The sequence below is a fragment of the Sphingomonas oryzagri genome, assembly GCF_029906645.1.
Lineage (GTDB): Bacteria > Pseudomonadota > Alphaproteobacteria > Sphingomonadales > Sphingomonadaceae > Solisphingomonas > Solisphingomonas oryzagri.
Map to the genome: position 1 here is coordinate 1,976,359 of NZ_JARYGZ010000001.1, position 113,818 is coordinate 2,090,176.

At 66.8% G+C, this 113,818-nt stretch carries 103 protein-coding genes and 1 tRNA gene (2 of these 104 running past the window's edge); 61 read left to right on the forward strand and 43 right to left on the reverse strand.

The annotated features are described in order from the left end of the window. Positions 1–358, forward strand: partial view of an efflux RND transporter permease subunit gene (locus QGN17_RS09665; protein WP_281044267.1) — the 3' portion only. Its footprint begins 2,801 nt before the window's first position; the window shows 358 of its 3,159 coding nt (coding positions 2,802–3,159); its start codon lies off the left edge, out of view; its stop codon occupies positions 356–358. A 182-nt stretch (positions 359–540) separates the two neighbouring features. Here QGN17_RS09665 and QGN17_RS09670 read toward each other — a convergent pair whose 3' ends face one another. From QGN17_RS09670 to QGN17_RS09680, 3 genes are all read right to left on the reverse strand, one after another. Beyond that, complete coding sequence (locus QGN17_RS09670; RefSeq protein ID WP_281044268.1) at positions 541–1,827, reverse strand: APC family permease; 1,287 nt, start codon at positions 1,825–1,827, stop codon at positions 541–543. Continuing rightward, a complete protein-coding gene (locus QGN17_RS09675) occupies positions 1,827–3,482 on the reverse strand; it encodes a M28 family metallopeptidase (RefSeq protein ID WP_281044269.1) in 1,656 nt (551 codons plus the stop codon). Before QGN17_RS09675 ends, QGN17_RS09670 begins: the two co-directional genes overlap by 1 nt. 146 nt (positions 3,483–3,628) lie before the next feature. Next, positions 3,629–3,702: transfer RNA gene (locus QGN17_RS09680), tRNA-Gln, on the reverse strand. 143 nt (positions 3,703–3,845) lie between these two features. Here QGN17_RS09680 and QGN17_RS09685 point away from each other — a divergent pair. The 6 genes from QGN17_RS09685 (at position 3,846) to QGN17_RS09710 (ending at position 9,367) form a co-directional block, all read left to right on the forward strand. Further along, on the forward strand, positions 3,846–4,904 hold the full coding sequence (locus QGN17_RS09685; RefSeq protein WP_281044270.1) for a Ppx/GppA phosphatase family protein: 1,059 nt from the start codon (positions 3,846–3,848) through the stop codon (positions 4,902–4,904). A gap of 10 nt (positions 4,905–4,914) precedes the next feature. Then, the gene (locus tag QGN17_RS09690; RefSeq protein WP_281044271.1) at positions 4,915–5,595 is read left to right on the forward strand and encodes an RlmE family RNA methyltransferase; all 681 of its coding nucleotides are present in this window, start codon (positions 4,915–4,917) and stop codon (positions 5,593–5,595) included. Between the two features lie 149 nt (positions 5,596–5,744). Further along, entirely contained in the window at positions 5,745–6,299 is a 555-nt protein-coding gene (gene hslV / locus QGN17_RS09695) for an ATP-dependent protease subunit HslV (RefSeq protein ID WP_281044272.1), read from the forward strand. Between the two features lie 121 nt (positions 6,300–6,420). Next, positions 6,421–7,725, forward strand: coding sequence for an ATP-dependent protease ATPase subunit HslU (gene hslU, locus QGN17_RS09700; RefSeq protein ID WP_281044273.1), 1,305 nt, complete (start codon positions 6,421–6,423; stop codon positions 7,723–7,725). A gap of 73 nt (positions 7,726–7,798) precedes the next feature. After that, the gene (locus tag QGN17_RS09705; protein WP_281044274.1) at positions 7,799–8,686 is read left to right on the forward strand and encodes a DMT family transporter; all 888 of its coding nucleotides are present in this window, start codon (positions 7,799–7,801) and stop codon (positions 8,684–8,686) included. Positions 8,687–8,740: 54 nt separating this feature from the next. Next, on the forward strand, positions 8,741–9,367 hold the full coding sequence (locus QGN17_RS09710; RefSeq protein WP_281044275.1) for a DedA family protein: 627 nt from the start codon (positions 8,741–8,743) through the stop codon (positions 9,365–9,367). A 42-nt stretch (positions 9,368–9,409) separates the two neighbouring features. On the opposite strand, the gene QGN17_RS09715 is transcribed toward QGN17_RS09710, so the two are convergent. Further along, the gene (locus QGN17_RS09715) at positions 9,410–10,981 is read right to left on the reverse strand and encodes a DEAD/DEAH box helicase (protein ID WP_281044276.1); all 1,572 of its coding nucleotides are present in this window, start codon (positions 10,979–10,981) and stop codon (positions 9,410–9,412) included. Between the two features lie 321 nt (positions 10,982–11,302). Here QGN17_RS09715 and QGN17_RS09720 point away from each other — a divergent pair, with 321 nt between their 5' ends. The 19 genes from QGN17_RS09720 (at position 11,303) to QGN17_RS09810 (ending at position 25,621) form a co-directional block, all read left to right on the forward strand. Beyond that, positions 11,303–12,094 (forward strand): aspartyl/asparaginyl beta-hydroxylase domain-containing protein, encoded by a 792-nt coding sequence (locus tag QGN17_RS09720; RefSeq protein WP_281045191.1) that lies wholly within the window; start codon positions 11,303–11,305, stop codon positions 12,092–12,094. A gap of 178 nt (positions 12,095–12,272) precedes the next feature. Continuing rightward, positions 12,273–13,343, forward strand: coding sequence for a hypothetical protein (locus tag QGN17_RS09725; protein ID WP_281044277.1), 1,071 nt, complete (start codon positions 12,273–12,275; stop codon positions 13,341–13,343). Positions 13,344–13,451: 108 nt separating this feature from the next. Next, complete coding sequence (locus QGN17_RS09730; RefSeq protein ID WP_281044278.1) at positions 13,452–14,024, forward strand: NifU family protein; 573 nt, start codon at positions 13,452–13,454, stop codon at positions 14,022–14,024. A gap of 23 nt (positions 14,025–14,047) precedes the next feature. Next, on the forward strand, positions 14,048–14,638 hold the full coding sequence (locus QGN17_RS09735) for a malonic semialdehyde reductase (RefSeq protein ID WP_281044279.1): 591 nt from the start codon (positions 14,048–14,050) through the stop codon (positions 14,636–14,638). Between the two features lie 4 nt (positions 14,639–14,642). After that, the gene (tsaB, locus tag QGN17_RS09740) at positions 14,643–15,269 is read left to right on the forward strand and encodes a tRNA (adenosine(37)-N6)-threonylcarbamoyltransferase complex dimerization subunit type 1 TsaB (protein ID WP_281044280.1); all 627 of its coding nucleotides are present in this window, start codon (positions 14,643–14,645) and stop codon (positions 15,267–15,269) included. Beyond that, entirely contained in the window at positions 15,266–15,742 is a 477-nt protein-coding gene (gene rimI / locus QGN17_RS09745) for a ribosomal protein S18-alanine N-acetyltransferase (protein ID WP_281044281.1), read from the forward strand. Before tsaB ends, rimI begins: the two co-directional genes overlap by 4 nt. Positions 15,743–15,865: 123 nt before the next feature. Beyond that, positions 15,866–16,282, forward strand: coding sequence for a MucR family transcriptional regulator (locus QGN17_RS09750; RefSeq protein WP_022692206.1), 417 nt, complete (start codon positions 15,866–15,868; stop codon positions 16,280–16,282). Positions 16,283–16,353: 71 nt separating this feature from the next. After that, positions 16,354–16,773, forward strand: coding sequence for a Fur family transcriptional regulator (locus tag QGN17_RS09755; protein ID WP_022692205.1), 420 nt, complete (start codon positions 16,354–16,356; stop codon positions 16,771–16,773). Between the two features lie 9 nt (positions 16,774–16,782). Next, a complete protein-coding gene (locus QGN17_RS09760) occupies positions 16,783–17,514 on the forward strand; it encodes a lysophospholipid acyltransferase family protein (RefSeq protein ID WP_281044282.1) in 732 nt (243 codons plus the stop codon). Between the two features lie 9 nt (positions 17,515–17,523). Next, entirely contained in the window at positions 17,524–18,888 is a 1,365-nt protein-coding gene (gene miaB, locus QGN17_RS09765; protein ID WP_281044283.1) for a tRNA (N6-isopentenyl adenosine(37)-C2)-methylthiotransferase MiaB, read from the forward strand. Between the two features lie 38 nt (positions 18,889–18,926). Further along, positions 18,927–19,175 (forward strand): hypothetical protein, encoded by a 249-nt coding sequence (locus QGN17_RS09770; RefSeq protein ID WP_281044284.1) that lies wholly within the window; start codon positions 18,927–18,929, stop codon positions 19,173–19,175. A 412-nt stretch (positions 19,176–19,587) separates the two neighbouring features. Beyond that, positions 19,588–20,088 carry a TonB family protein gene (locus tag QGN17_RS09775; protein ID WP_281044285.1) on the forward strand — a complete coding sequence of 167 codons (501 nt, stop codon included), beginning with the start codon at positions 19,588–19,590 and terminating at the stop codon, positions 20,086–20,088. Between the two features lie 185 nt (positions 20,089–20,273). After that, entirely contained in the window at positions 20,274–21,272 is a 999-nt protein-coding gene (locus QGN17_RS09780; protein WP_281044286.1) for a PhoH family protein, read from the forward strand. A gap of 23 nt (positions 21,273–21,295) precedes the next feature. Beyond that, positions 21,296–21,736: a hypothetical protein gene (locus QGN17_RS09785; protein ID WP_281044287.1), complete on the forward strand. Its 441-nt coding sequence runs from the start codon at positions 21,296–21,298 to the stop codon at positions 21,734–21,736. Positions 21,737–21,738: 2 nt separating this feature from the next. Next, positions 21,739–22,245 (forward strand): rRNA maturation RNase YbeY, encoded by a 507-nt coding sequence (gene ybeY, locus QGN17_RS09790; RefSeq protein WP_281045192.1) that lies wholly within the window; start codon positions 21,739–21,741, stop codon positions 22,243–22,245. 178 nt (positions 22,246–22,423) lie between these two features. Further along, positions 22,424–23,320, forward strand: coding sequence for a hemolysin family protein (locus tag QGN17_RS09795; protein WP_281044288.1), 897 nt, complete (start codon positions 22,424–22,426; stop codon positions 23,318–23,320). 101 nt (positions 23,321–23,421) lie between these two features. Next, positions 23,422–24,810 (forward strand): PQQ-dependent sugar dehydrogenase, encoded by a 1,389-nt coding sequence (locus QGN17_RS09800; RefSeq protein ID WP_281044289.1) that lies wholly within the window; start codon positions 23,422–23,424, stop codon positions 24,808–24,810. A gap of 99 nt (positions 24,811–24,909) precedes the next feature. Next, positions 24,910–25,203, forward strand: coding sequence for a hypothetical protein (locus QGN17_RS09805; RefSeq protein ID WP_281044290.1), 294 nt, complete (start codon positions 24,910–24,912; stop codon positions 25,201–25,203). A 157-nt stretch (positions 25,204–25,360) separates the two neighbouring features. Further along, the gene (locus tag QGN17_RS09810; protein WP_281044291.1) at positions 25,361–25,621 is read left to right on the forward strand and encodes a hypothetical protein; all 261 of its coding nucleotides are present in this window, start codon (positions 25,361–25,363) and stop codon (positions 25,619–25,621) included. 37 nt (positions 25,622–25,658) lie between these two features. On the opposite strand, the gene QGN17_RS09815 is transcribed toward QGN17_RS09810, so the two are convergent. After that, positions 25,659–26,084: a VOC family protein gene (locus tag QGN17_RS09815; RefSeq protein ID WP_281044292.1), complete on the reverse strand. Its 426-nt coding sequence runs from the start codon at positions 26,082–26,084 to the stop codon at positions 25,659–25,661. 183 nt (positions 26,085–26,267) lie between these two features. Here QGN17_RS09815 and QGN17_RS09820 point away from each other — a divergent pair, with 183 nt between their 5' ends. From QGN17_RS09820 to QGN17_RS09835, 4 genes are all read left to right on the forward strand, one after another. Continuing rightward, positions 26,268–26,939: a hypothetical protein gene (locus QGN17_RS09820; RefSeq protein ID WP_281044293.1), complete on the forward strand. Its 672-nt coding sequence runs from the start codon at positions 26,268–26,270 to the stop codon at positions 26,937–26,939. Positions 26,940–27,039: 100 nt separating this feature from the next. Next, entirely contained in the window at positions 27,040–28,596 is a 1,557-nt protein-coding gene (lnt, locus tag QGN17_RS09825) for an apolipoprotein N-acyltransferase (protein WP_281044294.1), read from the forward strand. 47 nt (positions 28,597–28,643) lie between these two features. Next, the gene (metK, locus tag QGN17_RS09830) at positions 28,644–29,843 is read left to right on the forward strand and encodes a methionine adenosyltransferase (RefSeq protein WP_281044295.1); all 1,200 of its coding nucleotides are present in this window, start codon (positions 28,644–28,646) and stop codon (positions 29,841–29,843) included. A 194-nt stretch (positions 29,844–30,037) separates the two neighbouring features. Beyond that, entirely contained in the window at positions 30,038–30,226 is a 189-nt protein-coding gene (locus tag QGN17_RS09835; RefSeq protein ID WP_281044296.1) for a hypothetical protein, read from the forward strand. Between the two features lie 21 nt (positions 30,227–30,247). Here the strand turns inward: QGN17_RS09835 and QGN17_RS09840 are convergent, their stop codons facing one another. Further along, positions 30,248–31,474, reverse strand: a complete 1,227-nt coding sequence (locus tag QGN17_RS09840; RefSeq protein WP_281044297.1) for an acyl-CoA dehydrogenase family protein — start codon at positions 31,472–31,474, stop codon at positions 30,248–30,250. Positions 31,475–31,635: 161 nt separating this feature from the next. Here QGN17_RS09840 and QGN17_RS09845 point away from each other — a divergent pair, with 161 nt between their 5' ends. Next, positions 31,636–32,550: a LysR family transcriptional regulator gene (locus tag QGN17_RS09845; RefSeq protein ID WP_281044298.1), complete on the forward strand. Its 915-nt coding sequence runs from the start codon at positions 31,636–31,638 to the stop codon at positions 32,548–32,550. On the opposite strand, the gene QGN17_RS09850 is transcribed toward QGN17_RS09845, so the two are convergent. Then, positions 32,547–33,734, reverse strand: coding sequence for a cytochrome P450 (locus QGN17_RS09850; protein WP_281044299.1), 1,188 nt, complete (start codon positions 33,732–33,734; stop codon positions 32,547–32,549). The genes QGN17_RS09845 and QGN17_RS09850 overlap by 4 nt on opposite strands. A 200-nt stretch (positions 33,735–33,934) precedes the next feature. Here QGN17_RS09850 and QGN17_RS09855 point away from each other — a divergent pair, with 200 nt between their 5' ends. Genes QGN17_RS09855 through QGN17_RS09865 form a run of 3 tightly spaced genes read left to right on the forward strand, consistent with a single transcriptional unit; the run spans position 33,935 to position 35,483 of the window. Next, positions 33,935–34,363 carry a nuclear transport factor 2 family protein gene (locus tag QGN17_RS09855; RefSeq protein WP_281044300.1) on the forward strand — a complete coding sequence of 143 codons (429 nt, stop codon included), beginning with the start codon at positions 33,935–33,937 and terminating at the stop codon, positions 34,361–34,363. After that, positions 34,363–34,572, forward strand: a complete 210-nt coding sequence (locus tag QGN17_RS09860) for a tautomerase family protein (RefSeq protein WP_281044301.1) — start codon at positions 34,363–34,365, stop codon at positions 34,570–34,572. The genes QGN17_RS09855 and QGN17_RS09860 overlap by 1 nt, the downstream gene beginning before the upstream one ends. Continuing rightward, the gene (locus QGN17_RS09865) at positions 34,569–35,483 is read left to right on the forward strand and encodes a fumarylacetoacetate hydrolase family protein (RefSeq protein ID WP_281044302.1); all 915 of its coding nucleotides are present in this window, start codon (positions 34,569–34,571) and stop codon (positions 35,481–35,483) included. The genes QGN17_RS09860 and QGN17_RS09865 overlap by 4 nt, the downstream gene beginning before the upstream one ends. A gap of 136 nt (positions 35,484–35,619) precedes the next feature. On the opposite strand, the gene QGN17_RS09870 is transcribed toward QGN17_RS09865, so the two are convergent. The 5 genes from QGN17_RS09870 to QGN17_RS09890 form a co-directional block, all read right to left on the reverse strand. Beyond that, the gene (locus QGN17_RS09870) at positions 35,620–36,072 is read right to left on the reverse strand and encodes a MarR family winged helix-turn-helix transcriptional regulator (RefSeq protein WP_281044303.1); all 453 of its coding nucleotides are present in this window, start codon (positions 36,070–36,072) and stop codon (positions 35,620–35,622) included. A gap of 78 nt (positions 36,073–36,150) precedes the next feature. Continuing rightward, positions 36,151–36,852: a class II aldolase/adducin family protein gene (locus tag QGN17_RS09875; RefSeq protein WP_281044304.1), complete on the reverse strand. Its 702-nt coding sequence runs from the start codon at positions 36,850–36,852 to the stop codon at positions 36,151–36,153. Further along, a complete protein-coding gene (locus QGN17_RS09880; protein ID WP_281044305.1) occupies positions 36,842–37,732 on the reverse strand; it encodes a VOC family protein in 891 nt (296 codons plus the stop codon). Before QGN17_RS09880 ends, QGN17_RS09875 begins: the two co-directional genes overlap by 11 nt. Before the next feature lie 2 nt (positions 37,733–37,734). Beyond that, positions 37,735–38,256: a VOC family protein gene (locus QGN17_RS09885; RefSeq protein WP_281044306.1), complete on the reverse strand. Its 522-nt coding sequence runs from the start codon at positions 38,254–38,256 to the stop codon at positions 37,735–37,737. Between the two features lie 101 nt (positions 38,257–38,357). Beyond that, a complete protein-coding gene (locus QGN17_RS09890) occupies positions 38,358–39,110 on the reverse strand; it encodes a GntR family transcriptional regulator (protein WP_281044307.1) in 753 nt (250 codons plus the stop codon). Between the two features lie 298 nt (positions 39,111–39,408). Between QGN17_RS09890 and QGN17_RS09895 the strand changes: the two genes are divergently transcribed. The 8 genes from QGN17_RS09895 to QGN17_RS09930 all read left to right on the forward strand — a co-directional run bounded on the left by QGN17_RS09895 (position 39,409) and on the right by QGN17_RS09930 (position 47,240). After that, complete coding sequence (locus QGN17_RS09895; protein WP_281044308.1) at positions 39,409–41,610, forward strand: TonB-dependent receptor; 2,202 nt, start codon at positions 39,409–39,411, stop codon at positions 41,608–41,610. After that, entirely contained in the window at positions 41,610–42,374 is a 765-nt protein-coding gene (locus QGN17_RS09900) for an SDR family NAD(P)-dependent oxidoreductase (RefSeq protein WP_281044309.1), read from the forward strand. The genes QGN17_RS09895 and QGN17_RS09900 overlap by 1 nt, the downstream gene beginning before the upstream one ends. A 14-nt stretch (positions 42,375–42,388) precedes the next feature. Continuing rightward, complete coding sequence (locus QGN17_RS09905; protein ID WP_281044310.1) at positions 42,389–42,844, forward strand: SRPBCC family protein; 456 nt, start codon at positions 42,389–42,391, stop codon at positions 42,842–42,844. 24 nt (positions 42,845–42,868) lie between these two features. After that, the gene (locus QGN17_RS09910) at positions 42,869–43,279 is read left to right on the forward strand and encodes a nuclear transport factor 2 family protein (RefSeq protein WP_281044311.1); all 411 of its coding nucleotides are present in this window, start codon (positions 42,869–42,871) and stop codon (positions 43,277–43,279) included. Next, a complete protein-coding gene (locus tag QGN17_RS09915) occupies positions 43,279–44,046 on the forward strand; it encodes an SDR family NAD(P)-dependent oxidoreductase (RefSeq protein WP_281044312.1) in 768 nt (255 codons plus the stop codon). Before QGN17_RS09910 ends, QGN17_RS09915 begins: the two co-directional genes overlap by 1 nt. 7 nt (positions 44,047–44,053) lie before the next feature. After that, positions 44,054–44,977, forward strand: coding sequence for a polysaccharide deacetylase family protein (locus QGN17_RS09920; RefSeq protein WP_281044313.1), 924 nt, complete (start codon positions 44,054–44,056; stop codon positions 44,975–44,977). Then, positions 44,974–45,510 carry a nuclear transport factor 2 family protein gene (locus QGN17_RS09925; RefSeq protein WP_281044314.1) on the forward strand — a complete coding sequence of 179 codons (537 nt, stop codon included), beginning with the start codon at positions 44,974–44,976 and terminating at the stop codon, positions 45,508–45,510. Before QGN17_RS09920 ends, QGN17_RS09925 begins: the two co-directional genes overlap by 4 nt. A gap of 95 nt (positions 45,511–45,605) precedes the next feature. Then, positions 45,606–47,240, forward strand: coding sequence for an ATP-binding protein (locus QGN17_RS09930; protein ID WP_281044315.1), 1,635 nt, complete (start codon positions 45,606–45,608; stop codon positions 47,238–47,240). Between the two features lie 32 nt (positions 47,241–47,272). Here the strand turns inward: QGN17_RS09930 and QGN17_RS09935 are convergent, their stop codons facing one another. Further along, positions 47,273–48,697 (reverse strand): aldehyde dehydrogenase family protein, encoded by a 1,425-nt coding sequence (locus QGN17_RS09935; RefSeq protein WP_281044316.1) that lies wholly within the window; start codon positions 48,695–48,697, stop codon positions 47,273–47,275. A gap of 146 nt (positions 48,698–48,843) precedes the next feature. On the opposite strand from QGN17_RS09935, the gene QGN17_RS09940 reads away from it, so the two are divergent. Continuing rightward, positions 48,844–52,119 carry a DUF3857 domain-containing protein gene (locus tag QGN17_RS09940; protein ID WP_281044317.1) on the forward strand — a complete coding sequence of 1,092 codons (3,276 nt, stop codon included), beginning with the start codon at positions 48,844–48,846 and terminating at the stop codon, positions 52,117–52,119. A gap of 117 nt (positions 52,120–52,236) precedes the next feature. Next, a complete protein-coding gene (locus tag QGN17_RS09945) occupies positions 52,237–52,620 on the forward strand; it encodes a response regulator (protein WP_281044318.1) in 384 nt (127 codons plus the stop codon). A gap of 9 nt (positions 52,621–52,629) precedes the next feature. Here QGN17_RS09945 and hutU read toward each other — a convergent pair whose 3' ends face one another. The 4 genes from hutU to hutI are packed head-to-tail and all read right to left on the reverse strand — an operon-like array spanning position 52,630 to position 57,828. Beyond that, the gene (gene hutU, locus QGN17_RS09950) at positions 52,630–54,297 is read right to left on the reverse strand and encodes a urocanate hydratase (RefSeq protein ID WP_281044319.1); all 1,668 of its coding nucleotides are present in this window, start codon (positions 54,295–54,297) and stop codon (positions 52,630–52,632) included. Further along, positions 54,294–55,103: an N-formylglutamate deformylase gene (hutG, locus tag QGN17_RS09955; protein WP_281044320.1), complete on the reverse strand. Its 810-nt coding sequence runs from the start codon at positions 55,101–55,103 to the stop codon at positions 54,294–54,296. Before hutG ends, hutU begins: the two co-directional genes overlap by 4 nt. Beyond that, positions 55,100–56,629: a histidine ammonia-lyase gene (gene hutH / locus QGN17_RS09960; protein WP_281044321.1), complete on the reverse strand. Its 1,530-nt coding sequence runs from the start codon at positions 56,627–56,629 to the stop codon at positions 55,100–55,102. Before hutH ends, hutG begins: the two co-directional genes overlap by 4 nt. Further along, positions 56,626–57,828: an imidazolonepropionase gene (hutI, locus tag QGN17_RS09965; RefSeq protein ID WP_281044322.1), complete on the reverse strand. Its 1,203-nt coding sequence runs from the start codon at positions 57,826–57,828 to the stop codon at positions 56,626–56,628. The genes hutH and hutI overlap by 4 nt, the downstream gene beginning before the upstream one ends. A 99-nt stretch (positions 57,829–57,927) precedes the next feature. Here hutI and QGN17_RS09970 point away from each other — a divergent pair, with 99 nt between their 5' ends. From QGN17_RS09970 to QGN17_RS09980, 3 genes are read left to right on the forward strand one after another with little or no spacing between them, the layout of a single operon-like run. After that, a complete protein-coding gene (locus QGN17_RS09970; protein ID WP_281044323.1) occupies positions 57,928–59,292 on the forward strand; it encodes a formimidoylglutamate deiminase in 1,365 nt (454 codons plus the stop codon). Continuing rightward, positions 59,289–59,993 (forward strand): UTRA domain-containing protein, encoded by a 705-nt coding sequence (locus tag QGN17_RS09975; RefSeq protein WP_281044324.1) that lies wholly within the window; start codon positions 59,289–59,291, stop codon positions 59,991–59,993. The genes QGN17_RS09970 and QGN17_RS09975 overlap by 4 nt, the downstream gene beginning before the upstream one ends. 50 nt (positions 59,994–60,043) lie before the next feature. Then, positions 60,044–61,588 carry a hypothetical protein gene (locus QGN17_RS09980; protein WP_281044325.1) on the forward strand — a complete coding sequence of 515 codons (1,545 nt, stop codon included), beginning with the start codon at positions 60,044–60,046 and terminating at the stop codon, positions 61,586–61,588. Here the strand turns inward: QGN17_RS09980 and QGN17_RS09985 are convergent. Genes QGN17_RS09985 through QGN17_RS09995 form a run of 3 tightly spaced genes read right to left on the reverse strand, consistent with a single transcriptional unit; the run spans position 61,566 to position 66,402 of the window. Beyond that, the gene (locus QGN17_RS09985) at positions 61,566–63,185 is read right to left on the reverse strand and encodes an acyl-CoA dehydrogenase family protein (protein WP_281044326.1); all 1,620 of its coding nucleotides are present in this window, start codon (positions 63,183–63,185) and stop codon (positions 61,566–61,568) included. The genes QGN17_RS09980 and QGN17_RS09985 overlap by 23 nt on opposite strands. Before the next feature lie 18 nt (positions 63,186–63,203). Then, complete coding sequence (locus tag QGN17_RS09990; protein ID WP_281044327.1) at positions 63,204–64,622, reverse strand: hypothetical protein; 1,419 nt, start codon at positions 64,620–64,622, stop codon at positions 63,204–63,206. A gap of 1 nt (position 64,623) precedes the next feature. Continuing rightward, complete coding sequence (locus QGN17_RS09995) at positions 64,624–66,402, reverse strand: SLC13 family permease (RefSeq protein ID WP_281044328.1); 1,779 nt, start codon at positions 66,400–66,402, stop codon at positions 64,624–64,626. Between the two features lie 124 nt (positions 66,403–66,526). Between QGN17_RS09995 and QGN17_RS10000 the strand changes: the two genes are divergently transcribed. The 3 genes from QGN17_RS10000 to QGN17_RS10010 are packed head-to-tail and all read left to right on the forward strand — an operon-like array spanning position 66,527 to position 69,529. Beyond that, positions 66,527–67,333, forward strand: coding sequence for a cytochrome b/b6 domain-containing protein (locus QGN17_RS10000; protein ID WP_281044329.1), 807 nt, complete (start codon positions 66,527–66,529; stop codon positions 67,331–67,333). Then, positions 67,330–68,091, forward strand: a complete 762-nt coding sequence (locus QGN17_RS10005; RefSeq protein ID WP_281044330.1) for a molybdopterin-dependent oxidoreductase — start codon at positions 67,330–67,332, stop codon at positions 68,089–68,091. Before QGN17_RS10000 ends, QGN17_RS10005 begins: the two co-directional genes overlap by 4 nt. A 46-nt stretch (positions 68,092–68,137) precedes the next feature. Beyond that, on the forward strand, positions 68,138–69,529 hold the full coding sequence (locus tag QGN17_RS10010; protein WP_281044331.1) for an L-serine ammonia-lyase: 1,392 nt from the start codon (positions 68,138–68,140) through the stop codon (positions 69,527–69,529). A gap of 4 nt (positions 69,530–69,533) precedes the next feature. Here the strand turns inward: QGN17_RS10010 and QGN17_RS10015 are convergent, their stop codons facing one another. The 5 genes from QGN17_RS10015 to QGN17_RS10035 all read right to left on the reverse strand — a co-directional run bounded on the left by QGN17_RS10015 (position 69,534) and on the right by QGN17_RS10035 (position 77,325). Then, positions 69,534–70,496 (reverse strand): alpha/beta hydrolase, encoded by a 963-nt coding sequence (locus QGN17_RS10015; protein WP_281044332.1) that lies wholly within the window; start codon positions 70,494–70,496, stop codon positions 69,534–69,536. Further along, on the reverse strand, positions 70,493–71,545 hold the full coding sequence (locus QGN17_RS10020) for an arabinan endo-1,5-alpha-L-arabinosidase (RefSeq protein ID WP_281044333.1): 1,053 nt from the start codon (positions 71,543–71,545) through the stop codon (positions 70,493–70,495). Before QGN17_RS10020 ends, QGN17_RS10015 begins: the two co-directional genes overlap by 4 nt. Then, positions 71,542–72,537 carry a family 43 glycosylhydrolase gene (locus QGN17_RS10025; RefSeq protein ID WP_281044334.1) on the reverse strand — a complete coding sequence of 332 codons (996 nt, stop codon included), beginning with the start codon at positions 72,535–72,537 and terminating at the stop codon, positions 71,542–71,544. Before QGN17_RS10025 ends, QGN17_RS10020 begins: the two co-directional genes overlap by 4 nt. A 67-nt stretch (positions 72,538–72,604) precedes the next feature. Continuing rightward, positions 72,605–75,346: a TonB-dependent receptor gene (locus QGN17_RS10030; protein WP_281044335.1), complete on the reverse strand. Its 2,742-nt coding sequence runs from the start codon at positions 75,344–75,346 to the stop codon at positions 72,605–72,607. 179 nt (positions 75,347–75,525) lie between these two features. Continuing rightward, the gene (locus tag QGN17_RS10035) at positions 75,526–77,325 is read right to left on the reverse strand and encodes an IlvD/Edd family dehydratase (protein WP_281044336.1); all 1,800 of its coding nucleotides are present in this window, start codon (positions 77,323–77,325) and stop codon (positions 75,526–75,528) included. 74 nt (positions 77,326–77,399) lie between these two features. Between QGN17_RS10035 and QGN17_RS10040 the strand changes: the two genes are divergently transcribed. Next, positions 77,400–78,347, forward strand: coding sequence for a Gfo/Idh/MocA family protein (locus tag QGN17_RS10040; RefSeq protein WP_390902653.1), 948 nt, complete (start codon positions 77,400–77,402; stop codon positions 78,345–78,347). A gap of 36 nt (positions 78,348–78,383) precedes the next feature. Here the strand turns inward: QGN17_RS10040 and QGN17_RS10045 are convergent, their stop codons facing one another. From QGN17_RS10045 to QGN17_RS10055, 3 genes are read right to left on the reverse strand one after another with little or no spacing between them, the layout of a single operon-like run. Further along, on the reverse strand, positions 78,384–79,007 hold the full coding sequence (locus tag QGN17_RS10045) for a 2-dehydro-3-deoxy-6-phosphogalactonate aldolase (protein ID WP_281044338.1): 624 nt from the start codon (positions 79,005–79,007) through the stop codon (positions 78,384–78,386). Then, the gene (locus tag QGN17_RS10050) at positions 79,004–79,894 is read right to left on the reverse strand and encodes a 2-dehydro-3-deoxygalactonokinase (protein WP_281044339.1); all 891 of its coding nucleotides are present in this window, start codon (positions 79,892–79,894) and stop codon (positions 79,004–79,006) included. The genes QGN17_RS10045 and QGN17_RS10050 overlap by 4 nt, the downstream gene beginning before the upstream one ends. Beyond that, entirely contained in the window at positions 79,891–80,748 is an 858-nt protein-coding gene (locus QGN17_RS10055) for an SMP-30/gluconolactonase/LRE family protein (protein ID WP_281044340.1), read from the reverse strand. The genes QGN17_RS10050 and QGN17_RS10055 overlap by 4 nt, the downstream gene beginning before the upstream one ends. A gap of 126 nt (positions 80,749–80,874) precedes the next feature. Here QGN17_RS10055 and QGN17_RS10060 point away from each other — a divergent pair, with 126 nt between their 5' ends. Beyond that, a complete protein-coding gene (locus QGN17_RS10060) occupies positions 80,875–82,455 on the forward strand; it encodes a sodium/sugar symporter (protein WP_281044341.1) in 1,581 nt (526 codons plus the stop codon). A gap of 4 nt (positions 82,456–82,459) precedes the next feature. Here the strand turns inward: QGN17_RS10060 and QGN17_RS10065 are convergent, their stop codons facing one another. Beyond that, entirely contained in the window at positions 82,460–83,065 is a 606-nt protein-coding gene (locus QGN17_RS10065; RefSeq protein ID WP_281044342.1) for a cell wall hydrolase, read from the reverse strand. A gap of 90 nt (positions 83,066–83,155) precedes the next feature. Next, entirely contained in the window at positions 83,156–85,546 is a 2,391-nt protein-coding gene (locus tag QGN17_RS10070; protein ID WP_313790156.1) for a glycoside hydrolase family 127 protein, read from the reverse strand. 71 nt (positions 85,547–85,617) lie between these two features. Here QGN17_RS10070 and QGN17_RS10075 point away from each other — a divergent pair, with 71 nt between their 5' ends. Continuing rightward, on the forward strand, positions 85,618–87,381 hold the full coding sequence (locus QGN17_RS10075; protein ID WP_390902654.1) for a DUF885 domain-containing protein: 1,764 nt from the start codon (positions 85,618–85,620) through the stop codon (positions 87,379–87,381). Between the two features lie 30 nt (positions 87,382–87,411). Here the strand turns inward: QGN17_RS10075 and QGN17_RS10080 are convergent, their stop codons facing one another. Further along, on the reverse strand, positions 87,412–88,602 hold the full coding sequence (locus QGN17_RS10080) for a M24 family metallopeptidase (protein ID WP_281044343.1): 1,191 nt from the start codon (positions 88,600–88,602) through the stop codon (positions 87,412–87,414). Between the two features lie 12 nt (positions 88,603–88,614). Further along, positions 88,615–89,850 (reverse strand): NAD(P)/FAD-dependent oxidoreductase, encoded by a 1,236-nt coding sequence (locus QGN17_RS10085; RefSeq protein WP_281044344.1) that lies wholly within the window; start codon positions 89,848–89,850, stop codon positions 88,615–88,617. Between the two features lie 152 nt (positions 89,851–90,002). Here QGN17_RS10085 and QGN17_RS10090 point away from each other — a divergent pair, with 152 nt between their 5' ends. Continuing rightward, entirely contained in the window at positions 90,003–90,647 is a 645-nt protein-coding gene (locus QGN17_RS10090) for a GntR family transcriptional regulator (protein WP_281044345.1), read from the forward strand. 68 nt (positions 90,648–90,715) lie between these two features. Beyond that, positions 90,716–92,443, forward strand: coding sequence for a DUF885 domain-containing protein (locus QGN17_RS10095; RefSeq protein ID WP_281044346.1), 1,728 nt, complete (start codon positions 90,716–90,718; stop codon positions 92,441–92,443). Here the strand turns inward: QGN17_RS10095 and QGN17_RS10100 are convergent. From QGN17_RS10100 to QGN17_RS10145, 10 genes are all read right to left on the reverse strand, one after another. Further along, complete coding sequence (locus tag QGN17_RS10100; protein WP_281044347.1) at positions 92,440–93,852, reverse strand: amino acid permease; 1,413 nt, start codon at positions 93,850–93,852, stop codon at positions 92,440–92,442. The two genes, QGN17_RS10095 and QGN17_RS10100, sit on opposite strands and share 4 nt — an antisense overlap. A 28-nt stretch (positions 93,853–93,880) precedes the next feature. Beyond that, positions 93,881–94,879, reverse strand: a complete 999-nt coding sequence (locus QGN17_RS10105) for a 4-hydroxyproline epimerase (protein WP_281044348.1) — start codon at positions 94,877–94,879, stop codon at positions 93,881–93,883. Between the two features lie 8 nt (positions 94,880–94,887). Next, positions 94,888–95,811 (reverse strand): dihydrodipicolinate synthase family protein, encoded by a 924-nt coding sequence (locus QGN17_RS10110; protein WP_281044349.1) that lies wholly within the window; start codon positions 95,809–95,811, stop codon positions 94,888–94,890. A gap of 136 nt (positions 95,812–95,947) precedes the next feature. Further along, a complete protein-coding gene (locus QGN17_RS10115; RefSeq protein ID WP_281044350.1) occupies positions 95,948–96,700 on the reverse strand; it encodes an SDR family NAD(P)-dependent oxidoreductase in 753 nt (250 codons plus the stop codon). Between the two features lie 62 nt (positions 96,701–96,762). Next, complete coding sequence (locus QGN17_RS10120) at positions 96,763–97,437, reverse strand: TetR/AcrR family transcriptional regulator (RefSeq protein WP_281044351.1); 675 nt, start codon at positions 97,435–97,437, stop codon at positions 96,763–96,765. Positions 97,438–97,590: 153 nt separating this feature from the next. Further along, a complete protein-coding gene (locus tag QGN17_RS10125; RefSeq protein ID WP_281044352.1) occupies positions 97,591–99,783 on the reverse strand; it encodes a TonB-dependent receptor in 2,193 nt (730 codons plus the stop codon). A 106-nt stretch (positions 99,784–99,889) separates the two neighbouring features. Next, a complete protein-coding gene (locus QGN17_RS10130) occupies positions 99,890–101,479 on the reverse strand; it encodes an AMP-binding protein (RefSeq protein ID WP_281044353.1) in 1,590 nt (529 codons plus the stop codon). Continuing rightward, a complete protein-coding gene (locus QGN17_RS10135; RefSeq protein WP_281044354.1) occupies positions 101,476–102,303 on the reverse strand; it encodes an SDR family NAD(P)-dependent oxidoreductase in 828 nt (275 codons plus the stop codon). Before QGN17_RS10135 ends, QGN17_RS10130 begins: the two co-directional genes overlap by 4 nt. Further along, on the reverse strand, positions 102,303–103,487 hold the full coding sequence (locus QGN17_RS10140; protein WP_281044355.1) for a lipid-transfer protein: 1,185 nt from the start codon (positions 103,485–103,487) through the stop codon (positions 102,303–102,305). The genes QGN17_RS10135 and QGN17_RS10140 overlap by 1 nt, the downstream gene beginning before the upstream one ends. Positions 103,488–103,511: 24 nt before the next feature. Further along, on the reverse strand, positions 103,512–104,327 hold the full coding sequence (locus tag QGN17_RS10145; protein ID WP_281044356.1) for an alpha/beta fold hydrolase: 816 nt from the start codon (positions 104,325–104,327) through the stop codon (positions 103,512–103,514). A 143-nt stretch (positions 104,328–104,470) separates the two neighbouring features. On the opposite strand from QGN17_RS10145, the gene QGN17_RS10150 reads away from it, so the two are divergent. The 5 genes from QGN17_RS10150 to QGN17_RS10170 are packed head-to-tail and all read left to right on the forward strand — an operon-like array spanning position 104,471 to position 111,252. Beyond that, complete coding sequence (locus tag QGN17_RS10150) at positions 104,471–105,811, forward strand: MFS transporter (protein ID WP_281044357.1); 1,341 nt, start codon at positions 104,471–104,473, stop codon at positions 105,809–105,811. Beyond that, positions 105,804–108,281 (forward strand): beta-mannosidase, encoded by a 2,478-nt coding sequence (locus QGN17_RS10155; protein WP_281044358.1) that lies wholly within the window; start codon positions 105,804–105,806, stop codon positions 108,279–108,281. The genes QGN17_RS10150 and QGN17_RS10155 overlap by 8 nt, the downstream gene beginning before the upstream one ends. Next, a complete protein-coding gene (locus tag QGN17_RS10160; protein ID WP_281044359.1) occupies positions 108,278–109,237 on the forward strand; it encodes an alpha/beta hydrolase fold domain-containing protein in 960 nt (319 codons plus the stop codon). The genes QGN17_RS10155 and QGN17_RS10160 overlap by 4 nt, the downstream gene beginning before the upstream one ends. Positions 109,238–109,250: 13 nt before the next feature. Beyond that, positions 109,251–110,429 (forward strand): DUF3089 domain-containing protein, encoded by a 1,179-nt coding sequence (locus tag QGN17_RS10165; RefSeq protein WP_281044360.1) that lies wholly within the window; start codon positions 109,251–109,253, stop codon positions 110,427–110,429. Further along, a complete protein-coding gene (locus tag QGN17_RS10170) occupies positions 110,422–111,252 on the forward strand; it encodes a GDSL-type esterase/lipase family protein (protein WP_281044361.1) in 831 nt (276 codons plus the stop codon). The genes QGN17_RS10165 and QGN17_RS10170 overlap by 8 nt, the downstream gene beginning before the upstream one ends. On the opposite strand, the gene QGN17_RS10175 is transcribed toward QGN17_RS10170, so the two are convergent. Continuing rightward, on the reverse strand, positions 111,159–112,199 hold the full coding sequence (locus tag QGN17_RS10175) for a glycoside hydrolase family 43 protein (RefSeq protein WP_281044362.1): 1,041 nt from the start codon (positions 112,197–112,199) through the stop codon (positions 111,159–111,161). The two genes, QGN17_RS10170 and QGN17_RS10175, sit on opposite strands and share 94 nt — an antisense overlap. 133 nt (positions 112,200–112,332) lie before the next feature. On the opposite strand from QGN17_RS10175, the gene QGN17_RS10180 reads away from it, so the two are divergent. Then, positions 112,333–113,818, forward strand: partial view of a beta-L-arabinofuranosidase domain-containing protein gene (locus QGN17_RS10180; RefSeq protein WP_281044363.1) — the 5' portion only. The gene runs 575 nt beyond the window's last position; 1,486 of the gene's 2,061 nt are visible here — the first part of the coding sequence; it begins with the start codon at positions 112,333–112,335; its stop codon lies beyond the right edge, outside the window.

Below are 113,818 nucleotides of genomic sequence, written 5' to 3' on the forward strand. Positions count from 1 at the left end.
CGGCCTGCTCACCACGATCGGCCTATCGGCGAAGAACGCGATCCTGATCGTCGAGTTCGCCGAATTCGCCGAGGAGCGGGGCAAGACGCCGATCGAGGCCGCGCTGGAGGCCGCCAAGCTGCGCCTGCGCCCGATCCTGATGACCAGCCTCGCCTTCGTGGCCGGCGTCATCCCGCTCGCCATCGCGACGGGTGCCGGCGCCGCGAGCCGTGTCGCGATCGGCACGGCGGTGGTCGGCGGCATGATCACCGCGACCAGCCTCGCCATCTTCTTCGTACCGATGTTCTTCGTTCTGGTCCGCTGGCTGTTCACCCGCGGCGGCAAAAAGGGCCATCACGGGGCGGCATCGGAGGCATGAGCGTTACCATTCGGTATGACACCGTAGTCATGTTTGACGCGGGCGATTGCAAAGATTAGCGGGGCGGTTGCAGGAGTGGAATCGCCACCCGGCGGGCGCGGTCGAGGGCCGCGCGGACGTCCGCAAGGATGTCGCGAGATAAACCGGGCGGCGGCAGCCGACCCGCTCCGTCCGCGCCCGCCTTACCGCCTTACGACGGCATAAAGCAGCATCGAGGCGAGGATCACCGCGATCAGTCCGCCGATCTCTGCCGGCTTGCCCAGCGCGATGGCGACAAGCATCGATCCAGCGCCCAGCACCACCCACAGCCCCAGCAGCGGCAATCGCACCGGCGTGCCCGCCTGCGCCACGTCGCGGGCGCGCAGCCGCCATGCAGCAAGGCAGCCCGCGATATAGAGAGCGCAGCTCGCCAGCGCGGCGAGCACCACCAGTTCCTCGAACGTGCCCGTCGTCGCCAGCAGGATACCGATCACCGCATGGGCGATGATGGCGTTGGCGGGCACCTGCCGCTTCGAGAGGCGCGCGAGCGGGGCGGGCAGGAAACCGTCACGCGCGAAGGCGAAGAGCAGGCGCGGCGCACCGAGCAGATCGCTGCCCAGCCAGATCGCCATCGACAGCGCCGTCCCGATCAGCAGCAGCAGGCCAAGGCGCGGATCGATCAGCGCCATCGCATCGGCGAGCGGCGCCTTGGACGCCCCCAGCGCGCCGCCCAGCAACCCCTGCGCGACCCACTGGATCGCCATGTACGCGAGAGTCACGAAGGCCATGGCCGCTACCAGCGCGCGGGGGAGCGTGCGGGCCGGATCGCGCACCTCGCCGCTGGCTCCGAGCGACGTCTCCATGCCCTGAAACGTGAAGAGCGAAATCAAGACCGCGCGGCCGATTCCACCCGCATCGGGCTTCGTGCCCGCCCAAAGATTATGCGGATCGACGAAGAACAGGCCGATGCCGACGAACAGCAGCAACGGCACCAGTTTCACCGTAGCGCCTGCCGCGAGCAGCCGCGAGGCCGTACGCACGCCGAGAAGGTTGATGCCCGCCAGCCCGCCCAGCACGCCGACGATGATCAGCAGGCGTGGCACGGGCCCGGAGAACTGCGGCACCAGCTTGGCCAGGGCGTCGGCCAGCCCCGCCGCGATCCCGCCGGCGGCCAGCACGCAGCCGAGCCAGGTGAGGATGCCGGCGACCAGCCCCACCATCGGCCCGAACGCCTCGCCGACATAGCCATACGGCCCGCCCGAGGTCGGCACGCGGCTCCCGGCTTCCGCGAAGCACAGCACCACGGCCGCCATCGCCAGCGCGCAGAGCAGATAGGCGACGAGCGCGTACGGCCCCGCCGCCCGCGCCATGCCGGCGGGCAGCGAGAAGATGCCCGCCCCGATCACCGCATTCACCGTGGCGGTGGCGAGCGCGTAGGAGCCGATGCCGCGATCCAGCCCCTCGTCGCGCGTCGCCCCGCCACCGGCCATCAGCGACGCTCCGCCACCGTCTTGTCCCGCTCGGCGCGGAATTCGCTATCCTGCGACCAGTTCGGCCATTCGCGCGAATTGGCGAGATCGCGGCCGAGATCGTAGAGCAGCCCGACATCCTGCGCCATGCCGCTGAGATCCCAATCGGCCGACCATTCGTCCGCCGGCTGGTGATATTTGTCGCGCGTATAGGCCTTGGCCAGCGCGTCGCCGCGCGCGACCCCGCCATTCACCAGATCGCGGCCCGAGCCGAAGCTGATCGCCGGCACGCCGCGCTTGGCCATCGAGAAATGGTCCGACCGGTAGAAACCGCCCGCCTCGACGCGCGGATCAGGCGTGTAGGTGCGGCCCCTGGCGGCACCTTCCTTGATCAGGTCGTCGAGCAGGCCGAGCTTGGCGGTGCCCGAAATGGTGAAGTCCTTGGCGGGGCCAGAGACGGAGAGCGCGTCCATGTTGATTACCCCCGCCGTGGTGGCCAGCGGATAGACCGGGTCGGACGCATAATATTCGGAGCCGAGCAGCCCCTTCTCCTCTGCCGTCACCGCCATGAACACCAGGCTGCGATCGGTGCGCGGCAGCGAGGCGAAGGCACGCGCCAGCTCCAGCAGCGCCGCCTGCCCGGTGCCGTTGTCCACCGCGCCGTTATAGATACGATCGCCCTTCGCATCGGGCGCGCCGACGCCGAGATGGTCCCAGTGCGCGGTGTACATCACCGTCTCGTTCGGGTGGCCCTTGCCGGTCAGCCGCGCCAGCACGTTGTGCGAGATGATGGTGGAAACGTTGGCGGCATAATGCGCGCTCATCGTCGCCTTCAGTTCGACCGGCTTGAAGTCACGCGTCTGCGCCTGCTTCTTCAGCGCCTCGAAATCGAGACCGGAGGCCTGGAACAGCTTCACCGCCAGATCGCGCTGGATCCACGCCTCCATCGGCGTGTGGCTGGCGCGCGGGTTCTTGCGGACGATGTCGAACTGGGTGTTGGTGTTGCTGTTCTTCACGGTCGCCCAGCCGTAGGAGGCGGGATCGGTCTCGTGGATCACGATCACGCCCGCTGCGCCCTGTCGCGCGCCCTCCTCATACTTGTAGGTCCAGCGGCCATAATAGGTCATCGCCTTGCCGCCGAAATCGCCCTGTCCGGTTTCGTAATCCGGATCATTGACCAGCACGACCATGATCTTGCCGTGGAGATCGACGCCCTTGAAATCGTCCCACTTACGCTCGGGCGCCTTCACCCCGTAGCCGACGAAGACGAGCGGCGCCTTGTCGAGCGCGACCGATTTCTCGCCGTCCATCGGCGCGCGGATCGCGATCTCATTGCCTTGCGTCAACGGTGTCCTGATGCCGGCTATATCCATCGAAACGTCCGGCTGGCCGGCGATTTCGGATCGGAGCAACGGCACGTCCTGCGTCCAGCCGCGCCTGCCGTTCTTCAGCGGGCCGCCCGGCTCCAGCCCGGCCGCCTGGAATTGCTGCTCCAGATAGTCCACCGTCTTGGTTTCGCCCGCCGTGGCCGGTCCCCGTCCCTCGAACGCGTCCGATGACAGGATGCGGATATGGCCGGACAGACGCTGCGGCGAGAAAACCGGCTCGGTCGGCGTGACGGCGATCGCCGACGCAGGAATGGTGGTGGCAAGCAGACAGGCGAGCAACGAACGCATCGACAAACCCCTTATTCTGGAGCTGCGAACCTATCCGCCGTGCCGCAAAAGGAAAGCCCGCGCCGGATAAGCCATGGCGATTGCCGGGGCGCACCGTCCCCGCACGGGTGATGCGTCCGCCGATGCTACTTCTCGTGGGAAATGCCTGGATGCCCCGCGAGGATTCGAACCTCGATTAACGGAGTCAGAGTCCGGAGTCTTACCTTTAGACGACGGGGCACCAACGGCAGGCGGGCCATCTAGATTCGTGCGGGCGTGCTGTCAACGGCGGATGGCCTTGCGGCGAACGGTTCTCACCTATACCTTCTCTCTCAAGCAGCGGCGGGATCATCCGCCGGGACATGTATGAGGATGAAGCGGCCGATGGCGCACGATGCCGCCAGCGTCAGGCCGCGCGCCGGGCAAAGGCCCGGCTCGCAGGGCCGTAAGCCCCCGCCACCGAGGCGGGACAGTGATCGACGCACCTATGCGGCGCTCGATCTGGGGACCAACAATTGCCGTCTGCTGATCGCGCGGCCCTCCCCCGAGGGTTTCACGATCATCGACGCCTTTTCGCGAATCGTGCGGCTGGGCGAGGGCCTCGCCACGTCCGGGCGGCTGTCCGACGCGGCGATCGAGCGCGCCATCGCGGCACTGTCGATCTGCGCGGACAAGCTGAAGCGCCGGCACGTGACGCTGGTCCGCTCGGTCGCGACCGAGGCCTGCCGCCGCGCCGATAACGGCCGCGACTTCGTCGAGCGCGTCTGGGCCGAGACCGGCATCCGGCTCGACGTGATCGGTCCGGGCGAGGAAGCGCGGCTCGCAGTGCTCGGCTGCCAGGCATTGTTGCCGGCGGGCGAAGGTCCCGCTTTGATCTTCGATATCGGCGGCGGATCGACCGAGCTGGTGCTGTGCGAAACCATCGAGGACGGCACCTGCCGTATCCTCGACTGGTTTTCCGCGCCGTGGGGCGTCGTGTCGCTCACCGAGGCGGAGGGCGGCAAGCGCAGCGACGACGCGGCGCAGGCGCTCGCCGCCTATCACCGGATGAAGTCTCGCGTCGCGGGTGCCTTCGCCGATTTCGCGGCGACGCTGCCCAAGCCGGAGATTGCGCCGCGCCTGCTTGGCACGTCGGGCACGGTGACGACGCTCGCCAGCCTGCATCTCGGCCTGCCCGCTTACGACCGGCGCGCGGTGGATGGGCTTGTCGTTCCGGCCGAGGCGATGCGCGACATCAGCACGCGGCTTTCCGGCATGACGGTGGCGGAGCGTTCAACCGTCCCCTGCATCGGCAACGAGCGGGCCGATCTGGTGGTGGCGGGCTGCGCGATCCTGGAGGCGATCCTCGACATCTGGCCGGCGGATCGCCTCGGCGTCGCCGATCGCGGCATCCGCGAGGGCATCTTGCGTTCGCTGATCGCGCGCGACGCGCATATCCGCTAGGGGGCCGGGCATGACGACGAAACGTACCGGCTCTGGCCTCCGCCAGCGGGTCAAGACCGCGCGGAACCGCACCGCCGCATCCACCCGCTGGCTCGAGCGCCAGCTGAACGATCCTTATGTGCAGCGGGCGCGGGCCGAGGGCTATCGCAGCCGCGCCGCCTACAAGCTGATCGAGCTGGACGAGCGCTTCGGTTTCCTGAAAGGCGCCCAGAGGGTAGTCGATCTCGGCATCGCGCCGGGCGGCTGGACGCAGGTGGTGCGCAAGATGTGCCCCAAGGCGAAGGTGGCGGGGATCGACCTGCTGCCGGTCGATCCGATCGAGGAGGTCACCATCTTCCAGATGGATTTCCTCGACGACGACGCCCCGCGCCTGCTGGACGAGGCGCTGGGTGGGCTTGCGGACCTGGTGCTGAGCGACATGGCGGCGAACACCGTCGGCCACCAGCAGACCGACCACCTGCGCACCATGGCGCTGGTCGAAGCCGGCGCGCTGTTCGCGACCGAGGTGCTGCGCAAGGGTGGCACCTTCGTCGCCAAGGTGCTCGCGGGCGGCGCGGACAATGCGCTGGTGGCGGAACTGAAGCGTAATTTCACGACGGTGAAGCATGCCAAGCCGCCGGCGAGCCGCAAGGAATCGAGCGAGTGGTACGTGGTGGCGCAGGGCTTCAAGGGGCGGGCTGAGCCCGAATGACCCGTTCGTCCTGAGCGAAGTCGAAGGACGGGCAGCGAGCGCAGCATCTGAGGCCCGCACTTCGACTTCGCTCAGTGCGAACGGGGTGGGTGTTGCAGGCGGAGAAGCTCAACCACATATCCGCCACCGTAACCAAGAGCGGGAATTTCATGAGCGAAGACAAGATCGGCTGGCACGGCACCACCATTCTTTCGGTGCGGCGTGGCGGCAAGGTGGTGATCGCCGGCGACGGCCAGGTCTCCATGGGCAACACCGTGATGAAGCCCAATGCGCGCAAGGTGCGCACTCTACACGATGGCGGCGTGATCGCGGGCTTCGCGGGCGCCACCGCCGACGCCTTCACCCTGTTCGAGCGGCTGGAGGCCAAGCTGGAGCGCCATAACGGCCAGCTGATGCGGGCCGCCGTCGAACTGGCGAAGGACTGGCGGACAGACAAATATCTCCGCAACCTCGAAGCCCTGATGATCGTCGCCGATCGGGAGGTGACGTTGATCCTCACCGGCAACGGCGACGTGCTGGAGCCGGAAAACGGGATCGCCGCGATCGGCTCGGGCGGCAATTATGCGCTCTCCGCCGCCCGCGCGCTGGTCGATTACGAGCCGGATGCCGAGACGATCTGCCGCAAGGCCATGGCCATCGCCGCCGAGGTCTGCGTGTTCACCAACGACCGGCTGACCGTGGAGACGCTGGACTCGGCCTCCTGAACCTGAAGCCCCTCCCTGAAAGGGAGGGGTTTGGGGTGGGTTCGCTTCCGTATCGCTTAGCTCCCGCCCCATACGACCCCACCCCCGGCCCCTCCCTTTCAGGGAGGGGAGAAGGAACGAAATGAACGACGCCCTCACCCCGAAAGCCATCGTCAAGGCGCTCGACGAGCACATCATCGGCCAGGCCGACGCCAAGCGCGCCGTCGCGGTGGCGCTCCGCAACCGCTGGCGCCGCCAGCGCCTTGGCGCCGACCTGCGCGACGAGGTCAGCCCCAAGAACATCCTGATGATCGGCCCCACCGGCTGCGGCAAGACCGAGATCAGCCGCCGCTTGGCGAAGCTCGCCGACGCGCCCTTCGTGAAGGTGGAGGCCACCAAGTTCACCGAGGTCGGCTATGTCGGCCGCGACGTCGAGCAGATCGCGCGCGATCTCGTCGAGGAGGCGATCCGGCTGGAGCGCGAGCGCCGCCGCGTCGCGGTGAAGGACAAGGCCGAGGAGGCCGCGCTCGACCGCCTGCTCGTCGCGCTGGTCGGCAAGGATGCCTCGGAGGCGACACGCATCGCCTTCACCCAGCGCTTCCGCGACGGCACGCTCAACGACAAGGAGATCGAGCTGGAGCTGGAGGATCAGCCGCAGACCCCGTTCGAGATCCCCGGCATGGGCGGGCAGGTCGGCATGATCAACCTCTCCGACATGATGGGCAAGGCGTTCGGCGGCAACAAGCCGGTCAAGCGCCGCAAGCTCGCCGTCCACGATGCGTGGAAGAAGCTGGTCGAGGAAGAGAGCGACAAGCGCCTCGACAGCGACGACCTCAACCGCGCCGCGCTCACCGACGCCGAGGCCAACGGCATCGTCTTCCTCGACGAGATCGACAAGATCGCGGTCAGCGACGTGCGCGGCGGCTCGGTCAGCCGCGAAGGCGTGCAGCGCGACCTGCTGCCGCTGATCGAGGGCACGACCGTCGCCACGAAGTACGGCCCGATGAAGACCGACCACGTCCTCTTCATAGCATCCGGCGCCTTCCACGTCGCCAAGCCCAGCGACATGCTGCCCGAACTGCAGGGCCGCCTCCCCATCCGCGTCGAGCTGAAGGCGCTGACCGAGGAGGATTTCGTCTCGATCCTCACCGACACGCGCGCGTCGCTCACCCAGCAATATGTCGGGCTGATCGGCACCGAGGGCGTGACCATCTCCTTCACCGACGACGGTATCCGCGCCATCGCCAAGATCGCCGCGCAGGTGAACGAGACGGTGGAGAATATCGGCGCCCGCCGCCTTCAGACGGTGATGGAAAAGCTGCTGGAGGAAGTGAGCTTCGACGCCGAGGATCGCAAGGGCGAGACGCTCACGATCGACGCCGCCTATGTCGAAGGACAATTGGCAGGGGTGGCGAAGAACACCGATCTCAGCCGCTACATTCTGTAGCTTGGGTCGCCCAAGCTAATCCTTTCGGGCAATCCGCTCGACATCGTGGCCGCGCTCCCGCAAGAGCGCGGCCATGTTCGCACTTGCAGCACCGATCCTCTTCGTCCTGATCTGGTCGACCGGCTTCATCGTCGCGCGCGCGGTCATCCCGTTCGTGTCACCGGAGCTGTTCCTGGCGGCGCGACTGGCGCTGACCACTCTGCTGCTGGGCGGCGCCGCGCTGGCCGCGCGTGAGGCGGTTCCGCGCGGGAAGCGGCTGGGGCTGCATCTGCTGGCGGGCGCGATGCTCCATGGTTTCTATCTGTGCCTGAGCTGGTGGGCGGTGTCGCGCGGGATGCCCGCCGGGATCATGTCGCTGCTCGGCGCGCTGCAGCCGCTGATGGTGGCGGTGGCGAGCTTCCTGTTCCTGCATGAGCGGCTCGCCGCACGCGGCTGGCTGGGCCTCGCCGTCGCGATTGCAGGTGTCGGCTGCGTTCTGGCGCCGACGCTGATGAAGAGCGGCGTCGGATCGGTGGACGTGTGGGGCGCCGTCGCCGCCGTCACCGCGATCCTGGGGATGACCGCCGGTACGATGATCCAGCGCGGCGCACTCGCCAGCGATCCGATCCGAGTGTCCGGCGCGGTCCAAAATGCGGGCGGCGCGGTCGTGGCGATCCTCGCGACGCTGGCGATCGGGCAATATCGCTGGGAGCCGGTGCCGATCCTGTGGTTAGGCCTCGCCTGGTCGGTGCTGGCGCTGTCCGCCGCCGGCCTGTCGCTGCTCGTCTGGATGGTCCGCCACCAGGGCGCGACGCGCGTCTCGGCGCTGCTGCTGCTGGTGCCGATGCTGGCGGCAGTCGAAGCGTGGCTGCTGTTCGGCGAGAAGCTAGGCCCCGTGCAGATCACAGGCTTCGCGCTGGCGCTGGGCGGCGTGCTGCTCGCCCGCGCCGCGCCCAAGCCGCCGATCGCCGAACCGGCCTAGGCGCCGAACCCGCCTAGACAAAGCCAACGCGCTCGCCCAAGGATCGCGGCCGTCATGCACAACATCCTCGCCCACGTCGCGACGTGGATCATCTCCGTGATCTCCGCGATGGGCTATGGCGGCGTCGCGCTGCTGATGGCGATCGAGAGCGCCTGCATCCCGCTCCCCTCCGAAGTGATCATGCCGTTCGCCGGCTATCTGGTTTCTACCGGCGAGTTGAACCTGTTCTGGGTCGCTACGGCGGGCGCGATCGGCTGCAACCTAGGCTCGATTCCAGCTTACTGGGCAGGGCAATATGGCGGCCGCGCCTTCATCCTGCGCTGGGGCAAATGGGTGTTGATCGGCGAGGACGAGCTGAACAAGGCGGAGCGCTTCTTCGAGCGGTTCGGCAGCTTTTCGATCCTGATCGGGCGAATGCTGCCGGTGATCCGCAGCTTCATCGCCTTCCCCGCCGGTATGGCACGGATGAACTTGTGGCGATTCCACATCTACACGTTCATCGGCAGCTGGCCGTTCTGCTACGCGCTGGCGCTGATCGGCAAGCACCTCGGTGCCGCGTGGAACAACGATCCGCGGCTGCACGCCATCATGTCGAAGCTCGACATCGTGGTGGTCGTGGCGATCGTCGCGGCGGGCGCCTTCTATGTCTGGCACCGTGTCCGGGGAATGCGGAAACACTGACCCGCTCGCCCTCCCCCGCCATGCGGGAGAGGGCCAGGAACATCAGCCTTGCTGTGCGCGGGGCTGACCACCGCCGTTGCCGCCGCGACCGCGGCCGCCGCGACGACGGCCATTGCCGCCATTACCCCCGCCGGGGCGCTGCGAACGGTCGCCGGAACCGGCGCGCTCGCCACGATCCGGACGGTTGCCGTCCGCCCGCTGCGGGCGTTCGCCGCGATCGGGGCGGTTGGCGTCGACCGGGCTCCAGTTGGAGCGCTGCGGGCCGGGATGGCCGCGTCCGCCCAGCGGGTTGGCGACCGGGCCGCGCGGCGAGGCGTCGCGCGAGGTTTCGCGGTTGGTGCCGCCGCGATGGATCTGGCCGTGCTGCGGACGGCCACGGCCACCGCCGCGACCGTCGTTACGGCCGCGCGAACCCAGCGCATCACGCTCGCGATCATCCTTGGTGGCCATCTTGGGCAGCGGCAGCCGCTTCAGCTCCACGACGAAATTCTCGGGCAGCGGCAGCTCGGTCGGGTGGACCTTGGTGAGCCTGGTCACGTCGCGCATGTTGTTGCGCTCGTCCGGCGATACGAAGGCCATCGCCATGCCCGAGGCGCCGGCGCGCGCGGTGCGGCCGATGCGGTGGACATATTGTTCCGGCACGTCCGGGATGTCGAAGTTGAACACATGGGTCACGCCGTCGACGTCGATGCCGCGCGCGGCGATGTCGGTGGCGACGAGGATCGGCGCCGAGCCGTCACGGAAGGCGGAGAGCGCCTTCTCGCGCTGCGGCTGGCTCTTGTTGCCGTGGATCGCGGACGCATTGATGCCCGCCGCGCCGAGGTGACGGACGATGCGGTCGGCGCCATGCTTGGTGCGGCTGAACACCAGCGCGCGGCCGATCTCCAGCTCGCGCAGCTTCAGCGTCAGCAGCGCCTGCTTCTCGTTCTGGTTGACGTAGGTGAGATACTGATCGACGCGCTCGGCGGTCGACGAGACCGGCGCCACCGCGACCTTCACCGGATCGGTGAGGAACTTGTCGGCGAGCTCGCCGATCGTCTTGGGCATGGTCGCCGAGAAGAACAGCGACTGGCGCTGCTTCGGGAGCAACGGCACGATGCGCTTAAGCGCGTGAATGAACCCGAGGTCGAGCATCTGATCGGCCTCGTCGAGCACGAAGATCTCGACGTTGCGGAGCGACAGCGCGCGCTGATCGATCAGGTCGAGCAGGCGGCCCGGCGTGGCGACGAGGATGTCGACGCCGATTTGCATCTGCCGGATCTGACGGCCGACGGGCACGCCGCCGAACACGGTCGCGACCGACAGCTTCAGGTTCTTGCCATAAGCACGCATCGAGTCCGCGATCTGCGAGGCGAGCTCGCGGGTCGGCGCCAGCACCAGCATACGGCAGGTCTGCGGCAGCGCACGTTTCGGCGAAGCGGAGAGATGGTGGAGCGCCGGCAGCGAGAAAGCGGCGGTCTTGCCGGTGCCGGTCTGGGCGATGCCGAGCAGGTCGCGGCCCTGGAGCAACGGCGGGATCGACTGTGCCTGGATCGGTGTCGGCGTCACATAGCCTTCGGAATCGAGCGCAGACTGGATGGGCGCGGCGAGGCCGAGGTCGGAAAATTGAGTCAAGATGGTCAATCCATATGCATGGCCGCACGCAGCCCCGGACGGACCGGGGGCGCGGCAGCGGGTTCGATGACGACCCGCGTGAAAAGGGGCAGCCCTCAGGCAAGCGTCGCGCTGGGACCGGCTGCTCGATCCACCCCTGTCTCGGGGCGGCGCGTTTCACGCGGCACCGGTCCATGGCTTGAAGCCATCGACGCGCGGGCCATATGGCGTGTTGCGTTGCAAAAAGCAACATGACCATGTTGTAAGTTGCTTTTTGAAATGGAACTGTCAATCCAGCAGCGCGTTTCGCCGGCAGATTGGGAGGACAATCCCGTGAACGACATGACCCGAATCGCGCACGTCGATGCGACAGTCCTTCACCCGGCGTCCGCCGTGCCGAAGCGCCCCTTCATCCTGCGCGCGGGCAAGAAGATCCGCCGTTATGTAGATGCCATCGTGGCGCGCTCTTCGCGCGTGCCGAACGATCCGGTGCTCGATTCCGCTGTCTTTCCCTGGACACGGATATTGCGCGACAATTGGCAGGCGATCCGCGAGGAGGCACTCGCCGTCACCCGCGACCAGAATGCCGTGCCGGCACTACGCGCGGTATCGCCCGATCATGCCCGCATCGCCGAGGACGACAAGTGGCGCAGCTTCTTCCTGATCGGCTATGGCGCACGGATCGAAGAGAATATTGCGCGTTGCCCCAGAACGGCGGCGGTGCTGGCGCAGGTGCCGGGCCTCAACAGCGGCTTCTTCTCCATCCTGCGGCCCGGTACGCACATCCCGGCCCATCGGGGTGTCACCAAAGGCCTGATGACCTGCCATCTCGGCCTGCAGGTGCCATCCGACGGATCGGTGCGCATGAATGTCGGTCCCGAGACCGTCGGCTGGTCGGAAGGCGAGACGCTCGTGTTCGACGACACCTACGAGCATGAGGTGTGGAACGATACGGATGGCACGCGCATCGTGTTGCTGGTGCAGTTCGAGCGCCCGCTGCGCCAACCCGGCAGGCTGGTCGCCGATCTCTTCCTTGGCGGTATCCGGCGCTCCGCCTTCGTCAAGGAAGCGCAGGACAATATCGCACTCTGGGAACAAAGCGTCCGCAAGGTGGAAGCAGCGGCAAACCGCTAATCCATTTGATACTCTCACGACCGGCTTGAGTTCCGCCGACATCTCGAGATTAACTTGACACTACATCGCCGTTAATCGGCAATTCATTGCAGAGCGCAAGTTTTCAACTCATCGAAAATTATCTTCTTCTCACCGCAGCCAATGAAGCTCTTTACGCTGACGGAAGGTTGGATCGTGCATGAGCTACGACCAGACCATGCTTCGCCTGGGCTCGACCGCGATTGCCGCTGTCCTGGCCCTTTCCGCCACCCCCGCGTTCGCGCAGAGCAGCGATCCGGCCGCCGCGCCTGCGCCGGTTACGATCACCCCGCCCGCTGCGCCGGCCGTGACGACCGCCCCCAGCGTGGCGCCCGATACGACGCCGGCCCCAGCCGCCGCGACGGATACCGCCATCCCGATGGTGTCGGCTCCCGCCGCGGCACCGTCGCCCGCGCCGATGGCGACGCAATCGACGCCGGTTGTGCATGTAGCCGACGACAGCGCCGACGCGTCCAGCACCCCGGCTGCCAAGCCTGCGCCGAAGGCTGCTACCCATCGCACCGCCCCGAAGACCGAGGCGGCCCCGAAGGTTACGGAGTCCGCGCCGCCGTCCGTTCCGGTGACGACGCCGAAGACGCTCGCCCCCGTTGCGGCCGTGCCGCCGACGCCGGTCGCGCAGCCAGTCCCGGCCGCGCCGAAGGCAACCGCTCCGGCGCCCGTCGCACAGGGTAATGTGGACGAGACGCTGATGATCGCGGGCGCCGGTGGCCTCGGCATCATCCTGCTCGCCGGTGGCGGCTATGCGCTGATGCGCCGCAAGCGCCGCGAGGACGAGGAAGAGATGTCCTATGCCTACGAGCCGGAAACGACCGCGACGGCCGAACCGGTCGCGATGGCGCCCGTCGCCGTTGCGCCGGCCCCCGTCCCGGTCGCCCCGATGTCGGCGCCCGTCGCCAGCGAGCATCTTCCCGAGGGCTTCGACATCTCGCATTACGGCCGTCATGCGCAGGCCGCCTTCCGCGGCCCGACGCCCGACAACCCCTCACTGTCGCTGAAGACCCGCCTGAAGCGCGCCGCCTTCTTCGATAAGCGCGAGCGGGCCGCGGCGGACGCTGGCGCGATGCCGCAGCCCGCGATGGCGCCAGCGATGGCAAAGGCCGAACAGCCGCAGACGATCGCCCGCCCGGCGCCGGCCGAGCAGGTCATCTACCGGCCGCAGCGCGTGACGAAGACCGGTTTCCGCCCGGCTTTCAGCACCTCGCGCAGCTGACACGCTTCATAATCGACGCCAACGCCGCTCCGCTCCGTGCGGGGCGGCGTTTCGCTTTTCGATGGACGAAGGCTTGCGCACCGGCCGCATCGGCCCCAAGTGGGCGCCATGCTCATCGAGACCGAAACGACGCCCAACCCGTCGACGCTCAAGTTCCTGCCCGGCCAGGTCGTGATGGACGCGGGCACCCGCGATTTCGCCGACCCCGAAGAGGCGGAGGCATCGCCGCTGGCGGAGGCGCTGTTCTCGCTCGGCGATGTCGAGGGCGTGTTCTTCGGCCGCGATTTCATCTCGGTCACGATCGGCGCCGGTGGCGACTGGCGCGATGCCAAGCCACAGGTGCTGGGCGTTCTGCTCGATCATTTCGCCGGCGGCGCGCCGCTGTTCCGCGCATCCGCGCACAACGGTATCGACGTTGCCGCCGATGAGGAATTGCCCTCCGATCCGGAGGATGCCGACATCGTCGACCAGATCAAGGATCTGATCGATACGCGCGTCCGCCCCGCCGTGGCGCGCGATGGCGGCGACATCGTCTATCGCGGCTTCCAGAAGGGCACGGTGTTTCTTGCGATGCACGGTGCCTGCTCGGGCTGCCCATCCTCGACCGCGACGCTGAAGCAGGGCATCGAGCAGCTTCTGAAGCACTATGTGCCGGAAGTGACCGACGTCCGCGCCGTCTGATCCGCACGCCCAAGGGGATTTTCATGACCAAGACGCTCGACGAGGCTGGCCTCGACCTGATCTTCCGCACCGCGCGCAGCTATAATGGCTACGCGGCCGATGCGGTGAGCGATGCCGATCTGCAGGCGATCTACGATCTCGCCAAGATGGGGCCGACCGCCGCCAACCAGCAGCCGATGCGGATCGTCTGGGTGAAGTCCTCCGAGGCGAAGCAGAAGCTGTCCACGCTGGTATCGGCGAACAACGAGAAAAAGGTGCTGGGCGCGCCCGTGACCGCGATCATCGGCATGGACCACGATTTCCCCGAAACTCTGGCGAAGGTGTTTCCGCATACCAACGCCAAGGCCTGGTTCGAGGGCAACCGGCCGCTGATCGAAAGCTCGGCTTTCCGCAATTCGTCGCTGCAGGGTGCCTATCTGATCCTCGCGGCGCGCGCGCTCGGCTTCGACGTCGGCCCGATGTCGGGCTTCGACAACGACAAGGTCGACGAAGCCTTCTTCGCCGGCACCAACATCAAGTCCAATTTCATCGCGACGATCGGTCACGGCGACCCTGCCTCGATCTTCGATCGTCTGCCTCGGCTTGACTTCGACGAGACCAACAGCATCGTCTGAGCGCATGATCCTGGCGATCGACACTGCCACCGCCGCCTGTTCCGCCGCGCTGATCGACGGCGGGACGGTGCGGCTCGCCGTGTCCGAAGAAGTCGGGCGCGGCCATGCCGAGCGGCTGGTGCCGATGGTCGATGCCTTGCTCAAGGATGCAGGCGGCGTCGTGCCGGACGCGATCCTGGTCGATTGCGGGCCGGGCAGCTTCACGGGCGTGCGCGTCGGCCTCGCTGCCGCGATCGGCATGGGGATGGGCTGGTCGGTGCCGGTTCGCGGCTGCTCGTCGATGGCGCTCGTCGCTGCGGCCCGCTTTGCCGCCGATCCCGCGCTGGAGGCCTGTGCGGTAGCGCTGACCGGCGGCCATGGCGAACTGTTCGTCCAGCGTTTCCGCGCCCAGCCATTCGCGGAGGCAAGCGATTTGGTGTCGCTCGCGCCGGGCGAGGCGGGCCGCTTCGCGCCGGAGGCGGTGGTGGTCGGATCGGGCGCCGCCGTGCTCGTCGAGGCGCGGGGCCGCGGTGAGGCGATCGCGGCCCTGCCCGATGGCGCATCGGCCGCCCTGCTGCCGCCTGCCTTTGCCGATCTGCCGCCCCGCCCGATCTACGGCCGCCCGCCGGATGCGAAGCCCAAGGCCGCATGAACACACTCCCCACATCGCAGACCGAACTGGTCGAAGGCACGGCCGTCGATCTGGACGAGGTGATGGCCACCATGCACCTCGCCTTCGATCCGGCGTTCGGGGAGGCGTGGACCCGCAGCCAGTGCGCTGGGATCATGGGGCTGGGCGGTGTGTGGCTGCTGCTCGCCCGCCGCGACGGTCAGGCCGCCGGCTTCGCTCTTTCGCGCGGCGTGCTCGACGAGGCAGAGCTGCTGCTGCTGGCCGTACAGCCGGATCATCGCCGGTTCGGGATCGGGCGCATGTTACTGGACGCCGTTGCGAACGAGGCGCGCTCACGCGGCGCGACACGCCTGCATCTGGAAATGCGCGACGGCAACCCCGCCGCAATTCTATACGAACGTGCAGGTTTTCACGAGATTGGCCGCCGTAAACGTTATTATCGCGGCCATGACGGATCGTCTTTCGACGCAATCACGCTGGCTTGTCGATTGTAATGTTCCAAGTGCAAAAGAGTTAACGCAGAAGAGCTTGCACTTTCGATAATCATGCGACAGAGCGGTATCAATCATCCCCAGGGGACGGGAGTGTAACGTCCCTATTGTATGAGGTGCATCCCCATGAGCGACGTGCTCGACATGACCGAAACCCTGATCACCCTCACCGCGGACATCGTTTCGGCGCATGTCAGCAACAACAGCGTTGCGGTCAATGATGTACCGGGGTTGATCCAGAACGTGCACAGCGCGCTCACGCAGCTCGGCACGACGGCGCCCGAGCCGGAGGTGAAGCAGGAGCCGGCCGTGTCGGTTCGCGCATCGGTGAAGCCCGACTATATCGTCTGCCTGGAAGACGGGAAGAAGCTGAAGATGCTCAAGCGGCATCTGATGACGCACTATAACCTCACGCCCGAGCAGTATCGCGCGAAGTGGAACCTGCCGGCCGACTACCCGATGGTCGCCCCCAATTATGCCGAGCAGCGCCGCAGCCTGGCGAAGAAGATCGGCCTCGGCACGCGTCGCCGCCGCGGCAAATAAGGCGCAATGTCGCGGGAAGTGCGAGCGTTTCGCGCTTCCCGTACGGCGCATCACCGCCTACATGACGGTCCATGCGCAAGATCGATCTTGAGGCGCTCTGCGCCGAGAAGGGCCTCCGTATCACCGAGCAGCGTCGCGTCATCGCGCGCGTTCTGTCCGAGGCCGAGGACCATCCCGATGTCGAGGAGGTCCACCGTCGCTCCTCCGCAATCGATCCCGGCATTTCGATCGCCACGGTGTACCGCACCGTGCGTCTGTTCGAGGAGGCCGGCATCCTCGATCGCCACGATTTCGGTGACGGCCGTTCGCGCTACGAGGCCGCGCCCGAAACCCATCACGACCACCTGATCAACGTCGAAACCGGCGTGGTGATCGAGTTCGTCGATGAGGAACTGGAACTGCTCCAGAAGAAGATCGCCGAGAAACTGGGCTTCCGCCTGGTCGATCACCGCATGGAACTTTACGGCGTGCCGCTCGGCCGCAAGGACTGATTCCTGTCGATGCGCGCACGGGGCCGGTTGGCGCTGATCCTCGCGCTGCTGGTCGTCCATCTCGCGCTTCATGGCCTGTGGCGGCTCGCCCGGCTGTCGTCTCCCTGGCCCCGCCTGTTCCTGCGCCGCACGGCGTGGGCGGCGGGCGTGGACGTCCGCATCGAGGGGCGGCCGCTGTCCCGTGATGCCCTGTATGTCGCCAACCATCTCAGCTGGCTCGATATCGTCATCATCGCCGGCGCGACGGGTAGCCGCTTCATCGCCAAGGACGAGGTGCGCGACACGCCTGGCCTCGGCTGGCTCGCCGGCCTCAACGACACCGTCTATGTCGCGCGTACCGAGCGCGGCAAAGTGCACGAGCAGGCCGAGCGGGTCCGCACCGCACTGGTGGAAGGCAAGCCTGTCACCCTGTTCCCGGAAGGCGGCACCGGGCCGGGCACCTGCGTCGGCCCTTTCCGCGCCTCGCTGCTCGCCGCGCTGCTGCCGCCGCAGCCGGGCATCCGGCTCCAGCCGCTCGCGCTCGATTTCGGGAGCGAGACACGCGCCATCGCGTGGCCGGACGAGAACGGCACCGGTGCCGAGGTGATGCGGATACTCGCGATGCCGGGCCGCCGCAGGGTCGTTCTGCGATTCCTGGCACCGATAGACCCGGCCGCCATGCCCGATCGCAAGCAACTCACCACCGCCGCGCGCGAGGAGATCTGCACGGCGCTTGGCGAGTCCGCCCCGCTCGCTGTATAGGCGCGCGCCATGTCCCCCAAACCCGACCATGGCGCTCGATCCGCTCCCCAGACCTTCGCGGTCAAGTCCTTCGGCTGCCAGATGAACGTCTATGACGGCGAGCGCATGGCCGAACTGCTGGCCGCGCAGGGCATGTCGGCAGCGGGCGAAAACGAGGCTGCCGACCTCGTCGTGCTCAACACCTGTCACATCCGCGAGAAAGCGGCCGAGAAGGTCTATTCGGACATCGGCCGCATCGTGAAGGACGCCCGCGAGGACGGCCGGGACAAGCCGCTGATCGCCGTCGCCGGCTGCGTGGCGCAGGCCGAGGGAGCCGAAATCCCGAACCGGGCGAAGGCGGTGGACATCGTCGTCGGCCCGCAGGCCTATCACCGCCTGCCGGAGCTGGTGGCGGACGCGGCGGCCGGGAAAAGCGCGCTCGATACCGACATGCCAGCCATCGCCAAGTTCGGCGCGCTGCCCGCCCGTCGCAAGGTCGGCCCGACCGCCTTCCTGACGGTGCAGGAAGGCTGCGACAAATTCTGCACCTACTGCGTCGTCCCTTATACGCGCGGCGCGGAAATCTCACGGCCGTGGGGCGAGATCGTCGATGAGGCCAAGGCGCTCATCGATGCCGGCGCGCGCGAGATCACCCTGCTAGGGCAGAACGTCAACGCGTGGAGCGGCGAGGATCATGCCGGCGCCGTGCAGGGCCTCGACGGGCTGATCCGCGCGCTGGACAGGCTGTCCGGCCTCGATCGCATCCGCTACACGACGAGCCACCCGAACGACATGACGCAGGGCCTCATCGACGCGCATCGCGACGTGGAGGCGCTGATGCCCTTCCTGCATCTGCCCGTGCAGGCCGGCTCCGATCGCATCCTGAAAGCGATGAACCGAAGCCATAGCCGCGATTCCTATCTGCGCATCATCGATCGCGTGCGCGCCGCGCGGCCGGATATCGCGCTGTCGGGCGATTTCATCGTCGGCTTCCCTGGCGAGACGGAGGCGGAATTTCAGGAGACGCTCGATCTGGTCGATCGGATCGGCCACGCGCAGGCGTTCAGCTTCAAATACAGCCCCCGCCCCGGCACGCCGGCGGCCTCGATGGAGGATCAGATCGCACCGGAGGTGATGGACGAGCGGCTCCAGCGCTTGCAGGCTCTGCTCAACGCGCAGCAGCACGCGTTCAACCGCGCCACCGTCGGCGCCCGCACGCAGGTGCTGATCGAGCGCAAGGGGAAGCTGCCCGGCCAGATGCTCGGCAAATCGCCCTGGCTGCAATCGGTGCATCTGCAGACCGATGCGGCGATCGGCACGATGGTCGAGGTCGAGATCACCGCCGCCGGCCCGAACAGCCTCGGCGCGGTCGAGCGAGTGCGCACAGCCGCCTGATCTGCTACAAGGACCAGGTTCAGTTCGGGAGATCGCTCATGCGTCGCGTCCTCGTCGTCCCGCCTGCCCTGCTCCTGCTCGCCGCCTCCCCGCCCGTCGAGCGATCCGGACCCGGCAAGGATTGCCTGAACCACGGCATCGATTATGCCACCGCTAAGCCGAATTCGGGCGGTTTCCGTCGACTGGATCAGCTGCCGCCGGCTAACGAAATCCTGACGGTCATTCACTCCGTGGACGGTTGTGAGAAACCCGTGATCGTACGCTACAATGTCGGTACGGGCCGGTGATCGATCCAAAATAGCCATCGATACGGCTACATTCTCGCCGAATATGGACGGACGTGTCCCACAGGCAACTCGCGCCTCCGCCATCGAGGCGGAGCGCGGGACGCCCCCCAGTTGCGCCCAGTCGTTCTTCATTTCAGATATATTGCAGATTCGACACGATTCCTGTCACATTTTGGAACAGGCCAGTTCCGCCCTCCAAAGGAAGCATAATATTTTATAAAAGACTCAATATTTGATATGAAATTTTACCAGTCTCCCATTTTAAGACACTCTGCTAGCCCACAGTCGCCCGGAAGCTCGTCGCTTCGCCCGCATCGTCGTCACGATGCGAGGCAGCTGCCCGAGGCTCATCGAACGAGCGGAGGATGTGATGGTCACCAAAACAGGGTTTTGCGCATTGATTTGCGCTTCAATGTTGACGCCGGTCGGAACCGCGGCGGCGCGATCGCCCGATCCTGCGGCCGGAAACGCGATCACCGTGACCGCCGGCCATGAGACGATCTCCCAATGGTCCGGCCGGGTCGGGCGGAAGCTCGATGCCGGTATCGAATATCCGCGACCGATCGGTGCGGCCGATTACGATCAGGGTATCGTTCGCGTCTCCTTCCAGTGCACAGACGCGGGCGTCCCCGGAAACGTGACGCTGTCCCATGGTTCCGGCTCGCGCACGATCGATCGCGCCGCCCTGCGCGCCGTGCATCGGCTGTCCGGGCTTCACCCGCTTCCGGAGGGAATCGCCACCGGTCAGAAGGTGGAAGCCTGGGTCGTGCTCGCGCGGGACGACCGGAGCCGCAGCCAGATGATCGCCTCGCTTCGGCACGATGCCGAAGTTGCAAACGCCGCGATAACCCAGCGGCTTTCGGGCGATCGGCTGGCATCGACCCAGGATCCCATCATCGTGGCGTCACGATAGATGGCAGGCGCCCCAGGCGGTCCCCGTCCAGCCCACCGCCTGGGGACGCCATTCCTGCAAGCCACCACCAGTGTGCTTTCCATGCATCGCGCGTCGGCGTCCGCACGGAGCATCGCGAAGCCACTAGCAATTGTCACACGCTCGGCTCACCTTCCGTTCAGAGACTCGAATCTCGAAAGGATCGGATGAGCCGCAAGCCCGTACCCGCGCAGGCCGGAGACAAGGCCCGCATCGAAGTGGTGTTCGACAAGCCCCAGTTGCTGGGCCGCCTCTTCGGAGAGTTCGATCAGAATCTGATCGCGATCGAGAGCCGACTCGGCGTCTACATCTCGGCGCGCGGCAACAAGCTGGTGATCGAGGGTTTCGCCGACTCGATCGGCCGCGCACGCGACGTGCTGACCGGCCTCTACAACCGCATCGCGCAGGGGCAGGAAATCGATGCCGGCGCCGTGGAGGCGGTGATCGCGATGTCGAACGAACCCGTGCTGGAAGGCATCATCCGGCAGGACGTCAGCCAGCCGCCGGCGGTGATAATCCGCACCCGCAAGAAGACGATCGTTCCGCGCTCCGCCACGCAGATCCGCTACATGGAGGCGCTGGCCCGCGACGAGATCGTCTTCGCGCTGGGGCCGGCGGGCACCGGCAAGACCTATGTGGCCGTCGCGCAGGCGGTGCAGATGCTGATGCAGGGGCAGGTCGATCGCCTGATCCTGTCGCGCCCGGCGGTGGAAGCCGGCGAGCGGCTCGGCTTCCTGCCCGGCGACATGAAGGAGAAGGTCGATCCCTATCTCCGCCCGCTCTACGACGCGCTCTACGACATGCTGCCGGCTGAGCAGGTCGAGCGGCGGATCGCGTCCGGCGAGATCGAGATCGCGCCGATCGCCTTCATGCGCGGCCGGACGCTCAGCGACGCCTTCATCATCCTCGATGAGGCGCAGAACACCACGCCCGCGCAGATGAAGATGTTCCTCACCCGCTTCGGCCAGAACAGCCGCATGGTGGTGTGCGGCGATCCCCGGCAGGTGGATTTGCCGGACATCGGCAAATCGGGCCTGGCGGATGCGGTGGCCAAGCTGGAAGATATCCGCGGCATCGCGATGATCCGCTTCGGCGCGGGCGACGTCGTGCGCCACCCGCTGGTCGGCAAGATCGTCGAGGCCTATGAGGGGCCGGATAACGGCTAACCTGAATGATAAGGTATTAATCGATGGCAAGGGGCAGCTATCTGGGGGGCGGAACGATTATCGGGTTTGGCGCTCGGTGGTCGGACTGGACTGACTTCCCTCGGCCGGAATATAGAGCAGCGGCCCCGTTCAAGAAAAAAAAGAACAAGAAGAAACACGCCGTAACGATAAGCGGCCCGAGCGGCGATTCTGTCTTTACCAAAAAGATGCGCGCAGCAAACAATCGCTCAAAGGAACTAAATTTAACTCAGCACGAATTGATTTTACAACTTGGTGTTGAAAAGGACACTCCAAAACTCAAAGCTAAGCAAAAGATGCTTCGCCGGGGAGAAATCCTTAAAAATCTTGTCCGAGACGGGATCTTGCTCGCAACCGGGCTGCCAAATCCGGATCATCCCATTGTGCAAGCGATTGCCGATCGCCTCAGCGCCACGCGGCGTCTGCAAGATAGCCGGAAAGTTTGACCTTGCTGCAAGTTGAAACCGATGCCGAAGGCTGGCCCGAATCCGATCGCTGGCAGGCGATCGCCGACAAGGCGGTGCGCGCCGCGATCCAGCACTCACCCGACGCGCGCTTCCTGACCGAGCCGGTAGTCGTTGAAGTATCGGTGAAGTTCACCTCCGACGAGGAGGTGCACGCGCTCAACCGCGACTATCGGCAGAAGGACAAGCCGACCAACGTCCTCTCCTTCCCGATGGTGCAGGAGGACCTGCTCGACGCGATCGACCAGAATTCCGACGATGGCGAGGTGCTGCTCGGCGACATCGTTCTCGCCCACGGCGTCTGCGTGCGGGAGGCGGAGGAGAAGGGCGTGAGCGTCGAGGCGCACGCGACGCACCTCGTCGTCCATGGCACCTTCCACCTGCTCGGCTACGACCACATGACCGATCAGGACGCCGAGGAGATGGAGCAGGCCGAACGCGAGGCGCTGGCGAGCCTGGGGATCGCCGATCCCTATCCGGTGGAGGATTGACGCCCCGCCGTCCGGGCTGAGCCTGTCGAAGCCCTGCCCTTTCGTCTTCGGGCGTCGAAAAGAAGAACGGCACTTCGACAGGCTCAGTGCGAACGGTTCTTCTTTATCCGTCTCGACTCAGCCCCTCCCCACCCGCTAGAATCGGTTTCACAACGAACAGGGGTTCCCGCACACCGTCATGCCCGACGATTACAGTAGAAGCCCCGCCGGCAACGGCGGGAATCTGTGGTCCGGCCTGCGCCAGATGCTCTTCGGCGAAGGCTCCGAACCGACGCTCCGCGACCAGATCGAGGAGGCGATCGAAGACCATGAGGACGATGCGCCCAACGCGCTCGATCTCTCGCCGGTCGAACGCATCATGCTGCGCAACCTGCTCGATTTCGGCGAGCGCACCGTTCGGGACGTCGCCGTTCCGCGCGGCGACATCATCGCCATCGATCAGGACGCGAGCTTCGAGGATCTGGTGAAGCTCTTTGCCGATGCCGGCCATTCGCGCCTGCCGGTCTATCGCGAGACGCTCGACACCGTGACCGGCATGATCCACGTCAAGGACGTGTTCGCGATCCTCGCCGGCACCGCGCCGAAGCCTGCCGCGATCACCGCGCTGATCCGCCAGCCGCGTTACGTTCCGGAAGCGATGGGTGTGATCGAACTGCTCGCCGAGATGCGCGCGACGCAGACCCACCTCGCCATCGTGGTGGACGAATATTCGGGCACCGAGGGCCTCGTCACGATCGAGGATCTGGTCGAGGAGATCGTCGGCGACATCGAGGACGAGCATGACGACGCGCCGACGCAGCTGCTCGTGCCGCTCGACGATGGTGCCTGGGACGCGGATGCGCGCGCCGAGCTGGAGGATGTCGCCGAGACGGTCGATCCCCGGCTGGGTGAGACCGACGAGCCGATCGATACGCTGGGTGGCCTCGCCGCCTCGATCGCGGACCGGATTCCGCAGGTCGGCGACATGCTGGAGCATGAGAGCGGTTGGACGCTGGAAGTCACCGACGGCGACCAGCGCCGCGTGACGCGACTGCGCCTGCACCCACCCGTCGCGGAAACCGTGGGAGAGGAGTGAGCTTTCCCTCGTGAGAGGAAGCCGCGCGAGCCGCATCCATTTCGCCTGCGGCACGTTTCCCGTACACGCGGCGCAAGACCGCGAACCCGCCGGAGACTGCCATGAAGCGCGCCATCATTCCCTTCGCCCTTCTCCTCGCCCTTGCCGGCTGCAACGAGAAGGCGAAGCAGGACATCACCGCCGGGGAAGGCCCCGATCCCACCCTGCTGCCGGAGGTGCATCACCTCATCCCGACGGTCTCGATCGCCAGGATCGTCGGCTGGAAGGACAATGAGGCCCCGACGCCCGCGCCGGGCCTGAAGGTCAACGCCTTCGCGCGCGGGCTCGATCATCCGCGCTGGCTGCTGGCGCTGCCCAATGGCGACGTGCTTGTCGCCGAGACCAACACCCCGCCCAAGCCCGACGACAATCCGGGCATCAAGGGCCGTATCACCAAGATGTTCATGAAGAGGGCGGGTGCCGGCGCGCCCTCCGCCAACCGGATCACGCTGCTGCGCGATACCAACGGCGATGGCTTGGCGGACCAGAGGACGGTGTTCCTCTCCGGCCTGAACTCGCCCTTCGGCATGGCCCTGGTCGGCGACACGCTCTACGTTGCCGACACCGACGCGCTGCTCGCCTTCCCTTACAAAACCGGCGAGACGAGGATCGACGCGAAGCCGCGCAAGGTGACCGACCTGCCGGCGGGCACGATCAACCATCACTGGACCAAGAACGTCATCGCCTCGCCGGACGGATCGAAGCTCTACGTGACGATCGGCTCCAACTCCAACGTCGGCGAGCGGGGGATCGCTGCGGAGAAGGATCGCGCCCAGATCTGGGAGGTCGATCCGAAGACCGGCGCGCACCACGCCTTCGCCGCGGGCATCCGCAATCCCAACGGCATGGGCTGGACGCCGGACGGCACACTGTGGACCGTCTCCAACGAGCGCGACGAACTGGGATCGGATCTCGTGCCCGATTACCTGACGTCGGTGCCGCCGGGCAGCTTCTACGGCTGGCCGTGGCGCTATTGGGGCGATCATGTCGACAAGCGGGTGAAGGATCCGGCGCCCGATTATATCGACGATACCCGCAAACCCGATTACGCGCTGGGCGCGCATACCGCCTCGTTGGGCCTCGCCTTCGCGGACGGCGCAAAGCTCGGGCCGGCGTTCGCGCACGGTGCCTTCATCGGCCAGCACGGATCGTGGAACCGCAAGCCGCCATCCGGCTACAGGGTGGTGTTCGTGCCGTTCGGCAGACCCGTCGGCGGGCTGTGTGACAAAGCCCCCTGCCCCGCGCCCGATATGTCCAGCCCCAGCGGCGCCAAGCCAGTCGACGTGCTGACCGGCTTCCTTTCCTCCGACGGCGAGGAAGCTCACGGTCGCCCCGTCGGTGTGACGATCGCGAAGGACGGCGCGCTGCTGGTGGCGGACGATGGCGGCAATGCGATCTGGCGTGTGACCGACGCGACGCCCGAGGGACCAACCGCCCCGCCGAAGCGTTGAACGGTTATCGGGCTTGCGTCTGTGTGAACGGCCGGATCAGCGGCGGTTCAGGCAGGATGGCCTAGATATGGAACGCTGAAACATTCGAGAGGTGTCGTCATGCGTATCGTCCCCTTGGCCCTCGTCGCCGCTACGGCGCTCGGCGGTGCCGCAGTTGTCGCCACGCCCGCTTCAGCGCGGACGTTCGTGTCGGTCGGTATCGGTGGTCCGGCCTACCCGGCTTATTATGGCGGAGGCTATTACCCCGCATATTACGGCGGCTATTATGCCCCGCCGCCCGTCTATTACGGTGGTTATTATGGCGGCTATCGCGGCTATTACGGTCGCGGCTGGCATCGCGGTCATTATGGCCGCGGCTATTATCATCGCGGCTATCATGGCCGCCGCTGGTAATTCCTTCCAGCTTCGTTTTTGGACAAGGCCGGGCCGAAAGCCCGGCCTTTTTCATATCCGCGATGTTCTACTTGCGCCGCCATGAACGGTGACCTCAGCGGCAGTTCAGTTGCGGAGGCCTAGGGTGAGTCTTGTCATGAAGGAAAGGAGTTCTGTCATGCGTAAGGGTCTCATCATGCTGGCCACCGCCGTTTCGATCGGCGCGACCGCGATCGGTGCCGCTCCGGCTTCCGCGCATCGTTATGGCGACGGCTACCACCACGGCTACGATCGTCATCACGGCTGGGATCGCGGCGACCGCTGGGGCCGTGATCGCGAGTGGCGCCATCATCGCGAACGTGACCGCCGCTGGGCGTGGCGCCATCACCATCGCTACGGCTACAACGGCTATTATGGCCGCGGCTATTACGGCTACTGAGTGATCGATCGGGCCGGGTGGAGACATCCGGCCCGTTTCACGTCGTCGCAAACAACTTCCCGATGTCGCGGAATGCCTTGAATTCCAGGGCATTGCCCGAAGGATCCTGAAAGAACATCGTTGCCTGCTCGCCCGGCTGGCCGACGAAGCGGATATGCGGCGCGATGCCGAAACGCGTGCCGGACGCCGCCAGTCGATCGGCGAGGGCGTGCCATTCCTCCCAACCGAGCACCACCCCGAAATGCGGCACGGGCACGTCATGCCCGTCCACCGGATTGACGATCGCCGCCGCCGCCGCTCTTCCGGCATCCAGATGCGCGACGATCTGGTGGCCATAGAGGTCGAAGTCGATCCACGAATCGCTACTCCGCCCCTCCGCGCAGCCGAGCGTGCCGCCATAGAAAGCGCGCGCTTCCGCAAGATCGTGGACGGGAAAGGCGAGGTGGAAGGGACGATGCTGCATAGGGTCAACGATACGCTTACCGAACGGCAGCAGGGAAGAGGCCGTAAGTTACGGATTCACAACGATATACGAAAGTCGAGTCGGCGATCTTCATCATATCCGGCAAGGTTCGGGTAAGACGCGAGGCACATCTTGCACCCTGTCGGTGATCCAATCGGGGGGCGCCGGCCGGGGATCGGTATCATGGGGATCGTTAACAAGTGGGTCGCGGGCCTCGTGCTTGCGGCGACGGGGGCGGTTGCACCTGCACAGGCCGGGTGCTGGAACATGCGCGAGACGAGCGCCGCGCAGGTTCGCGAGATGCAGACGATGCTGATGGTGGCGGCTCTGCGCTGCCGCGCCGCGCATATCGACATCTCTGCCGACTATGACGGCTTCGTCATCGCGCAGAAGGATGCGATCGCAGCGGCCAATCTGGTCATCAAGCAGCATTTCGCGGCGGCCGGCGGCGCGCAGGCGGATTATGACCGGTTCGCCACCAGCCTCGCAAACGGCTTCGGCGACGATGCCACCACGGAGGCGAGCTGCGCCGAGGCTGCGGCGCTGGCACATGAGGGATCGGCGGCCGCGCCCGCCCAACTCCAGCAGGTCGCCGACGCGCGGGTTTTCCCGGCGTCGCTGCCGGGCGGCGTATGCGATGCCCCCGCCAGGCCGGTGACGATGGCGCTGGCCACGCCGGCTACGGCGGAGGCTCTGCCGCCCATCGTGGCGCTCGCCGCCCCGCAGCCCACGCCGCAGCAGCCGGTGGCATTGCCGGCCGACGTGGTCGCCGCGCTGACGGTGCTTGCCCACTACCGGGTCGCGGAAGCGGCTCCGGCGGCCGGCAGCCCGACTCGGACGGCACTCGCGCACTGAGTGCCTCTTTCCCCGGTGGGGGCAGGCGAGCCAGCGGGAGCCTATGGCGTGACACCCGCTCCCGCTGGCTTTCGCGCGCGCGAACCGCTAGCGGGCCGCCATGGCATCGTTCGGAATCGCGCTCGCGCTCGGCATCCTCTCGGCCTTCGGCTTTGCGCCGTTCGGCATATGGCCGCTGACTCTCCTGGGCTTCGGCCTGCTGTATCTCCCCCTCGCAAGGGCTACGCGCGGCTGGCACGCCGCGCTGATCGGCTGGCTGTTCGGCCTCGGCCAGTTCGTGCTGGGGCTGGACTGGATCGCCAAGGCCTTCACCTATCAGGCGAACATGCCGACATGGCTCGGCTGGATCGCCGTCGTCCTGCTCTCCTGCTACCTCGCCGTCTATCCGGCACTGGCCGCCTTCTCTGCCTGGTGGGGGACGAAGCGCCTGAACGGCGGCGCAGCCACCATGGCGCTGCTGTTCGGCGCGAGCTGGGCGGTATGCGAATGGCTGCGCGCCACGGTGTTCACCGGCTTTCCATGGAATCCGGCCTCGGTCGCGATGATCGACCTGCCGCTGGCGCAGGCGGCGCGCTTCGCCGGCACCTATGCGCTCTCCGGCCTGATCGTCTCCTCGGCCGGTTTCATCCTCATCCTGGCGATGCGCCCCAAGGAATCGCTGACGCGCAACACGATCGCCAGCACCGCCAACATTCCCGCCGCGATCGGCCTCGGCCTGCTGGTCGGCCTCTATGTGGTCCCGACCCTGCTGAAGCAGTTCGCCCCGCCCGCCCCGCCGCCCTTCCCAAAGGGACCCGTCGTCCGCATCATCCAGCCCAATATCGACCAGGGCGAACGTTGGGATCCCGGCCTCGCCCAGCGCCACCTGGCGCTCGAACAGGCGCTGTCGGGCGTTCCGGGCGATCGCCCTCGCCTGATCCTGTGGCCCGAATCCGGCATCGAGCAGAATGTGCTGGAGGATCCTGCCGCGCGTGCCCAGGTCGCCTCGATCCTCGGCCCCAAGGATTTCCTGATGGGCGGCGGCGAGTCGCCGATCCGCGACAAGTCCGGCACCGAGATCGAGGCCGGCAACAGCATCTTCACGATCGGCGCGGGCGGCAAGCTCTGGGCGCGATACGACAAGGCACATCTGGTGCCGTGGGGCGAATATCTGCCGATGCGCCCGTTGATGAGCGCAATCGGCCTCTCGCGCCTCGTGCCCGGTGCGATCGACTTCCGGCCCGGCCCCGGCCCCGCCACCGTCGACGTGCCGGGCTTCGGCAAGGTCGGCATGCAGCTCTGCTACGAGATGGTCTTTTCCGGCCGGGTCGTGAACGAGGCCTATCGGCCCGATTTCATCTTCAACCCCTCCAACGACGCCTGGTTCGGCCGCTCCGGCCCGCCGCAGCATCTCGCGCAGGCGCGGATGCGCGCGATCGAGGAAGGCCTGCCGGTCGCCCGCTCCACCCCCAACGGCGTCTCCGCGCTGATCGACGCCGATGGCCGCATCCTGCACCAGATCGACGCGCACCAGAGCGGCATGATCGAGCTTCCGCTGCCCGCCCCGCGCCCGGCCACATTCTTCTCGATGATCGGCAACTGGGCGGTGGCGCTGATAGCCATGCTTCTGACAGGGCTGGCATTTGCCGCTAGGCGATATAAGGATAGCTTTATATAGAGCTTCCCTTATATCTTTTGCTCGCTTCACAAGGATCATCCGACGCCATGCGCAGTGACTATCTCTTCACGTCCGAGTCCGTGTCCGAAGGGCATCCCGACAAGGTCGCCGACCAGATTTCCGACGCGATCGTCGATCTGTTCCTCTCGAAGGATCCGGAGGCGCGCGTCGCCTGCGAGACGATGACCACCACCAACCTCGTCGTCCTGGCCGGTGAAATCCGCGGCAAGGGCATCATGGACAAGGAGGGCAATTGGGCGCCGGGCATCCAGGCCGAGATCGAGGAGGCCGTGCGCGGCACGGTGAAGCGGATCGGCTACGAACAGTCCGGCTTCCACTGGCAGGAGTTCCGGTTCGAGAACAACCTGCACCCGCAGTCCGCCCACATCGCGATGGGCGTCGACGAGAGCGGCAACAAGGATGAGGGCGCCGGCGATCAGGGCATCATGTTCGGTTACGCCACCGACGAGACGCCGGGCATGATGCCCGCGACGCTCTATTACAGCCACAAGATTCTCGAGACGATGGCGGAGGATCGCCATTCCGGCGCCGCCCCCTTCCTCGAGCCGGACGCCAAAAGCCAGGTGACGCTGAAGTACGAGAACGGCGTGCCGGTGAGGGCGACCGCGCTGGTCGTCTCGACCCAGCACTCCGCCGATCTCTCCAATGACGCCGGCCAGAAGCAGCTGCGCGATTACGTGAAGGGCGTCTTCGCCAAGATCCTGCCCGAGGGCTGGCTGCCGGCCGAGGAGCAGATCTACGTCAACCCGACCGGCCTGTTCGAGATCGGCGGACCGGACGGCGACGCCGGCCTCACCGGCCGCAAGATCATCGTCGACACCTACGGCGGCGCCAGCCCCCACGGCGGCGGCGCCTTCTCGGGCAAGGATCCGACCAAGGTGGATCGCTCGGCCGCCTATATCGCGCGCTACCTCGCCAAGAACGTGGTCGCCGCCGGCCTCGCCAAGCGCTGCACGATCCAGCTGAGCTACGCGATCGGCATCGCCGAGCCGCTCAGCATCTATGTCGACACGCACGGCACCGGCACGGTGGACGAGGCGAAGATCGAGGCGGCGCTGCCCAAGCTCGTCCGTCTGACGCCCAAGGGCATCCGCGAGCATCTCGGCCTCAACAAGCCGATCTATCAGAAGACTGCCGCCTACGGCCATTTCGGCCGCGATGCGGATGGCGATTTCTTCCCTTGGGAAAAGACCGACCTGATCGACCAGCTCAAGGCTGCCGTCTGATCGTGGCGAGATGATCGTGACAGGCCGGGCGAACGGTTCGCCCGGCCCGTAACATTCTCGCGTTAACTTGATCCCGATTAGCAACGGATCTCCGTTTTCCTGCTAGACAATCGGGCGATCGTCACCGGGAGGACGACCAGAAGTCGCAAGGCCGTGCGCCCATAGCACCGGCCTTCCGGGGACGGAGTCCGCATATGCACTACCGCCTTTATGGTCTGCATCCCGTAACCGGCCGCATTACCCAGGGGCGCGATATCAGCGCCACCACCGACGCTGAGGCGATCGCGCTCGGCGAGCGTGAGCATTCCGGTGCCCCGTTCGAGATCTGGTGCCAGTCGCGCCGGGTATTCAGCAGCGCCGACGACGGCATTGCCGTGCGCTAGGCCGCACGGACGGCTCCCCGATCAGAACTGGCCTTTGGGATCCAGACCGAAAACCTGCTGGCCTACGAGCGCGTAAATCGCCTGCGTGTCGAGGCTGGCATGGCGCGCCGCCGCGTTGATGTCGCGCCAGTAGCGCTGGATCGGTGCATCCAGCGCAGCCGATGCGGCCCCCGCCCCCTCGAACAGCAGGTTCACCGCGTCCGCCGCCTGCCGCGCCGAAAAGCCGATGTCGCGGCGGATGCGAATGCGATCGGCAACGTCCGGTTCCTCGCCCGCACGCACCTTCGCCTCGACCGGCGCAAGGTCTGCGAGCAGCAGCGCCAGCGCCGCATCGATCCGTGCCTGAGCTTCGCCCGCTCGGGCCTGCGCCTGCGGGTTCTGCGCGACGCTCATCGGAGCGCCGGGCTTGAGCGAGGCCTTCGCCTTGGTGCGCATCGCCTCGCCATACCAGTCGAGCGCCGCCTGGGCGGTGCCGAGCAGCGGCGCCACCAGGGTCACCGCGCCCATCGTAGCGAAGTTGAAGCGTGCCATGACATTGTCGGGAACATCCCGCCCCGGCGTGGTGCCCCGCTCGACATCGGCAAAACGGATCACGCGATGTTCGGGCACGAAGATCGGCGTTTCGGCCAACAACGTCTTGCTTCCGGTGCCCTGCATCCCCGCGACATGCCAGCTTGCCTGATCGATGCCGACATCGGCGCGCGGCACCATGAACCAGCCCACGCTCGGCGCTTGCCCCTCCGCCGCGGGCAGCAAGGCGGAAACGAACAGCCAGTCGGAATTGTCGCAATTGCTGGAAAAGGGCCATCGCCCCCACACCCTGTAGCCGCCGTTCGCCGCGTCGCAATTGCCGGTGGGCACGAACGTGCCGGTGACGAGATGGTCGGCATTGTCGCCCCATATCTCCTCCTGCGCCCGGAGCGGCCAGTACGCGGCGAGCCAGGCATTGACATTGGCGATCATCGCGCACCATCCGGTGCTGCCGCATCCGCGCCCGATCTCGAAGCCCAGCCGCAGCAAGTCGCTAGGCCCATATTCGTAGCCGCCGAAGCGCTTTGGCTGGCCGAGCCGATACAGCCCGGCTTCAACCAGAATCCGTGTCACTTCCGCGCTCACTCGGCGGTCAGCCTCGGTGGCGGCGGCCCGTTCCATCAGCATCGGGCGGAGCGCTCGGGCGCGATCGAGCAATGTCTCGATCGAGGGCGGATCGTCGTTCACGCTCGCGGCGACCGGCGTCATCACGTTCATGCCATCCTCCTTGTGGTTGGCGAAAGGATACGCCCCGGCGTGTCGGCCGGGAAATTCGGCAGACCGATATAAATATCGGAATATCCGATGGATGGTGAGATTTTCCCACATTTACCCGATGCCTTGTTGAAACGAAGCCACTACATCGGCATCATCCGTCCATGGCCGATTTCGATCTCAATCTGCTGCGGCCGCTCGATGCCCTGCTGGAAACGCGCAGCGTGACCGAGGCCGCGCGACGGATCGGCGTCAGCCAACCGACGATGAGCGGAATGCTGGCACGGTTGCGCGAACGGATGAGCGACCCCCTGCTGGTTCGCGTCGGCCGCCACATGGAGTTGACTTCACGAGCCGAAACGCTGGCACCCGAGGTGCGACAGGCGTTGCTCGCCGCGACGCAGGCGATGCGCCCCGTGACCGACTTCGACCCCGCCACCCTTGCCCGCACGTTCCGGATCATGACTTCGGAATTTGGCCTGTTCCTCATCCTGCCCGTCGTGTTCCGGCGGGCCGAGAGCATGGCGCCGAACCTCCGTTTCGAGACGGTGCTGATCGATCAGCCCGCCGCCAGTGTCTACACGGGCTCGGTCGATCTCTGCCTGACCGGTGACATACTCGGCCAGGTGGCAGGCGAGATGGCGGCCATGGTGCGTACGCAGACGCTCATGGAGGAGCATTTCGTGGGCATCGTGGACGAGACCCATCCGCTCACGGGCGCCGTGACGCTCGACGAACTCCTAGCCTACCCGCATGTCGCAACCCAGTTTCCGGGCAGTCCGTGGACGGTCGAGGATATCGGCGTCAGCGGCATGTCCGACCGCCATCCACCGCGTGTCCGTGTCGCCAGCTTCCTGGCGCTCGGACGGCTGGTTGCCGGTACGCGGGCGATCGGCGTAGTCCCTGCCCAGCTCGCCGGGCTGATGCAGACGGGCGATACCCTGCGCACCCTCTCCCTGCCCGATGATTTCGATACCATCGCGATCCGCCAGCTCTGGCACGCGCGCCATGATCAGGATCCGGCGCATCGCTGGCTGCGGGCATTGGTCGCCGAGGCGTGTGCCGAGGTGCGCCGCTAGGCGGGCGGCGTCCATGTTGCGCTCAGTTCGGGGATGAAGCTGTAGTCGCCGCCGCCGAAGCGATATTCGGGCGCCTCGTCCACGATCCGGAAATCGGGAAAGGTGACGAGCAGTTCCTCCAGCACCACCCGCATTTCCATCCGCGCGAGATTGGCACCCGGACAATTGTGGATGCCGAAGCCGAAACTCATGTGGCGGTTTGTCTCGCGATCGAGTCGAAAGCAGGCGGGTTCCTCGAAGACCGTGGGATCGCGATTGGCCGCCGCCCAGCCGACGTAGACATCTCCGCCCTTCGGAATGGTGACGCCCGCCACCTCGACCTCGCCCTTCGTGCGGCGGAAGAAGCCGAAGAAGGGCGGGTGCAGGCGTAGCGCCTCCTCCACCGCGACCGGGATCAGTGCCGGGTCCGCCGCCAGCCGGTCGCGCCGATCATGGACGGAGAATACCTCGTAGATCAGACTGGCCAGCGCCGAAGTGGTGCTATGGTGGCCCGCGCCCAGGAAAGCGGCGAGCAGCACGACATAATCGTCGTCATCGAGGCTGCGCCCCTCCACCGTCATTTCGGCGAGCGAGGAGAGGAAGTCGTCGCGGGGCGCGGCGCGGCGCGCGTGGACTTCGGACACGGTGACGGCAGCGAAATCGGCCTGACGGCGGCCGAATTCATCGGGATCGCCCTGCGCCGCGAACATCGCGATGGCCGCCTCGCGGATCGGGGGCACGCGATCCTCCTCGATGCCGACGAGGTGGCAGATGGTTTCGGCGGGCACCGGCTCGCACAGTTCGGCGACGATATCGCAGCCACCGTACGGCGCGATGCGCGCGAGGTGACGGCGCACGTCGGCGCGCACGAATGGCTCCATCGCCTCCGGCGTTTTCGGCGTCACCGCCGCGTTGAAGATCGCGCGCCAGGCGCCGTGACGCGGCGGGTCCATCTCCAGCGCGGGGATCGGGTTGCGCGGCAGCATCGGGCGCAGCACCTGCGGCTCGGACGAGAAGGTGCGGTGATCCGCCATCGCCTTGCGCACGTCCTTGTGGTCGAGCAGCATGTGAAAGCCGTCATGCCCGGTGCTGTGCGCGACCGGGCAGCGCGCCCGCGCCGCCTCGAACAGAGCGAGGCTCTCGCCCGGCTGGCTGGTGTAGCAGCTCCAACCCACAGGATCATCCGGCAGCTTCTTCTCCTGCATCACCCCTCCTTAGTGTATCCACTATCGAGTCATTGACAGTGGTCTCGCGACCCTCCGGCCGCTCGTACCACGGGGACTATATTCGAGAAAAATCGTAATCGAAAGCATTTTGGACGTATAAATCCTATCTTGACGCCGACGTCGATATTCGCGAAATGTATATCCACTTGATAGGGCGATCCGAGGAACCGGAGGCGAGGATGGTGCAGGATCATTGGGTGCTGGCGCGCTTCGCCGCCGTCGACCGCAAAGATATAGACGGCTTCATCGACATGCTGACCGACGATCACGTCTTCCTGTTCGGCGGCCGCCCACCGGTGATCGGCAAGGCCGACGCACGCGAGCAGGTGCTGCACTTCTGGTCGCTGATCGGCCGGCTGCGCCACAATATCTGGCGCGTAACGGTCGCCGCCGAGGACCTGATCTTCGTCGAGGCCGAGGTCGATTATGAGCGGCTCGACGGGCACAGCGTCACCGTGCCCTGCTGCGACGTGATCCGCACGCGCGGCAACCTGATCTGCGAACAACGCGCCTATCTCGATCAGGGACCGGTCTGGGCCGAGGCGGCCGGGCAGCATATACCGTGGGCCGCGTTGCGGGCCGAGTTGCAAGCCATGCCGTTCGCCTGATGCCGATCATCACCGTCAACCTGCTGACCGGACGAGATGCCGCGAAGAAGCGAGTGCTTATCCGCGAGATCGCCGCCGCCGCGGTGCGCGCGCTGGACGTGCCGTCCGCCTCGGTGCGCGTGATCCTGAACGAAGTGCCGCCCGAGCATTGGGGCATCGGCAACGAGACCAAGGCCGAACAACTGGAGAGGGCGAAGGAGGGGCAATGAGCGAGGCATATCGACTGGCGACCGTCGAGCAGGACGGCGCCGCCACCGTGGTGGTCGAGCGCGAGGGGGCGGCGATGCCACTGGCCGCGTTGCTGGAACCGGGCGACCTCGATCGACTGGGCGGCACGCCCGCCGACATCCTGCCGCTGCTGGCGGATTGGGCGCACTGGTCCGCCGTGCTGCGCGATCGGATCGCGGCCACCTCGCGCTTCGGCGAAGATACCCTGCCCGCCGCCTCGCTCGCCTTCCTTCCGCCGATCGCGCTGCCCCGCAAACTGATCTGTATCGGCGCCAATTACCACGATCACATCGCAGAGATGCCGATCCCGATCACACCGACCTACCCGTATTCCTTCCTGATGCCGCCGAGTACGACGCTGCGCGGGTCGGGCAAGCCCGTGGAGAAGCCGACGATCGCGGAAATGATGGACTATGAAGCCGAGCTTGCCGTGATCATCGGCAAGCGCTGCCGCGACGTGCCGAAAGAGAGAGCGCTCAACGTCGTCGCCGGCTACGCCAATTTCAACGACCTCTCGGCCCGCGACTGGATCGCCTCACGCCCGCCGATCGGGGTCGACTGGGTGAAGCACAAATGCTTCGATGGCTTCGGCCCCATGGGACCGTATTTCGTGCCGTCGGCTTTTGCCGGCGATCCCGACGCGATGCCGGTGCATCTGTCGGTCAACGGCGTGACGAAGCAGGATTCGTCCACCGCGCAGATGGTCTACGGCGTGGCCGAGATCGTCGCCCACCTCTCCTCGATCATGACGCTGGAGCCGGGTGACGTGATCGCCACCGGTACGCCAGCCGGTGTTGGCCACGGTCGCAAGCCACCCGAATATCTGCAGCCGGGTGACGTGGTGCGGATGGAGATCGGCAATCTCGGCGAACTGGTGACGCCGATCGTCTGAAATCCTCCCCCGCAAGGGGGAGGTGGCGCCCTTAGGGCGTCGGAGGGGGCGGACGGCGGATCGATAGCGGCGACACCGCCCTCCCCCTCCGTCACGCTTCGCGTGCCACCTCCCCCTGGCGGGGGAGGATCAGGGGTCAGTCCTCATGTCCGATCAGCACCCTCAGGCAGCGCAGGAAGTCGCGCCGATCGGCCTCGCTCAGCGGCGAGAGGATTTCGCGCTGCGCGGCGGAGACGGCGGCGATCCGCTCGCCCAGCAGGGCCTCACCGCCCGGCGTGATCCGCATCGTCCAGGCACGGTTGTCCTCAGGGTCCCGCTCGCGCGTCACCCATTCGCGTGCGACCATGCGGCCCAGCATCTCCTTGAGCGTGCTCTTGTCGATCCCGGTCGCGTCGACGAGATCACGCTGCGAGGCGCCCGGCTTCTTGGCGAGCGCGATCAGCAGCGCGATCTGCTGGCGGGTGACGTCGTCGCCGACATGCCGGGCGAATATCTCGTAGGAGCGCTGATGATTGCGGCGCAGCAGATGACCCGGCGCATCGAGCAGGCTGAAATCGGCGAGGCGCCGCCGCAAATCGGGATCGTCCACATCATCTCCTTGCACGCTCACCATCGCGGGCGACCATGCCGTGGAGTGCGGCCCCATATCAAGCCGCGGCGCAGACGGTCAGGCGGTGCCCCGCCATTCAGGATCACCGAAGCAGAGGAAATGCCACATCCGCTCGATCAGCGCGCCGGCCTTCACCGCGCGGCGCGCCGCCTCGTCCGGCGTATATTCGCGAGGCCGGCGGCCGGCGGCGCGCGCCGGCAGCAACGCCATCTCCACGCGCGCGGCATCCTCGAGATAGAATGCGAAAGCGGCCGCCTCCTCGATTGTCGCGCCCGCCGTCACGGCACCGTTGCCCCGCAAAACGATCGCGCCGTTATCACCCATCAATTCCGCCACCTTCACAGCGCGCTCGTCGTCCCGGACCAGTTGGACGTTGGGCCAGAGCGGTGGGAATGGCGCGAAATAGGTGCCGAAGCCATGCAGCGCACGCGGCGTCTCACCGAGTGCCGAGAGCGCCATCACCGAAGGCGACTGGAAGCGGCAGATCCCGCCCACTTCGGACCGGCGCCGGTAGATTTCGCGATGGATGCGCACTTCTGGCAGCGCGCGGGCCGGAAGCTCCCCCTCGATCGGTACGACCACGCCCGGATCGCCCGGATCCACCGTGCCGAGCGGCTGCGGCGGCGAGCAGAGGAAATGATGCTCATCGATCCGCGCGCTGACATGGCCGTAGGCATGGGCAAGCCCGTGCCGCGCCATCGCGCGCGCGGCGAGCCGCACCCCCAGCGCGACATCGGCGCTCACCCGATCATGCGGCACGCGCAACGTCCACCGGCACCTTGAACTCGGGGATGTCGGGCAGCGATCCCCACATGCAGAAGCTCGACGGCTCCTTGGGGAAGGAGCGCGGAACGTAGCTCTTCTCGTCCTCCGCCGTGATCATCCGTACGCCGGTGGAATATTCGTAGATCATGTCGTCCGGCCCCTGGAAATAGAGGAAGCGCGCGCCCGATGTCGGGTGGCGTCCGGGGCCGAAGACGACCTTCACGTTGCGGTTCTGGAGCATGTACCAGGAGCGCATGATGTCATCCTGGCTCTCCACCTGGAAGTTGACGTGCTGCACCCCCGATTTGGTCGAGGGGAAGAGCGCGACATTGTGGTGCACCTCGTTGATGCGGATCAGCGCCGCATCACCGATCCAGTCACTCACCTTGGCGCCGAGATTGGCGACCCAGAAGCCCTCGTCGGCAGGCGCGTTGCGGGTGTGCAGGCCGACATGGCTGAAATGGGTGATGCCGGCGTCACGCGTCGGGAAGTAGCGGCGCCCGCACGCCTGCGGCCGCGCGACCAGCTCGATCGTGTTGCCGCTCGGGTCGTTGAGTATCAGAAGCCCGCGCACTCGGCGCTGCTCGCGCTCCTCCGACGTGCCGGCGCGCACCCGCACGCACGCCGCATCGAACTCCGCCGCCGCCTGATCGAGCGCGGTCATCGAGCCAACCTCCCAGCCGGTCATCGTGCCCGCATCGCGACCCTTGACGTAGCAGATGTTGTGATCGCGATCGTCGCCGCGCAGGTACGCGCAGCTCCGGTCGCGCTCCATCAGCTCCAATCCAAGGATCTCGGTCGCGAAGCGGACACTCTCGTCGAGATCGTCCGATCCGATGCGAACGTAGCGAATGTCGTGCAGGTCGGCCCCCATGATCAGCCGCCCTTGGTCAGCGTCGACTCGGGGCGGGCGAACTTGCGGCTCATGTGGCCGGCGCCCTGCTGGTCACCCATGGTGAAGCCCCACGAATAACCACCCTTGGGATTGCACAGGATTTCCCAGGCGTTGTCGTCCCTGTCCCAGAAATAGAAGCAGTAGGTACCGTGCTGGACGACCGGCTTGGTGATCTTGTGCAGGCCCCATTTCTCGGCGTCGCGCTTCACCACCTCATAGGCGGCATCGACTTCGGCCTCGGTACCGACGTCGAGACCGTTATGGTTGAGGAAGGGCATCGTGTCTTTGGCCTTGGCCGGGCTCTTCACCACGACAATGATCTGATCGCCACCGAGTCGCGCCCAGAAAGAGACGTCAGCCATCTGCACGGTCTCGAAACCGAGGAACTCGTCGAAGAATTTCCGGGTGAGGACGATATCCTTACATTCCAGCGTCGCATGACTGTAGAAATTGAGCTTGAGCGCGGGCTCGGCCTTCGCGTGCGGTTCTGCAACGGTCGCCATACTCTCTCTCCTTTTGCCGCGATCGGTCCAGAAGGCCTATCGCATTTCAATAGACGTATACGTCCTAAATAGAGCCGCATCAAGCCGGCCATTGCGTATCGCTACAACCGACCCGCCGCGGCACCGGCGATCGCGAACTGAAGGCTCATGCGCACACGGCCGGTATCATATTCCGGCGCCAGCGCGGCCAGCAGCTCCAGCGCGGTACGTGCGAGGTGACGCGCCGAAAGCTCGCCCGCCAGCATCGCATTGCCCGACGAAACTGCATCGAACAGCGCGCGATGCTCCTGCTCGCCACGTTGCCACCAGCCGGGCAGATGCTCGCCCTTATAGGCCGACTGATAGCGCTCGGAGCGTTTCTCCAGCGCCTCCAGATCGGCGGTGTAGGCGTCGCCGGCCTGCGCCACGATCAGTCGGTGGAACTCGCGGTGCAGCCCCTGCCAAACCGTGAAGCTGGCATGGGCGTCCTGCCCTTCGAGCGCGTGGACCACCTCGTCCAGCCGCTGCTTCAGTGCCGCCGTCATCGTGCGCGTCGTGAAGGTGACGGCGAGCGATTCCATCATGATGCGCTTCATGTAAAGCGCCTCGATGTCCCTTGGATCGAAGCCGAGGACCCGGCTTCGGAAATTGGGCTCACCGGTGACGAGGCCGCCTTCCTGCAGCATCCGCATCGCCTCACGCACTGGCGTACGGCTGACATGGAGCACCCGCGCCACTTCGACCTGCGACAGCACCGTGCCCGGCTTGAGACGCCCTGTCAGGATCGAGTCCTGCAACGTCTCATAGACTTCCACCGCCGTACGGCGGCCATCGCCGCGCTCCAGCGGCCTCAGAATATCGGGTTCCAAACTCACGCCTCTTGAATGCATGACTGGATACATTCTGGCAAGTAGCCAAGAGCAAGCCGAATTCCGACAAACGGCATATGGTCGACCCATTATTCCTAGCTCTGCCGTAAAATCGATAAATGGACGTATGGGTCCTATCTTGACTCGAATCGAGCCAGGTGCAAAAAGTGCGTCCACTTCTTGTCGGGATCGATCGGAAGCAACCGGGCCGGCGAGTCGGGAACCGGTCGATCCCCGCAATCCGGCTTCACGGCCGAACACGACACAGACGCGAATCAGCGCAGTCACGAGGAGGGGAGAGACGATGAAGAGCGAAACGATGAGGTGGATCCTCGCCACGAGTGCGCTGGCATGGGTCGTTGCCGCACCGGCCCACGGTCAGGACACTCCGCCATCCACCTCCGCGCCGGGATCGGCCGGCAGCGGATCGGGCATCGCCGACATCGTCGTGACCGCGCAGAAACGCAGCGAGAACCTGCAGAAGGCTCCGGTCGCGATCACCGCCATCGGCGGCGCGACGCTGACCGAAAAGGGTGTCACCAACCTGACCGTCGCGCAGGAACTGGTGCCCGGCGCGCGTTTCCATCAGGAAGGAAATACCGTGCAGGTGTTCCTGCGCGGCGTCGGCTCCAACCTCGATTTCGCCAACGTGCAGCCGTCGGTCGCTTTCAACTTCAACGGCATCTTCATACCGCGCGAAGGCACCAGCGTCGGCCTCTACGACATCGACCGGTTCGAGGTACTGCCCGGACCGCAGGGCACGCTCTACGGCCGCAGCGCGATCGGTGGCACCGTCAACGTCAGCTTCAGGAAGCCCGAGTTCGTCAACGGCGGCAGCTTCAATCTCGAAGCCGGCAACTACAATCTGGCGCACGTCACCGGCGTCGCCAACTACGCGCTATCGAACACCCTCGCGGTACGTGCCGTCGCGGATTACATCTACCGCAGCGGGTTCATGCACACGGATTCGGATTCCAAGAAGGACTTCTCGGGCCGCCTGAGTGCGCTGTGGAAGCCCAACGACGATGTCAGCCTCTACGTGTGGGGCTATACCGCGCAGAAGCATGGCAATACCCCGAACCTCGTCAACAAAGGCTCGAAGCCTGTCTACGACGCGAACGGCAACCTGACCGGCTTCGTCTATGACGAAAACGCCTTCCTGACGAAGAATCCCTATAACGACTCCCGTCCCGGCCAGCTCGCCTCGACCGCGCCGTTCGGGCAACCAACCACCTCCACGCAGCATTACAACAATTGGGCGGGCGGCGCGCAACTCGACGTGAAGCTCGGCGACCACGTCACGCTGACCGATATTCCCGGCTACGTCTATCTGAACGCGATCACCAACGTATACTGGCTGGGTGCGATCCCCGCCTACAAGCATGACGAATATCACCAGGCCAGCAACGAACTGCGCCTGTCAGGCGACATCGGGAGCCGGCTGAACTGGCTGACCGGCCTCTACCTCTATCATAACGTGCAGCAGGGTCAGGGCATCGTGGGCACGGCGAATGGCCCCGCCAGCGTGCCAGCCGGATCGCTCTTCCCCTTCTATTCGAGCCACGTACTGCGCAATCGCCTCGAAGGCGGCGCGGTGTTCGGGCAGGCCACCTACAAGATCGGCGACAAGCTGCGCCTTACCGCTGGCGCGCGTTACGGCATCGACAAGACCAAGGCGAACGGCATCTCGCTCGACGATCAGGTCACGCCGTATTTCTTCAACCACACGGTGCACCGCTTCGACTACAAGGTCGGCGCGCAATACGACATTACCCCGCGTATCATGGCCTATGCCCAGTTCCAGACGGGCTATCAGCCGGCGACGTTCAACGAGGTCGCCAACCTGCCGGGTCGATCGAACCTGGTGAAGAGCGGCAAGCTCAAATCGGTGTCGGGCGGCATCAAGTCGCGCTGGTTCAACAACACGCTGCAGATCAACGACGAGATCTTCTACTCGGTCTACAACGATCTGCAGACCCAGGCCTATGACGCCAGCGCGCTCTATAACCCGATCTTCAACGCCAAGAAGGTGAGCATTCCCGGCAATCAGCTGGATATCTTGTGGGAGCCGACCCGCAACGACAAGATCAACCTCTCGGTCAGTTACATCAAATATCGCAACAAGAATTTCGTCGAGCCAAACGGGTTGAACTTCAACGGTCTGTCCGGCCCCTATGCGGCAGACTGGACGATCAACGGCGGCATCAGCCACGATTTCCAGATGAGGAGCGGCTACGTCCGCGCTTCGGTGGACGGCCATTACGAAAGCAAATGGTACGCCGATTTCGTCCACAATCTCGGCACCCGGCAGGATGCCTATGCCAAGCTGAACGCCGAGCTGATCTATTATTCCGATGACGGTCGCTACAATTTCGGTTTCTGGGGTCGCAACCTCACGAACAAGGTCGTGATCGCCGCCACCGCCGCCGCCGGCATCCCCGGCCCGGCCACGGCCTATCTCGATGCGCCGCGCACCTACGGCATCCGGGGAGGGTTCAAGTTCTGATGGGTATCCTGTCGGGCAAGTCGATCATCGTCACCGGGGCCGGCGGCGGCATCGGGCGGGCATCCTGCCTGGTGCTGGCTGCCGCCGGCGCTCGGCTTGTCGTCAGCGACGTCGCCGAGGCGGCGGGACGCGAAACGACCGAAGAGGTCAATGCCCAGGGGGGAGAAGCCATCTTCGTCGCGGCCGACCTCGCGTCGGAAGAGGCGATCGCCGGCCTGGTGACGGAGACGATCGAGACGTACGGCCGGCTCGACGGCGCATTCAACAATGCAGGCGTCGAGCAGCGCAACAAGCCGCTCGCCGATCTGACGCTCGCGGAATGGAGCCACGCGATCGACATCGATCTCACCGCCGTATTCCTCTGCGTGAAGCATCAGGTGAAGGCGATGCTGGAGACGGGCGGCGGATCGATCGTCAACACCGCCTCCTCGCTGGGTCAGGTCGGCCTTGCCGGCGCTTCCGAATATTGCGCGGCCAAGCATGGCGTGATCGGCCTCACCCGCGCGGCGGGCGCGGATTACGGCCCGCACGGTATCCGCGTGAACGCGGTGCTGCCGGGCATCACCCGCACCCCGATGATCGCGCGGCTGAGCGAGGCCCCGCAGCTTTCCGCCGTCTTCGATCGTCTGCGCTCGCGCCACTCGATGGGCCGCTTCGGCGAGCCGTCCGAGATCGGCGAGAGCGTGAAATGGCTGCTTTCGGACGACGCATCCTTCATGAATGGTGCCGCGGTCGCGTGCGACGGCGGCTACCTGTCCATCTGACCAAAGGAGCATCCATGTATACGCTCTCCTACGCGATCGAGGTGAACCCCGAGGGCGTCTCCCCTGTCCTCAACGCCGAGCAGGTGTGGAAGGGGCTGGAGATGAAGGCGGAGAACGCCATGCCCTTCGTGCCGGGCATGACCAAGTGCGAGATGACCGAGCGCAAGGACAATATCATCCTGCGCGACATCACCTTCGCGGGGAACGACTTTCAGGAACGCATCACGCTCCATGCGCCCGTGCAGGTGCAGTTCGAGCGGATCGGCACCGGCGGCTTCATCCAGAACACGATCAGCGAGAGCGAGAAGGGGCTGATGCTGGCCTTCACCTTCGCCCTCCCCTTCCCCGGCACCGAGCCGGGATCGAAGGAGGAGCGCGAGAAGGGCGAGTCGATGCGCGGGTCCTACGTGGGCGCGGTCGGAGCGACGCTGAAGACAGTGCGCGAGATGGTCAGCAAGGGCGAACTGTAAGGCTTGTCCGAAGGAGAGGACGACATGGCGACTGAGGCAAATCCGATCGCGCCGACGGTCGCGATCGAGGGCGACGACTGGGCGGCGGACTTCTTCCGCTCCGCCGACAGCTTCGACATCGAGCAGCTGGTCGGCTGGTTCGCCGACGATGTGGAGGTGCGCTTCGGCAACCAGCCCGCCATCACCGGCAAGGCCGATGCGCGCGCCGCGTTCGAGGGTTTCTGGGGCAGCATCGGCGGGATGCGCCACAGCCGCGAATCCGTCGTCTCGCTCGGCGACATGGCCGCGCAGGCGAGCATCGTCACCTACACGCGCCACGACGGTAGCGACGTCTCGATGCCCGTCTCCAGCCACCTGCGCCGTGTCGGCCCCGGCAAGATCGACCGGCTGTGGATCTTCATCGACATGGCCCCCCTGTTCGCGGTGGCCGTCTGATGGACCTGACCCAGCGCCTCGCCGGCAAGACCTGCATCGTCACCGGATCGGGCGGCAGCATCGGCCGCGCCACCTGCCTTCGTTTCGCCGCGGAGGGCGCCAATGTCGTCGGCTGCGACATCGCCCCTGCCGGGGCTGAGGAGACGGTGCGGCTGGTGGCCGAAGCCGGCGGCTCGATGATCTCGGTCCACCCCGCCGACCTCACCGACAAGGCGGAGTGCGAGCGGCTGGTGCAGGCGGCGGTCGAACGCTTCGGCGGCATCGACGTCCTCTTCAACAATGGCGCGATGGCCTATTTCGCCTGGATCGAGGAGATGGACGACGACACCTGGTCCAAGACGATCAACCAGGAGCTCGATCTCGTCTTCCTGCTCACCCGCGCGGCATGGGGCGAGTTGAAGAAGTCGCAGGGCTGCATCGTCAACACCGCCTCGCTCTCCGCCTGGGCGGGAATCGAATTGCTGCCGGGCCTCGCCCACACGGCGGCAAAGGGCGGCGTGCTGGCGATGACCCGGCAGCTCGCCATGGAAGGCCGCAAGCACGGCGTCCGCGCGAACAGCGTCTCCCCCGGCACGATCGAGACCAACCAGACGCGCTTCATCCTCGAAGATCCCGAATGGACCCGCATCCAGGTCGGCCGCGCGATGATGAACCGCATGGGCCAGCCCGAGGAGGTGGCGAGCGTCGTCGCCTTCCTGGCGAGCGCGGACGCCAGCTACGTCACCGGCGCCGACGTGGCGGTGGATGGCGGCGTGCGCTGCTGGTGAGGCGGCGGTGACGGCCCCCCTCACCCAGACGCCGCGCTATCCGTTCTGGCCGATCGCGAAGGATCGCGGCTTCACGCTGCCCGGTGACGCGCGGGTCGGGCTGATCGTCTATCTAAACGTCGAACATTTCCCGATCGACGTCCCCGCCCCCGCCCACGCCATCTATCCGGGCACCACGCACATGGTGCCGGACATCCTCAACTATGGCTGGCGCGACTACGGCAACCGCGTCGGCCTGTGGCGGATGATGGAATTGTTCGGAGACGTCGGCATCCGGCCTAGCGTCAACCTCCACGCCGATGTCTGCCATGAATATCCCGAGCTGATCGAGGCGGGCGAGGCGCTCGGCTGGGAGTGGATCGCGCAGAGCCACACCGCCGGCGCGATCCTCACCGCCATGCCCGAGGATCGGGCGCGGGAGATCATTGAAGGCTCGGTCGGCATCATCGAACAGGCGACCGGGCGGCGGCCGAAGGGCTGGATGGGATCGCACCTCGCCGAGACGCCCGAGACGCCGGACCTGCTCGCCGAAGCCGGCATCGAATATTGCAGCGACTATGCCTGCGACGACCAGCCCTTCGCGATGCGGGTGCGCTCCGGCAGCCTGATCTCCATGCCCTATGCGCTGGAGGCCAACGACGTGCCCGGCGTGCTCGGCAAGGGGTTGACCGCGCAGGATTTCGCCCAGCTGCTGATCGACCAGTTCGACGAACTGTACGAGGAGGGCGCTGCCATCCCGCGCGTGATGCCGGTGTCGCTCCATCCCTTCATCTCGGGCCACGCCTTCCGCACCCGCCACCTGCGCCGCGCCTTCCGCCACATCGTCGGCCACGACGGCATCTGGATCGGCACCTGCGGCGAACTCAACGAATGGTATCGACGGACACGAGGCGCCGACCCCGAGCGGCCCCAACAGGAGAGACGGGCATGACCTTTGAGGAGAAGATCGAGGCGCTGTGGGAGGAAAAGCAGATCATGAAGGTGATCCTGCGCTTCGGCCGCTCGCTCGATACCGGCGACTGGCCCGCCTACCGCTCCTGCTTCACCAGTCCGCTCAACATCGAGTTCAAGAGCCTCACCGGGCAGGAGGAGGTCCGCGTCGACGCCGATCTGTGGACCTTGTTCGCCGATCAGATCCTCAGCCCCGTGCGCCGCCACCACACCTACAGCAATTTCGACGTGACGCTGGACGGGGATCGCGCCCACGCGCTCGTCTATCACACTTCGCGACACTGGAAATCGACCGATCGTGGCGTGTCGCACAACACCCAATATGGTTGGTACGACTTCTCGTTCGAGCGACAGACGGATGGGGCGTGGCTGATGTCGCGGGTCAAGCACGCCTTCCGATGGGTCGACGGCAACGACGCCCTGCTCGACGTGCACGATGCCGAGTTGCAGAAGACGATGGCGAGGGTTTTTTGCGCGGAAAATATCGCGGCGGCGCGCGCCACCGTCGCATGACCTGAGGAAAATACGGACCCAAGCCGCCCGGTTCGCGTTGCACAACTTCTGCCCTGATCCATGATAAGGGGCCGCAGCGCGCACGAGGACCCGGGATGGATACGCAACAGGATCGGACCAGCGCGCCCTCGTCGGCGGACCGATATCGCGCCCTGTTCGAGTCGATGGACGAGGGTTTCTGCATCATCGAATTCTTCGACGGCCCGCACGGTCCGCTGAGCGACTATATCCATGTCGAGGCCAACCCGGCCTATGAGCGCAATGCCGGCATTCCCAACGTCGTCGGCCAGAAGGTGCGCGAGATGGTGCCGGACGAGGCGGACGGCTGGGTCGAGCTGTACGGCAGCGTGCTCAGGACCGGGAACCCGATCCGCTTCCAGCGCGAGCTGGTGGCGACAGGGCGACACCTCGAAGTTTCATCGTTCCGGATCGGACCGGCGTCGGGTCGTCAGGTGGCGGTGCTGTTCAAGGACGTGACCGACCGCCTGCGCGCGGAGGCCGCGCAGCGCGCGCTCCACGAGCAGCTCGAAGCACGCGTCGCCGCAGCGCTGGCCGAGCGCGAGGAGGCGGAAGCCGCGCTGCGCCAGATCCAGAAGATGGAGGCGGTCGGCCAGCTGAGCGGCGGTCTGGCGCACGATTTCAACAATCTGCTCGCCGGCATTTCGGGCGCCTTCGAGATGATCGCCACACGGATCGCGCAGGGCCGCAGCGGCGAAATCGACAAATATCTGAGCGCCGGCCAAGGGGCGACGCGCCGCGCCGCCGCCCTCACCCACCGGCTGCTCGCTTTCTCGCGCCGCCAGACGCTTTCCCCCAAGGCGGTCGTAGTCAACCGCCTGCTGCCCGACTTCGCGGAGCTGGTTCATCGCACGGTCGGCCCCGCGATCGAGGTGGAAACGGTCGCCGCCACCGGGCTTTGGCCGGCGCTGGTCGATACCAACCAGCTGGAAAACGCGCTGCTCAACCTGTGCATCAACGCGCGCGACGCGATGCCGGATGGCGGCAAGATCACGGTCGAGACCGGCAACCGCTGGCTCGATCCCCGCGCCGCGAGGGATCATGCGCTCGAACCGGGCCAATATGTCTCGATCTGCGTCAGCGATACCGGCACCGGCATCGACAAGGCGATCATCGACCGGGTGTTCGATCCCTTCTTCACCACCAAGCCCATCGGCCAGGGTACGGGCCTTGGCCTCTCCATGGTCTATGGCTTCGCGCGGCAGAGCAACGGTCATGTCCGCATCTATTCGGAACCCGGCCAAGGCACGATGGTGTGCATCTACCTCCCCCGTCATCGCGGCGAGGAGGATGCCGAGACCGACATCGAGATCCTGCCCGTGACGGAGCTCGGCCATGGCGAGGCGGTGCTGGTCGTCGATGACGAGCCGTCCGTCCGCCTGCTGGTCGCCGATGCGCTGTCGGAGCATGGCTATGCCTGCATCGAGGCGCATGACGGGCCGGCTGGCCTGCGCATCCTCCAGTCGAATGCGAAGATCAGCCTGCTGATCACCGACGTCGGGCTACCCGGCGGCCTCAACGGCCGGCAGGTGGCGAACGCTGCGCGCGATCTGCGCCCCGATCTGCCCGTGCTGTTCATCACCGGCTATGCCGAGAATGCGGTGCTCAACCACGGCCATATCCAGCCGGGCATGGAAGTGCTCACCAAGCCCTTCGCGATCGACGACCTCGTCCGCCGCGTCAGCCTGCTCGCCCGCACGCGCGCCGTTTGACGGCGGGCGGCGAGGACGCCGCCCGCCTCGCCTCAGGCCGGCTCGCCGACGATCGTCTTGATCTCCATGAAATCGGCGATGCCGTATTTGCCACCCTCGCGGCCATTGCCCGATTGCTTGTAGCCGCCGAACGGCGTGCCGCCGCCCGGCCCCCAGGCGTTGATCGTGACCAGCCCGGCGCGCAACAGCGGCGCCACCTTCGCCGCCTCCGCCGGATCGCCGGAGATGGTCGCGGACAGGCCGTATTCCGTGTCGTTGGCCATCTCGATCGCGTCGTCGGCATCGCCATAAGCGGTGATCGTCGCGACCGGCCCGAACGTCTCCTCGCGATAGATACGCATCTGCGGCGTCACGTCGGTGAGCAGGGTCGGCTTCACGAAGAAGCCGCTGTTGCGCCCGTCGGGCCGTCCGGTGCCGCCGGTGACGAGCGTCGCGCCCTCGTCGATCGCCGACTGGATCAGGCCCTGGATCTTCTCATACTGCGCCTTGTTGACGACCGGCCCGATATGGCCGCCCTCGATATCCGCCGCGTCCACCCTGGTCGCCTCGAGGATGCCCTGCACCACGGCCGTGGCATCGGACACCTGGCTCTCATGGACGAGCAGGCGCGTCGGCGCGATGCAGCTCTGGCCGCTGTTGGCGATCACGCCCTGCACCGTCGGCGGCAGCACCTGCGGCAGATCGGCGCCCTTGAGCACGAGGTTGGGCGCCTTGCCGCCGAGTTCCTGATGGACGCGCTTGACGGTCGGCGCGGCAGCCTGCGCCACGGCAATCCCGGCGCGGGTCGATCCGGTGAAGCTGACCATGTCGACATGCGGGTGGCTGCTAAGCGCCGCGCCGACGCCCGGCCCATCGCCGTTGACGAGGTTGAACACGCCCGCCGGCACGCCCGCCGCATCCAGGATCTCGGCGAGGATTACCGCATTGCCCGGCGCTTCCTCGGACGGCTTCAGAACCATCGTGTTGCCCGCCGCGATGCAGGGCGCGACCTTCGCGCAAATCTGGTTGAGCGGCCAGTTCCACGGCGTGATGAGAGCGCAGACACCGATCGGCTCGTGCACCACGCGGGCCTTGGGCAATTGCTCGGAAAAGCGGAAATCCTTGAGCGCGGAGAGCGTACCGAGGAAATAACCGAGCCCCGCCGGCACCTGCGCGGCCTGTGCGAAGGCGATCGGCGCACCCATCTCCTCGCTGGTCGCGACCGCGAGGTCCGTCATCCGCTCCTTATAGGCGGCGATGATCCGCTCCAGCAGCGCGATGCGATCCTCCACGCTGGTCCGCGCGAAGCTGCGAAAGGCCTTGCGCGCGGCGGCGACCGCCTTGTCGACATCGGTCGCGCTGCCCAGCACGATTTCGCTGACCGGCTGCTCGGTGGAAGGATCGATCACCTGATGGCGCCGGCCGCCTTCGCTCTCCACCCACTGGCCGTCGATATAATGCTTCAGGTAGCTCTTCATCATCGCCTCCCGCGTGTCGCATCCTTGGGCGCCGGAGGTGGTGGCAGGCGCTCCTGCCGTCAACCGGCACAATAAGCAGGGGAACCGGTTGCATCGTCCATCCGCCGCGATAACGTGATGGCGGGGATGAAGCAGGGGCAATCGGTATGCGTGGTGTGATGGGGCGTGCGCTGAGCGGCGTGTCGGCGGCGGCGCTGCTGGCGATGACGGGGGCCGCGTCGCCCGCATGGGCGAGCGACAAGCTGACGGTGGCCCCGCCCGCCGCATGGATCGTCCCCGTCGCCGCGCCGGCCGACGACGGAAAGAGCGGCGACGTCCCGCTCAAGCTGCTGCTGCGCGACGAGCAGGTCGATCTTCAGCCCGGCAAGGTGACACGCTATTTCGAAAGCGTGTTCAAGGTGCAGACGCCGCAAGGCCTATCCGCCGGTGCCGTCGCCTTCGCCTGGAATCCGGACACGCAGACGCCAGTGGTCCACAAGCTCCAGATCCGGCGCGGTACGCAGGTGATCGACGTGCTCGGCTCCGGCCAGACCTTCACGGTGCTCCGCCGCGAGACCAATCTGGAAAACGCCGTCCTCGACGGTCAGCTCACCGCCTCGATCCAGCCAGAGGGATTGCAGGTGGGCGATGTCGTCGATTTCTCGCTGTCGATCGCCACCAGCGACCCGGCGATGGGCGATCATGTCGAACATGCCGGCGCGGCGTGGAATGGCGTGCCGATCGAGCGGGCACATCTGCGCGCGCAATGGCCGTCCTCGGTGACGATGCGCATCCAGCCGGACGGCGGGCTGGCGACGCCGAAGGTGGTGCGCAAGGGCGCGTTGTCGAGCATCGAGCTGTCCGCCGACAATGTGGAGCCGCTGGTGCTGCCCAAGGGGGCGCCGATGCGTTACCAATATGGCCGGCTGATCGAGCTGAGCGACATGTCTTCGTGGAACGGTGTCGTCACCCTGCTGGCGCCGCTCTATGCCAAGGCGGAGATCCTGCCGGCGAACGGCGCGGTGCAGGCCGAGATCGCGAAGATCAAGGCCGCCTCGCCCGATCCCAAGATCCGTGCGGAGGCCGCGCTGGCGCTGGTGCAGGATCGGGTGCGCTACGTCTTCCTCGGCATGAACGACGGCGGCCTCGTCCCCGCAGAAGCCGAGACGACATGGTCGCGCCGTTTCGGCGACTGCAAGGGCAAGACGGTGCTGTTGCTCGCCATGCTGCACGCGCTCGACATCGACGCGGTGCCGGTTCTCGTCAGCACGACGCTGGGCGACGGGCTGGACAAGCGCCTGCCCGAGATCGGCCTGTTCGATCACGTGCTGGTGCGCGCCACCATCGGCGGGCGCGTCTATTGGCTGGATGGAACGCGTGTCGGCGATCGCGCGCTCGACGGGATCGAGACGCCCGACCTGAAATGGGGCTTGCCGCTCGCCCCCGGCAACGCCGCGCTGGTGGCGATGCGACCCGCGCCTTACGACAAGCCGCAGACCGACGTGGCGATCCGCATCGATGCGACGGCCGGCCTGTCCACGCCCGCCCCCGTCCATATCGAGCGCGTAGTGCGCGGCGACGAGGCGGTGGGCACCAATCTCGCGCTGGCCAACCTCGCCGGCGATACGCGCGACCGCGCGCTGCGCGAATTCTGGAAGCAGCGTTACGACTTCGTCGATCCAAAGACCGTCACAACGAGCTACGATCCGGTCGCGCGGACGCTGACCTTCGGGATGGACGGCACCACCAAGATGGACTGGAACGAGGGCTGGTACGAGGCCGATCACGTCTGGGTCGGCTACACCGCCGATTTCAGCCGCGATCCCGGACCAGACAGTGATGCACCCTACGCGGTCGGCTATCCGAGCTATACCCACGTCACCGAGACGATCCTGCTGCCCCCCAAGGCCGGCGCCTTCACGATCACGCCCGGCTCGGACGTCGACCAGACGGTGGCGGGCATGGAATATCATCGCCACGCCAGGATCGAAGGAGACCGCTTCGTCGTCGAAGAGAGCGACCGGTCGGTGGAGCCGGAATTCCCCGCCGCGCAGGCCACGAGCGCGCAGGACACGCTGCGCAAGCTCGCCAAGAAGGGCGTCTTCCTGAACCGCCCCGCCAATTACGTCGATACCGCCGCCCTGGCGACGGACGCCACCACCGTGAACGGCCTGATCGAACAGGCCAGCACGTTGATCGACCTCGGCCGTCATCAGGAAGCGGTAGACCGGCTGAGCAAGGCGATCGCGCTCGATCCGAAAAATGCGATGGCAATGGCCGACCGGGGCATCGCCCATGCGCATCTCGACCAGCGCGACGCCGCCAAGGCCGATTTCGACGCCGCTGCAGCGCTCGATCCCCGCAACTATGTCGTCTTCCAGGGCCGGGGGTTTCTGGCCGAAAGTGCGGAACAGTCGCAGGACGCCGTCGACCAGTTCAGTGCCGCCCTTGCGATCAAGCCGGACAGCACGTTCGCCCTGTGGCATCGCGCCATGGCCTATCGTGCGCTCCACAAGGACGATCAGGCGCTGGCCGACGCCACCGTCCTGCTCGCCACCAATCCGGGCGATCCCAACATGCGGCTGCTCCGCGCCAACATCCTCATGAGCAGGGGCGATGCCGCTGGCACCGCGCGCGAGGCGGAAGCACTGGCTGCCGCAGCCCCCACCAACAGCTACGCCCTGGTCGTTGCCGGCAGGATCTACGACGCGGCCGGCCGGCGGGACGACGCCATGATCGCGATCGGCAAGGCGCTGGCGATCAAGCCGGAAGCCTATATCTACATCAATCGCTACAACATCCGGCCGCGATCGGATGTTGAAGGGCGCCAGGCGGATCTGGATGCCGCGCTGCAGCTCGATCCCAAGATGCAGGAGGCGATCGCAACCAAGGCCGATTTCCTCGGCGAGCAGGGCCATTGGCGTGAAGCCGCAGCGCTGCTCTCCGGGCCGATCGCTACCAGGCCGAGCGATGTCGATCTCCTGTCGCAACGCGGCATCGCCTATGCCAAGCTCGGCGAGAAAGCGCTGGCCGACAAGGATTTCGCCGCGGCGCGCGCCACCGCCAAGACCGCTGGCGCGCTCAACAATCTCTGCTGGCAGAAGGCGACCGCCGGGGTCGCGCTGGATAGCGCGCTCGATGAATGCACGCAGGCTCTCGCGCTGTCGCCTGACGCATCCAACATCCGCGACAGCCGTGCCTTCGTGCTGCTTCGTCTCGGCAAGCTCGACGAGGCCCTCGCGGAATATGACCGTGCGCTGGCCCAGTCGCCGAATTTTCCCGCGTCGCTCTATGGCAAGGCCGTCACCGAGCAACGTAAGGGCGATGACATGGCGGCCGCACGCGATGCCGCCGCAGCGATAAAGCTCAGTCCGCGCGTGCGGGAGCGGTTCGACGAATACGGTGTCGGGATGAAACCCGCCGCCGTCGCGAAAGCCCCCTGAAGAACCGCGCGATTAGACCAAGGTCTTAGGCTTTCGCCCAATTCGTTCCGCTCCCGTCAACGACCCGGCGAAACACGGATGCTATTCAGAGTCATCCTGCCCGTTCAGATCGGTTCGATGTCGCAACAGCCCCTTCCCCTCGCCGGGTGCCGCATCCTCGTGGTCGAGGACGAGCCGCTGCTCGCCGATCATGTCGCGGATACGCTGGAGCGGGCCGGCGCGCGGATCGTCGGCCCTTATTCGAGCATCATCGAAGCGCTCGACAATCTCGACCAACTGACCGCGCTCGACGGCGCCGTGCTCGACATCGGGCTGGGCGAGGAAACCAGTTTCCCGCTTGCCGAAGCCCTGCAGACCACGCGCCTGCCCTTCGTCTTCGTCACGGGGCAGGAGAAGCGCACGCTGCCTCCCGCTTTTTCCCGTGCCGCGCACCTGCTCAAGCCGTTTCAGGAGGAAGAACTGGTCGCCACGCTGATCCGCATCGGCGTGGCCGCCCAGTAACCTCCCCCATCAGCCGAGGATGCCCGGCAGATCCAGCCCCTTCTCCCGCGCGCAGTCGATCGCGATGTCGTAGCCGGCATCGGCGTGGCGCATCACGCCGGTGGCGGGGTCGTTCCACAGCACGCGCTCCAGCCGCTTCGCCGCCTCGGGTGTGCCGTCTGCGACGATCACCATGCCGGCGTGCTGCGAATAGCCCATGCCGACGCCGCCGCCATGGTGGAGCGACACCCAGGTCGCGCCCGACGCGGTGTTGAGCAGCGCGTTGAGCAGCGGCCAGTCGGAAACGGCATCGGTGCCATCCTTCATCGCCTCGGTCTCGCGGTTGGGCGAGGCGACCGATCCGCTGTCGAGGTGATCGCGGCCGATCACCACGGGAGCCTTCAGTTCGCCGTTGGCCACCATCTCGTTGAAGGCAAGGCCAAGCCGGTGACGGTCGCCCAGCCCGACCCAGCAGATCCGCGCGGGCAGGCCCTGGAAGTGGATCTTCTCGCGCGCCATGTCGAGCCAGCGGTGGAGATGCGCGTTGTCGGGCAGCAGTTCCTTTACCTTGGCGTCGGTCTTGTAGATGTCCTCGGGATCACCCGAGAGCGCCGCCCAGCGGAACGGCCCGATGCCCCGGCAGAAGAGCGGGCGGATGTAGGCGGGCACGAAGCCGGGGAAATCGAAGGCGTTCGCCACGCCCTCGTCCTTGGCAACCTGGCGGATGTTGTTGCCATAATCGACGGTCGGCACGCCGGCCTTCTGGAAATCGAGCATAGCCTGAACGTGGACGGCCATCGAGGCCTTGGCGGCCTTCGCCACCGCTTCCGGCTCGCGCTCGCGCCGTTCGATCCAGTCCGCGACCGTCCAGCCGGCAGGAAGGTAGCCGTTGACCGGATCGTGGGCGGAGGTCTGGTCGGTCAGCAGGTCGGGTCGGATGCCGCGCCTGAACATCTCGGGCAGCAGTTCAGCGGCGTTGCCGAGCAGGCCGACGGAGACCGGTTTCCCCTCGGCCTTCGCCGCCTCGATCATCGCCAGCGCCTCGTCTATCGTGGTCGCGGACTTGTCGAGATAGCCGGTGCGCAGGCGCATCTCGATGCGGCTCGGCTGGCACTCGATCGCGAGGCAGGAAGCCCCCGCCATCACCGCCGCCAGCGGCTGCGCGCCGCCCATGCCGCCGAGGCCCGCCGTCAGCAGCCATTTGCCGGAAAGATCGCCGTCGTAGTGCTGGCGGCCCATCTCCACGAAGGTCTCGTAGGTGCCCTGCACGATGCCCTGCGTGCCGATGTAGATCCACGATCCGGCGGTCATCTGGCCGTACATGGCGAGGCCGCGCTTATCCAACTCGTTGAAATGCTCCCAGTTCGCCCATTTGGGCACGAGGTTGGAGTTGGCGATCAGCACGCGCGGCGCTTCGGGATGGGTGCGGAACACGCCGACCGGCTTGCCCGACTGGACGAGCAGGGTCTGGTCGCCTTCCAGCCGCTTCAGCGTCGCGACGATCGCGTCGAAGCTCTCCCAGTCGCGCGCGGCGCGGCCGATGCCGCCATAGACGACCAGCTCCTCGGGCCGTTCGGCGACATCCGGGTGGAGGTTGTTCATCAGCATCCGCATCGGCGCTTCGGTCAGCCAGCTCTTCGCCGACAGTTCCGGGCCGGTGGGGGATTTGATGACGCGGCTGTTGTCGATGCGGCTCATGCGCGCTCCTTGGCAAAGGAAAGACAGGCTTCGAGAACCTGCTTGAGGATGGGCAGGATGGCGGGTTGGGGATCGATCGGGCTGGGCCAGTTGTCGGGGCCGGGGCGCTCCGGCTCGGCCATGTAGCCGCGCATCGAAAGCTCCATCTGGATGGCATGGATGCCGTCGGCCGGGCGGCCATAATGGCGCGTCGTCCAGCCCCCTCGGAAGCGGCCGTCGAGGACGTGGCTGTGGCCGCTCGCGGCGCAGATCGCCTCCACCGCTTGCGCCAACGCAGGGTCGCAGGTCTCGCGATTGTTGGTGCCGATGTTGAACTGCGGCAGCTCGCCGCCAAACAGGCGCGGCACGTGGCTGCGGATCGAGTGCGCATCGTAGAGGACGACGTTGCGATGCTCGGTACGCAGCCGCATCAGTTCGGTGGCGAGCGCTTCGTGATAGGGATTGAAATAAGCAAGGCGGCGGCGATCGATCTCGGCCTCGTCCGGCCCGGCGCCGGAATAGAGCGACTCGCCATCGAACGTCTCGACAGGGCACAGGCCAGTGGTGGTCTGCCCCGGATAGAGCGACACGCCCGAGGGATCGCGGTTGCAGTCGATCACGCTGCGGGAATAGCGGGTGCGGACCGTCGTCGCGCCGAGATCGCAAGCGAAGGCGTAGAGACGGTCGATCCACCAGTCGGCATCCTTGCGGGCCAGCCAGGGGGAGACGAAGGCCCCCTCCAGCTCGGGCGGCAGATCGGTGCCGGTATGCGGGAAACCGACGACTAGCGGCGCGGTGCCGCGGTGGATGTCGAGGAAGCCCCTCACCCCAGCCCCGGCAGGTCAAGCCCCGCCGCCTCGATCAGCGCGCCCGAGCGGACGAGGACGTTGGCCGCCTCCATGTCCGGGTGAAAATGGCGATCGTCGTCGAGATGCGGCACCACCTTGCGCAGCGTCGCGCGCGCCGCCTCCAGCGCTTCGCTGGAGAGCAGAGGCGCATGGAAATCGCAGCCCTGCACCGCCGCCAGCAACTCGATTCCGATCACGGCGGAGGCATTTTCCACCATGTCGAGCAGCCGCCGCGCGCCATGGGCGGCCATCGAGACATGATCCTCCTGATTGGCCGAGGTGGGGATCGAGTCGACACTCGCCGGAGTAGCCCGCTGCTTGTTCTCGGAGACCAAGGCAGCAGCCGTCACCTGCGGAATCATGAAGCCGGAGTTGAGGCCGGGCTTGGGCGTCAGGAAGGCCGGCAGACCCGACAGTGCCGGATCGACCAGCATCGCGATCCGCCGCTCGGCGATCGAGCCGATCTCGCAGACCGCCAGCGCGATCATGTCGGCAGCGAAGGCCACCGGCTCGGCGTGGAAATTGCCGCCCGACAGCGCCTCGTCGGCTTCGGGGAAGATCAAAGGATTGTCGGAGACGCCGTTGGCCTCGGTCTCCAGCGTCGCCGCCGCCTGGCGCAGCACGTCGAGCGCGGCACCCATCACCTGCGGCTGGCAGCGCAGGCAATAGGGATCCTGCACGCGAGCATCGCCGACGAGATGGCTCGCGCGGATCGCCGATCCCGCCATCAGGGTGCGCAGCGCGTCGGCCGTCTCGATCTGGCCGCGATGGCGGCGCAGCGCGTGGATGCGGTGATCGAACGGCGTGTCCGACCCCTTGGCCGCCTCGGTGGAGAGCGCGCCGGTCACCAGCGCCGACTGGAACAGCCGCTCCGCCCCGAACAATCCGGCGAGCGCATTGGCGGTGGAGAATTGCGTGCCGTTGAGGAGCGCCAGGCCCTCCTTCGGCCCGAGTTCCAGCGGCATTAGCCCGACCTCGCGCAGCGCCTCCTCAGCGGGCCAGCGCTTGCCGGCAACCATGATGTCTCCGACGCCGATCATTGCGGCCGCCATATGGGATAGCGGCGCGAGGTCTCCCGATGCGCCCACCGATCCCTGCGACGGGATTACCGGTGTGAGGCCGCGCACCAGCATCGCCTCGATCAGCGTGACGGTCTCCGGCTTCACGCCCGAGGCGCCCTGGGCGAGGCTGGCGAGCTTCAGCGCCATCATCAGCCGCACCACCGGCACCGGCGAGGGCGCGCCCGTGCCCGCCGCATGGCTCAGCACGATGTTGCGCTGGAGCGTGGCGAGATCCTCGTCGCCGATCCGCACGCTGGCAAGTTTACCGAAGCCGGTGTTGATCCCGTAGACCGGCTCACCCTTCGCCAGGATGCGCGCCACCGCCGCGGCGCTCTCGGCGATCACGGGAGCGGAAGAGGCATCGAGGCGCGGCGTCGCGCCGCGATAGATGGCGCGCCAGTCAGCCAGCGGGACGGCGCCGGGGATCAGGACGATGTCGGTCAAATGCCTCTCCGGTAACGGGCATGGAGCGGTCGTCCACCCATGCGATAGACGAGCTCCGCCGGGCTCTCGACATCCCACAATGCGATGTCGGCCCAGTGACCGGGCACCAGCGCGCCGACGTCGGCCAGCCCCAGCGCCTTCGCGGCGTTGCGGGTGGTGCCGGCCCAACATTCCGCGACGGTCATGCGGAACAGGGTCGCCGCCATGTTCATGGCGAGCAGCAGCGAGGTGAGCGGGCTGGTGCCCGGATTGCAGTCGGTCGCGATGGCGATCGGCACGCCGGCATCGCGCAGGCCCTGCACCGGCGGCAGTTTCGTCTCGCGGGTGAAGTAGAAGGCGCCGGGCAGCAGGGTCGCCACCGTGCCGCTCGCCGCCATCGCCGCGATGCCGTCGTCGTCCAGATATTCGAGATGGTCGGCGGACAGCGCGCCGTAGCGCGCGGCGAGCGCTGCGCCGTGGAGGTTGGAGAGTTGCTCGGCATGGAGCTTCACCGGCAGGGCGAGCGCGCGGGCGGCGGCGAACACCCGTTCGGTCTGCGCAGGGGTGAAGCCGATCCCCTCGCAGAAGGCGTCGACCGCATCGATCAGCCCCTCGGCGGCGAGCGCGGGCAGCATCTCCTCGGTGACCAGCGCGACATACTCGTCGGCACGACCGGCATATTCGGGCGGCAGCGCGTGCGCGCCGAGGAAGGTGGTGCGTACCGTCACCCCGCAGCGCTCGCCGAGCGCACGGGTCGCGCGCAGCATCCGCCGCTCGCTCGCCAGTTCCAGCCCGTAGCCGGACTTGATCTCGACGGTGGTGACGCCATCGGCGATCAGCGCCTCCAGCCTTGGCAGGCTCGCAGCGACCAGTTGCTCCTCGCTCGCCTCGCGGGTGGCGCGCATGGTGGAGACGATGCCGCCCCCCGCCCGCGCGATTTCCTCGTAGCTGGCACCGGCGAGCCGCGCCTCCCACTCGCCCGCGCGGCTGCCACCATGGACGAGGTGCGTGTGGCAATCGATCAGGCCCGGCGTGAGCAGCCGCCCCTCGCAATCGATCACGCGAGTCGCGGTGAGATCGGGGGCGGCATCGGCGGCCCCGACGTAGACGATCCGCCCATTCTTCGCCGCGACAAGGCCCTGCGACACAACGGATTCGCCCGCCGCCCCGCCCGTCATGGTGAGCAGGGTCGCGCTGGTCCAGATCGTGTCGCAATCCATTGCGGAGCCTATCGGAGCCTCTGGTGATGATGGGCGATCATTGCATCGACCACTCATTATGTATAGACATTTTATCTCGGTCCCGGTCGGAGCCATCGCATGTCGAGCCTGCGCCTGCATTTCGAATATGCGATGTTGCCGGACGGCTGGGTGCGCGATGTCGCGATCACCGTCGCCGAGGGCCGGATCGCGCGGATCGAGACCGGCATAGCGCCCGCTCCCGCCTACGAAACGCACGCGATCGGTCTGCCCGGCCTGCCCAACCTTCACTCCCATGCTTTCCAGCGCGGCATGGCTGGCCTCGCCGAGCGGCGCGGCGCGAGCGACGACAGCTTCTGGACGTGGCGTGAGGTGATGTACCGCTTCGTCGGCCGGATGGGTCCGGACGAGATGCGCGCGATCGCGGCGATGGCCTATCTGGAGATGCTGGAGGGCGGCTTCACCCGCGTCGGCGAGTTCCATTACCTCCACCATGCGCCGGACGGCACGCCTTACACCGATCCGGCCGAGATGGCGGCGGCGCTCGCAGGGGCGGCCGAGGAAACCGGGATCGCGCTCACCCTGCTGCCGGTCTTCTACGCGCACGCCGGCTTCGGCGGGCAGGCGCCGGGCGAGGGCCAGCGCCGCTTCCTCCACGACATCGACGGCTTCGCCCGCCTGCGCGCGCGATCGGCCGACGCGCTGGCGGCATTGCCTGATGCGGTGACCGGCCTCGCCCCCCATTCGCTGCGCGCCGTTACGCCCGAGGAACTGGCGGCGCTGGTCGCGATGGCGGAACCATGCGCACCGATCCACATCCACATTGCCGAACAGCAGAAGGAGGTGCGCGACTGCCTCGCCTGGTCGGGTGCGCGGCCGGTCGGATGGCTGCTCGATCATGCGCCGGTCGACGCACGCTGGTGCCTCGTCCACGCCACCCACATGACCGAAACCGAGACGCTGGCCATGGCCGGGAGCGGCGCCGTCGCCGGTCTCTGCCCGATCACCGAGGCCAATCTCGGCGACGGCTTGTTCCCGATGCGCGACTTTCTCGGCAAAGGCGGCGCCTACGGCATCGGCAGCGATTCCAACGTGCTGATCGACGCGGCGGAGGAGATGCGGCTGCTCGAATATGGTCAGCGCCTCGCCCACCAGTCGCGCAACGACCTCGCGACCGGGGCGGGCGGCAGCACCGGCGGCGCTATCCTTCGCGCGGTGCTGGCGGGCGGGGGGCAGGCGCTGGGCGCGCGATCGGCGCTGGCCGTGGGCTGTGCGGCGGATATCGTCAGCCTCGACGCCGATCACCCGGCCCTGATCGCGCGCGAGGGCGACGCCTGGCTCGACGGCTGGATCTTCGCCGCCCGGCGCGGCGCGGTCGACACCGTGTGGCGTCGCGGGCGGAAGGTCGTCTCCGGCGGCCGCCACCACGCCCGTGACGCGATCGTCGCGCGCTACCGCACAGCCCTAACCGGCCTGCTCCAGTGAAGCCCGCGCCGCTCCACGAGCGCATCCGCGCCGAGATCGAGGGCGCGATCCTCTCGGGCGCGCTGGCGCCGGGCAGCCGCATTCCCTCCGAGCTGGAGCTGATGGGCGAATATGGCTGCGCGCGGATGACGGTCAACAAGGCGCTCTCCGCGCTCGCCGCCGCCGGGCTGGTGTCACGGCGCAAGCGGGCGGGCACGGTGGTCGCGCATCGCCGCACCGAATCGATGGTTCTCGACGTGCCGGACCTCGCGGTCGAGATGGCGGCGCGGGGGCAGGCCTATCGCTACGCGCCGGTCGAGCGGCGGGTGATCGAGGGCGGCGCCATCCCGCTCCCCGGATCGGGCCGTACCCTGTTCGTCAGCGGCGTCCACCATGCCGACGACGTGCCGCTCGCCTACGAGGAGCGCTGGATCAGCCTGGAAGCGGTGCCGGAGATCGAGGCGGCGGACTTCGCCGACATGCCCCCCGGCTCGTGGCTGCTACGCCACATCCCCTGGACAGAAGCCGAGAACCGCATCGGTGCGGAAGCGGCCGACCGCGCCTGCGCCGCACATCTGCGCATCGCGCCCGCCGCCGCCTGCCTGACGATCGAGCGGCGCACGTGGCGGGGAGAAGAGAGCATCACCTTCGTCCGCCAGCATTTCGTCGCCGGCCGCTATGCGCTCACCGCCCGCTTCGGAGCCGGCACAGCCAGCGCCTGACCGTGCGTCGTTACAGCCTTGGTAACCATGTCCGGCGCATGGTCCTGCCCATGAGCGTCCCGCAGACCGGACCGGATATCCCGCGCCCATACCCCCGGCCAGGTGGCATCGCGCTGACCTGGCTGGCGGCGGCGTTGCTCGCGATGGCGGCGATCGGAAACCTGCTGCTGCCAGCCTTCCTCGGCCTGTCACCGATGCTCGACGCGCTGCTCGTCATCGTCGGTGTAGCGGCGATCGGCTGGGTGAGCGTCCCTCGCCCGGACATGTACGCCGAACGGATCGACGGCAGGACGATCCTCGCCTGCCTCGCCATCGCCTGCGCACTGCTCCTGCTCGGGGGCGAGGGCCGGCTGCTCTCCGCACCGACCGACTGGCGCGTGCGCGACGCGGTGCTCGTCGATCTGGGGAGCCACGCCTGGCCCTTCCATTACGCCCTGCCGGAAGGCCCCGCGATGCTGCGCGCGCCGCTGGGCATGTACCTGTTGCCCGCGCTGGCCGGTGCCGCCGGGCAGCGCGCGCTCGATATCGCCCTGCTCGTCCAGAATGTGGTGATGCTGGGGCTGATGCTGGCGCTGGCTTCGTCGCTGTTCGCGCCGGGCCGCGCGCGACGGATCGCGCTGGCGACGCTCATCCTGTTCAGCGGCTTCGACATCATCGGCACGCTGGCGATGCGCTGGGCCGGCCGCCCCGCCCCCTTCTTCCACATGGAGAATTGGGCGCCCGGATCCCAATATACCGCGCTGTTCACCCAGATGAGCTGGTCACCCCAGCATGCGATCGCCGGCTGGGGATGCGCGCTGTTCTTCCTGCTCTGGCAGCAGCGCAAGCTGCCGATCGGCGGCCTCGCGGCGGCGGTGCCGCTCTTCGCCTTCTGGTCGCCTGTCGCAGCGGCGGGGGCGCTACCCTTCGCGCTCCTCGCGGCGCTCCGCGGAGGGCGGGCGATCCGCCTGCGCGACGTCGCGGCCGGCTTGATCGCCGTGCTGATCATCTTCCCCGCGCTGATCTATCAGCATGCCGGGTCGGCGAGCGTCGCATCGGGCCGCAATCCGATCGAACCGGCCATCTACGCGCTGGCGTTGGCGATCGAGGTGCTGCCCCTCACCCTCCCCGCCTTGCTGCTGCGCGGACCGAGCCGCTTCGGCCGCAATGCGCTTCTGCTGGCGCTGGCGATGCTGCTGCTCGCCCCTCTCTGGCGGGTCGGGCTCTGGAAGGATTTCCAGATGCGGATCACCATCGTGCCGCTGATCGTCACCGCCGCCGCCTTCGCCGACCTGCTGGCGCGCGCAAAGGCCGGTGGCAACCGTCGCATCGTCGCCCTGCTCGTGACCATCCTCGCGATCGGATCGCTGACGGTGGTCTCCGAACTGTTCCCCGAAGTCACCATGCGTGCGGCCCCGGCGCCGCGCTGCTCGCTGATCGGCGTCTGGTATCGCCAGCCCGCCGACATCCGGACGGGGCCGCCCAATACCTATATCGCGCCCGTCCGCGCCATGCCGGCGATGATGCGGATGCCAGCGAAATCGGTAATCGACCCGGCTCGCGATCCGCAGGAATGCTGGAGCCGCCCCTGGTTCACACCGGCATGGATCGACTGACGATCGCGGGGACATCCACCGCGATATCAAACGCGCCATAGGCCGAGCCACGCGGCGCGAAGCGGAGACGGCAGAAAGCCTCGGCCAGCGGATTGTCCCATTGCAGCAGGACGGCCGCCTGCACCGCGAGCGCCAGTTTCTCCACGAGCAGACGGGCGCGGCCTTCGTCGGCGCTGAAATCGAGCTCGCGCAGCCAGGCATCGTAGAACCTGTCCCGCCCCCGCACGCCGTCGAGGAAGGCACGCAACGCCGCAACGCCCTCCGGCTCTCGCGCCAAGCCGCGCAGCATGTCGAGCGCGATGACGTTGCCCGATCCCTCCCAGATCGCATTGAGCGGGGACTGGCGGAACAGGCGCGGCATCGGGCCGGTCTCGATGTAGCCGGCGCCGCCGTGGCACTCCATGGCCTCGTTCACCAGGCCAGGCGCGCGCTTGCACACCCAGTATTTGGCGATCGGGGTCAGCAACCGGGCAAGCGGATCATTATCGTCGAACGCCTGAGCGATCCGCAGCGACAGCGCGGTCGCCGCCTCGCTCTCCACGGCCATGTCGGCAAGCACCGCCGCCATCGCCGGCTGATCGACGAGCCGTTTCTGGAAAGCCGATCGGTGCGCGGTGTGCCACAGCGCCTGCGCCATCGCCGCGCGCATCTGCCCGGCCGATCCCACCACGCAATCGAGCCGGGTGTGCTGCACCATGCGGATGATCGTGGCGACGCCCCGCCCCTCCTCGCCGATCCGCCGGGCGAGCGCGCCGTGATATTCGACCTCGGAGGATGCGTTGGACCTGTCGCCCATCTTGTCCTTCAGCCGCACGATGCGGAAGCCCGCATTGCGAGCGTCGCCGGGCAGCCAGCGCGGCAGCAGAAAGCAGGTGAGGCCGCCCTGCGCATAAGCCAGCGTCAGAAAGGCATCGCACATCGGCGCCGAGCAGAACCATTTGTGGCCGGTGAGGCGATACCAGCCCTCGCCATCCGTGACCGGCTCGGCCCGCGTGGTGTTGGCGCGAACGTCGGAACCGCCCTGCTTCTCGGTCATCGCCATGCCGATGGTGACGCCCGCTTTCTCGCGCGCCGGGCGGACGGCGGGATCGTAGCGGCCCGCGGTGACGCGCGGCACCCACTCGTCGCGCACCGCCGGCTCGACCGAGAGCGCCGGCACCGACGCATAGGTCATCGTCATCGGGCAGCTGGTTCCCGCATCCGGCTGTCCGGTGAGGAACAAGGTCGCGACATGGGCGACGTGACCTGCGGGTGTGCCGTCCCACGCGACGCTGGCGACACCCGCACCGAGGCCGAAATCCATCAGCTGATGATAGGCCGGATGGAAGCGGACCTCGTCGATGCGGCGCCCCCAGCGATCGTGCGTATCGAGTTCCGGGGTATGGCGGTTTGCCTCGACGCCCCAGCCGATCACTTCGGACGAACCAGCACGGCGGCCAATAACGCCCAGTCGTTCCGCATGGCGCGCACCGCCCGCTTTGCCTACCGCATCGGCCAGCGCCCGGTCCGTCGCGAAGAGGTCGATCTCCTCGAACGGCGGCGGCTGGTTGGTGACCTCATGCGTATCGAGATCGGCGATCGGATCGAGCGTGGCCATGGTGCTCCCCTAGCACAGTCAGTAGCTCATCAGTGGCGCCCCGGCGCGCAGCACGACCGAGACGACGCAGGCGACCACCAGCACGCCCGCCGCGATCGCGAGCCGCCCGCGCGGCACCCGGCGACATCCGCCGAGCAGGGCCGCGGCGAACGCGGTCGAGAGGATCAGCCAGAGGTGATAACGCAGGTCCGACGCGATGCTCACCACCGCGAAGCTCGCGGTCATCAATATCGCCGACAGCACCAGAGACAGCGCCAGCGAGCGCGCCGGCTGGCGCGGCGTGCCGATCAGCACCCAGCCGATCGCCAGCGCAGCCACCAGCCAGATCGCCGGCACACCGATGGGTGTCTGCTCCGCACTCCCCGCGATCCGGGACAATGCGATGCTCGCTGGCGTGGTTTTCGCCCCGATACCGTAGAGATTTTCCGGGGTCGTGAAAGGTGCTGCGGCACTGCGCTCGTCCGCTGGCGTGAAGATCCGGAGTGTCGAGTTGAGATGGGCTGCGCGGTGCTCGGCATAGGCGAGCGGATGCGCGATGATCGCCGCGGTCCAGCTGCGGAACAGCGGCGGCGGACCGTCGTCGTCCGAGACGAGGACATTGCCCATCGGCCCGCAGCGTGCGGGATCGGCAAACGGATCCCAGTAGAACGGCGTCGCGCAGTGCAGCCGCTCGGCCTGCGCCCAGTCGGCGTCCGTCAGGCCCGGCATCGCCGCCAGATGGGCGTGATGCGCGATACCGGCGAGATCGAAGATCGGCAGCGTATATTGCACGCCCGAACGATCCGCCTTCAGTAGGCCATGGTTGATCGGCCCCGACACGCCGATCACCGCCAGCGTCGCGACAAACAACAGCATGACCCGCGCCCACCAGCGCCGCAGCCCCAGCCAGCCGCTCCAGACCAAAATCAGCGGCATCACCCCGAACACCGAATTGGCACGCAGTAGGAGCGCATAGCCGATCAGCACAGCGAGGATCGCGACCGCCCACCACGGCACCGGCCGTTTCGCCAGCCGGAACAGGGCGAGCAACCCCGTCGCGCAGGCCAGCGCGCCGATCATCTGGCAATCCTTGTCGACCACCACCATCCAGTCGAGCACCGGCGGCAACAGGCCGATCGCCAATACGCACCAGCCCGCCACGGGCGCCCTGGCCCGCCGCAACCCCAGCGCCAGCATGGCAAGACCCGACCAGAAAAGCGCGAGCTGGACGAGGAGCATCGGCGCGGTTCCCCACGCGCCCGTCTTCAGGAACAGCGACCAGAGGCGCGCCATGATCGGCGGGTGCCAGTCGTCATACTGCCCGGTGACAGCCTGGGTGAACTGGGTGGTCGCGTCGTAGGCGGCGATGCCAGGCCAGCAGAGCGCGGCGCTGAGGCAAGCCAGCAGCACGGCCACCAGCAGCGGAGGCCATGCTCCGAGCCGCCGCGCCCTCCTCACATCAATGCGCCGTCAGCGGCCAGACCAGCGCGATCAGCGGCGTGCCCACGACGATCACCATCAGCGACAGCGGAGCGCCCAGTCGCGCGTAATCCCAGAACCGATAGCCGCCCGGCCCCATCACCAGCGTGTTGCACTGGTGGCCGACAGGAGAAAGGAAGTCGCAGCCCGACCCGGTCGCCACCGCCATCAGGAAGGGATCGGGCGAAAGGCCCAGGTGCTTCGCCACCGACACCGCGATCGGCCCCAGCACCAGCACGGTCGGCGCGTTGTGGAGGAAGGGCGAACACAGCATCGCCGTCACCATCAGCGCGCCCAGCACCAGCATCGGCGGCGCGCCGGTGAGCAGATGCGCCATGCCATGCGCGATCAGGTCCGTGCCGCCGGTATGGCGCACCGCCTCGCTCACCGGGGTGAGCGCGCCGATCAGCACCAGCACCTCCGGCTCGAGCGCGCCATAGGCCTCGCGCATCGTCAAGGAGCCGATCACGACGATCAGCACCGCCGCGCCGAAGAAGGCGGCGGCGATCGAGATCACCTTGAACGCCACCAGCACCAGCGCCACCGCCAGAATCGCGATCGGGCCGTAGCGCTGGCGCGGATTGCCGAGCTTCACCGATCGCTCGGCGAGCGGGAGGAGGCCGCTCTGGCTCAGGAAATCGGGCATCGCCTGCTCGCCCGACCGGAGCAGCAGGACGTCACCCGCGCGGATGGTCACCTCGCGCAACCGCTTGGTGATACGCTGGCTCGATCGGCCGATGGCGAGCAGCTTCACACCATGGCGATCCTGCAGCCGGGCGCGCGCCGCCGACGTTCCGATCAGCGGAGATTCGGGCTGTACGACCGCCTCGACGGTGCGGATCTCTTCCTTGGGCGTCGCCTTCTCGATTTCCTCGTCGTGATGGGCCTGCTTGAGCGGCAGGCGATCGAAGAAACGCGAGAGCGCATCGTCGTCGCCTTCCAAAACCAGCACTTCGCCGGGCCTGAGCGGCGCGGACGGGCTGGCCGAGGTGCGCGTGCCGTCGGCCCGCTCGATCGCGACCAGCTCGACACCATCCTTGTCGAGTTCGAGGTCGGCAATCGTCTTGAGATCGTCGGGCAGTTCGTCGGGAATGGTGGCTTCGGTCGAGTAGGACGCGGTCGATACCACCTCCTCCAGCCCTCCGCCGCCCACCCGGCGCGGCAGCAGCGGCCAGCAGAAGGTCACCACCACCAGGCCGAGCAGAGTCAGCCCCAGGCCGACCGGGGCGAAATCGAACATCGCGAAGGGGTGGCCGGTCTCCTCCTGCCGCACCTGGCTGACGATGATGTTGGTCGATGTGCCGACCAAAGTCACCAGCCCGCCGAGCAGCGACATGAAGCTCATCGGCATCAGCAGCGCCGACACCGAACTTCCTTCCGTGCGGCCAAGTTTGAGCGCGGTCGGCATCAGGATCGCCAGCGCGCCGACATTCTTGGTGAGAATCGACAGGACCGCCGTGGCGCCCGCCATCACCGGCACCTGCACGCGCAGCCGGTTGAGACGGGACAGGATGGGCCTTAGCGCGCTCTCGATCACGCCGGATTTGGCGATCGCCGCCGAGACGATCAGCGCGGTGGCGATGATCACCACGACGTCGCTGGTGAAGCCCGTGAACGCCTCCTTCACCGGCACCACGCCGACGCCCATGCCGACCAGCAGCACGACAAGCGAGACGAGATCGTAGCGGAAGCGTCCCCAGGCGAAAGTTGCGATCGCCGCGCCGATCAGCGCGAACGACAGGATCTGGGGTGTCGTCATGCGCCTCCGGTGTAGCGGGCCGAACCGGCCTCGTCACGTGTGCGACGCGCGGAAAGGCGGAAGGTTGCGCGTCTGTAACCGATCGGGGATGTCCTGCGTAGTGCAGTCCAAGAGCGAGGACGATATGGCTGAGCAGCTTTCCACGCCGGAGGGTGGCGACATCGTCTATCGCCACCGCCTGCCCGTGCGTCTGTGGCATTGGGCGAACGCGGTCGCGGTGTTCGTGATGCTCATGAGCGGGCTGATGATCTTCAACGCCCATCCCCATCTCTATTGGGGCCAATATGGCGCGAATTACGATCACAGCTGGCTGGACATAACCCCCGGCCACCTGCGCATCGGACCGCTGACCATCCCGACCCCCCATGTGCTCGGCGTGCGTGCCGGCGGGCGGATCGTCGCCTTTCCGCCGTGGGCGACCCTGCCCTCGCATTATGATCTCGCCGGCGCGCGGCAATGGCATTTCGCCTTCGCATGGCTGCTGGTGGTGCCGGGGCTGTGCTTCCTGCTCTGGGGCTTCGTTCGCCGCCATTTCTGGCGCGACCTCGCACCGAGCCGCGCGGAGCTGACGCCGCGCCACCTATGGCATGACGTTCGCGACCATGCCCGCCTGCGCTTCCCGACCGGTGAGGCGGCACGGCGCTACAACATCCTGCAGAAGATCGCTTATGGCACCGTGATCTTCGTGCTGCTGCCCGGTGTGGTGCTGACCGGCCTCACCATGTCGCCGTCCATGGACGCGGCGTGGCCGTGGCTGCTCGATCTGTTCGGCGGGCGACCGTCGGCGCGATCGATCCATTTCCTGTGCGCGATGGGGCTGGCGGCCTTCATCCTGATCCATCTGCTGATGGTGGTGCTGGCCGGGCCGATCAACGAGGTGCGGTCGATGATCACCGGCCGCTATCGCCTGCCGAGGGAGAAGGCCGAATGATCCGTCTCTCCCGCCGCCGCCTGATCGGCTCGCTCGGCGCGGGCGCCGGCGGACTGCTGCTCTCCGGGTGCGACAGGATCGGCGCATCGCAGACCGGTCAGGCGCTGCTCGACCTGGGCGAGAAGGCGACGTTCTCGGCGCAGCGTATCGTAACCGATCGGGCCGCGCTGGCGCCCGAATATGCCGCGTCGGACATGTCGCCCTTCTTCCGCACCAACGGCAACCGCGATCCGGGCACGCCCGAATATGCCGCCCACGTCGCCGACGGGTTCGCCGACTGGCGGCTGGCGGTGGACGGCCTGGTGGCGCGCCCGCTTTCGCTGTCGCTCACGCAGATCCGCAACCTGCCCCGTCGGACCCAGATCACCCGCCACGATTGCGTCGAAGGCTGGAGCGCGATCGGCCAGTGGACCGGTCTGCCGCTGGGCATGTTGCTGAAGCAGGCCGGATTGCGATCGTCGGCGCGCTATATCGTCTTCCACTGCGCGGATTCGTTCGGCAGCCGGCCCTATTACGAGTCGATCGATCTGATCGATGCCTTCCACCCACAGACGATCCTTGCCTGGGCGATGAACGGGCAGACGCTCGACGTCGGACACGGCGCACCGCTCAGGCTGCGGGTCGAGCGCCAGCTGGGCTACAAGCAGGCCAAATATGTGATGGGCGTGGAGGCGGTCGCCAGTCTTGCCGGGATCGGCGGCGGCAAGGGGGGCTTCTGGGAGGATGTCTCCGGTTACCAATGGTACGCCGGGATATAGCGAATTGGCCCGTGCCTTCGCCCGCCGAAAGGAGTAGCGGGCGGAGATGGAGAATAGCCCCCTTACCGCCGATACCGGCCAGCAGAGCCCGGCGATCAGCGTCACCGAATTGTTCACGATCGGCATCGGCCCGTCGAGCTCCCACACCGTCGGCCCGATGCGCGCCGCCTTCGATTTCGCGCGGTCCTTGCGCGAGGACGGCATCGTTCCGGCGCGCGTGAAATGCGATCTCTACGGATCGCTCTCGCTCACCGGCAAGGGCCACGGGACGGATGGCGCTGTGATCCTCGGCCTCGCCGGGGAGACGCCCGAAGGGGTCGATCCGGATGCGGTGCCGGCGCTGGTCGAGCGCATCCGCGCCGAGAAGCGCCTCCCCCTCGGCGGCGGCGAGCAGGTGCCGTTCTGCGAGGCGAAGGATCTGATCTTCCACAAGAGCTTCCTGCCCGCCCACCCCAACGGCATGGCCTTCACCGCAGTGCTGGCGGACGGCAGCCGGATCACGCGGCGCTATTATTCGATCGGCGGCGGCGCGATCCGCATGGAGGGCGAGCAGCCGGTGCGCGCCAATGTGGAAATCCCCTATCCGTTCGGCTCGGCCGCCGAACTGCTCGCGATCGGCGACGCCACCGGCCTCTCGATCGCCGATATCGTCCGCGCCAACGAGGCCGCGTGGCGCGACGATGCGGAGACCGACGCCTTCCTCGGCGCGGTGCGCGCGGCGATGTTCGGATCGATCGAACGCGGCTGCAAGGGGGATGGCGAACTGCCCGGCGGCCTGCACGTCCAGCGCCGTGCCGCCGCGATGAAGCGCAAGCTGCTCGATCGCGGCCCGCGCGCCGATCCGAGCCTCGTCTTTGAATGGGTGTCTCTCTACGCGCTCGCCGTGAACGAGGAGAATGCGGCAGGCGGCCGCGTCGTCACCGCCCCAACCAATGGGGCGGCCGGCGTGATCCCGGCCGTGCTCAAATATTACGAGACCTTCGTGCACGGATCGACGCCGGAGGGATCGCGCAAGCTGCTCTACACCGCCTCGGCCATTGGCTTCCTCTACAAGAAGCGCGCCTCGATCTCCGCAGCGGAGATGGGCTGTCAGGGCGAGGTGGGCGTCGCCTGCTCGATGGCAGCGGGAGGACTCGCAGCGGCGCTCGGCGGCACCAATCATCAGGTTGAGAATGCTGCCGAGATCGGCATGGAGCATAATCTCGGCCTCACCTGCGATCCGATCGGCGGGCTGGTGCAGATCCCCTGCATCGAGCGCAACACGATGGGCGCGATCAAGGCGATCAACGCCGCCTATCTCGCGCTGCATGGCGACGGGCGGCACATCGTATCGCTCGATCAGGTGATCGAGACGATGCGCCAGACCGGCGAGGACATGAAGTCCAAATACAAGGAGACCAGCCTCGGCGGACTGGCGGTGAACGTGGTGGAGTGCTGAGGCCCTAGCCCGGCACGCCCCTCGCCCAGCGATCGAACAGCTGCGGCCAGAGCGAGCCGGGATTGCTGTCCGGCAGGCCGACGCCGAAACCGTGGCCGCCACTTCGGATCAGGTGCGCCTCGACCGGGACGTTCTGCGCGCGGCAGGCCGCCATCCACTCCTCGCTGCACGACGGCGGCACCACATTGTCGTCGAAGGCTTGCAGCAGGAAGCATGGCGGCGTCTGCGCATCGACGTGCAACACCGGGGAGCGGTGATCGACCAGCGCCGGCGCAGGGTCCGGCCCCAGCAGCAGGTCGCGGGAACCGCGATGCGTGCCCGGTATGCGGAGTGTCGTGACGGCATACATCAGGCCCGAGAAATCGGGCCGGGCCGACAATCGATCCGCCGCATCGACAGGCGCATAGACCCCCTCGCCATAAGCCGTCGTCAGGCTGGCGGCGAGATGGCCGCCGGCCGAGAAGCCCAGAAGCCCGATCCGCCGCGGGTCCACGCCGAGCCCTCGCGCCCCCGCGCGGATCAGCCGGATCGCGCGCTGCGCATCCTGCAGCGGCACGTCCGAACGATGCTGCCATCCATCGCCGGGCAGGCGGTAGGCGAGCAGGAAGATCGTATAGCCCATCGCGTTGAAGCGCGCGGCGACGTCCAGCCCCTCGTGCGACACCGCCTCATAGGCATAGCCGCCGCCGGGGATGGTCAGCAGCCCGATGCCATTGGGCCGGGCGGGCCGCAGCACGTAGACCATCGGCTCGGCCACGCCACGCAATTGGAGGTCCGGCTGCGCCGCCGTGCCGTGCAACTGCAGGCTGGGCGTCGGCAGCGTCGCCTGCGCACCCGGAGGCCGGCCGGGCCACAGGCGGATGCCCTCCTTCGGCGGCCATGCGGGCATCGCCGGCGGCTGCGCCGGGAGCGACGCGGCAGCACCCGCCGCGACGGTCGCGCCCAGCAGGGTCCGCCGGTCGATCAACTCAGCGCCACCGGCCAGCCGTCCGCATCCCAGCGCAGTTCGGCGAGGCGAAGGGTCGGCGCGGCATCATGCTCGGCGTCATAGGCGTGGTAGACGATGATGTCGCGGTCCTTGTCGTGGAACAGACCACAATGGCCGGGGCCGCGCCAGCGCGTGCCGCCCCAGGGCCGCTCGATGAGGACGGTCTTGGCGGCCCCCTCCATCATCGGCTTGCCTTCCTTGTCCACATAAGGGCCGGTGATCGATTTCGACCGCCCGCAGGCGACGAAATAGTTGGAGGCGAGCTTCCGGCAGCAATAATCGTAGCTGGCGAAAAGGTAGTAGTAATCGCCGTGGCGGAAGATGAAGCCGCCCTCGATCGGATTGTCCGCCCCCTCGGGCGCCGGCCGGTATGCCAGCGACCACATGCGCGTATCGCCAGGCACGCGCTTGCCGGTCTTCCTGTCGAGCTTGATGAGCTTCAGGCCACCCCAGTAACTGCCGAACTCCAGCCAGTCCTGCCCGTCGGCATCGCGCACGAAGTTGGAATCGATGGCGTTATAGCCGATGCCCGGATGCGTTTCGACGACGAGGCCGTGGTCGGTCCACTTGTAATGCGGCGAATTGCGGTCGAGCGTCGGCGTGGTCGCGAAACCGGTGACCGATCGCATCGATCCCCCGGTCGAGACCGAATAATACATCCGGTACAGGCCATCGACGAACGAGATGTCCGGCGCCCATACGCTGGTCGCATCCGGAATGGCCTCGTGCGCCCAGCCGGGGATGCCGAACGGCTGCTTGTTGTCCGTCCAGACCTTGAGGTCTTTCGAGATACGCCAGCTCGGCCCCGGCGCGCCCGCCCAGCCGCCCGATCCGAAGACGTGATAGGTATCGCCCTCGCGGATCATCACCGGATCGTGCAGCCCGGTGAGATAGCCCGAAAGATGCGCGTTGAGCGTGTCCGGCGCGGCCCCCGCATCGGCGGCGCCGGCAGCGGCGCGCGGCAACAGCGACACGGCGGAAAGCGACAGCGCGCCCTTGAGCAGTCCGCGGCGATTGGCGGCGATCATCGGCGGGGCTCCTTGCAGGAGGTGGCGGGAAGCGGCGAGAGCGGTGGCGGGCCATCGGTCATCTTCACGGGCAGGATGCGGCCGTCCTTGGTATAATGGATCGCGTCGATCGCCACCTCGCGCGTGCCCTTGTACGGGCCGGGTCCGGGGCCGCGCTCCCACCGGTGATAGGCGATGAACCACTGGTGGGTCTTCGGATTCTCGGCGAAGGCGTGGTGGCCCGGCCCCTGGTGCGTGGCGTCGGCGGTGAGGATCGCGCCACGATAGGTCCACGGGCCGACCGGCGTCTTCGACGTCGCGTAGTGGACCGAATAGTCCGGCCCATCGAAATGTCCATGGCTGTAGGAGAGATAATAGATCCCGTTCCGTTCGTGGACGAAGGCGCCCTCGGTGAAGTTGGGCGGGGTCTCGACCTGGATCTCGTGATCGATCTCGGTCATGTCGGGCTTCATCAGGAAGATGCGCAGCTTCGCGCCGGCACTGCCGCCCGCATAGAGATAGGCCTTGCCGTCATGATCGACGAACACCATCGGATCGATCGCCTCGAAGCCATGACCGCCGGTCAGGAGAGGCTTGCCGCTGTCCTTGAAGGGACCGTCGGGGCTGTCGCCGATCGCGACGCCCAGCCGGCTCGGCGTCGGGTTCTGCGGGCCGACCGAATAATAGAGATAGTAACGGCCATTGGCGGCGGTGAGGCTCGGCGCCCAGAGGCCGTGGTTCTTTGCGCCATCGGCCTCGATCCAGCCGATATCCTTCATCTCGATCAGCGGCGCGGACTTGGTCCAGTGGCGCAGATCGGGCGAGGACCAGGCGTAGAAGCGGCTCGCCGCGAAGCCGTCCTTCGGATCGACCGCGTTGGTCGGGTAGACATACCAGCGCCCGCACAGCGCCACCATGTCGGGATCGGCGCCGACGAAGATCGGATTGTGGGGTACCGGCGCGGGGGCCGCCGCGAGACTGGCAATAGCCGCCAGCAGGAACTTCAGCCGCATCGGAACGACTCCTCGTGCGGAAAGAAAAGGCCGGGAGCTTGGAGGCTCCCGGCCAGGCAGGGGAAAATCAGAAGCGGAACCGCACGCCCATCGCGTAGCTCGTGTCGTCGAAACGAATATCGTGCGGGTTGAGCGTATCGCCGTAATAGCTGCGATACGGCGTCTTGGTGATGTTGGTGCCATCGACCGTCAGCGTCAGGTTCGGCGAGACGTCGTAGTTCAGGCTGAAGTCGAGGCGGCCCGCCGGGCGCACGCCGTTCAGGAACACACCCTGATCGACCGGACGGAGGTTGACCGACGTCGTATTGTCGCCGTCATAGTATTTCGAGCGATGGTTGTAGACCATGCGGAACGAGATACCGTACTTCTCGTAGATGAAACCAAGGTTGTAATTGTACTTCGAGACACCGATCAGCGGCTCGCCGTAGAGGATATCGGTCTTGGTCTCGACCTTCGAGTCCGCCAGCGTGAAGTTTGCGAAGGCACCGATGCCGGAGAAGGCGCCAGGCAGCCAATCGAAGAAATACTGCGCGCCGGCCTCGATGCCCTTCAGCTTCGCCTTGCCCAGGTTGCGCGGGCGGGAGATCTGGTAGGGGATGCCGTTGATCACCTCGGTATCGGCCGACGTGATCACGCGGTTGGTGATGTTCTTCAGATAGGCGCCGACCGAGACGTAGTTGGAACGGCCGAAATAATATTCGGCGGTCGCATCATATTCGTCGGCCTTCTGCGGCTTCAGATCCGGATTGCCCGACGAACCGCCATTCTGGATGTTCGGGTTGGTCGACAGCGCATAGTTCAGGCCCGGATTGAGCGAGCCGAAATCCGGACGCGACAACACCTTGCCGTAGCTGGCGCGCAGCTGGAGGCCACCGCCCATCTGCAGGCGAGCGCTGAAGTTCGGCAGGAAATCGGTATCACTGGTGCTCTTGCTGACCGGCACCAGCGTGATCGTACCGTCCGGATTGACCACCGAGCCGGTGCCCCTGATCGTCCGGTCAGTGCGCGTGATGCGCACGCCGGCCAAGCCGTCGAGCACGAACGGGCCGCCGAAATCGACTTCGTACTTGCCCTGGACGTAGCCCGAATAGGTCTGCTCCTTGGCGTCGAAGCTGCGGGTGGGATCGTAGGGCTGGTCACCCAGCTTCACGCCGAACAGCGCGCGAAGCTGGTCCTCCACCTGCGGATCGAGCAGGTAGTCGATACCCGGCTGCACCCAGGCCTGGCCGCCATCGATGCGCGGCACGCCCGGCACTGGCTGCATGAAGTCGGCCGGCAGGCCCTGCCCGTCGACGGGCGTGACATAGGGGCCGCCCGGCGCCGGCGGATTGACGATCACTTCCTGATACTGGGAGGTACGGCGTGCATAGCGGGCGCCGACCTGGATCTCCTTCAGGATGCCGCCGACCTCGTACTTGGTGTCGAGCTTGGTCGAGAACAGGCCGCCGGTCGAGCGCAGGCGGTCGTCGTCGAGACCGTTGGTGAAATAGAAGCCCGACGGATCGCCCAGCGGATTGCCCGGCGCGTCATAATTCACGCCGCCATCGTCGTTCGTGGTGACATTGAGCACGGGAATGCGCTTGCCCACATCGATGATGAAGGTCTTCGACCAGTAGGTGGACTTCTCGTAGGAGACGTCGAGATTGGCGTGGAAGCGACCATGATCGTACTTCACGCCGCCGCCGAAGATATAATCGTTGGTGTGCTGCTTATGCGCCTGATCGCTGGTGAAGCCGACACTGTTCAGCGACGTGTAGGAGGTCGCGTTGCACAGATGCTCGATGTTCGTGCCGCCGGTGTAGCCGGCGTCGTTCACCGCATAATCGTTGCAGTTGTTGTCGGTCTGCAGGTTGGTGATCTGCGTTCCATCAAACGCGCTGTTGAGGATGAACGCGGTCGACGACTTGTTGCGATAGCCCGCCCACAGGGCGTCACCGTAGAATTGCAGATCGGGCGAGGCCTGCCACTGCACCGAGGCGTTGAGCTGCGGGCGCGAATAGGTGCCGAACTGGTTGAGACCACCGGTGCCGGTCGGCATCAACGCGCCCTCCGCACCTTCGGGGCCATGGTTGCCGGAGCGCATCAGGTCGTCGAACGCGACCGGACGATCGAACTTGGTCTTGGCGTAGGAGCCGCTGACCAGGACGCCGATCTCACCGATGCCGGTGTCGAAGCGATCCGCGATGAGCAGGCTTGCCGACGGGAAGGACTCGTTGAGATTGGTAGACAGCGTTTCCTTGGCGCCGCCTGCGACCGTGAAACCCTTGAAGTCGAACGGACGGTGCAGATCCATGTTGACCGTGCCCGCGACGCCGCCCTCGATCATGTTGGCGCTGTTGTTCTTGTAGACCTGCGCGCCGGCCAGCGCTTCGGCCGGAATATCCTGAAAGGAGAAGCCACGTCCGTCGCCGGTGAACACTTCGCGGCCGTTCAGCGTCGTTTCGATGTCGCCAAGACCGCGGATCAGCGGCCCCTGAATCTCGTTGTTGTCGCCCACCGAGACCTGCACGCCAGGAATGCGCTGGAGCGCGGAGGCGACGGTCGGATCGGGGAACTTGCCGATGTCCTGCGCCACGATCGCGTCGACGATCTGGTCCGAATTGCGCTTGATCGTCTCGGCCGCCTTGAGCGAGCCGCGAATGCCGGTGACGATGATCTCGGGCGCCGCTCCCGCCGGCGCGCTGGACGCGTCCGCCTGCGGCGTCTCGGCTGCGGTGGGTGCCGGCGCCGCCTGCGCGTGCGCGGCCACCGCGCCTACCAGCATCGCGCCGAGCGAAGCCGAGCCAAGGAACATCTTCTTGGTGATCATTGTCGTCTCCCTCTGTCCGGCCATTGCGCGGACTTGTGATTCTTGCGGGTCGCTGAACCCGTTGAAGTGCGATTTATCCGATAAATAAGAATATGGCTATGGTTTTGTCATAAATTTTTAGACTGCGGCAAAAATCCGGAAATGGCGGGAAATCCGTGACTTATTTCCCGCCATTCCGATCAGTGGCTGTCGCGTGGCACCCCGAAGACCTTGTCGATCTTCTGGAATCGCTCGGCATCTTCAAGGATCGCTCCGGTGCCCAGCTGGCCGACATCGCGCCGCTGGATCGCCTGCCAGGGCGTCTGCGAAGCCGGATAGGCATAGCCGCCCGCCGCATCGAGTTCCGCGCGGCGCCGCTCCAGCTCGCCATCGGCGAGTTGCACGTCCACCCGCCCCTTGCCGAGATCGATGCGCACCCGATCATAAGTGCGGAGCAGTGCAAGATTGCCGCCCGCCGCCGCTTCCGGAGACGCATTGAGGATCGATGGCGACCCGCTGGTGCCGGACTGGCGACCGTCGCCCAGGCAGGGAAGCTCGGCGATGCCGGCCTTCACCAGATAGCTCGGCGGCCGCATGTTCACGACCTCCGCCGCGCCCGGATAGCCGACCGGGCCGCAGCCCCGGATGACGAGGATGTCGGTGCCGGTGATGCCGAGCGCCGGATCATCGATGCGGCGATGATAATCCTCCGGCCCGTCGAACACGATCGCCCGGCCTTCGAAGGCATCGGGATCGGCGGGGTTACGCAGGAAGCGGTCGCGGAAGCCTTCCGAGATCACGCTGGTCTTCATGATGGCGCTGTCGAACAGGTTGCCGGTCATGACGAGGAAGCCGGCGCGCTCCTTCAGCGGCTGGTCGAACGGGCGGATCACCTCGGGCAGCGCGATCGCCACGTCTCGGCAATTGTCACCGATGGTGCGGCCGTTGGCGGTGATCGCATCCTCGCGGATCAGCCCCTGGCCGATCAGTTGGCCGATCACGGCGGGCACGCCGCCGGCATGATAATAATCCTCGCCGAGATATTCGCCGGCCGGCTGCAGGTTGACCAGCAGCGGAATGTCGTGGCCCACCGCCTGCCAGTCGGCGAGGCTGAGCTCCACGCCGACATGGCGCGCGATCGCCGCCAGATGGATCGGCGCGTTGGTCGATCCGCCGATCGCGGAATTGACCGCGATGGCGTTGAGGAACGCGTCGCGTGTCATGATGTCGGACGGCTTCAGATCCTCCCGCACCATGTCGACGATGCGCCGCCCCGTCCGCCACGCCATCTCCCCGCGCTGTCGATAGGGTGCCGGGATAGCCGCCGAGCCGGGCAACTGCATACCGAGCGCCTCGGCCAGCGAATTCATCGTCGTCGCAGTGCCCATCGTATTGCAGTAGCCGGTCGACGGCGCCGAGGAGGCGACCAGATCGACGAAGCCGGTATAGTCGATCTCACCGGCCGCCAGCATCTGGCGCGCCTTCCAGACGATCGTGCCCGATCCGGTCCGCTCGCCCTTGTGCCAGCCGTTGAGCATCGGCCCGACCGACAGCGCGATCGCGGGCAGGTCCACCGTCGCCGCCGCCATCAGCATGGCGGGCGTGGTCTTGTCGCAGCCGATCGTCAGCACCACGCCGTCGAGCGGATAGCCGTAGAGCGTCTCGACGAGGCTCAGATAGGCGAGATTGCGGTCCAGCCCGGCGGTCGGGCGCTTGCCCGTCTCCTGAATCGGGTGGACGGGGAATTCGATCGGGATGCCGCCCGCCTCACGGATACCGTCCCGCACCCGCTCGGCGAGGACCATGTGGTGGCGGTTGCAGGGCGAAAGATCGCTGCCGGTTTGCGCGATGCCGATGATCGGCCGGTCGGACTGCAACTCCTCGCGGCTGATCCCGTAATTCAGGTAGCGCTCCAGGTAGAGCGCCGTCATGTCGGGATGCGACGGATCGTTGAACCACGCTCGCGAACGCAGCCCGCGCGGTTTATCGGTATCGGACAAGTGAACCCTCCCTGCACCGCGTGGTTGGCTCGCGGCTATCGCTTCTCTATTTGTCCGATATATATGATTCGATAATGAAGCAAGGACCTGAAGGCTTGACCTCTCCAACCCGGATCGCGCTCGTCGGCGCCGGCAAGATCGCGCGCGACCAGCATATTCCCGCCATCGCCGGCAACGATGGTTTCTCTCTCGTCGCCATCGTCGATCCGGCGCTGCCCGATCTGGGGGTGCCGGCCTTCGCATCGCTTGCCGCGCTGCTGGACGGCGGCCCCGACATCGATGCCATCGCCATCTGCACGCCGCCGCAGGTGCGCACCGCGATCGCGCTGGAGGGGATCGCCGCCGGCCTTCACGTCCTCATGGAGAAGCCCCCCGCCGCCACGCTGAGCGAAGTCGCGGCGATCGAGGCTGCGGCCCGCGCGGATCACACCGTCTACGCCACCTGGCATTCGCGCTTCGCGCCGATGGTGGCGCCCGCGCGCGGATGGCTTGCCGGGCGGAAAATCCGGGCGGGCCGGCTGGTGTGGCGCGAGGATGCGCATCGCTGGCATCCGGGGCAGCACTGGCTGTGGCAGCCGGGCGGCCTCGGCGTGTTCGATCCCACGATCAACGCCTTCTCGATCCTCACCGCGATCACCGATGCGCCGTGGAGCATCGTCCGATCCGATTTCCAGATTCCGGCCGGGCTGCACGCGCCGATCTCGGCGCAACTGGAGATGCGGGTGGGCGGCGCGCCGGTGACGGCGGACCTCCATTTCCACGACGACGACACGGCCGAATGGACGATCGCGCTGGAGACGGAAGACGGCGGTCGACTGGAACTGCGCGATGGCGGCGCGACCTTGATCCTCGACGGCGCGGAACCCCGGCATCAGCCGAAGGCGGAATATCCCGCCATCTACGCCCATTTCGGCGAGTTGATCGCGGGTGGCCGGTCGGAAATCGATGCCTGCCCGCTGCGCCTCGTCGCCGACGCCTTCCTGCTGGCACGAGTCAGCGCCGCTGCCCCGTTCGAGCCGTGAGAACCGCCCCTCCCCGTCATAGGGAGGGGCCATAGCTCAGGCGCGCCAGGCCTCGACCAGCGCCTTGGCCCGCGCGCCGACCGTCGCGGCATCGTCGCCGGCCTTGTAGAGCGCGCCGCCTACGCCGATGCCCTCGCAGCCGGCGGCAAGCCACTCGCCGATGTTGGCAGCGCCCGTCCCGCCGACCGCCCATGCCTTCACGCCCGTCGGCAGCACTTCGCGGATCGCCTTGAGATAGCCGATACCGAACCCTGTCGCCGGGAACAGCTTGAGCCGCTTCGCGCCCGCCGCAACTGCCGTAAACGCCTCGGTCGGGGTCGCGAAGCCTGGCATCGGCTCCATGCCGAGTTCCACGCCGCGCGAGATCACCGCCGGATTGACGTTGGGCGTGACGAGCAGCTTGCCGCCGACGCCGGCCACCGCATCGACCATCGCCGGCTCCAGCACGGTGCCGGCGCCGCACAACGCGCGATCGCCCATCGCGTCGACCAGCCGGCGGATGCCCTCGATCGGATCGGGCGAGTTGAGCGGCACCTCGATCAGCCGGATGCCGGCCGCGACCAGCGCCTCACCGATGCCGACCACGGTATCAGGCGTCACGCCGCGCAGGATCGCGACGACCGGCGGGGCGCCGTCGCTGAGGATGTCGTCGATGGTCATACGGTTTCCTTGTCGAGCAGAGCGAGGCCCGCGATCGCGCAGGCATCGCCATCGAGGTGGGTGACGGTCAGGCCATGCTTCTCGGCCGCCTGCCGGTAGAGGGCGGAGAGGCCGGGATCGCCGATCAGCGCAACACGGCCCGGCGCCTCACCGGAGAGCGCCAGCGCCTCGGCGAACTCGCCGCCGATCAGCAGGCCGGAGAGCAGGCCGAGCGCCCAGCCGAGGCTCTTGCCTTCGGTGAGCTGCGCGGCGCGTGCCTCGAACAGCCCCGCGATCAGGCCGGTACCGGCGCGGGCGAGACCATTGGCGAAGCCCTCCTCGCGGCCACTCGAGTCGGTACCGGCGCGGGTCAGCGTCGAATGGTCGCGGAGCAGGGCGAACAGTTCGCCGGTCGGGAAGGTATGGAAGCGCTCGACGCGCCCATCGACCAGTTCCGCCCATTTGCTGTGTGTGCCGGGCAGCACGAGCATCGCGCGCCCCTGCCCCAGTTCAGGATCGAGCGCGGCAGCGCCGAAGATCTGTGTTTCCTCGCCCCGCATCACGTCGGCATGGCCGGAGAAATTGGCCGTGCTGAGACCCGGTGCGACCGACACGGCGATGCCGTCCACATCGACCGTCGAAAGACTCGCGCGCCACAAGGCGACGTCGGCCGGACACGCCGTATACGGCACCTCGACCAGTCCGTTGCGCGATCCCGCCATGCCACAGAGCAGCACGTCCGAGCTACGCGCCGCCTCGCGCCACGGCGCCAGCGTCGCCGCGAGCGTTTCGGCGGGCGAGCCGGCCAGCTGGCCGATACCGGGGCCGTCGAGCCGATCGACGATATTGCCGTCCTCGATGCGAAACAGGCGCAGGCGGGTGGTGCCCCAATCGCCGAGAATGGTCATGCGTCGAGCCTCGCCGGCGTAACCGCGACACCCGGCACATCGACCGCGAACCGGAAGATGCCGCCCGCCAGCGGCTGCCCGGCGCGCGCCGCCTCGTCCAGCCCGATGCTGGCACTGGTGGCGAAGGCAGTCTTGAGGTCCGGACCGCCGAACGCGACCTTGGTGATGTTGGCTACGGGGAAGCGCACCTCCTGCGCCAGTGTCCCGTCGGGCGCGTAGCGCCGCGCCGCCCAGCCGCCCCACAGGCCGACCCAGACGTGATCCTCGGCATCGATCGTCACGCCGTCGGGATGTCCGGCGCCCTTCTCGATCCGAGCGAAGACCTCGCCGTCGCGAAGCGTGTGACCGTCGCTCACATCGAAGCGCCAGATCGTCTTTTCCGCCGTATCGACATGGTAGAGCCAGCGGGCGTCGCCGCTCACCGCCGGTCCGTTGGTGATCATCGCCTCGCCGCCCGCGACGTGGATCGCGCCATCGGCATGGACGTGGACCACGCCGGTGTTCTCTTCCTCCAGATTGTCCATCGATCCGAACCAGAGGCGGCCGCGCGAGTCCGTGGTGGCATCGTTGAAGCGGTTGTCGGCCCGTGCCTCGACCCGGCCGATCTCGCCGACGATCCGCTCGCCGTCGAAATGGTGCAGCGTGCTGACATTGCCGACCACGAAGCCGCCGCCCGTGCGCGGCAGGATGAAGCTCGGCATCCCGCCGACCTCGAATGTCCGCCGGTCCCCGCCGTCGATGTCGCAGCGGTGGATGCGCCCCTGCTTGATGTCGACGAACCACAGGGCTTGGGCGGCCGCATCCCAGAGCGGCCCTTCGCCGAGTGTCGCGCCCAGCGGCCAGATGCAGTCCATCAACGCTCTCCTTCGGTTCCGCGCGGCGCGGATTGCCATCGGCTAATAATCATATAAATGGGGTCGGCAAGACAAACATGCCTCGCAGCCGCCTCCCGAGCGGCGCGTGCAGGGAGGAACCTTCGAGTGTCGCTTGCCCCCATAGATATCGCCGTGATCGTGATCTACGCGATCTTCATCTTCGGCCTCGCCCAATGGGTGAGCCGGGACAAGAAGGGCGCCGGCCCCAAGGACACCACCGACTATTTCCTCGCATCGAAGAATCTCCCCTGGTGGGCGATCGGCGCTTCGCTGATCGCGGCCAACATCTCGGCCGAGCAGATCGTCGGCATGGCGGGATCGGGATACGCCATCGGCCTCGCCATCGCCTCCTACGAATGGATGGCGGCGCTGACGCTGCTGATCGTCGGCAAGTTCTTCCTGCCGATCTTCCTGCGCAACGAGATCTACACGATGCCGCAGTTCCTGGAACGGCGGTACGGGAGGAACATCCGCACGCTGATGGCGATCTTCTGGCTCGCGCTCTACGTGTTCGTGAACCTCACCTCGATCATCTGGCTGGGCTCGATCGCGGTCACCAAGGTGGCGGGGATCGATCAGATGCTGGCGCTGGTGATCCTCGGCGCGTTCGCATTGCTCTACCAGATCCGCGGCGGGCTGAAGGCGGTGGCGCTCACCGACATCGTGCAGGTGACCCTGCTGGTCATGGGCGGCCTCATCATCGCCTGGCTGACGCTGGGCAAGCTGGGCGACGGCGCGGGCATCCTGGCGGGCTGGCATAAGCTGACGAGCAGCATTCCCGACCACTTCCACATGATCCTGAAGAAGGGCGATCCGCATTATACCGATCTCCCCGGCCTCTCCGTGCTGATCGGCGGCATGTGGATCGCGAACCTCAGCTACTGGGGCTTCAACCAGTATATCATCCAGCGCGCGCTCGCCGCAAAGGACCTGCCCGAAGCGCAGAAGGGCATCATCTTCGCCGCCGGCCTGAAGCTGCTGATGCCGGTGATCATCGTGCTGCCGGGCATTGCGGCGGTGCTGCTGGCGCCGGGCCTGCCCAAGCCGGACGAAGCCTATCCGACGATGATGAGGCTGCTGCCGACCGGGCTGCTCGGCCTGGTCTTCGCGGCCTTGATCGCGGCGATCATCGCGTCGACCGCGTCGAAGATCAATTCGATCGCGACGATCTTCACGCTCGACGTCTATGCCAAGATGAAGGGGCAGCAGGGCGCCACGGAAGGGCGCGAACGGCACCTCGTGCTTGTCGGCCGGATCGCGGCGATCGTGGCGATCATCATCGCCATCCTCACCGCCAAGCCGCTGGTTGGCGCGTCCGAGCAGGCGTTCCAGTTCATTCAGGAGTTCACCGGCTTCTTCACCCCCGGCATCACCGTGATCTTCCTGCTCGGCCTGTTCTGGAAGCGCGCGAACGAGGCGGGCGCGATCTGCGCGGCGGTGGCCTCGGTGCTGCTCTCCTGGCTGTTCAAGGCGGAATGGGCGTCGCTGCCCTTCATGGACCGGATGGGCGTGGTGTTCCTGATCGCGCTGGCGCTGGCGGTGGTGGTCTCGCTGGTCACGCCGGCCAAGGCGGGCGCCGACACGATCGAGACCGCCGACGTCCGCTACGCCACCAAAGCGGGATTCAACATCGGCGCGACGGCGGTGTGTCTGGTGCTGGTGGCGCTCTACGCGACGTGGTGGTGAGGCGTCAGCCGCGCTTCCCCGCGCCCTTGGGCCGGTAGAAGATGTGGGTGCGGATCTGCGCGATCTTGTCGAGCGATCCGATCCAGTAGGGCACCATCCAGTCGGCATGGTAGTGCGTCGCGCGGCCGACGGGGCGGAACACCCGCCCGGCCAGCGCGCGCTTCGCCGCGAGGCGCGCCGCCTCCCATCCCTGCCGCTCGGGCCGGCGCGTCTGCGATCCGTCGCAGGTGAAGGAGAATTGGCAGCCCGTTTGTAGCGCCGAACCCTGATAGACCACGCCGCAGACGGTGTGCGGATATTGCGCCAGCCGCACGCGGTTGAGCACCACCTGGATCACCGCCTGCTGCGCGCGCGGATCGCTCCCCGCCTCGTAAAGCGCGGCGGTAGCGAGGCACTGCACCGCCTGCTCGCGCGCCGCCGGCGTGCCGTGGAAGCGGAACGGCTCGGCCGGCTGCATCCGGTCCGTCACGAACGGAATACGCGCATTGTAGGCGCGCGCCTGCTCCATGGTGAGCGCGGGCTTGGACTGCGGCTTGGGCACGTCGCGTCGCGCCACCAGCCACGCCACGACCAGCACCACGGCGAACAGGCCGACGGCGATGTACGGCATGAGATCGACCGTCCTCTTGCGCCGATATCGCCTCCGCCTCGCCATCGTCGCCGCCTAGCGGCTCGGCGAGGCGGCGACAACGCGCGCGTGTCAGACGGTCGGCGTGTCCTTGGGCGTGAACAGCCGCACGCCGAACACCGGGCCGGCGGTGTGGCCGGCGTGCGGCTGGAAGCGGACCATCACGCTTGTCTTGCCGCGCGTCATCGCCTCGGGCACCGCATAGTCGATATCGACGAACTCGCCGGGCTTGATCGCCTCCAGCTCCTGCGTGGCGACCTTCTGGCCGTCGATCAGAATGTCGAAGACGCGCTTGCGCTCGTCGCCCCAATAGGTCGCCTCCAGCACCAGCGGACCGGGCTTCACGTTCATGCGGAACTGGAAGAAGCCACCGCTGCGCGCGTCGCGCCCCTGCCGCCCGCGATAGACCACGGGGTAGGAGATGTCGGAGGTCAGATCGTGATCGCGCTCGGGCTGCATCTCGCCCAGATGCATCACGTCTACCGAGCGCGCGGCGAGATCGGCGAGGCGCGCCTGCTCGGCGGCGAAGGCGACCTTCTCCTTCTCCCAGCCCGCATCGGTGAAGCGCTTGAAATAGACCGCGCTGCGACGTTGCCACGCCTTGTAGAAGGGGCCGAAGGTCATGTCCGCCGGGCGGCCGAGGCCCTGCGTCTGATAGACCGCTGGCCGCACGCCATCCGCATGGAAGCCGCCGAGGATGTCGCTGCCGACCAGCGCGGGCGCGGCGGCATTGGCGAGATCCTGGTCGGCGGGGCCGAGATCGGCGGCGAGCACCAGCGGGCCGCGCAGGATCGAGATCGTGTCGGGATCGTCGGGCGTCGACTCCGTCCGCAACTCCATCGGCAGCGTCATCGCCAGCACGTCGCCCGCCTGCCAGCGGCGGCGCACGATCGCGTACCCGGCAGCGCGCTCCGCCTCGACCGGCTTGCCGTTGACGGTGAGCGTCGCGGACTTCGCCCAGGCCGGCACGCGCATCGCGATCGCGAAGGCCCCTGCCCGCTTCAGTGTCGAAAGCGTGAGCCGCACCGCGCCGTCATAGGGATAGCCGGTGGCCAGCTCGACATCCGCGCCCTTGGCCGCCCAATGCGCGCGCGACGGAATGAACAGGTTCACCAGCAGAGTGTCCTTGCCCTGCCAGTAGATCGAATCGCCATGCTTGGCGTGGCTCTCCATCCCCGATCCGACGCAGCACCAGAAGTCGTTGACCGGCTCCGACCAGCCGCGCTTGATGCCCGACATCAGCGGGGTCATGTACGTGAACATCCCCGTCGACGGGTCCTGCGCCGCCAGCACATGGTTGAAGTGGGTGCGCTCGTAATAGTCGAACAGCGCGCCGTCCGGCTGCCAGCCGTAGAGATGCCGGGTCAGCTTGAGCATGTTGTAGCTGTTGCAATGCTCGCAGGTCTGCTCGGTCAGATGCTTGGAGATCGCATCGGGCGCGAAGAAATATTCGCGGTCGGCATTGCCGCCGATCACGTAGCTGTGGTGCTGCGTCACCGTCTCCCAGAAGAAGCGCGCCCCGTCGCCGGGCGCCTGCCGGCCGGTCAATTCGTGGATACGAGCAAGGCCGATCAGTTTGGGAATCTGGGTGTTGGCGTGGATATTGGGCAGGTCGTCCTGCCTCTTCTCCAGCGGATCGAGCACCTTGTTGTCGTGGATGCGTGTCGCCACCGTCATCCACTGGGCATCGCCGGTACGGGCGGAGAGCTCGGCATAGCTTTCGTTCAGGCCGCCATATTCGCATCCGAGCATCGTCTGCATCTGCTCGTCGGACAGCGAGGCGAACACGAGCTGGAAATAGCGGGCGAGGCCGATCGCCACCTGCAGTGCCTGCTGGTTGCCGCACAGCTCCTGCGCGTCGAGCAGGCCGGCGAAGGTCTTGTGGATGTTGTAGAGTGGGGACCAGGCACCATTGAGATCGAAGCCGCCCGAGCGGATGTCGCCCTTCATGATCTCGGGGAAGATTTCCTCGCCGTCGGCCAGCGAGCCGTCCTTGCGCTTGCGCTGGAGGCCGGCGACGTAGCCGGTGCCGCGCGCCTTCTGGCATTCGGCCAGATCGGCGACGATATAGTCGACGCGGCGCTTCGCCTCGGCATCGCCGGTCTGCGCGTAGATCAGCGACAGCGCGGAGAGGTAGTGGCCGAGTGTGTGGCCGGCGATCGTGTCGCCCTCCCAGCCGCCATAGACTTCACCCTTGGGTGCGAGGCCCGAATATTTGCGAAAATTGTGGAGCAGTCGGTCCGGCTCGAGGCTGAGCAGATATTTATGGTTGGCCTGCACCGCGTCGAGGAACGGCGACGGCAGCAGCCGCACGTCCTTGAGCGGCAGCGGCTCTGGATGTGCGGGAAGCAGGTTACTCGTGGCGTTCGCGGTCGCGGCCAGTGAGCGACCTGCCCAGCCGCCGGCCACGGCGACAAGGCCCGCGCCTGCCAGCATGCCCCGCCGCGTAGTCGCCATGATCATCCCACTCTCCTTGTCAGCTTGAAGGATACGTTATACGATCCTTGAAACGATGCAAGCGGGAGGCGCGGCGTATGCGTGGTTTCAAGGCGGGATATATGACGATGGTGGCGGTTTCAGCGATCATGACGGCGGGTGGTGCGATGGCGGCGGATACCGCCGAGGACGCGCGTTTCAAGGCGATCTACTCGGCCGAATGGACCTGGCGCGAGCACCAGCGCGCCGACGACGAGGATAGCGGCGACCGCATTTCCCCGCACCTTCCCGATGTCGGCCCGGCGGCACAAGCGGACCGGCTCAGGATGTGGACCGACGTGACGGCGAAGCTCGCTGCGATCGATCCCGCGAAGCTGTCAGCGGAGAACAAGGTCAATTTCGAGATCTACAAGGACCAGATCGCCACCCTGCTCACCGCCCAGCGCTATCGCGACTATGAGAAGCCGCTGAACGCCGACACCAGCTTCTGGGGCAATGTCGCTGGCACGGCCCGGCAGAGCTTCAAGACCGAGCAGGATTATCGCAACTATCTCTCGATGCTCGGCGAGATGCCGCGCTATTTCGATCAGCAGATCGCCAACATGAAGGCCGGCGAGGCGCGCGGCTTCACCCCGCCGAAGATCACGGTGGAGGGCCGCGACGCGACCGTCACCTCGATCACCGATCCCAAGACGGTGGAGGAGAATCCCTTCTACGCGCCCTTCGCCAAAATGCCGGCGACCATCCCTGCCGCGACGCAGGAGGAGCTGCGCGCGGCCGGCGCGGCGGCGATCCGCGACAAGGTGATCCCCGCACACAGGACGCTGCTCGCCTTCCTGCGCGACGAGTATATCCCCCACGCGAAGGTCGCGCTGGACGCTTACTCGCTGCCCGACGGCAAGGCTTACTATCAGAGCAAGATCAAGGAGTTCACCACCCTCGATCTCACGCCCGCCCAGATCCACCAGATCGGGCTGGACGAGGTCGCCAAGATCCACGCCGAGATGCTCGACGTGATGAAGGAGGTGAAGTTCCAGGGCGACCTGCCCGCCTTCCTCACCTTCCTGCGCACCGATCCGCGCTTCTACGCCAAGACGCCGGACGAGTTGCTCAAGGACGCCGCCTGGATCGCCAAGCGCTTCGACGGCAAGGCGAAGGACTGGTTCGGCCACCTGCCGCGCAGCCGCTTCGCGATCATCCCGGTGCCGGCCGACATCGCCCCCTTCTACACCGGTGGACGCGGCGGGCCGGGCGTCTATCTGGTCAACACCTACAACCTCCCCTCGCGGCCGCTCTATTCGCTGACCGCGCTGACCCTGCATGAAAGCGCGCCGGGCCACGCCTTCCAGATGCCGCTGGCCGCCGAGAACAAGGATCTGCCGCCCTTCCGTCAGAATACCTACATCTCGGCCTATGGCGAGGGCTGGGCGCTCTATTGCGAGAAGCTGGGCGTCGAGATGGGCATGTACGAGACGCCCTACGATCGCTTCGGGATGCTCAGCTATCAGATGTGGCGCGCGGCGCGACTGGTGGTGGACACCGGCATCCATTCGGAAGGCTGGAGCCGCGAGCAGGCGCAGAAATACCTCCACGATAACACAGCGCTCGCCGATCATGAGATCGAGACCGAGGTCGATCGCTACATCGCCTGGCCGGGCCAGGCGCTGAGCTATTATCTCGGCGAGAAGACCATCCTCGATGCGCGGGCAAAAGCGGAGAAGGCGCTCGGCCCCAAGTTCAACATCCGCGCCTTCCACGACACCGTGCTGCAGATGGGATCGGTGCCGATGCCGGTGCTCCAGGCCCGCATAGACCGCTTCATCGCGGAAGGCGGCAAGGGCCCATATCCGGACGAGGAGTGAGCCGTCGGGTCCTCCCCGCCAGGGGAGGACCTACCCCAGCCGGTCGATCGCGGGCTGCGGCTCGGTGAACCAGCGCGGGCCGGTGTCGGTCATGTAGAAATGGTCTTCCAGCCGCACGCCGAAGCGATCGGGCACCACGATCATCGGCTCGTTGGAAAAGCACATGCCGGTGTCGAGCGGGGTCCGGTCGCCGCGCACCAGATAGGCCGGCTCGTGGATCGAGAGGCCGATGCCGTGGCCGGTGCGGTGCGGCAGGCCGGGCAAGCGATAGTCCGGCCCAAGCCCCGATTTCTCCAGCACGACGCGCGCCGCCTGATCGACGCTCTCGCAGGGCGCACCGGGACGGGCGGCGGCGAAGGCGGCGGCCTGCGCCTCCTTCTCGACCTCCCAGATCGCGCGCGCCTCGTCCGATGGCGTGCCGAACGCATAGGTGCGGGTGATGTCGGAGTGGTAGCCCTCCACCGTGCAGCCCGTGTCGATCAGCACGAGATCGCCCTCCTCCAGCTCCTGCTCGCCGGGCAGGCCATGCGGGAAGGCGGTGGCGCTGCCGTACTGGACGATGCAGAAGCTCGATCCCGAAGCACCCAGCGCGCGATGCGCCTCGTCGATGAAGCGCTTGACCGTGCCGGTGGTAACGCCGGGCGCGAGGATGCTGGCGGCGCGGCGATGCACCTCCAGCGTCATGTCCTTGGCCTGCTGCATCAGCGCGATCTCGGCCGGAGACTTGCGCATCCGGCAGTCGTCGATCGCGGGCGCACCGTCGATCAGGGTGACGCCGCCCGCCGCCCGCCGCAGACGCTCGGCCATCTGGAAGGGGAAGGACGGATCGATCGCGACGGTGCGCGCGCCGATCGCTGCCAAGGCATCAGCGACGAGATCGTGGGGATTCTCGTCCTCCTCCCACAGCCGGATATCGACATCGATCGACAGGTCCGCCTGCAGCGATCCCAGCTCGAAGCGCGGGCAGACCATCACGGGTTCGCCCTTCACCGGCAGCAGCATCGCCACCAGCCGCTCGGTCGCGCCCCACGGCACGCCGGCGAAATAGCGCAGCGAGGTACCCGCATTGATCAGCAGCGCATCGGCACCCATGCGATCGGTGAAGGCACGGGCGCGCTCGATGCGCTGCAACCGCTCCGCACGGGTGATGGGAGGCGCCTTCTTCGCCCACGGCTTGAGGGCGGCCAGCACGTCCGCCGCATTCGATCCACCGATGCTCACGCTCTATCCTCTCTACTCGAACCGTCCGATGTCGAAGGCCGCGATGTCCACGGCCGGTCGCTCGTTCGTGGCCAGCGCGGCGACGATCTCCCCGGTCACGGCGGAGAGCGTCAGACCGAGATGCTGGTGCCCGAACGCATATAGCAGATTGCCTGAGCGCCGGCTCTTCCCAATCGCGGGCAGATAATCGGGCAAGGTCGGCCGCGATCCCATCCAGCGCGTGAAGGGCGGACGCATCGGCAGGCCGAGCGCTGCCACATGCGCCTCCAGCCGATCCCACTTGGCCGGATCGGGCGGTGCATCCGCATCGCCCGGCTCGACGAAGCTCGCCGCCTGCACGCAACCGGCATAGCGGGTGACGATCATCGATCGGTCTTCGAACACCACGGGCGGCATAGCGACTGGCCAGTCGGCATCGGCGGCGCGGATGTGGTAGCCGCGTTCCGCGACGATCGGCGCATGATGGCCGAGCGGGCGAAGCATGGCGCCCGAGCGGACGCCGGCGGTCAGCACGATCAGACCGGGATCGGGAACCGGCGCGCCGTCGATCAACAGCCCCGCTTCGCCTCCCCGTGCGACAAGTTGCGCCCTGCCGGCCATGGTCCGCCCGCCCGCGTCGCGGAGCGTCGCCTCCATCGCATCGGCGAGCATGGCAAGATCGGCGATCTGCCCGGTATCCGTGAAGCGGATCGCCCCGGCCGGCCGGATGCCGATGGACGCCAGCGCCTGCATCTCCTGCGCCGTCGCATCGCGGAAGCGCGCCGTGCCGGTGTCGGCTTTCGCCCATGCCGCCCGGCCGGCGCTCGCCGCCGCCGCCGTCGACCATGTGACGAAATGCCCGTCCTCACGCAGCAGGCTGTCGCCCGGCAGGATGGCCGCCAGCCGGCGCCATGCCGGCATCGCCTCACCGATGAGGCCGGAAAGCGCCGCCTTCCCTGCCGCGAACCTGTCCGGCGACGAAGCCCGCAGCAGGCGCAGCCCGAAGGGCAGCCAGTAGCGCCACTGCGCCGGCGGAAAGGCGAGCGCCCCGCCCCGCGAGAAGAGACGCCCCGGCACCGACCGGATTGCGGCGCGCGAGGCCAGCGGCTCGACCTGCTCGATCGCGATATGCCCGGCATTGCCCCATGATGCGGCCTGCCGACTGGAATCATCGCCGACCAGCGTGACGTCGATCCCGCGACGGGCCAGCGCCAACGCGCTCGCCAGCCCGATGATGCCGCCACCGATGATCGTCGCTCGCTTCGTCATATCCTGCCTTGATGTCGCTCCGCCGTTATCGTATACCTTATCTGTATTCAACGACTTTGGATGCGAAACGGGATGATTGTTTACGTTTTCGCGTTGCAGCACGCCCACCAAAAGCGGCAGAAGGGCTACCGTATACCGGAGCCCGTTTACGTATGAGCATCGTCGTCCGCACCCTGTCCGAGCAGATTTTCACCATCGTCCGCGAACAGATCGTATCGGGCAAGCTGCCCGTCGAGCAGGCGATCCGGCAGGATGCGCTGGCCAACGAGCTGGGCGTCTCCAAGATCCCCCTCCGTGAAGCGCTCGCGCGGCTCGAACAGGAAGGCCTGCTGATCAGCCAGGCCAATCGCGGCTTCTTCGTGCGCGCCATGTCGGCGGACGAGGCGGAGGAGGTGTTCGCGCTGCGCCTCGCGATCGAGCCGGATGCGGTGGCCACCGCCGCGCTCGCCGCGACCGACGAGGACCAGAGGATTGCCGCCGACGCGCTCGCCGCGCTGGACGAAGCGGCGGCCGGCCACCTGAACGACGTCGCCGCGCGCAACCGCGATTTCCACACCGCGCTCGTCCGCCCGGCGAACCGGCTGCTGACGCTCCAACTGGTCGAGCGCCTGCAGGTGATGTCCGAACGCTACGTCCACAAGCATCTCGAGCCGGCCGGCCGCGAGGACCGCGCGCATCTGGAGCACGAGGTGCTGCTGGAGGCATGGCTCGCCCGCGACGCCGCGCGCGCGCGCGGCCTCGCCGCCGCCCATATCGAGGGAACGCTCTCCGACCTGCGGCGGCAGCTCGGGCGGTGACGCGGCCCCTAACCGAGCCGCCCATGGGCTGATCGCACTGATCTGCCCCCGATACTGACGGAGACCTTATGCCGCTTGTGACCCCGCGGGCGCGTGCGCTCGCGCTCGCCTTGTCGTGCCTGCCGCTCCCCGCGATCGCGGCCACTCCGGTCGAGACGGTGGTGACGGATTACGAGGCCCTGTCGAAGCAGACCAGTGGCGACGACGGCCCCGGCTGGCCGGATGTCTCCAAGCCCGCCGCCGATGCCCGCGCCAAGGCCTATGCCGCGCTCAAGGCCCGCCTCGATGCACTGCCGCCCTCCCCCACCGGCGGCGAGGAGGCGCTGACCCGGCGGTTGCTCGACTGGCGGCTCGGCATCCAGATCGAGGGCGCGCACTGGGACGAGGATCGCATCCCGTTCGACAATGGCGACGGCTTCTTCAACACCGCCAATTATGCCGCCGCGACCACTGTGATCCGCAGCGAAGCGGATGCGCAGGCATGGATCGGCCGCATCCGGGCTTTCCCAGCCTATTACGACCAAGAGATCGCCAACATGAAGCGTGGCATCGCCACCGGCTTCGTGCAGCCCAGGCCGACCGCGCAATCGGTGGCGGCGATCCTGAAGATCGCGTCCGACCAGCCGGCCGAGGCCAGCCCGCTTCTGTCTCCGCTCAAGTCCCTGCCTTCCACCATTCCCGCCGATCGGCAGGCCGCCCTGCGCGCCGAGGCGCTGGCGGCGGTGAAGACGACCGTGAAGCCCGCGCAGACAAAGATGCTCGCCTTCTTCACAGACGAGTACGTCCCGCACGCCCGCGCCACGCTCGGCGCTTCCAGCCTGCCCGACGGGCGCGCTTATTACGCCTTCACGGTGCGGCGCTCGACCACCACCGACCTGACGCCCGACGCGATCTTCGCGCTCGGCGAAAAAGAGGTCGCGCTCATCCATGCCGAGATGGAGGCGCAGATGCGCGCCACCGGCTTCACCGGCACGCTGCCGGAATTTCTCGTCAAGCTGCGCACCGACAGGCAGTTCTACGCGCCTGACCTCGAGACCTACATCGAGAAAGCGAGCGAAATCGGCAAGCGGATCGACGGGCTGCTGCCGCTCTGGTTCGGCACCCTGCCCCGCTTGCCCTGGACGATCCGGGTGAAGCCGCCCGAGCTGGAGGGATCGTCCGGCGGCTACAATCTCGGCGATCCGGCCAAGGGCGTGGCGGGCGCGGTGGTGGTCGGCCGCAGCTCGTTCGGCGATCCGCTGTTCGGGCTACCGGCGTGGATCCTCCACGAAGGCGTGCCGGGTCATCACCTCCAGATCGCGCTGGGTCAGGAGCGAACCGACCTCCCCGCCTTCCGCCGCCGTGACGAGCCGACCGCCTTCGTCGAGGGATGGGCGCTCTATTCGGAGCAGCTCGGCGAGGAGATGGGCGTCTACCGCACTCCCTACGAGCGCTTCGGTCGCCTCTCCTTCGACATGTGGCGCGCCTGTCGCCTCATGATGGACGTCGGCATCCACTGGAAGGGCTGGAGTGCCGATCAGGCGATGCGCTGCCTGCAGGACAATACCGCGCTGCCCGATCGCGTGGTGAAGGGCGAGACGCAGCGCTACATCGCCTGGCCGGCGCAGGCGCTCGCCTACAAGGTCGGCGAGCTCGGCCTCCTCGCCGAGCGCAAGCGGACCGAGCAGGCGCTGGGCACCCGCTTCGACATCCGCGCTTTCCACGACGCGGTGCTGGACGATGGGCCGATGCCGCTCTCGATCCTCCACGACCAGATGACGCGGTGGATCGAGGCGAAGGGTGGCGAGGCGCGTTAGGCGGCCTTGCGGAGCAGGCTGCGCGATCGCCCGTAGGCCGCATAGGCGGCCAGCCCGATCAGGTTCCAGATCAGGAAGCGCACCAGCGTCTTTTCGGGCAGCGAGAAGAGCAGGTAGATGCAGCCCAGCACCGCGAAGGTGCCGACCACATAGGGCGCCGGGCAGCGGAAGATGCGCGCGATGTCCGGCGCGCGGCGGCGCAGGATCATCATGCACAGGCCCACCGCGATGAAGGCGATCAGCGTGCCGGCATTGGCCAGCTCGGCGATCTCGCTGACGTTGAAGAAGGCCGCGATCACCGAGACGAACACGCCGGTGATGCCCGTCACCAGCACCGGCGAGCCGGTCCGCTTCGAGACCTTCGACAGAACACCTGGCAGCAGGCCATCCCGCGCCATCACGAAGAAGATGCGGCTCTGCCCGTACATCATCACGAGAATGACCGAAGGCAGCGCCACCAGCGCCGCGCCGGCCACCAGCCAGGATACGACCGGATGGCCGAGCAGGCGCAGCACCAGCGCCAGCGGCTCGGGTGATCCGGCGAGCATCGTGTAGGAGAGCGCCCCTACCGCCGTCAGTGCGACGAGGATGTAGATGGTGGTGGATACGGCCATCGATCCGATGATGCCGATCTTCAGGTCGCGCCCCGGATTGCGCGCCTCCTCCGCCGATGTCGCCACCGCGTCGAAGCCATAGAAGGCGAAGAAGACGATCGCGGCGGCCGCCATCACCCCACGCTTCTCGCCACCCTGCATCGATCCGCCGAAGCCGTAGGGCATGAACGGATGGAGGTGTGCCGGATCGAAGGCGGGCGCGGCGAAGATGACGAACACGGCGAGCGCGACCAGCTTGATGATCACCAGCACGATGTTCAGCGTCGCGCTCTCGCGCGTGCCGGCCATCAGCATCGCGGCGATGATCATCGAGACCAGCACCGCCGGCAGATTGATGATGCCGCCATCATGCGGGCCGACGAGCAGCCAGTGCGGTAGATGGACGTCGGCGGATTCGATCAGGCCGACGAGATAGCCCGACCAGCCCACCGCCACGCCCGAACAGGCGAGCGTATATTCGAGGATGAGGCTCCACCCCACCACCCAGGCGAGCGTCTCGCCCATCACCGAATAGGTGTAGGTGTAGGCGCTGCCGGCGGTCGGGATCATCGTCGCCAGTTCGGCATAGGCGAGCGCCGCACACGCGCAGACCGCGCCGGCGATGGCGAAGGCGAGGATCACCGCCGGCCCGGCGCGGTCGGCGCCGACGCCGGTCAGCGTGTAGATGCCGGTGCCGACGATCGCGCCGACACCCAGCGCGATCAGGTGCGGCCAAGAGAGCGTCGGCTTCAGGCGGTGGGCGGCATCCGGGTCGGCGCTGCGTTCGATCGGCTTCACCGGACCCAGAAAACTCATCCACCCACCCTTTTACCGTTGTTGATTGTCAGACGACCGAGAAGCCCGCCCAGAAGGGATCTTCGCGGTCGATCCAGATCGTGTTGAAGCCGGTCGCGATCGCCGATCCCTCGATCGAGGGGATGATGCCCGGCACGCCGCCAATGTCCACCGCCTCCTCGACGCGGCCGATGAAGCGGCTGCCGATATAGCTTTCGTGGACGAAGCGGTCGCCGACCTTCAGCTTGCCCTTGTGCACCAGATGCGCGAGCCGCGCCGAGGTGCCGGTGCCGCACGGGCTGCGATCGATCGCACGCTCGCCGTAGAAGACGGCGTTGCGGCCGTCCGCGCCCTCGCCCCTGGGCTTGTCCGCCCACAGCACATGGGTGACGCCCCGGATGCGATCGTCGAGCGGATGCACCGGCTCGATGGCCTGCTGCATCAGCGTGCGGACGGTACGGCTCAACTCGACAATGCGCGACGCGCCGAGATCGTCGAGGCCGGTATACGGTCCCTGCGGCTCGACGATGGCGTAGTAATTGCCGCCGTAGGAGACATCGACGCTGAGCGGGCCGAAGCCCGGTACGTCGATCTCCACGCCCGTCGCCGCGACATAGGCCGGCACGTTGCGGATGCGCACCCAGCGGATGCGGCTCCCCTCGGCTCCATATTCGATGTCGATGATGCCGGCCGGCACCTCGATGCGCAGCCTGCCCGGTTCGCGCGGGGTGATCAGGCCGTGTTCCAGCCCGAACGTCACCATGCCAATCGTGCCGTGGCCGCACATCGGCAGGCAGCCCGACGTCTCGATGAAGAGGATGCCGCAATCGGCGTCCTCGCGGGTCGGCGGATAGAGGAATCCGCCCGACATCATGTCGTGCCCGCGCGGCTCGAAGCAGAGGCCCGTGCGGATCCAGTCGAAACGGGCCAGGAAATCCTGGCGCCGCTCGATCATGTTCGCCCCCTTGAGCAAGGGCGCGCCACCGACCACGAGACGGACGGGATTGCCCGCCGTATGGCCGTCTATGCAGAAGAAATGGTGGCGCATGGCCCTCCTCAGGCGGCCTTCGCGGCCTGTTTGCTCGGCTGCGTCGCCGCCGCCTCTTCCACCCAGCGGATCACGTCGGCACGACGCTGGCCGGTGAGCGGCAGGCGCGGCATACGGACACGCTCGCTGCCCCGGCCCATGATCTGCTCGGCGAGCTTGATCGACTGGACCAGATCATGCTCGGCATCAAGGTGCAGCAGCGGCATGAACCAGCGGTAGATGGCGCGCGCCTCTTCCCATTTGCCCTCCTCGAACGCCTGGACGAGCCGGACGGATTCGGCCGGGAAGGCGCTGGTGAGGCCCGAGACCCAGCCCGACGCGCCGAGCGCCAGACCCTCGAGCGCCACGTCGTCGAGGCCCGCCATCACGTCGTAGCGATCGCCGAAGCGGTTGATGATGTCCGTAAAGCGGCGCGGATCGGGCGCGCTTTCCTTCACCGCGACGATGTTCTTCACATCGGACAGCCCCTCCAGCGTCTCGAAATCGACGCTGACGCGATAGGCTGGAGGATTGTTGTAGAGCATGATCGGCAGCGAGGTCGCCTCCGCCACCGCGCGGAAATGCGCCTGCAGCTCGTTCACGGTCGGCACGTAGACCATCGCGGGGAGCAGCATCAGCGCGTCGACGCCGATCTTCTCGGCATCCTTCGCATATTGGATGGCGCGCGCCGTGGTCAGTTCGGAAACACCCGCGACCAGCGGCACCCGGCCGCCCACCGCCTCGACCGCGCCGGTGAGCACCGAACGCTTTTCGTCAGGCTCCAGCGAGTTGTTCTCGCCGCAGGTGCCGAGCAGGATCAGGCCGTCTACGCCGTCATCGACGAGTGCCGTCTGAACCTTCTGGGTGGCGTCGAGATCGATCGAGAAATCGTCCGCGAACTGGGTGGTTGCGGCGGGATAGACGCCCGTCCAGAGCGCCCGCTTACCGGTCATGAGATGCAGTCCTCCGTGCTTTCTCCATTTTCGTATACGGTATCCGCGATCTCCGCAAGCCGCTTTTGTGCGACTGCGATAGACCGAGGTCGGTATATGAAACGAAGGGACCTTCCCTCCGCCGAGGCGATTCACCTCAGCTCTCGCGCGCCACCTGGAAGCCGGCGAAGGATTGACGCACGGGCATGATCTCCAGCCGGTTGACGTTGAGATGCGGCGGTAGCTCCGCGACCCAGAGAAGCATGTTCGCGATGTCTTCCCCCGTCATCGGCTGGGCGCCCTGATAGAGCGCATCGGACGCCCCCTGGTCGCCGCCGGTGCGGATCAGGGTGAACTCGGTTTCGGCCATGCCCGGCTCGATCGAGGTGACCCGCACCCCGGTACCGTGCAGATCGGACCGCAGACCGAGCGAGAATTGCGAGACGAACGCCTTGCTGCCGCCATAGACGTTGCCGCCCGTATAGGGATAGGTCGCCGCGACAGAGGACAGGTTGATCACGGCGCCCTTCCGCGCGATCAGCGCGGGCAGCAGCTTGTGGGTCAGCGACACCAGGGCGGTGACGTTGGTGTCGATCATCGTCTTCCACTGCGCGAGATCGGCCTGCTGCGCGGGCTTGGTGCCGAGCGCGAGACCGGCATTGTTGATCAGCAGATCGATCCCGGCAAAAGCATCGGGTAGCGCATCGATCGCGGCGTCGCGCGACACGTCGTCGCGCACGTCGAAGGCTGCGGGATGCACCTTGTCCGCGCCGAGCGCGGAGACCAGCGCGTCCAGCCGTTCGGCGCGGCGGCCGGTCGCGACCACCTTCCAGCCGGCCCCCGCGAAGGCGTGGACGGCGGCCTCGCCGAAGCCCGATGTGGCACCGGTGATGAAAACGGTCTTGCTCATACAGAGTCTCCTGTCGCGATCGGCGCAGGGCTTAGCGGCGCCGCCCGCCGGGCGGAACCCCGTCATTCGCCCCGGCAGATTTCCAGAAAGCCGGCCGCCATGAAGCGCGCCATGTGCGCCTTGATGGCGGCGAAATCCTCCGACTTGCACAGGCCGCCGGACAGCGCGTCGATCCGCCCCGTCCGCGCCAGCGACAGGACGAGGCCACCCGTCACGAAGTGATAGCCCCAGAAGATCTTCTCGTCGGGGCAGCCGGGCAGCGCCTTGCGCAGCAGGCCGATCAGCTTCAGCACGACAGGATCGAAATGCGTGTCGAACAGCTGCGCCCCCCATTCCGGGGTCATCGCCACCTGCGCACCGAGCGTCGCATAGTTGCGCCAGCCTTCCCCGCCGTTGATGTAGAGATCGAGATCGGTGTCGAGATAGGCGTGCAGCGCGCCCTCGACGGTCGGCTGGCCACCGCAGGCCTGCTCGTAGGCATCGAGCGCCGCCATGCGCAGATCGGCGGTCACCGCCGCCCGACGGGCGAACACCGCGTCGAAGATCGCTTTCTTGTCGTCGAAATAATAATGCAGCAGCGACGTATGCATGTCCGCCTGCCGCGCGATGTCCTTCAGGGTCACCCCGTGAAGGCCATGCCGGGAGAAGAGATATTCGGCGGCGTCCAGTATCTGCTCGAGCGTTTCCGCCCGCTGTTGCGCCTTGGTGCGGCGTTCCCGCCTCAGCCCCGTCGTCATGCCTGCATCACCATTCGTGCCCGTCCCCGGCTTGCGCCTTACGCCGCCCCGGAATCCGTCCCTCAATGGCCTTTGTTTTCTCTTTCAACAAGATGTCACGCCGCTATCCGCGCAGCGGGCAGGCCCCCACATCCCACCCGCCACGCGAACCCATCAGAAGCTGCGGCTGATCCGGATGCCATATTGCCGCGGCGGCCCCGCGATACGACGCGGCAGATTGAGCGCCGCGACGTAATGCTGGTTGGTCAGGTTGGTCGCATAGCCCGCGGCCGACCAGGGGCCGGAGGCCAGCGTCAGTTGGGCGTTGACGAGATTGCGGGTCGAGAGCCGGTCGCCGAGCGGCGCATCCTCGAACAAGGTCGCCCATGTGCCGGAGGTGTGCGAGAAATCCATGCGCGGCGTCAGCGTCATGCGATCGTTGAGCGGGATCTCATATTGCGCGCCGGTGCTGAGCGTGAATTTGGGTGCGTAGGTGGCGGCCCGCCCACCCAGGTCGATACATCCGGTCGCGGACGCCGGCCCCGTCGTGGGATCACAGGTTCCGGAATGGGCCAGACGCGGATCGAACGCATAGAAGGTGCCGACCTTCGTGTGGGAAACCGAAGCCGCGAAATCGAGCCCAAAGTGACCGAAGCTCCCCTGCGCGGAAAATTCGGCGCCGTAGATGTGCGTCGGTTTGCCGACATTCGTGATCGAATTGAACAAGGGCGTGTTCGGATCGACGATGGTGATCTGGAAATTCTTGTAGCGGTTGTAATAGCCGCCGAGCTGGGTGCGCAGATGGCCATCCAGCAGTGTCGCCTTCCAGCCGATCTCGAAGTCGGTCACATCCTCGGGCTTGAACGGCTTGGGCGGCACTCCGTAAAGATTGACGCTGTTCAGGCCGCCGGCCTTCGTGCCCGTCGCCGCGAAGGCATACAGGAAGTTGTGCGGGTTGAGTGTCCAGTTGAGCGCCAGCTTGCCGTTCACCTTGTGATAGGCGACGAAATCGTGCTGCGGCAGCGCCAGCCCGAGCTGCGGGCTGCTGACCACCGCATCGTTGCGCGAGGTGGTGCGCGACCAGCGACCGCCCAGCGTGACCTGCAAGGCATCGGTCAGCTGGTAGCCAAGCTGGCCGAAGGCGGCGATCGCGGTCTTCGGATTGGTGCCGACGATGACGGTATCATAGGGAATGGGCAGCGACGCCGAGAGCGGCTGGCGGAGTACGTAGCCACCACCATCGGGAATGGTGATCTTGTCGTTCTGGTAATAGCCACCGAGCAGCCAGGTGAAACGTCCGGTGCTCGGCGAAATGATGTTGACCTCCTGCGACCAGATCCGCTCGCTGATCTTGTCGGCAAGCGTGGAGATGCCGGTGCTGGTGCCGTCATAATCGTAATTGGTCTGCACCGTTCCTTTCTGGAAGCCGCTGATCGAACGCAGCACCACGCCGCCGTCGGTGGTGTAGGAAATGTTCGCGACGATCCGGCCGAACTCGTCGCGGCCGTTCAGATAGGCGTTGCTGGTGATGTGAAAGAGGTCCGTACCGGCGGGGCGCTGGGTCGGATCGGCGGGATCGCCGGGATAGCCGCCCTGCTCGACATTGCTGTAGTCGCCCTTCACCAACACGCGCAGCTGGGAGGTCGGCTGCCACAAAAGGCTGGCGCGTCCGCTGTAGGAGCGCAGGTTGCCGGGGTTGCCCGTCCACGGCCCGGTGATGTGGTAGAAGGTGTCGCGGCGCTCGTCGCTGGTGGCGACCCGCAGGGCCAGGGTGTCGCTGACCGGCAGGTTCAGCGCGCCCTCGAACTTCATGTCGTTGTAATTGCCGTATTGGGCGGTTGCGTAGCCGCCGATCTTGTCGAGCGTCGGATTGGCTTCGGTGATGAAGATCGCACCGCCGGTGGCATTGCCGCCCGCGAACGTGCCCTGCGGCCCGCGCAGCACCTCGACGCTGGCGAGATCGTAATAAGGCTCGCTCTGGAAATAGCCCGGAAAGGTGGCGACGCCATCGCGATAGGTAACCACGCCGCTCTGGAAAGCACTGCCGCGCTCGGTCTGGCCGATACCGCGAATGTTGACGGTATTGCCCTGCCCCGAATTGGCGACCGTCATTGATGGCGTGGCGAACTGCAGCTGGTCGATCGTCCTTACGCTCTTGTTCACGAGATCCTGACTGGTGAGCACGGTCGCGGCGACGGAGGTCCGCTGCAGGTTGGTCGCCCGCCGCTCGGCGGTGACGACGATCTCGGTTGTGGCCTGCGGATCGGCCGACGTCCGTGCGGCCGCGGTGGGAGCCGCCTGCGCGAACGCCGCGCCCGCGTAGGCCAGCGCTACGCCCGATACACCGATCCTGATGATCGCCTTCATGAAACTCTCCCCTCCTTCGCCCGCAGTCGTGTGCGGTACGGTTGAAATCAAAATACTGATTCGAAAATCAGCGTCAACATTTATTGATCCAAAAATAAATATTGTGTCAGGCGAATTGTCGTCGCAGCTCCTGCTTGTCGATCTTGCCCGTCAGCGCGAGCGGCATCCGCTCCACCCGCACGATCTCATCGGGCATCCACCAGCGCGGCACCCGGCCGGTGAGCGACCGGACGACATCCTCGTCCGAAACCGTCTGGCCGACACGCGGCTCGATCACCACGATCGGCCGCTCGGTCCATTTGGGGTGTGGGCGGCCGACCACCGCGACGAGCCCGACCGCCGGCAACGCGCCGACGATCGCTTCCATGGCGCCCGGATTGATCCATTCGCCGCCTGACTTGATCAGATCCTTCGAGCGGCCGGTGATGGCGAGATTCCCGTCCGCGTCGATGGCCGCAAGGTCGCCGGTGTCGAACCAGCCTTCGACATCGGTGACGGCCGCATCCTGCCCCAGATACCGATCGACCACGCTAGCGCCGCGAACGTGGAGGTGCCCCTCGCCGTCGCGCTGATCCGCCAGCGGAACGCCATCGGCATCCGTCAGCCTCAGATCGACGCCCACAGGCGGGCGGCCCGACAGGCGCGAGTTGCGCACCTCGGCGCTGGCCGGGGTCACCGTGCCGAGCGGCGACAATTCGGTCATTCCCCAGCTCGTCTGGCACCGAACCCCAAGCCGCTGCTCGATCCGGTCCATCAGCGCCTGCGGGATCGAGGAGCCGCCCAGCACGACGCGACGGAGCGACGGCAGCACCCCTCCGGTCGCATCGAGATGGTCGATCAGGCCGAGCCACACGGTCGGCACGCCGACCGCCACCGTCACGCCCTCCGCCTCGATCAGCGCGGCGAGGCTGGCGCCATCATTGTGCCGCCCCGGCAGCACGAAGCGCGCGCCGACGCCCGGCACCGCATAAGGCAGACCCCAGGCATTGGCATGGAACATCGGCACGGCCGCCAGCACCACATCGGCGCTGCCGATGCCCAGCACATCCGTCTGCAGCAGGGTCAGCGTCATCAGGTAGATCGAGCGGTGCGTGTAGGCGACGCCCTTGGGCGCGCCCGTGGTGCCGGACGTGAAACAGAGGCCGGATTCGGTTTTTTCGGAGAAACCGCCCCACTCCGCCTGCGCCCCCGAAGCTGCTCGCAGATCGGGTTGGCGCCATGGCTTGATCCGGCCACAATCGGGCAGCGCCCATGTCGCGGCCCCCGGCTCGTCGAGAATGACCACATGCTCGATGCACGGGCAATGCGCGACCAGTGCCGTAACCAGCGCCGCCTGGTCGGGGCTGGCGATCAGGATACGATCATGCGCCTGCCGTACCATCTCGGCCAGCTGATCGACCCCGATACGCGGATTGAGCGTGTGGCACGACACGCCGATACCGACCGCGGCATACCAGCATTCCATATGGGCTTGGCTGTTCCAGGCAAGCGTCGCGATCCGGTCGCCCCGCTTCAGCCCGAGCGCGAGGAATGCACCCGACAGGCGGTTGCTCCGCTCGCGCAGCGTCCGGTAATCGATGCGCTCGGCGGCGACGTCCGGGCCGCCACCGGTCACCACCTCGGCGCCATCGTGCCATTTCGCGGCGTGATCGAGGAAGTTGCCGAGCAGCAACTCGTATCCGTGCAACCCCGTCATGCCCCGATCCCGCCGGAAGCGAGGATCACCTCGCCGCTGATGTAATCGCTCTCCGGAATACAGAAGATGTAAATCGCGCCCGCTGCTTCTTCCGGACTCGCGCCACGACCCAGCGGGATCATCTGGGCGGCCGCCTCACGCGTCCCCGCCGGCACCCCCAATTGCACCTCCTTGCCGCCGATCGTCGCGCGGGTATCGGGTTCGCCGGTCGTCGCCGTCAGCCGCGTTTCGACGAGGCCGAAGCCGACGCAGTTCACGCAGACCTTCAGCCGCCCCCATTCCTTCGCGAGCGTCTTGGTCATGCCTACCAAGGCTGTTTTCGCCGCAGCATAATTCACCTGCCCCGCATTTCCGTGCAGGCCCGAGATGGACGAGATATTGACCACCTTGCGGATCACCTCACGGCCTTCGGCCGCTTCCTGCTTGGCCATGATGCGGATCGGCTCGGCCGCCGCGCGCAGGATGCGGAACGGCGCCATGACGTGGACGTCCAGCATCGCCTGAAACTGCTCGTCGGCCATCTTGTGGATCACGCCATCGCGCGTGTAGCCGGCATTGTTGACGATGATGTCGAGCCCACCGAATGCATCGGTGGCGGCACGCACGAAACGCTCGCCGAAATCCGGCTCTGTCACGTCGCCAATGCAGGCGATGGCTCGCCCACCCGCTGCATCGATCTCGGCGACCACGGCATCGGCGGTGCGTTCGTCGAGGTCGTTGACCACGACGCTCGCGCCCTCCGACGCCAGCTTGAGCGCCAGCGCCCGGCCGATGCCGCGCCCCGATCCGGAGACGATCGCGACCTTGCCCGTGAGCTTCGCCATCACGCCGCCTTGCCGTAAAGGGTGACGACGCATGCGCCGCCCAGCCCGAGATTATGCTGCAGTCCGAAACGCGCACCCTCGACCTGCCGCCGGTCCGCAGTGCCGCGAAGTTGGTGGGTGAGTTCGTAGCATTGAGCAAGACCGGTCGCACCAAGCGGATGCCCCTTGGAGAGCAGGCCGCCCGAAGGATTGGTGACGTGCCGCCCGCCGTAGCTGTTGCCACCGTCACGGATGAAGGCTTCGGCCCCACCCTCCGGGCACAGGCCAAGCCCCTCGTAGGTGATCAGCTCGTTTGCGGTGAAGCAGTCGTGCAGTTCCACGACAGGGATCTCGTCCGGCCCGATTCCTGCCGCGTCGTAGACCTGGCGCGCCGCGCGCTGCGTCATCTCGTAGCCGACGACGCTCATCATCGATTGCCCGGCAAAGGTTTCGGCATAATCGGTCGTCATCGCCTGCGCGACGATCTCGACCGACGCATCGAGTCCATGCTGCGCAGCAAATTTCGGCGACACCAGCACGGCGGCGGCCGCGCCGCAGGTCGGCGGACAGGCCTGGAAACGCGTGAGCGGGCCGTAGAGACGCTTCGATTCCATCACCTCGTCCAGCGTGATCGGCGCGCGGAACAGCGCCAGCGGGTTGTTCGCGGCATGTGCCCTCGCTTTCACCGCGATCATCCCGAACACCGCGTCTCCGGTGCCATGACGCTGCTGGTAATCGAGACCCGCGCCACCGAATTGCTGCGCGACAAGCGGTGCCGTGTCGTCGTGGCCGAGCAACTGCTCCTGCTTGGAGAGGTGATGGTCGAGCGTCCGCTTGCGATCGTTGAACACCGCGCCGAGCGCACCCGGCGACATCTGTTCGAAGCCGACCGCCAGCACGCAGTCCACAGCACCCGCCTCGATCATCTGACGCGCGAGGTAGAGCGCGGTCGATCCGGTCGAGCAATTGTTGTTGACGTTGACGATCGGAATACCGGTACATCCCACGCGGTAGATCGCCGACTGCCCGGCCGTGGAATCCGCATAGACGTAACCGGCATAGGCCTGCTGGATCTGCTTATAGCCGACGCCTGCATCGGAAAGAGCGAGGCGGATGGCCTTCTCCGCCATCACGTCCCAGTCCTCGCTCTGGCCAGGCTTGGCGAAGGGGATCATGCCGACCCCGGCGATGCGCGCTTTCGGCATCGAAATCTCCTGCTGAAAAATGGATTAGGCGGCCGCGCTCTGCTGCGCGTCGATCCGCTCGACGAAATCGATGAAGTCGTGGTTGGACTTGCCACCGCTCGCGACGAGGAAATTGTGCCCGGCGCCCGGATAGACCACCAGTTCGCTGTGCGGCACGATCTCGTGCAGTTCGCGGCCGTATTTCACGTCGACCAGCGGATCCTCATCGCCGTGCAGGACGAGAACGGGCATGGTCAGCCGCGCCCGCGCCCGTTCGCGCGTCGTGGTGTAGCGGGTCATGGCGAGGTTCTGCTCGCGCACGCCCTTCATCGTGAAGCGGTCCTTCGCCAGCATCGCCATGTCGTGCAGCGCCGCATCGCGCGGCGCGGCTGAACCATAGACTTCCGGCTTCGCATTCCTGCGCAGCATCCAGCGCACCAGCCAGCGCGGCAGGCGATAGATCCAGGGTGCACGCTGCTTGCCGTGGCCCGCACGCGTCTGCTTGAGCATCGTGCAGCCGAGCGTCACCGACAGGCAGCGATCGGGATGGGCCATGCCGAACTCGCCGGCGATGCCGCCGCCCATCGACACACCGTAGATGTGCGCCTTCGCCTCGCCGGCCGCATCGAGCACAGCCAGCGCATCGGCGGTCATCTGCTCGATAGTGACGTCGCCGGTGGTATCACTCTGGCCAGTGCCCCGATTGTCAAAAGTGATGACGCGGTGGTTCTTCGCCAACTCGGGCAGCAGCGGATACCACATCGCCGAGCTGTAGAGATGGCCCATGATCAGGAGGACGGGCGTACCCTTTCCCTCCGACCGCCAATGGATCCTCGCATTTCCGCTTTGCACGAACGGCATCGCCCTCACCCATCCATCATTCTCGTTATGGGCATTGATTCATCACACCTTGACTTTCGAGTCAACATATCTTGAATATTGAATAAAGATTATCGACAGCGGCACCGATTCAGGTGCCGTGTGCCGAAAAAGGGAGAGGAATGATGGTCTTGGCGACGACCGGCGCCGCGCCTGACGAGGCCGCCGCGCGATTCGAGACGGATATCGCTGCCGCCACGTCGGAAACGCGTCGCACCAACTGGGGCGGGGTCGTCCTGCTGGCGGTGATCCTGTTCATCGCGGGCGGCGTCCGCCTGCTGATGACGCCGCTGCAGGAAGCCGCGCAGCACGATATCGGCTTCACCGACCTTCAGATCGCCACCCTGCAGGGAAGCGCCAACGGCCTCCCCGCCTTTCTCAGCGCGATCCCGCTCGGTCTTGCCATCGATCACTGGAACCGCTCGCGAACGCTGTTACTGATGGGACTGTTCTGGACAGCGGGCGCGTTCATGACCGCCTATGCCCACGACTTCACCACGCTCTTCATCGCCCGCGCATTGGTGGCGCTCGGTGTCGGCGGAGCATTCGGCGTGGCGATGTCGATGATCGCCGACCTCTGCATTCCCGCCAAGCGCGGCCGCGCGACGATGGTGGCGGGGATCGGCGTGCTCGCCGGCCCGGCTCTCGCCTTCGCGGGCGGCGGCGCGCTGTTCGGCTATTTCAAGCTGCACGGCTGGTCGCTGTTTCCCGATCTGGCGCCGTGGCGGCAGGCCGCTCTGGTCTTCGCGATGCTCGGCACGGCGATGCTCGCCCCGATCCTGCTCTTTCCGGAACCGAAGCGCCATGAGGTGGAACACAGTGCCGGCGTGATGCTGGCCCTGCGCGGCATCGCCAAACGCTGGAAATTCCTGACCGCGCTCTGGATCGGCGCGACCGCCGGCGGCATGGCGGAGGGCGCGGCGGGCATGTGGGCTGCGCCGATCCTGACCCGCTATTACGGCCTGCAGCCCAATGAATTCGGCGGCTGGATGGGGGGCACCATCTTCCTCGCCGGGCTGATCGGATCGATCATCGGCGGCTTCTCGGTCGATCTCGGCAACAAGTCCGGCCGGCGCGGCGGGCTGATGATCGGATCGATCATCGCGATGGTGATCGCCATCCCCGCCACCGCCTACCCGATCATGCCGACGGTGCCGGGCTTCGGCTTCATGCTCGGCCTGATGATGGCCTGCTGCACCGTGATGCAGGTGACGGCGATGGCGGCCGTGACCCTGGTCGTTCCCAACGAGGAGCGCGGCATGTGCCTGCAGATCACCGGCATGGTCGGCGTGGTTGTCGGCATGGCTTTCGTGCCCGTGATTACCCTGCTGGGGCCGGCGATCTTCGGCGATGAGCGACACCTGCCGCAGACGCTGGTCATCATCGGCGTGGTGTCTGGCGTGATCGGAGTCGCGGGCAACGTGGTCGCCATGCTCTTCGTCCCGCGGAGCTGGAAGGATGCGTGACGCGATCGGCGTGTGGCGCATCCGCGATTGCGCGCCGGGCGAGGGCCTGGCGATCGATGCCGCGCGCGGATCGGGCGACGGGTGGATCCCCGCCTGCGCGCCGGGGGACACCTATCGCGCGCTCATCGCGGCGGGGCGGCTCGCCGATCCGTTCGAGGGACGCAACGAAGCCGCTGCGGCGTGGGTGCGCGATCGGGAATGGTGGTGGCACGCCCGGATCGATATCGCCGAAGCCCTGCCGGGCGAGACGATCGAGCTGTTGTTCGAGGGTCTCGACACCTTCGCCGATGTCTATCTCGATGGCGTTCTGCTCGGTCGCGCGGACAACATGTTTCGCGGCTGGCGCTTCGATCTCGCCAATATCGCGGCGGGAAAGCACGATCTCGCCCTCTGCTTTCACCCCACGCGCCCGATGGTCGAGGGCGCGCCGCTGCCGGCCTGGACCAGCTTCACCGACCGGATCAACGCCTCGCGCCGCACGCTGATGCGCAAGGCGCAGTTCGGCTGGGGCTGGGATTGGGGTCCAGACCTTCCGACCGTCGGCATCTGGCAACCGGTGCGGGTCGTGCGGCGGCGCGCGGCGGAAATTCACAGCCTCGGCTTCGCCACGCTTTCGATCGCCGACGAATCCGCCGAAGTGCGGATCGACATACGGATGTCGGAGCCGGCGATGGCAACCATCGAGCTGCTCGACCCCGATGGCAGGACGGTCGCGACAACGACGGTTCATGGTTCCGGCAGCGTCACGATGACGGTGCCGGCCCCACGCCTGTGGTGGACCTTCGATCTCGGCGCCCATCCGCTCTACACGCTGACTGCCAAGGTCGATGGTGCACCCGAACAGGCCCGCCGCGTCGGCATCCGCACCATCGCGATCGACCAGTCGCCCGACCCGGACGAGCCCGGCACCACCTTCTTCCGTTTCGTGCTGAACGGCGTACCGATCTTCGCCAAAGGCACCAACTGGGTGCCCGCCAGCTCCTATGTCGGCGCGATATCCGAGGGCACCTACCGCGATCTGCTGGCGCGCGCGGTCGACGGCAACATGAACATGGTCCGCGTCTGGGGTGGCGGCATCTATGAGCCGGATGTCTTCTACGATGAGTGCGATCGGCTGGGCCTGCTCGTCTGGCAGGACTTCATGTTCGCCTGCGCACCGTATCCGGACGACACGGCATTCCTCGACAACGTGAAAGCCGAGATCGCCGAGCAGGTGGCGCGGCTGCGGCACCATGCCTGCCTCGCGCTCTGGTGCGGCAACAACGAGAATCAGGCGATCCAGTTCTTCGAGGACCACGCCACCGGCACCACCACGCCGCTCGCCGGCCTCGCAATCTATGACGCGTTGATCCCGGCGGTGCTGGCCGATCTCGATCCGGTGACACCCTATTGGCCGAGCAGCCCATGGGGCGGCCCCAGCCCCAACAGTATGAGAGGCGGCGACGTCCACAACTGGACGGTGTGGCATGGCGTGCCCCCCGTCCCCGACACGGAGGCGGTCGGCCATACCGATCGCAGCCCCGAAGGCATCGCCTTCACCCGCTTCGCCGAGGACAAGGCCCGCTTCGTGAGCGAGTTCGGCATCCAGGGCGCCCCCGACATCGGCACGCTCCGACGCTGGATGGCGCCGGAGGATCTGACGCTCGGCAGCCAGGGTTTTCTCGATCGCATCAAGGATGTCGCCGACAAGATGACGGCGATGATGACTCCCTTCACCGGCACGCCGGAGACGCTGGAAGAGTATGTCGATTTCTCGATGCTCACCCAGGCCGAAGGACTGGCGTTCGGCATCGAGCATTATCGTCGTCGCAAGCCGCATTGCTCGGGCGCGCTGATCTGGCAGCATAATGATTGCTGGCCGTGCGTGAGCTGGAGCCTGATCGACTTTGACGGTGTCGCCAAGGCCAGCTTCTATGCCGTCACCCGCGCGTTCGCGCCGGTGCTCGCGTCCTTCCGGCGGACTGGCAACGAGGTCGAACTGTGGATCACCAACGACCGGCTGGAGCCAGTGCGCGATATCGCCACCATCGCGCTCGCCCGCCTTTCGGGCGGCAACGACTGGAACGAGGCCATTGCCTTCGAGGTGCCAGCCAATGCCAGCCGCCGAGTCTGGCGCGGCACGCTCGCGGCGGCGAGCGATCGCATCCTAACCGTACGCAGCGAAAGCGGAACCTTCCATCCCAACCGCTTGCTGCCGGGGCCGGTCAAGGATCTGGCGCTCGATAGCGATCCGGGGCTGACCGCCACTTTCACGCCGATCGACGGTGCATTGCATGTCGTCATCGAGGCGGAGCGCTATGCGCTCGGCGTGGCGCTGCGATCCGACGATCCGGCGCTTCGTTTCACCGACAATCATTTCGATCTCGCGAGCGGCGAGCGGCATAGGGTGGGTGTCACCAACAAGACAGGCGGCGGCGTGAACCTCGGGTCGATCGCCATCGCCTGCTGGAACGGGAAAGCAAAACGATGACCAGCCGCCACCTCGTCGATCCCGAACTGCATGGCCTGCTCGAGCGCTGGCCGCAGGTCACGCTCGATGAGAGCCTGATTCCGCTGGTACGCGATGCGACCCGGCTCCCGGTGGGCGAGATCGCCAATCCGGAACGTGTCGTCCGCCAGGATCTCATCGTCCCCGGCCGCGACGGCGCACCCGACGTGCCGATGATCCACTATCGACCGGCGGGGAGCGAAGATGCCGTCCTGCCCTGCCTCTACCACGTCCATGGCGGCGGTTATGTCGGCGGCGCGGCGGCGGGACTGGAGCCGATCCACCGGCTGCTCGTCGAGACGGTCGGCTGCGCGCTGGTAACGGTGGACTACCGGCTCGCCCCCGAAACGCCGTTCCCCGGCCCGCTCGAGGATTGCTATGCCGGCCTCGACTGGCTGTTCGGCCATGCCTCGAAACTGAACATCGACCCCAGCCGCATCGGCATCGGCGGGGAGAGCGCGGGCGGTGGCCTCGCCGCGGCACTTGCGTTGCTGGTACGCGACCGGGGCGAACACCGGATCGCCTTCCAGCATCTCATCTACCCAATGATCGACGATCGCACCTGCATCACTGCCGATCCGCACCCCCATGCCGGCCAATTCGTCTGGAACGCGGCGAGCAATGCCTTCGGCTGGCGCGCCTATCTCGGCATGGCGCCGGGTGCGTCCGACATCCCGGCCTACGCCGCCGCCGCGCGCGCCGAGGATCTTTCCGGCCTGCCACCGACCTTCCTCGCCACCGGCGCACTGGATCTCTTCGTCGATGAAGACATATCCTATGCCGCCCGCCTGATCCGCGCCGGAGTTTCGACCGAACTGCACGTCTATCCGGGCGCCTTCCACGGCTTCGACATCGATCAGAGCGCGGCCGTTTCCCGCCGATTACGCCGCGACAGCTGGGATTTCCTGACGCGCCAGCTTCACCCCTCCCCCTTGTGAAGGAGAACCGACCGTGTCCGAGGCCGTAATGCCGCCAGTCGACGCTACGCCGCGGAAGCGTATCCTGCGCCGCATCCTGATCGGCCTCGCGGTGCTGGTGGTGCTCGCGGTCATTCTGACCACGGCCGCCTGCGCGCTGATCGGCAGCCCGCCCAAGGCGTTCGACCAGACCCCGACCCCACCTGCCCCCGATTATTCTCAGCCGTCCGCGTGGCTCGCCTTTCCCGGCCGCAACGGCCAGGAACGGTCGACCCCGCCCGGCATCACTCCGGTAGACGAGGCCAAGGCGCCGGCCGATGTCTTCTTCATCCATCCGACCACCGATCTGAACAACCGGATCTGGAACGCTCCCTTCGACGCACCGGACGACGTGGCGAAGCTCAATCCGCCGGTGCGGCTTGGGCAGGCGAGCGCGTTCAACGGCTGCTGCCGCATCTATGCGCCGCAATATCGCCAGGCGTCGCTCGCCGGGCTGAAGGAGCCGAAAGCGGTCGCCCTCGCCTATGAGGATGTCGCCCGCGCCTTCCGCTCTTACATCGCGCACGACAACAAGGGACGCCCCTTCATCCTCGCCTCGCACAGCCAGGGCACCGCACTGGCGATCGAGCTGGTACAGCGCGAAATCCTCGGCACGCCGCTGCAAAAGCGGATGATCGCCGCCTATCTCGTCGGCGGTTATGTTCCGCAGACCTTCGCCACGATCGGCCTGCCGACCTGCGATGCGCCGAAGCGGACGGGCTGCGTCGTCTCGTGGAACACCAGCAAGGCGGGCTGGAACATTCCGCGCAAGCTCCTGCTCAGTCGACCGGGCTATTGGTGGCAGGGTCAGCTCGTGACGCGCGGCGCGGCGCCGCCGATCTGTGTCAATCCGCTGAGCTGGCGCAACGAGGGCGCCGCCCCGGCGACCGCCAACCCCGGCAGCCTGCCATTCCCCAAGGCCCCCTTCCCGGCCGGCGCCTCGTTGCTGTCGCCGCTGGCGGTCAACCTCACCGGCGCGACCTGCAACGCGCCGATGCTGGAAGTGCAGATCCCGTCGGACGCGCCATCCGGGTTCAGCGACAAGCTGAGCGCCCTGCTCGGCATCTATCACGCCAACGACTATGGCATCTTCTACGCCAGCATCCGCCAGAATGCGATCGACCGCACGCAGGCGTGGTTGGCGACACACGAGCCGACGCGCGCGGATGAGTGACACCTCGCTGCCCCATGCGATGGGAAACACGCCGCTGCCCACACTCCCGTCGCCGGAACCGGACGCTATCCGCCTCATCCAGGCCATGCTCGACCAGCGCCCCCTCCCGGCCGATCTCCAGGCCCGGTTGGCGGACACCGCCGCCATGGCCGAACGACGCGAACGCGAAGCCGTGCAGCGGCTCAACGACTGGCCGGCGCTCGCCCGCTATCGCGCGGCCAATGCCGCCGTCCGCAATCCCGACGTGGTGATGATCGGGGATTCGATCACCGAAATCTGGCAGATCGCCATGCCGGAAATGTTCGGCGGCGCCATCGTCAATCGCGGCATTGCCGGACAGACCAGCCCGCAGATCCTGCTGCGCTTCATGGCCGACGTCGTCGATCTCCGCCCGCGCCGCGTCCATATCCTGTGCGGCACCAACGACATTGCGGGCAATACCGGCCCAACCGTGCCGGAAGACTATCAGCGCAACGTCCGGGCGATGGCCGATCTGGCGATGCGGAACGGGATCGAGCCGCTGCTTGCGAGCATTCCGCCCGCCTCCGCCATTTTCTGGCAGCCGGACGCACGCCCCCTGGAATGGATTCCCCACCTCAACGACTGGCTGCGGACGTTCTGCGCAACGCGTAGCCTGCGCTACGTCGATTATCATGCCGCACTGACCGACGGCGCCGGCGCACTTCAGGAGCGCTTTTCCGCTGACGGCGTCCACGTCACGCGCTCAGCCTATCGCGTGATGGCGCGCTTGCTCGCGGAGGCCTGCGCGGATGGTTCCGCCAGCGCCCGGCCGGCGGGAAGCGGCTCGCCGAGTACCGGATAGCCGTTCGCGTCGAAATTGAAGCGCTGGGCGTGCGGCGCGCGCTTGGCGGTGCACTTCATGTCCGGCCCCGGATTGGCATGGAACACGATCCAGTTCTCGCGTCCGTCTGGCGAAGTGAAGAAGCCGTTGTGGCCTGTCGCATAGACGCTGTTGGCGGGCGACTTCTTCAGCACCGGCTGCGGGGCCTTCTGCCAGCTTTGCGGGGCGAGCGGATCACTGCCGGGCGCGGCATGCAGCAGACCGAGCGCATAATCGTCCGACCAGCAGGCTCCCGCCGAATAGGTCAGGAACAGGTCGCCCTTCGGCCCGGCGAGGAATTCCGGCCCTTCGAGGATCGATCGGCCGCCACGCGTCTCCCATTCCCTGTCGGGACGCGCGATGACGACCTCCGGACCTTCGAGCGTCCACGGATTGGCCATGCGGACGATGGCGAGGTCGCTCTCCGGCCCGACATAGGGCGAATAGACGAAATAGCGCTGGCCCCGATACGCGAAGGTGGTGCCGTCGATGCCATTGTGCTGCGTCTTCAGCCTACCCCGATCGATCCACGTACCGGCCAGCGGATCGGCCGCGTCATTCTCCAGCACGAAGATCCCGCGATGCGCGTCGTCGTCATGCCCGTCCTCGGCGGCGGTGTAGTAGATGAACCACTTGCCATCGATGCGATGCAGTTCAGGCGCCCAGACGGAGATGGCGTTCGGCCCGTGCGCCGGGGGAGTCCACACCGTATGCGGCACGGCGTCGCGAAACCCTCCGAGATTGGGCGAGGCTCGGATGACCAGCCGGTTGCCGTCGGTCTTCATCAGATAATAGGTCGATCCCGCGCGCGCGATCCACGGATCGGGGCCGGACGGGAGCAGCGGATTGGTGAACGTTCGAGGCGCTGTCGCCCCCGTCAACGAGGCAAGGGCCACAATTCCAAGCACGGCCTGTCCGATCCGGCGCATCTCTTCCTCAACAAATTATCTTATAATTTCGCATCGCAAGATCATGGGTTGGATGCAACCGATTTTATAAGATAAATGTGCGACAAGCCGGCGGCCATCGACGCGATGCAAGGCGCCCGGTGCAGAGGATGCCATGAACGATTGCAAATTTTTCGGTGCGGGCTTCACCAGGCGGGCGCTCCTGCGATCCTGCTCGTATCTGTCGGTGGCGACATGGCTCGCACCGGGCCTGGCGCGGGCAGATCCCGCCCTTCCCGCCGCGACCGTCCCGCATCCCGCTCCGCCCCGCGCGCCCGGCCAGAACCGCGCGCCGCTGGCAGGCCAGCCCTTCCTGCCGCTGCCGAGCGGGTCGATCCGTCCGGCAGGCTGGCTGGAGCGGCAGATGCGCATCCAGGCCGATGGAATGGGCGGCCGGCTCGACGAGACATGGCCGGATGTCGGCCCGAACAGCGGCTGGCTGGGCGGCACCGGCGAAAGCTGGGAGCGCGGCCCCTATTTCGTCGATGGCCTGCTGCCCCTCGCCTGGGCGCTCGACGATCCGGCGCTCAAGGCCAAGGCGCAACGCTTCATCGATTGGACGCTCGATCACCCGCAGCCCGACGGCATGTTCGGCCCAACGTCCAACGACGATTGGTGGCCGCGCATGGTGATGCTGAAGGTGCTGATCCAGTATCACGAACTGACCGATGACCCGCGTGTGATCCCGCTGATGCGCCGCTATTTCGCACACCAGCTCAAGGCGTTGCCGGCACGCCCGCTCAAGGATTGGGGTCGTTTCCGCTGGCAGGACGAATTGGTCGCAGTTCTGTGGCTCTACAACCGCACCGGCGATGCCTCCCTCCTGCAACTGGCGGAGTTGCTACGCGCCCAGGGATGGAACTGGCAGGCCGAATACGCCGACTTCCCGTTCAAGGCCAAGCTGTCCGCCGAGGAACTGGGCCTCGACGAGAGCAAGGGCGGCAATTCCGCCAACGGTCTCAGCGACCGGACGCTCTCGGCGCATGGCGTCAACAACGCGATGGGCGTGAAGACCTCGCCGCTGTGGTCGATCGTATCGGGCCGCGCGACGGATCGCGACGCGATCAAGGCCGAACTGGCGGTGCTCGATCGCTATCACGGCCTGCCGATCGGCATCTTCTCGGCCGACGAGCATCTCGCCGGCACCAGCCCGAGCCAGGGCATCGAGACCTGCGCGATCGTCGAGATGATGTATTCGCTGGAGCTGGCGCTGGCGATCACCGGTGACGCGGCGATAGCCGACCGGATCGAGCGCATCGCCTACAATGCGCTGCCCGCCGCCTTCACCGACGACATGTGGGCGCATCAATATGATCAGCAGCCGAACCAGATCAAATGCAGCCTCGCCAAAGGGCCGTGGACGACGAACGGGCCGGAAGCCAACCTCTTCGGGCTGGAACCGCATTTCGGCTGCTGCACCGCGAACTTCCATCAAGGCTGGCCGAAGCTCAACGCCAGCCTGTGGATGGCGACCGCCGGGGGCGGACTGGCGGCGATGCTCTACGCGCCGTGCACGGTCAGCACAGTCGTCGGCGATGTCCCGCTGCGGATCGAGCAGGCAACCGACTATCCGTTTCGCGACACGGTCTCGATCGCGCTGC

What these genes read in the sequence shown, in the direction of transcription:
- QGN17_RS09670 (WP_281044268.1), bottom strand. Translation starts at nt 1,827, where the DNA reads ATGGCCGGTGGCGGGGCGACGCGCGACGAGGGGCTGGATCGCGGCATC.
- QGN17_RS09675 (WP_281044269.1), bottom strand. Translation starts at nt 3,482, where the DNA reads ATGCGTTCGTTGCTCGCCTGTCTGCTTGCCACCACCATTCCTGCGTCG.
- QGN17_RS09685 (WP_281044270.1), top strand. Translation starts at nt 3,846, where the DNA reads ATGGCGCACGATGCCGCCAGCGTCAGGCCGCGCGCCGGGCAAAGGCCC.
- QGN17_RS09690 (WP_281044271.1), top strand. Translation starts at nt 4,915, where the DNA reads ATGACGACGAAACGTACCGGCTCTGGCCTCCGCCAGCGGGTCAAGACC.
- hslV (WP_281044272.1), top strand. Translation starts at nt 5,745, where the DNA reads ATGAGCGAAGACAAGATCGGCTGGCACGGCACCACCATTCTTTCGGTG.
- hslU (WP_281044273.1), top strand. Translation starts at nt 6,421, where the DNA reads ATGAACGACGCCCTCACCCCGAAAGCCATCGTCAAGGCGCTCGACGAG.
- QGN17_RS09705 (WP_281044274.1), top strand. Translation starts at nt 7,799, where the DNA reads ATGTTCGCACTTGCAGCACCGATCCTCTTCGTCCTGATCTGGTCGACC.
- QGN17_RS09710 (WP_281044275.1), top strand. Translation starts at nt 8,741, where the DNA reads ATGCACAACATCCTCGCCCACGTCGCGACGTGGATCATCTCCGTGATC.
- QGN17_RS09720 (WP_281045191.1), top strand. Translation starts at nt 11,303, where the DNA reads ATGACCCGAATCGCGCACGTCGATGCGACAGTCCTTCACCCGGCGTCC.
- QGN17_RS09725 (WP_281044277.1), top strand. Translation starts at nt 12,273, where the DNA reads ATGAGCTACGACCAGACCATGCTTCGCCTGGGCTCGACCGCGATTGCC.
- QGN17_RS09730 (WP_281044278.1), top strand. Translation starts at nt 13,452, where the DNA reads ATGCTCATCGAGACCGAAACGACGCCCAACCCGTCGACGCTCAAGTTC.
- QGN17_RS09735 (WP_281044279.1), top strand. Translation starts at nt 14,048, where the DNA reads ATGACCAAGACGCTCGACGAGGCTGGCCTCGACCTGATCTTCCGCACC.
- tsaB (WP_281044280.1), top strand. Translation starts at nt 14,643, where the DNA reads ATGATCCTGGCGATCGACACTGCCACCGCCGCCTGTTCCGCCGCGCTG.
- rimI (WP_281044281.1), top strand. Translation starts at nt 15,266, where the DNA reads ATGAACACACTCCCCACATCGCAGACCGAACTGGTCGAAGGCACGGCC.
- QGN17_RS09750 (WP_022692206.1), top strand. Translation starts at nt 15,866, where the DNA reads ATGAGCGACGTGCTCGACATGACCGAAACCCTGATCACCCTCACCGCG.
- QGN17_RS09755 (WP_022692205.1), top strand. Translation starts at nt 16,354, where the DNA reads ATGCGCAAGATCGATCTTGAGGCGCTCTGCGCCGAGAAGGGCCTCCGT.
- QGN17_RS09760 (WP_281044282.1), top strand. Translation starts at nt 16,783, where the DNA reads ATGCGCGCACGGGGCCGGTTGGCGCTGATCCTCGCGCTGCTGGTCGTC.
- miaB (WP_281044283.1), top strand. Translation starts at nt 17,524, where the DNA reads ATGTCCCCCAAACCCGACCATGGCGCTCGATCCGCTCCCCAGACCTTC.
- QGN17_RS09770 (WP_281044284.1), top strand. Translation starts at nt 18,927, where the DNA reads ATGCGTCGCGTCCTCGTCGTCCCGCCTGCCCTGCTCCTGCTCGCCGCC.
- QGN17_RS09775 (WP_281044285.1), top strand. Translation starts at nt 19,588, where the DNA reads ATGTTGACGCCGGTCGGAACCGCGGCGGCGCGATCGCCCGATCCTGCG.
- QGN17_RS09780 (WP_281044286.1), top strand. Translation starts at nt 20,274, where the DNA reads ATGAGCCGCAAGCCCGTACCCGCGCAGGCCGGAGACAAGGCCCGCATC.
- QGN17_RS09785 (WP_281044287.1), top strand. Translation starts at nt 21,296, where the DNA reads ATGGCAAGGGGCAGCTATCTGGGGGGCGGAACGATTATCGGGTTTGGC.
- QGN17_RS09795 (WP_281044288.1), top strand. Translation starts at nt 22,424, where the DNA reads ATGCCCGACGATTACAGTAGAAGCCCCGCCGGCAACGGCGGGAATCTG.
- QGN17_RS09800 (WP_281044289.1), top strand. Translation starts at nt 23,422, where the DNA reads ATGAAGCGCGCCATCATTCCCTTCGCCCTTCTCCTCGCCCTTGCCGGC.
- QGN17_RS09805 (WP_281044290.1), top strand. Translation starts at nt 24,910, where the DNA reads ATGCGTATCGTCCCCTTGGCCCTCGTCGCCGCTACGGCGCTCGGCGGT.
- QGN17_RS09810 (WP_281044291.1), top strand. Translation starts at nt 25,361, where the DNA reads ATGCGTAAGGGTCTCATCATGCTGGCCACCGCCGTTTCGATCGGCGCG.
- QGN17_RS09815 (WP_281044292.1), bottom strand. Translation starts at nt 26,084, where the DNA reads ATGCAGCATCGTCCCTTCCACCTCGCCTTTCCCGTCCACGATCTTGCG.
- QGN17_RS09820 (WP_281044293.1), top strand. Translation starts at nt 26,268, where the DNA reads ATGGGGATCGTTAACAAGTGGGTCGCGGGCCTCGTGCTTGCGGCGACG.
- lnt (WP_281044294.1), top strand. Translation starts at nt 27,040, where the DNA reads ATGGCATCGTTCGGAATCGCGCTCGCGCTCGGCATCCTCTCGGCCTTC.
- metK (WP_281044295.1), top strand. Translation starts at nt 28,644, where the DNA reads ATGCGCAGTGACTATCTCTTCACGTCCGAGTCCGTGTCCGAAGGGCAT.
- QGN17_RS09835 (WP_281044296.1), top strand. Translation starts at nt 30,038, where the DNA reads ATGCACTACCGCCTTTATGGTCTGCATCCCGTAACCGGCCGCATTACC.
- QGN17_RS09840 (WP_281044297.1), bottom strand. Translation starts at nt 31,474, where the DNA reads ATGAACGTGATGACGCCGGTCGCCGCGAGCGTGAACGACGATCCGCCC.
- QGN17_RS09845 (WP_281044298.1), top strand. Translation starts at nt 31,636, where the DNA reads ATGGCCGATTTCGATCTCAATCTGCTGCGGCCGCTCGATGCCCTGCTG.
- QGN17_RS09850 (WP_281044299.1), bottom strand. Translation starts at nt 33,734, where the DNA reads ATGCAGGAGAAGAAGCTGCCGGATGATCCTGTGGGTTGGAGCTGCTAC.
- QGN17_RS09855 (WP_281044300.1), top strand. Translation starts at nt 33,935, where the DNA reads ATGGTGCAGGATCATTGGGTGCTGGCGCGCTTCGCCGCCGTCGACCGC.
- QGN17_RS09860 (WP_281044301.1), top strand. Translation starts at nt 34,363, where the DNA reads ATGCCGATCATCACCGTCAACCTGCTGACCGGACGAGATGCCGCGAAG.
- QGN17_RS09865 (WP_281044302.1), top strand. Translation starts at nt 34,569, where the DNA reads ATGAGCGAGGCATATCGACTGGCGACCGTCGAGCAGGACGGCGCCGCC.
- QGN17_RS09880 (WP_281044305.1), bottom strand. Translation starts at nt 37,732, where the DNA reads ATGGGGGCCGACCTGCACGACATTCGCTACGTTCGCATCGGATCGGAC.
- QGN17_RS09885 (WP_281044306.1), bottom strand. Translation starts at nt 38,256, where the DNA reads ATGGCGACCGTTGCAGAACCGCACGCGAAGGCCGAGCCCGCGCTCAAG.
- QGN17_RS09895 (WP_281044308.1), top strand. Translation starts at nt 39,409, where the DNA reads ATGAAGAGCGAAACGATGAGGTGGATCCTCGCCACGAGTGCGCTGGCA.
- QGN17_RS09900 (WP_281044309.1), top strand. Translation starts at nt 41,610, where the DNA reads ATGGGTATCCTGTCGGGCAAGTCGATCATCGTCACCGGGGCCGGCGGC.
- QGN17_RS09905 (WP_281044310.1), top strand. Translation starts at nt 42,389, where the DNA reads ATGTATACGCTCTCCTACGCGATCGAGGTGAACCCCGAGGGCGTCTCC.
- QGN17_RS09910 (WP_281044311.1), top strand. Translation starts at nt 42,869, where the DNA reads ATGGCGACTGAGGCAAATCCGATCGCGCCGACGGTCGCGATCGAGGGC.
- QGN17_RS09915 (WP_281044312.1), top strand. Translation starts at nt 43,279, where the DNA reads ATGGACCTGACCCAGCGCCTCGCCGGCAAGACCTGCATCGTCACCGGA.
- QGN17_RS09925 (WP_281044314.1), top strand. Translation starts at nt 44,974, where the DNA reads ATGACCTTTGAGGAGAAGATCGAGGCGCTGTGGGAGGAAAAGCAGATC.
- QGN17_RS09930 (WP_281044315.1), top strand. Translation starts at nt 45,606, where the DNA reads ATGGATACGCAACAGGATCGGACCAGCGCGCCCTCGTCGGCGGACCGA.
- QGN17_RS09935 (WP_281044316.1), bottom strand. Translation starts at nt 48,697, where the DNA reads ATGAAGAGCTACCTGAAGCATTATATCGACGGCCAGTGGGTGGAGAGC.
- QGN17_RS09940 (WP_281044317.1), top strand. Translation starts at nt 48,844, where the DNA reads ATGCGTGGTGTGATGGGGCGTGCGCTGAGCGGCGTGTCGGCGGCGGCG.
- QGN17_RS09945 (WP_281044318.1), top strand. Translation starts at nt 52,237, where the DNA reads ATGTCGCAACAGCCCCTTCCCCTCGCCGGGTGCCGCATCCTCGTGGTC.
- hutU (WP_281044319.1), bottom strand. Translation starts at nt 54,297, where the DNA reads ATGAGCCGCATCGACAACAGCCGCGTCATCAAATCCCCCACCGGCCCG.
- hutI (WP_281044322.1), bottom strand. Translation starts at nt 57,828, where the DNA reads ATGGATTGCGACACGATCTGGACCAGCGCGACCCTGCTCACCATGACG.
- QGN17_RS09970 (WP_281044323.1), top strand. Translation starts at nt 57,928, where the DNA reads ATGTCGAGCCTGCGCCTGCATTTCGAATATGCGATGTTGCCGGACGGC.
- QGN17_RS09980 (WP_281044325.1), top strand. Translation starts at nt 60,044, where the DNA reads ATGAGCGTCCCGCAGACCGGACCGGATATCCCGCGCCCATACCCCCGG.
- QGN17_RS09985 (WP_281044326.1), bottom strand. Translation starts at nt 63,185, where the DNA reads ATGGCCACGCTCGATCCGATCGCCGATCTCGATACGCATGAGGTCACC.
- QGN17_RS09995 (WP_281044328.1), bottom strand. Translation starts at nt 66,402, where the DNA reads ATGACGACACCCCAGATCCTGTCGTTCGCGCTGATCGGCGCGGCGATC.
- QGN17_RS10000 (WP_281044329.1), top strand. Translation starts at nt 66,527, where the DNA reads ATGGCTGAGCAGCTTTCCACGCCGGAGGGTGGCGACATCGTCTATCGC.
- QGN17_RS10005 (WP_281044330.1), top strand. Translation starts at nt 67,330, where the DNA reads ATGATCCGTCTCTCCCGCCGCCGCCTGATCGGCTCGCTCGGCGCGGGC.
- QGN17_RS10010 (WP_281044331.1), top strand. Translation starts at nt 68,138, where the DNA reads ATGGAGAATAGCCCCCTTACCGCCGATACCGGCCAGCAGAGCCCGGCG.
- QGN17_RS10020 (WP_281044333.1), bottom strand. Translation starts at nt 71,545, where the DNA reads ATGATCGCCGCCAATCGCCGCGGACTGCTCAAGGGCGCGCTGTCGCTT.
- QGN17_RS10025 (WP_281044334.1), bottom strand. Translation starts at nt 72,537, where the DNA reads ATGCGGCTGAAGTTCCTGCTGGCGGCTATTGCCAGTCTCGCGGCGGCC.
- QGN17_RS10030 (WP_281044335.1), bottom strand. Translation starts at nt 75,346, where the DNA reads ATGATCACCAAGAAGATGTTCCTTGGCTCGGCTTCGCTCGGCGCGATG.
- QGN17_RS10040 (WP_390902653.1), top strand. Translation starts at nt 77,400, where the DNA reads ATGAAGCAAGGACCTGAAGGCTTGACCTCTCCAACCCGGATCGCGCTC.
- QGN17_RS10045 (WP_281044338.1), bottom strand. Translation starts at nt 79,007, where the DNA reads ATGACCATCGACGACATCCTCAGCGACGGCGCCCCGCCGGTCGTCGCG.
- QGN17_RS10050 (WP_281044339.1), bottom strand. Translation starts at nt 79,894, where the DNA reads ATGACCATTCTCGGCGATTGGGGCACCACCCGCCTGCGCCTGTTTCGC.
- QGN17_RS10055 (WP_281044340.1), bottom strand. Translation starts at nt 80,748, where the DNA reads ATGGACTGCATCTGGCCGCTGGGCGCGACACTCGGCGAAGGGCCGCTC.
- QGN17_RS10065 (WP_281044342.1), bottom strand. Translation starts at nt 83,065, where the DNA reads ATGCCGTACATCGCCGTCGGCCTGTTCGCCGTGGTGCTGGTCGTGGCG.
- QGN17_RS10070 (WP_313790156.1), bottom strand. Translation starts at nt 85,546, where the DNA reads ATGATCATGGCGACTACGCGGCGGGGCATGCTGGCAGGCGCGGGCCTT.
- QGN17_RS10075 (WP_390902654.1), top strand. Translation starts at nt 85,618, where the DNA reads ATGCGTGGTTTCAAGGCGGGATATATGACGATGGTGGCGGTTTCAGCG.
- QGN17_RS10085 (WP_281044344.1), bottom strand. Translation starts at nt 89,850, where the DNA reads ATGACGAAGCGAGCGACGATCATCGGTGGCGGCATCATCGGGCTGGCG.
- QGN17_RS10090 (WP_281044345.1), top strand. Translation starts at nt 90,003, where the DNA reads ATGAGCATCGTCGTCCGCACCCTGTCCGAGCAGATTTTCACCATCGTC.
- QGN17_RS10095 (WP_281044346.1), top strand. Translation starts at nt 90,716, where the DNA reads ATGCCGCTTGTGACCCCGCGGGCGCGTGCGCTCGCGCTCGCCTTGTCG.
- QGN17_RS10100 (WP_281044347.1), bottom strand. Translation starts at nt 93,852, where the DNA reads ATGAGTTTTCTGGGTCCGGTGAAGCCGATCGAACGCAGCGCCGACCCG.
- QGN17_RS10105 (WP_281044348.1), bottom strand. Translation starts at nt 94,879, where the DNA reads ATGCGCCACCATTTCTTCTGCATAGACGGCCATACGGCGGGCAATCCC.
- QGN17_RS10110 (WP_281044349.1), bottom strand. Translation starts at nt 95,811, where the DNA reads ATGACCGGTAAGCGGGCGCTCTGGACGGGCGTCTATCCCGCCGCAACC.
- QGN17_RS10115 (WP_281044350.1), bottom strand. Translation starts at nt 96,700, where the DNA reads ATGAGCAAGACCGTTTTCATCACCGGTGCCACATCGGGCTTCGGCGAG.
- QGN17_RS10120 (WP_281044351.1), bottom strand. Translation starts at nt 97,437, where the DNA reads ATGACGACGGGGCTGAGGCGGGAACGCCGCACCAAGGCGCAACAGCGG.
- QGN17_RS10125 (WP_281044352.1), bottom strand. Translation starts at nt 99,783, where the DNA reads ATGAAGGCGATCATCAGGATCGGTGTATCGGGCGTAGCGCTGGCCTAC.
- QGN17_RS10130 (WP_281044353.1), bottom strand. Translation starts at nt 101,479, where the DNA reads ATGACGGGGTTGCACGGATACGAGTTGCTGCTCGGCAACTTCCTCGAT.
- QGN17_RS10135 (WP_281044354.1), bottom strand. Translation starts at nt 102,303, where the DNA reads ATGGCGAAGCTCACGGGCAAGGTCGCGATCGTCTCCGGATCGGGGCGC.
- QGN17_RS10140 (WP_281044355.1), bottom strand. Translation starts at nt 103,487, where the DNA reads ATGCCGAAAGCGCGCATCGCCGGGGTCGGCATGATCCCCTTCGCCAAG.
- QGN17_RS10145 (WP_281044356.1), bottom strand. Translation starts at nt 104,327, where the DNA reads ATGCCGTTCGTGCAAAGCGGAAATGCGAGGATCCATTGGCGGTCGGAG.
- QGN17_RS10150 (WP_281044357.1), top strand. Translation starts at nt 104,471, where the DNA reads ATGGTCTTGGCGACGACCGGCGCCGCGCCTGACGAGGCCGCCGCGCGA.
- QGN17_RS10155 (WP_281044358.1), top strand. Translation starts at nt 105,804, where the DNA reads ATGCGTGACGCGATCGGCGTGTGGCGCATCCGCGATTGCGCGCCGGGC.
- QGN17_RS10160 (WP_281044359.1), top strand. Translation starts at nt 108,278, where the DNA reads ATGACCAGCCGCCACCTCGTCGATCCCGAACTGCATGGCCTGCTCGAG.
- QGN17_RS10170 (WP_281044361.1), top strand. Translation starts at nt 110,422, where the DNA reads ATGAGTGACACCTCGCTGCCCCATGCGATGGGAAACACGCCGCTGCCC.
- QGN17_RS10175 (WP_281044362.1), bottom strand. Translation starts at nt 112,199, where the DNA reads ATGCGCCGGATCGGACAGGCCGTGCTTGGAATTGTGGCCCTTGCCTCG.